Raw genomic sequence first — 113,924 nt, 5'->3', positions numbered from 1 at the left:
CCGCGCTGGCGGCGAAGGACCCGACGGCTGCCATGCAATTGGCGTTTCGGGCCGGGCAAAGTTATGTGGCTTTCAGCGAACACACCCACAGCATTGTGAATGCGGCCACCGCCACCATGGCACAACGCACCAGCGACCAGGTCCGCCTGTTTGAGGCACATGTGATCAAGCTGGGTGTCACCGGCGGTGTGTCGCTGCTGCTGCTGTTGCTGGGCTGGCTCTGGCTGGCGCGCCAGATGATGCAGCGCGTGTCTTTGTTGTCGGGTGCGATGCTGGGCATGGCGGCGCAAGACGCCACACCGCCCGCCCTCAAGGAGGTGGAGGCGCTCAGCCACAACAGCACCAGCTTGTTGCGTGACCTGGCGGTGGCGGTTCTGGCGTTTCGCGACGCTTTGCTGGCGCGCAAATCTGCCCAGAATGACCTGGACAAACGCATGAGGGAGCTGGCCTGTTTGCATGAGGTGTCCCGTCTCAGCGAGAACGATGCCATCCGTGACGACGAGCTGTTGCAGCAGGTCGTGGCGCGCTTGCCTGCGGCGATGTGTTTTCCGCAGCTGGCTGGCGCCTGCATCACCACGCCGGGTGGGGTGTTGGGTGACCCGGCGGTGTTGCAGCAGGCACGGCAGTTGTGCACGGTATTTGGTGGCAAAGCTGAGGTGGCGCGCCACCAGATCTGTGTGGCTTATCTGGGCGAGCTGTCGGCCGAGGTTGGGGATGCGGGGGCAGCCTTTTTGCCGGAAGAGCAGGCGCTGCTAGACGCTGTGGGCATGCGCTTACACAAGACCTTTGCGCTGCGCCGTGCGCGTGAGCAAGAGGCCGAAACCCAAGCGCTGATGCATGCCATCGTCGAGCAGGCCGCCAATGCCATCAACTTGGTGGAGCTGCCGTCCTTGCGTATGGTTCAGGTCAACGCGGCCAGCTGCCAGATCCTGGGTTACAGCCGGGATGAGTTGCTGCAGATGAATTTGTTGGACTACCAGGCAGTGCTGGATGCCCCGGCGCTGCAAGAGCGGGTTGGCAAGACGCTGGTCGACGGCGGTGCCCGGTTTGAAACCCGCTACCGGCGCAAGGATGGCCGGGAGATTGATGTGTCGATCAACGCCCGGGTGATCCGCCAGCAGGGGCGAGACTACATGGTGGTGTTGTGGGACGACATCAGCGAGCAAAAACAGGCCGAACTCGCGCTGCGCAAGATCAGCATGGCGGTCGAACAAAGCCCGCATGCGGTGGTGATCACCGATGTGCATGCCCGTATCGAGTTTGTCAACGACGCTTTCATCAGCCTCACCGGTTACAACCGCAGCGAGGTCATCGGCCAGAACCCCAGGCTGTTGAGCTCAGGCAAAACCCCGGCCAAGGTGTTTCGGGAGATGTGGCAGGCGCTCGCCGCCGGGCAGCAGTGGAGCGGGCATTTTGTCAACCGCACCAAGGACGGGCGTGAGCGCATCGAGGCGGCCATCATCAGCCCCCTGCGGGATGCCGAGGGGCGGATTTGCAACTATGTGGCGGTCAAGGAAGACATCACCGAGCGTCAACGCACCGAGGACGAGTTACGCATGCTTTACCTCGCGGTTGAGCAAAGCCCGGAGAGTGTGGTCATCACCAACCTGAATGCCGACATCGAATACGTCAACCAGGCCTTCACCCGAACCACCGGCTACAGCCGCGAAGAGGCGTTGGGTGCCAACCCGCGTTTGCTCAAGAACGGCAAAACACCGCCCCAGACCTATGAGGACATGTGGGCGGCCCTGGTCCGCGGTGACACCTGGCGGGGTGTGCTGTTTAACCGGCGCAAAGACGGCAGCGACTACGAGGAAGAGGTGCATGTCACCCCGGTGCGTCAGCCCGACGGCCACATCACCCACTACCTGGCGATCAAGGAGGATGTGACCGAGAAACGGCGCATGACGCTGGAGCTGGCGCAGTACCGCTCCCATCTGGAGGAACTGGTGGCCCAGCGCACCTTTGATCTAGAGCAGGTCACCGATGCCTTGCGGCTCGCGGGGGAGGAACAGATGGCCATTTTTGAGACCGCATCCTCGGGCATGGCGCTGATCAAGGACCGTGTTTTTGTGCGCTGCAACCGGCGTCTGACCGAGCTGTTTGGCTGGCTCGAAGGCGGCATGGTGGGGCAGCGCACCAGCATCTGGTACCCCGACGCCGAAGCCGAGGCCCTGGGCGGTGACCCGGTCTACGAGGTGATCTGGCGTGGCCAGGCGCACACCCGTGAGCAACGGCTCAAACGGCTCGATGGCAGCCTGTTTTGGGTGCGTCTGACCGGCAAGGCGGTGGACGTGGCCGACCACAGCAAGGGCACGGTATGGGTGGTGGACGATATTTCGGAGGAGCGTGCCGCTGCCGAGGCGATGCGCCGTGCCAAAGAGCTGGCAGAAGACGCCGCGCGCACCAAGGCCGATTTCCTGGCCAACATGAGCCATGAGATCCGCACCCCCATGAACGCGGTGATTGGCATGACCCACCTGATGCTCAAGACCGAGCTGCTGCCGCGCCAGCGCGACTACATGAAAAAGATCATGGACTCGGGCCAGCACCTGTTGGGCATCATCAACGACATCCTGGATGTGTCCAAGATCGAGGCCGGCAAACTGACCATTGAACACATCGCTTTTGACCTGGAGAAGGTGCTGGGCAATGTCAGCAACCTGATCGGTGAAAAGGTCGCTGCCAAGGGCTTGGAGCTGATCTTTGATGTGGACCGCGACGTGCCCAATAACCTGGTGGGTGACCCGCTGCGTCTGACCCAGGTGCTGATCAACTACGCCAACAACGCGGTCAAGTTCACCCAAAAAGGTGAGGTCGATGTGGTGGTGCGGGTGCGTGAACAGAGTGACAACGATGTGCTGCTGTATTTTGCGGTGCGCGACACCGGCATCGGCATCTCGGACGAGCAGCGCAGCCAGCTGTTCCAGTCGTTCCAGCAGGCCGACAGCTCCACCACACGCCACTACGGCGGCACCGGGCTGGGCCTGTCGATTGCCAAGAAGTTGTCCCACATGATGCAGGGTGAGGTCGGGGTGGACAGTGTGCCGGGCCAGGGCAGCACCTTCTGGTTCACCGCGCGCCTGGGCAAAGGCGTGGCAGCGCAGACCAGCCGCATCCTGAGTGCTGACTTGCAGGGTTGCCGGGCGCTGGTGGTGGACGACAACGACCACGCCCGCACGGTGTTGCGGGGCATGCTCGAGGGCATGGGTTTTGGTGTGGAAGAGGCCGATGGTGGCAGCAGTGCCATCCATGCAGTGGACCAGGCCGAGACCCAGGAGCGGCCCTTTCACTTTGTGTTTCTAGATTGGCAGATGCCCGGCATGGACGGCATCGAGGTGGCCAGGCGTTTGCAGGCGCGGCCCCTGAGGCACCCACCGCACCGGGTCATGGTCACCGCCTTTGGCCGTGAAGATGTGCTCAAGGGCGCCGCCCAGGCCGGGTTGGACGATGTGTTGATCAAGCCGGTCAACCCGTCGATGTTGTTTGAGAGTGTGATGAGCCTGATGGGGCAGGTGGCACCCGAGCGGCGTGGCGCATCACAAGCGCCGCCGCTCAGTGTGGAAAACCTGGCGGGCATCAAAGGCGCGCGGATTTTGCTGGTGGAAGACAACGACCTGAACCAGGAAGTGGCTTTGGAGTTACTGCGTGATGCCGGTTTTGTGGTGGAACTGGCAGAAAACGGCGAGATTGCGCTGCAGAAAGTGCAGCGCAGCCCCTTTGATCTGGTGCTGATGGACATGCAGATGCCAGTGATGGACGGTGAAACCGCCACCCGTGAAATCCGCCGCTTGCCTGCTTTTGACGCGCTGCCGATTGTGGCCATGACCGCCAATGTGCAAGACAGTGACCGCCAGCGTTGTCTGGATGTGGGCATGAACGACCACATTGCCAAACCGATCGATCCCGACCGGCTGTGGCAGACCTTGCTGAAATGGATCACACCGCAGCCAGGGGCCGCCTGGGTGACGAGTTCGGCACCGGCTGTGAACGCGCCGCCAGACATCGGCTGGCGGGCGCCGACCGACATTGCCGGGCTCGATACACAGGCCGGGCTGCGGCGGGTGCTGGGTAAAAAAACGCTGTACCTCTCGATGCTGCGCCGTTTTGTGGCGGGTCAGAAACAGCTGCTGAGCAGCTTGCAGGCGGCGCTGGAGCAGCAGGATCTGGCCACCGCCGAGCGTCTGGCACACACCACCAAGGGCACCGCTGGCAGCATCGGCGCGCATCAGGTGCAGGCGCTGGCTGCTGTGGTGGAAGACACTGCCCGCCAACGTGGGCCGGTGGCCACGGTGCGCAGCGCGGTGCAGGCCTTGGCCGGGCCACTCACCGCGCTGATCGACGCGCTGGAGCAGGCCCTGCCGACCGAGTTGCCCCGCCCGCGAGTGGCGCTGGACCCGGTTCAGCTCAAGGACATGTGTACTCGGCTGGATGCTTTGCTGGCCTACGATGATGCGGCCGCCGTGGACTTGGTCAGTGAACACGCCGACTGGCTGGAGGCTGCTTTCCCGCAGCACTACCGCCAGATCGAGAGCGCCGTCAAGGTGTTTGACTTTGAGGCCGCCTTGCTGCAATTACGTGCCGGCATGAAAAGTTTGCCATCCTGAGGTTTTAACTTTATGGACATCCCGCAAGCACCCCGAAAATCCACCGTGCTGGTGGTGGACGACACACCCGACAACCTGTCCCTGGTGAGTGGCCTGCTGCGCGACGACTACATCGTGCGGGTCGCCAACAATGGCGAAAAAGCCCTGCGTATTGCAAGCTCCGAACAGCCGCCCGACCTGATCCTGCTCGACATCATGATGCCCGGCATGGATGGCTACGAGGTCTGCCAGCGCCTCAAGGCCGACCCCAAGGCGCGCGACATCCGGGTGATTTTTCTCACGGCCAAAGCCGAGATCGAGGACGAGCGCAAGGGTTTTGAGCTGGGCGCGGTGGACTACATCACCAAACCGATCAGCCCGCCCATTTTGCAAGAGCGGGTCAAAACCCATCTGGCACTCAAGGCCTCGTCGGATTTTCTGCGCGACAAAAGCGCCTATCTGGAGCAGGAGGTGGCGCGGCGCACCGCCGAGGTGATGGCGATCCAGGATGTGACCATTCTTGCGCTGGCCTCACTCGCGGAAACCCGCGACACCGACACCGGCAACCACATCCGGCGCACTCAGTATTACGTGCAGGCGCTGGCGCTGCAGCTGCGCCAGCACCCACGCTTTGAGCGGTATCTGAGTGAGGCCAACATCACCATGTTATTCAAGTCGGCGCCGCTGCACGACATCGGCAAGGTCGGTATTCCGGATCGCATCCTGCTCAAGCCCGGGGGCTTCGAACCGCACGAGCTGGAGATCATGAAACGCCACACCACGCTGGGGTTCGAAGCCATCGAACACGCGGAGAAAGCCTTGGGTATCACGGTGGACTTCTTGCGCACGGCCAAGGAAATCGCCTTGTCGCACCAGGAAAAGTGGGATGGCAGCGGTTACCCGCAGGGCTTGGTGGGGGATGCCATCCCGATCAGCGCCCGCTTGATGGCGCTGGCCGATGTCTATGACGCCTTGATCAGTCGACGGGTCTACAAGGCGGGCATGTCACATGCCCAGGCGGTCGAGATCATTCTGGCGGGCCGGGCCAGCCACTTTGACCCCGACGTGGTCGATGCGTTTGTGGCGGTGCAGGATGAGTTCAAGGCCATTTCAGCGCGGTTTGTGGACCCGTGACGTCGACCTGCGAGCAGACCACCACACGCCGCCGGTGTTGCCCTTGTTAGGCATTAAAAATGCCTGTAGCCCTTATATAACAAGGGCTGGTTACTATCAAAATAGATGTATCACAGGAGCGCGCTGTTGCGCAGCGCCACATACAGCCCGGTACCCACCAGAATGCTCAGCAGCGCCTGGCGTTTGAACCATTGCAGGCCCAGGGTCACTGCCACCGCCAGCAGTTCCGCCCAGGGGCCAGCTGGGTTGTCTCGTGCACTGCCCACCAGCGTGTGCACCAGCAACAGACTCATGATGGCCAGCGGCAAGAATCGGCCAAGCTGTTGCACCATCGGGTGTTTTTGCAAAAACTTGGCCGCCAGAAACGGCAGCGCCCGCAGCCCGAAGGTGACGGCCGCCATGGCTGCCATCACGCCCAGCGCGTAACCCGGCTCAATCATGCTGCCTCCCTGGACAACAGCCACTTGGGTAACAACAGGCCAGCCAGCACACTCAAGGCAATCGCGATCAGCAGGGCCTGTTGTGGCATCAGCGCCTGCGCCAGGGCATAACTGAGCAAGGCTACCCACAGCGGTGTGGCGTTGTGAGCGCTGCGCCATTGTTCAACCGCCAGCACCGCAAACAGCGCGGCCAGCGCAAAGTCCAGTCCGACCAGGGGTACCTGGGCCTGGGTGCCGATCAGCGCCCCCAGCAGTGTGCCCAGCACCCACCAGCCCTGATTGACCAGCGCCACACTGACCATCTGACGGGTGCTGGTGCCCGGTGGCAAGGTGGTTAGCACCGAATAGGTTTCATCGGTGAGTGCAAACACCAAATACCAGCGTGCCACAGCCTGCTGTGGCAGCTTGTCCAGCAGGGACAGGCCGTAGAAGATGTGGCGCAGATTCACCACGAGTGTGGCCAGGGCAATGCTGGCCAGTGGCAAGCCCAGGGCCAGCATCGGCACCATCATGAACTGCGCTGCACCGGCAAACACCAGCACACTGGCGGCCACAGCCAGCCACCAGGTGGCACCGGCTTGTACAAACAAAAACCCAAACACCATGCCCAGCGGCACATAACCCATGGCCACAGGAATGGACAGGCTCAGCACCGAGATGGCGGGTGGGTGTGTTGGCACCAGGTCAGGGGAAGCAGGGGGCATGACAGCCTGTGTAAGCGCTTGGGGGCGGGATCTGGATTATCCCTATACCTATGTTGGCGATGTGTGTTCAGCGTGCGTCAGCGTGAGCGCTCCAACATAGATCGGGTGGGGCGAAAACCCGGGATGTCGCGAGCTTGGGTGCTGGCCACAAGCCCCCGCCCGGGTGATGGTCAACCCCAGGCTTGCTGTTCCTTTCAAGAATGGTTATCATTTGCCAACTGGGAATAGTTACCATTACTGGAGATCAAAAGCGTCATGATTATTTGCGTTTGCCGTCGCGTCAATGACAAAACGATTGAACGTTGTGCGCGCGCGGGTCTGGACTTTGATGACCTCCAGATGGAGTTGGGCGTGGCCACCCAGTGTGGCAAATGTGAGTGCAAGGCCAGAAGCATCATCGCGGAATGTAGCCCGAACCAGTTGGTTGCCCACATCGAGCACAACGGCCAGCCAGTCCGGGGTTCGCTAGCTTTGGCCGGTTAGGATCTGCCATCGTCTTGCGCCCTGTGATGCCCTGAAAGTTCTGCCACGGTGGGTGATGCCCCCACGCTGTTGACTTGAGCCTGTGCGTTTCTACAATGCGCGGACCCAACCAACAGGAGCCCACCATGCAAGGCAGTCCAGCAGTTCTTTCTTATCTCAACTTCCTTCTGGCCGGCGAGCTTGCTGCGCGTGATCAGTATTTCATCCATTCGCGCATGTTCCACGAATGGGGTTATGGCAAGTTACACGACCGTATTGCCCATGAAATGGCCGATGAAACCGGTCATGCCAGTGCGCTGATCGCCAGAATTTTGATGTTGGGTGGCACACCTGCCATGACGCCTGAGCAGCTCAACATCGGCAGCAGTGTGGTGTCCATGCTCGAGAACGATCTGGCGGTGGAGTTCAAGGTGCGCGCTGACCTTAAGAAGGGTGTGGCCCTGTGCGAGACCGAGCAGGACTATGTGTCGCGCAACATCCTGGTGGCGCAACTCAAGGACACCGAAGAAGACCATGCCCATTGGCTGGAGCAGCAGCTGTTCCTGATTCAACAGATTGGCCTGCCCAATTACCTGCAAAGCCAAGCCAGCTGACACACCTTTTAGGAGCCACCACCATGAAGATCTCTGCGCCCGTTTTGATGGTGCTCAATAGCGCCTTGCGTGAGTCGTTGACTGCCATCAACCAGTATTTTCTGCACGCCCGTATGGCCAAGAACCAAGGGTATGAGAAGCTCGACAGCAAGATCTACCACCAGTCGATTGACGAGATGAAACACTCGGACCGGCTGATCCAGCGCATCTTTCTGCTCGAAGGGCTGCCCAATCTGCAGGAACTTGGCAAGCTCCTGATCGGTGAAGATGTGCCGGAAATCATCAGCTGTGACTTGCAGCTGGAGCAGCGCAAACACAGCGTTCTGGTGGATGCGATTGCGACCTGTGAGCGCGAGCAGGACTATGTTTCGCGTGATCTGCTCGAGCACCTCAAGGAAGAAAACGAGGAACACCTGGACTGGCTGGAGACCCAGCAGGAGCTGATCCAGAGCATGGGCCTGCCCAACTACCTGCAGAGCCTGACGAGTTAAAACAAGTTCAGGGGTGGCTGAGCTGCCACTTCTGAATGGCCAGGCGAACGTCGGCCAGCGCCAGCGCCACGGCTTTTTCACCTTCCAGAATGGCTTTGTCCTTCTGGTCAAAGTCGGTGACACCCAGTTTGCCGACCTTGGGCCGGATCACCACATCGGCGCGAGCCAGTTCCTGTTCACCCAGGCGCCTGATCATGATGACCAGGGACTGGTCAATCACATTGCTCAGGCCGTCAAACACCAGACGCCGCTCCAGCTGGGCAGAGATGTCCACCCCGATCACGATGTCGGCGCCCATCTTGCGTGCGGCATCCACCGGCACCGGACTCACCAGGCAACCGTCCACATAGGTTTTTCCGAGGATTTGGGTCGGTTTAAAAAACACCGGAAAGCTGCTGGAGGCGCGCACCGCCTGCCCGGTGTTGCCACGCGCAAAGTCGACCCGCTGGCCGGTATCCCCCTGCGTGGCCACCGCCACAAAGGGTTTGGACAACTGGTCGATGGGCCGGTTTTTGACCAACTGGTTGACATAGTCCTGCAGTTTCTGGCCAATCACCAGGCCTTCCCAGGGGCTGCGTAGGTTGAAGTCTTTGACCTTGCTCTCGTCCAGCCCAAACGCCAGTTCCTGCAGCGCAAAACCGTCGAGCCCGCTGGCGTACAGGGCGCCAACCACGCTGCCAGCGCTGGTGCCCGCGATCAATTCGGGCCGCAGGCCCTGCGCCTCCAAGGCTTTGATCACACCCACATGCGCAAAGCCCTTGGTGCCACCACCGCCCAGGGCGATGCCAATACGTGGCTGGCGTGGTGGGCCGGGTGGGGCCAGCGGGGCAGGGGGTGGGGGGGCAGAGGTGCTGCAAGCGGCCAGCAGGCCAGCGGCAGACAGGAGGAGGGAGCGGCGGTACATAAATAAATAAGGGAAATTCAGTGCTCTAGCCCTTATTCAATAAGGGCTGGTAGCTATACATTCAATAGTTTCAGGTGTTGGCTGGCAAGGTGGTGTACAGCAGCACCTGGTTGCGCCCGGTTTCCTTGGCACGGTACATGGCTTCATCAGCGTGGTGCAAGATGTTTTCCTGGTCGGTCTGGCTGGGGTCAAACACGGCCACACCGATGCTGGCGGTGCAATGGTGCTCGACCGCTTGGCTGGCCGAGCCCGTGTGGCTGTTGCGGGTGAGCCGATACACCTCGGCAATGGACCGGCGGATTTTATCGGCGATGGCCATGGCCTGCGTCTGCGAGGTTTCCAGCGTGAGGTCAAGTTCGCTGAGCAGCACCACAAACTCGTCACCCCCCAGGCGCGCCACGGTGTCGACCTCGCGCACACTGGCTTTGAGGCGCCGTGCCACTTCGATCAGCAGCAAGTCGCCCACCGCGTGGCCGTGTGTGTCGTTGAGCGGCTTGAAGTTGTCCAGGTCCATGAACAGCACCGCGCCAAAGTGGCCGCTGCGTTTGTTAGCCAGCAGGATCTGGCTCAGGCGGTCGGTCAGCAGGCGGCGATTCGGCAGCTCGGTCAGGGCATCAAAAAAAGCCAGTTGCCGCACCCGGTCTTCGTTGGCTTTGCGCGCCGAGATGTCGGAGAACAGGGCCACATACTGGCGCGTCACACCGCGCTCATCGCGCACCGCGCTGATGGTCAGCAGCTCGGGGTAGATTTCGCCATTTTTGCGCCGGTTCCAGATCTCGCCGCTCCAGTGACCATTGATCAGCAGGGCCTTCCACATGGTTTGGTAAAACGTGCTGTCCTGGCGCTCGGACTTGAGCAGCCGCGTGTGTTTGCCAATGACTTCGGCGCGTGAGTAACCGGTGATCTGGCAAAAGGTGTCGTTGACGTTCAGGATGTGGCCGTGGACATCGGTGATGCTGATGCCTTCTTGGGCATGGCTGAAAACACTGGCCGACATCTCCAGCTGCAGCTGCGCGCGTTTGCGATCGGTGATGTCACGCACAAAGGCAAACATGTCACCGCCACCATCGGCGTGGGTGGTGAGGCTGACCTCCACATCCCACAGCGTGCCGTCCTTGCGCCGGTGGCGTGTTTCGAACTGGTCGCGACCGGTCTGGTACAGGTGCAGCACCCGCGCGGCAATCTCCTCTGGCCGCTCGCTGACCTCCAGGTCGAGGATGGACATCCGCAGCAACTCGTCCTGCGAGTAGCCCGACATGGCGCAATAGGCCGGGTTGACCTGCAACAGCCGCCCTTGTTTGTCGGCCCGCACAAACCCGTCCAGCGTGGTTTGTAACACCGCCTGCAGTGCGCCATAACTGTGTTGCAGGGTCTCCTGGATCTGGCGCTGCTCGGTCACATCCTGCAGTGAACCCACCAGTTGTCGCACCACCAGCTGGTCGTCACGCTGCACCTCACCGCGCGCCAGGTAATAGCGTTGTGAGCCATCGCGGCGCAGGGTGTGCAACTCCAGTTCAAAAGGAATGGCGTAATGAAGCGCCCGCTGTACCGCTTCCTCAAGCCGTTTGGCGTCTTGCGGGATGAACAGCCTGGCCAGCTGGCGCAGCGTGGGTGCACCGGCTGCCGGGTCCAGACGGAAGAACTGGAACAACTCGTCTGACCAGGTGACGGTGTTGCTGTCAACATCCCACGACCAGCTGCCCAGGTGGGCCAAGGCCTCGGTACGCGACAACATGTCTTGTTGGGCCAGCAACTTCTGGTTGCGCTGCGCCAGGGTGGCCAGCAAGGTGTTGAAGGCCTGGATCAGTTCACCGATTTCTCCGGGCGCATTCACTGGCAGGCTGACAGGCGCATTTTTATGGGGCGGGTGCCGACCCAGCGCTCGGATGGTGTCGAGCACCGGTGCCAGCTGGTGCCGCACGCGCCACCAGGTCAGACCACCGGCCAACAGGGTGAGCAGCAGGGTGGCTATCAGCATGCGTTGCTGCATCGCCTGGATCGGGGCAAAAGCCTCGGTGGTGGGCAGCACCGCCGAGAAAATCCAGCCGGTACTGACCACACTTTTGTCCGAGGCGAGCACTTCCTCACCCCTTGGGTTGGTCAGCACCAGCGAGCCCTGGTAACCGTCCAGGAAACGGTCCAGCGCCGGGTTGACACCGGCTGCAGGCAGTTGCTCCATCAGGCGCGTGGTATTGGTGGCGGCAATCACCCGGCGTTGGAGCGGGTCGACCAGCAAATAACCACCGGTGTGGCCATAGCGGTTGGCGGTGATGGCCGCCAGCGGGTTGGGCTTGCGCAGGTTGGTGAGCCCAAGCACCGCACCCACCACGCGGCCACTGGCATCCCGCAGCGGTGCGGCCATGTCGAGCGTGGGGGTGCCGGCAAACGCCGCCACAGACACCCGCCCGATGCTGCTGCGCCCTTCGTTGAGGGCGGTGTGCACCGAGGCCAGGTCCAGCGGCGCCAGCCTGTCTCGTTGAATGCCACCGGCGCTGTCAGCCAGCACCCCGCCTTGGCGGTTGAGCACCAGCACACCCTCGTTGAACTTGTTGGGCAACAAAGCACGCTGGTTCAGGCTGCTTTGCAATTTGGGCGGGTCCAACAGCAGCTTGTCGTCGATGTCGTTGGCCAGCATTTGCAGCCACGCCTGTCGCTCGGACAGCTGTTCATCGAGCTGTTTGGACAGCAGGGTCACGGTGGCAAATTGCTGGGCACTGAGCCCTGCCTGCAAGTCGCTTTTTAATTCAACGCTGGCATAAAAAGACAAGCTCCACAAACTGGCCAGAAAAATGGCCATGGTCGACAAGGTGACCCGTGTCTTGATGGAGTGTTTGGCCAAAAAGTTGAGTTGCATGAAGGCATGCTAACGCCAGCATGCGACTTGGTACAACCACGCAGCCGTGACGTTTGCACGGTTTTGTGTGTTTTATGCCTCAAGCCCTTATTTTGAAAGGGCATATTGCTATGGATAGTGAAGTGTTGTGGGGCCGACACGCTGGGCCGCCGTGTCACGGCTGCGGTGCAGCAGGCGCTGCGATGCCCAGCTCGGCCAGTTCAGCGGGTGTGAACAGCCGCGAGCGGGTATGGAAGGACTTGCCCTCTGGGCTTTCGAGAGAAAAGTTGTCGCTTTGACCTTCGAGCACGTCGATGATGAGCTGGGTGTGTTGCCAGTAGCTGTACTGCGCTTTGCCCATGTAGAACGGGCAGCCGCCGATGTCGCCTAGGTACACATCACCGGTGCCCATGGTGATTTCTCCAGGCAGGAAACAATTGGCGGCGCTGTTGTCACAACAGCCACCCGATTGGTGGAACATCAGTGCTGGGCCGTGTTTGGCTTTCAGAAAAGCAATGAGTTCGAGCGCGGCCGGTGTGGCGATGACTTTGTTGACCAAAACAACTCCTCGTGGTGGTTGTGATCTTTGCCAACAGACAGGGGCGGTTGCCCACCTCCTGTCTGTTTTGCAGCAAGCGGTGCGGCTTTAAAAGAAGCCCAGCTTTTTCTCGCTGTAGCTTACGAGCAGGTTCTTGGTCTGCTGGTAATGGTCCAGCATGACCTTGTGGGTCTCACGGCCAATGCCCGATTCCTTGTACCCCCCAAAGGCAGCGTGCGCCGGGTAGGCGTGGTAACAATTGGTCCACACCCGTCCGGCCTTGATGGCGCGGCCCATGCGGTAGGCCACGTTGCCGTTGCGGCTCCAGACACCGGCACCCAGGCCGTACAAGGTGTCGTTGGCAATGGCCAGGGCTTCGGCCTCGTCCTTGAAGGTGGTCACCGCCAGCACCGGGCCAAAGATTTCTTCCTGGAAGATGCGCATCTTGTTGTGGCCTTTGAAGAGCGTGGGCTGGATGTAATAACCACCGGCCAACTCACCCTCCATCTGGGCACGTTCTCCACCAATCAGCACCTGTGCGCCTTCTTCCTTGCCAAGCTTGAGGTAGGACTCGATCTTGTCCATCTGGATCTGCGAGGCTTGTGCCCCCATCATGGTCTCGGTGTCGAGCGGGCTGCCTTGTTTGATGGCGGCGACGCGTTTCAAGGCCTTTTCCATGAACTTGTCGTAGATCGACTCCTGAATCAGCGCGCGTGACGGGCAGGTGCACACTTCACCCTGGTTGAAGGCGAACAACACCAGCCCTTCAATCGCTTTGTCGAGAAAACTGTCATCCTGGTCCATCACGTCGGCAAAAAAGATGTTGGGCGACTTGCCACCCAGCTCCAGCGTGGCTGGGATCAGGTTGTTGGCGGCCGCCTGGGCAATCACCCGGCCCGTGGTGGTGGAGCCGGTGAAGGCAATTTTGGCAATGCGCTTGCTGTTGGCCAGCGGCATGCCCGCTTCACGACCGTAACCGTTGACGATGTTGAGCACACCCGGAGGAAGAATGTCGGCAATCAGCTCGGCCAGCACCAGGATGCTGACCGGGGTGGACTCGGCCGGTTTGAGCACCACACAGTTGCCCGCACCAATGGCCGGGGCCAGCTTCCAGGCCGCCATCAGGATCGGGAAGTTCCAGGGAATGATCTGGCCCACCACACCGAGCGGCTCGTGGATGTGGTAGGCCATGGTGTTCTCGTCAATCTCGCTGATGCCACCCTCCTGAGAGCGCAGGCAACCGGCAAAGTAGCGGAAATGGTCGATGGTCAGCGGGATGTCGGCGTTGAGGGTTTCGCGGATCGGTTTGCCGTTGTCCACGGTCTCGACGTAGGCCAGCAGTTCCAAGTTGGCTTCCAGACGGTCGGCAATTTTGAGCAGGATGTTGGAGCGCGTGGCGGCATCGGTCTTGCCCCAGGCGTCTGCCGCAGCATGGGCGGCGTCCAGTGCCAGGTCAATGTCTTCGGCGCCGGAACGGGCCACCTGGGTGTAGGGCTTGCCGGTGATGGGGGTGGCCACGTCAAAGTACTGGCCTTTAACCGGCGGGACAAATTTGCCACCGATGAAGTTGTCATAACGTGCTTTGAAGCTGTGTTTGGCACCGGCCGAGCCGGGAGCGGCATAAATCATCTTGTGTCCTCTTTATGTGTCTTTGTGAATGAAATTGCCTTGCGGCAACTGGGCACTATCAAGTCGCGTGCCAGATCAGGGTTCCCATTTCAAGTGATTGATTTCATTGAAAAATGTTTCTGAATTTGGTCTTGGCAAGAGGTGCCTGAGGGAGCAGGATGTGTACCAAAACGTGACAGGTGTTCCGCAAGGTGACAGGTCGGGTGTCTGCGCTGCTCATGCAATACACTTCCTGCTGCATGAACGCGTGGGCCTGGTCACCATGGCCCTGACGACAACCAGAGAGTGGACTTCAGTCCGCCCAGGAGACAACGTGCGAACACCCCCTGCTGCCGTGGCATTGCGCCAGGCACGTCTGCATTTGCTGGAACATGGTGACTGCCCGCCGGGTGGTCTGGATGAGCGCGTGGCGCGCTCCTGGCGGCGCAGTCTGGCGGCTGGCTTGCTGCCTGCGGGGCGGGTGCCGGAGTCTGAGCACAGCAGCGGTGCCGAACTGCTGCACACCATGGCCTCCAACCACGAGTTACTCGCGCATTCGCGTCCGGTGATGGCGCACCTGTTTGAGCAGGTGCGCCACACCCAAGGCATGGTGATCCTGGCGGACCAGCGCGGCACCTTGGTTCACACACTGGGGCATGCCGACTTTTTGAGCCGAGCAGAGCGTGTGGCTTTGTCTTGTGGGGCCAACTGGCATGAGCAGCAGCGCGGCACCAACGCCATCGGCACCGCCTTGGTGGAGGCCAGCGGGGTGGAAATCCACGGTGCCGAGCACTTTCTGGAACGCAACGAGTTTCTGACCTGCACCGCCGTGCCCATTCTGTCGGCACAGGCGGAGCTGATGGGGGTGCTGGACATCTCAGGTGACCAACGCAGCCGCCACCCACACACACTCGGTTTGGTGGGCATGGCCTCACGCATGATTGAAAACCGCCTGATCATCAGCACCTGCCAGCGCCACATCCGCTTGCATGTCCATACTCAGCTGGAAGGTATTGGCAGCATCGCCGAAGGCATTGTGCTGCTGTCGGAAGATGGTTGGCTGGTCGGAGCCAACCGCGCGGCCATGGCATGGCTGAAACTCAGTCGCGCCGACCTCGGAGCAGTTCAGCTGAACCAGCGGCTGGAGGTTCCGTTGGCCGAATTGTTGTCCCGTCACAAACGCCGCCCCGGGCAGCCCACCCAGGTGCGCCAGCTCGATGGCAGTGGCTTGTATGTCCTGGTGCAACATACGCTGCCGACCTGTGTCACGGTGCTGCCACAACCGGCGTCCAGCGCGCCTCCCCTGAGGGATGCCCTGCACAGCCTGGACACCGGTGACCTGCGCTGGCGCAGTGCCGCCGACAAGGTACGCCGGGTGTTGGACAAACCCATACCGGTGCTGATTCAGGGGGAGTCCGGGGTTGGCAAGGAGCTTTTTGCCAGAGCCTCTCATGACAGTGGACCCCGGAAGAATAAAGCGTTTATTGCTATCAATTGTGCTGCGGTTCCGGAGAACCTGATCGAGGCTGAGTTGTTTGGTTACACCCCAGGTGCCTTCACCGGCGCAAGGCGCGAGGGCAGTGTCGGGCGCCTGCGTGAGGCCCAGGGTGGCACGCTGTTTCTGGACGAGATTGGTGACATGCCGCTGGGCCTGCAGGCGCGTTTGCTGCGGGTGTTGCAGGAGCGCCAGGTGACCCCGCTGGGTGGTGGTCAGCCGGTGGCGGTGGACTTTGCCCTGATTTGTGCCAGCCATCACAAACTGCGTGAAGAAGCCGCTGCCGGGCGTTTTCGCAATGACCTGTATTACCGCATCAATGGGCTGACGGTGCTGTTGCCGCCGCTGCGCGAGCGTACCGATTTGGTGATGTTGACCGAGCGCTTATTGGCTGACCTGAGCCCGGAGCGTCGGGTGTTTGTGGCGCCTGATGTGCTCGCGCGTTTTTGCCAGCACAACTGGCCCGGCAACCTGCGCCAGTACGCCAATGCGTTGCGCACTGCCTGCGCCATGCTGGGCGCACACGAGGACTGCATCAGTTGGGACCACCTGCCCGACGATTTGTTGGAAGATTTGCAGCATCCACTGCCCGCGTCGGACGGGTCGGTAGCTGGCTTTGCGTCACCGGTACCGTTGTTTCAAGCCAGCACCGCCGAGCCTGGCAACATCACCCTGCTGCACAACCTGCAAGAACTGTCCCGCCAAGCCATTCACCAGGCGCTCGACGCCAGTTCAGGCAATGTGTCCCAGGCGGCGCGGCGACTCGGTATCAGCCGCCAGACCTTGTACCGAAAACTCGGAGAGGCAGGGCCGGGTATCCGGGCGTGACTGTGGCGTGGTCTTTTAGACAAAACATAACCCGCCGAAGCGGGTTGTTGGTGAGCCAGGGTTGATGCCTATTTCTTGGCGGCGCTGGCGCCAGCTTGGGCCGCATCAGCTTTTTTGCCGTCGGCTTTTTTGGTGGTGGGCATTGTTGCCTTGAAGGCTTCGCCATTCACCGTCAAACCCTCTTTTGAAAATTTGGCAGCGTTACCTTCCCCCACACCTTGGACACGATCCATGAAATCGGTCCAATCCTTGAAGTTGCCTTTTTTGCGCTCGTCTAGGATTTTGGTGGAAATGCCCGGTCCAATGCCTTTGATGCCGTCGAGCTCGGCAGCGGTGGCTTTGTTGACATCCACAGCGGCAAAGCTGGCCGCTGCATACAACATGGCCCCCAGGGCCAAAATTTTCTTCAGCATGATGAGTCCTCCTGAGTTTGGTTGACGAGACAAGGTGAAGCAGGGTAGGTGCCCGAGGGCACAGCATTCACGCAAGCAGTGTAAAACCGTACCTCAGAAAACGCTGTCGCAAATTTGTGTCAAAAACCGAGACTCTCAGCTCTGACCCGTTTGCACTCGTGACTTCACGTAGCTCGCCACACCGGTTTGCACATCGGCGAACTGGTGGTTACAACCCACAGCTCGCAGAGCCGTCAAATCGGCCTGGGTGTAACACTGGTATTTGCCACGCAGCGCGTCCGGGAAGGGGATGTACTCCAGCAGGCCCTGGCTCACCAGCTCTGGCAGCGACAAGGCGGGCAAGTTGTCCAACTCGCGCAGGCTGTTGACCACCGAGCTGGCCACATCGTTGAACGGTTGTGCACGACCGGTGCCCAGGTTAAAAATGCCCGAGATACCCGGATGGTCAAAAAACCACAGGTTGACCGCCACCACGTCGTCGATGAAGACGAAGTCGCGCATTTGTGCACCGGCCGCATAACCACCGTATTCGTCAAACAGCTTGACCCGACCCTCAGAGCGAAACTGGTTGAACTGGTGAAATGCCACGCTGGCCATACGACCCTTGTGCTGCTCACGCGGGCCATAGACATTGAAGTAGCGGAAACCCACCACTTGCATGGTTTTGCCGGCAAAAGCACGTTCGAACTGCAGCCCACATTCGCGGCGCATGCGCTGGTCAAACAGCAGCTTGGAGTAACCATAAACGTTGAGCGGTGCCTCAAAGGCGGGCTCTTCACGGAAGGTGTCCGAGCCGCCGTAGGTGGCGGCGCTGGAAGCGTAAAGCAGCCGGGCACCACGTTTCTGACAGGCTGAATAGAGCTGCAGCGAGGTGGCAAAGTTGTTTTGCATCATGTACTTGCCATTGCTTTCCATGGTGTCGCTGCAAGCACCTTCGTGAAAAATGGCTTCAACCTGTCCGTAGGCGCCTTCCGCGTAGTTGTCGTAAAACACATCGGCATCCACATAGTCGGCAATCTGCAGGTCGGCGATGTTGCGGAATTTGTCGCCTTGTGTCAGGTCGTCCACCGCGATGATGTCGGTGAGTCCGCGGGCGTTGAGCCCCTTGATGATGTTGCTACCAATAAATCCGGCTGCACCGGTGACGACGATTCGGGTCATACAAACAACTCCTCGTAAGAAACGGTGGCGGTGCCAAACTTGCCCACCACCACACCACCCGCCCGGTTGGCCAAGGGCAATGCGTCACGCAGGCTCATGCCAGCCGCGACCATTGCCGCCATGGTCGCGATCACGGTGTCGCCAGCACCGGTGACATCAAACACCTCAAGCGCTTGCGCGCTGACGCTGATCTGCCCCTGGGCATCGAACAAGGTCATGCCTTCCTCGCTGCGGGTGAGTAACAGGGCTTGCAGGCCAAGTTGTTCACGCAGAGTTTGGGCTTTGCTGGTCAAGTCGGCTTCGTTGTGCCAGTGGCCGATGACCTGCTGCAGCTCCGCCTTGTTGGGGGTGATCACGGTGGCGCCCTGGTAGCGCGAATAGTCGGTGCCCTTGGGGTCGATCAGGATCGGCTTGCCCGCAGTACGAGCGCGTGCAATCATGTCGCTGACATGGGCGAGCCCCCCTTTGCCGTAGTCCGAGAACAGTACCGCATCCTGCTGGGGCAGCAGGCCGATGAAGGCGGCGGTTTGGGAGGCCAGGATCTCGGTTTGAGGGGTGTTTTCGAAGTCCATGCGCAACAGCTGTTGCTGACGGCCAATCACACGCAATTTGACCGTGGTTTTGAGTTCGGTGTCGCGTCCAAAATGTGCCTGGATGCCGGTACCAGCCACCAGAGCTTCGAGCTTGTGGCTGGCTTCGTCGTCACCCACCACGGTCAGCAGGGACGACTGCGCACCCAGCGTGACCAGGTTATAGGCCACGTTTGCAGCTGCGCCAATACGTTCTTCCTCGCGGGTCACACGTACCACCGGAACCGGGGCTTCGGGGCTGATGCGGTCTACCGCACCGTACCAGTAGCGGTCCAGCATCACGTCACCCACCACCAGGACACGGGCCTGGCTCAATTGTTGTTTGGATATTGTGGTCATAGTTCTTCTACCCGTCGGGCGGGGTAACTGTCCCAGGTCTGGCAGCCAGGGCACTGCCAGAAATGCTGGGTGGCTTCAAAACCACAGGCGGCGCAGCGGTAACGCAACAGCGGTTTGATGGCGTGGTCTAGGGCGCGTTGCACCTGTGGGTGGAATTGCTCATGTTCGAATTTTTCGCCAGCAATCCATCGGGTTGCCGCCACCAGCGAGGGTTCTTGCGCCAAGTGGCGCGCATACCAGTCGCGGTCGGTGACGGTGGTGTGACCGGCAGACAGCCGGACAATAGCCTCCAGCACGTCCAGCGAGGCATTCTGTTCATACAGTGTCTGCAGCCGCTGCAGTGCTGGTTCAACATCGCCCAGGCGCAAGGCCATGTCTGCCAGCGGGCCCGCCAGCAAAGGAATCGCTGTGGGTGCATGTGTCATCGCCTCCAGCAAGGTGTGCTGCGCAGCGGCCACATCACCGGCCTTGGCTTGGAGTTGTGCCAGGGCCATACGCGCGCGTGCGGTCTCCGGGGCTTTGGCCACAGCCTCCTGCAGTTTCATGCGTGCTGCGTCTACCCGGCCCTGTGCCAGATCGTCTGCAGCCTGCTCACACAGGTAGTGCGCCAGCCGTTGATGAAAGCTGCCTTGTTTGGCGCTCTCGAGTTTGTGGGCCACCTGGGCTGCCAGTGCCCAGTCGCGGCTGCGTTCGTAGTTGGCCAGCAAGGCCAGCCGGGCCTCGGTCTCAAAGGCTGTGCCTTCGAGTTTGTTGAGCGCGTCTTCGGCACGGTCCAGCAACCCGGCTTTGAGAAAATCCAGGGCCAGGGCGTGTTGCGCCCGATGGCGGTCGGCCTGGCTCAGGTCGCCGCGTGACATCAGGTGTTCATGCACGCGGACCGCACGTTCGTATTCACCACGACGGCGAAACAGGTTGCCCAGCGCAAAGTGCAATTCTGAGGTGTCTGGGTCTTTTTGTACGGCTTCGATGAAGGCGTCAATGGCTTGGTCCTGCTGTTCATTGAGCAGGTAGTTCAGCCCCCGGAAGTAGGCCTTAGGCGCCTGTCGGTTTTCCAGACGAATTTGGCGCAAATCAAAACGCGAAGCCAACCAACCCAGTGCAAAGGCCAGCGGCAGGCCCAACAAAATCCAGCTCAGACTAAATTCCATCGGCGTAGGCAGGTGCGTTGGCAGGCGGTGTGGCTGTCAAGCCGGCGGGTGTGTTGGGCGAAGTCGGCACTTCTGCGATGGGCTGTTTGGACTGGCGTCTTTGCCGCCACCACCAGGGCACCATGCCCAGTACGCCAACGGCTACACCTGCCGCAAACGCGGTCAACACCACCAGAACCTGGGGTGCTTGCCACTGGTTGCCAAAGAAAAAATGCACCGTGGTGTCTTGCTGGTTGTTCAGCGCAAAGGCGAACAGGGTAAAAAAAATGGCTGCTTTCAGCATCCACTTTATCAACCAGATCAGTTTGTTCATTGGCGTGTTCCCAAGGGCTCAAAATTTTAACGCCAACAACTTCGGCCATGATCACCGACGGTCAGGTTTGCGACCGCAGGCATGATGGGGGCTGCTACAGCGTCATGGGCGGGCGGTTTGGGTCAATTCTGCCGTGCGCTGGTCAACTGCCTCACGTAAGGCTTTGCCGGGTTTGAAATGCGGCACCCGCTTTTCGGGAATGGCCACGCTTTCACCGCTGCGCGGGTTGCGGCCCATGCGAGGTGCACGGTAGTTGACGGAGAAACTGCCAAAACCGCGAATCTCGATGCGGTGACCGCGCACCAGTGCGTCGTTCATTGCATCCAGAATGGCTTTGACGGCAAACTCGGCATCACGCTGGGTGAGTTGGCTGAAACGCGCGGCAAGCTCTTCAACGAGGTCGGAACGGGTCATGGTATGGGGCCTGAAACGAAGAAAAAAACGACCGGTGCACGGATGCAACCGGTCGTCAGTTCAGAGGAGCAACAACTTGATCAGTTGTTGTCCAGCTTGGCGCGCAACAAAGCGCCCAGGCTGGTGGTGCCAGCGTTTTCGCGTGCCGATTGCTGGCTCAAGGTAGCCATGGCTTCGTTCTGGTCGGCGGCATCCTTTGCCTTGATCGACAGCTGGATGTTGCGGGTCTTGCGATCCACATTGACCACCACAGCGGTGACTTCGTCGCCTTCCTTGAGCACGTTGCGTGCGTCTTCGACGCGGTCACGGCTGATTTCGGAGGCGCGCAGGTAACCAAGGATGTCTTCGCCGAGGTCGATTTCAGCGCCCTTGGCATCCACGGTCTTGACCTTACCGGTAACCACAGAACCCTTGTCGTTGATCGACGAGAAGGTGGTGAACGGGTCGGAATCGAGTTGTTTGATACCCAGGGAGATGCGTTCGCGGTCCACGTCCACGGCCAACACCAGGGCTTCGACTTCTTGGCCCTTCTTGTACTCGCGCACAGCGGCTTCGCCGGTTTCGTTCCAGGACAGGTCGGACAAATGCACCAGACCGTCGATACCAGCAGCCAGACCGACGAACACGCCGAAGTCGGTGATGGATTTGATCGGGCCCTTGACGCGGTCGCCGCGTTTGGTGTTTTGAGCGAATTCTTGCCATGGGTTGGCCTTGCATTGTTTCATGCCCAGGCTGATACGGCGCTTGTCTTCGTCGATTTCCAGAACCATGACTTCGACTTCGTCACCCAGAGCAACGATCTTGCTTGGGGCCACGTTCTTGTTGGTCCAGTCCATTTCGGACACGTGTACCAAACCTTCAATGCCGGGTTCGAGTTCCACAAACGCGCCGTAATCGGCGATGTTGGTGATCTTGCCGAACATGCGGGTACCTTGGGGGTAACGGCGGTTCACGCCCATCCAAGGATCGTCGCCCATTTGCTTCAGACCCAGAGACACGCGGTTTTTCTCGGTGTCGAACTTCAGGATCTTGGCAGTGATTTCCTGGCCAGCGGTCACCACTTCAGACGGGTGACGGACACGGCGCCAGGCCATGTCGGTGATGTGCAACAGACCGTCGATACCACCCAAGTCCACAAACGCACCGTATTCGGTGATGTTCTTGACCACACCGTGAACAATCGCGCCTTCTTTCAGCGTGTTCATCAGCTTGGAGCGTTCTTCGCCCATGGAGGCTTCCACCACGGCACGGCGGCTCAGCACCACGTTGTTGCGCTTGCGGTCGAGCTTGATGACCTTGAATTCCAGGGTCTTGTTTTCGTACGGAGACAGGTCTTTGGTCGGACGGGTGTCCACCAGAGAGCCGGGCAAGAAAGCGCGGATGCCGTTGACCAACACGGTCAGACCACCCTTGACCTTGCCGCTGGTGGTGCCAGTGACAAATTCGCCAGTTTCCAGGGCTTTTTCCAGGCTCATCCAGGAAGCCAAACGCTTGGCGGTGTCACGCGATAGGATGGTGTCGCCGTAGCCGTTTTCGATGGAGCCGATCGCCACGGAGACAAAGTCACCGACTTGCACTTCGGTTTCGCCCTGGTCGTTCTTGAATTCTTCCAACGGCACATAGGCTTCAGATTTCAGGCCAGCGTTGACAACCACAAAGCTGTGTTCAATACGAACCACTTCAGCGGTGATCACTTCGCCTGGACGCATTTCTGTGCGTGTCAAGGACTCTTCAAACAGGGCGGCAAAAGATTCAGACATTTTTTGTGTGGCATTAACGCCACGGGGTTAAGTTTTGTGAACCTCACCTGCGGTGCGCAGTGCAGCGCGAGAAGGCAGATAAGGGCCGGGTGCAAGGGGATCAGCCCCTGCGAGTACAGCCCTTGAGAAGGTTCAAAAGGGCTGTTTGCCTTGCCACCAGCCCAATACCAGATCCACCGATTTTTCAACCGATAAATCCGAGTTGTCCAGCAACACGGCGTCTTGTGCGGGTTTTAAAGGTGAGGCGCTGCGGGTTTGGTCCCGCTCGTCCCTGGCTTCCAAATCAGCGCGAAGACCGTCGAGTGTAGTTGAAATCCCTTTTGAAATCAACTGTTTGAAACGCCGTTGTGCACGTTCTGCTGCACTGGCGGTCAGAAACACCTTGAGTGGGGCCTGCGGAAAGATCACCGAACCCATGTCGCGTCCGTCCGCCACCAGCCCGGGTAGACGGTGAAAGCTGTGTTGCAGGTCAACCAAGGCGGCGCGAACCTGGGGCAGGGCCGACACCTTGGAGGCGTTCATGCCATTGGTTTCCGAGCGGATCGCCTCGGTCACGTCGACCCCATCCAGCAGGATCTGCCCGGCGGTGAAAGTGATCGACAGGTCTTGCACCAGGCGGGCAATGGCGACCTCGCCGCTTGCGTCAATCGGCAGGCCAGCGTTGGTAGCAGCGAGCGCGGTGATGCGGTACATCGCACCCGAGTCCAGAAAGTGGTAACCGAGCCGTTTGGCCAGTGCTGCCGCGAGCGTGCCTTTGCCAGAAGCCGTGGGACCATCGACACAGATCACCGGGATGTGCTGGCGGCTGGTCTGGACCAGCGAGAACAGCGCCTCAAAATAATCCGGAAAGGTTTTGGCGACACATTTCGGGTCTTCGATGCGCACCGGCAAGCCCGCCGGGTTGAAGGCCGTGAGAGAAAAACACATGGCCACCCGATGGTCGTCGTAGGTGTGGATGCTGGCGGGCTTCCAGTCTGTCGGATTCGGCAGCGGCAACACACGGATGAAGTCTGCCCCTTCTTCCACCGTGGCGCCGAGCTTGCGCAATTCACAGGCCATGGCGGCGATGCGGTCGGTTTCCTTGACGCGCCAGCTGGCAATGTTGCGCAGCGTGCTGGGGCCGTCGGCGTAGAGCGCCATCACCGCCAGCGTCATGGCGGCGTCGGGGATGTGGTTGCAGTCCAGGTCAATCGCCTTGAGCGGCCAGGCACCGCGTGTGACCTCCAACCAGTTCGGGCCACTCGTGATCTGCGCGCCCATCAACTGTGCTGCTTCGACAAAACGGATGTCGCCCTGAATGGAGGCAGCGCCGACACCCAAAATTTTGATGCACTTTTGGCCTATAGCCCTTTTTGCAATTGCACCTAAAGCTATGAAATAGCTAGCAGATGAGGCGTCGGCCTCGACATGAATCTCTCCGGGTGACACGATCCGGCTGCCGGCCGGGATGGTGAACCGCTGCCAGCCATCACGCTGCACGACCACGCCAAAACGCGCCAGCAGGTTCAGCGTGATCTCGATGTAGGGGCGCGAAATCAGCTCACCCACCACCTCGATGGTGATGTTTTTCTGCGCCACCAGCGGCAAAGCCATCAGTAGCGCAGTCAGGAACTGGCTCGACACATCCCCGCGCACCCGGATCGGCTGTGACACGTCCAGTTTGGGCTGACCGATGCGCAGCGGCGGGTAACCTGGGTTCTCCAGGTAATCGATCTGGCAACCCAGTTGACGCAGTGCGTCCACCAAATCACCAATCGGACGCTCATGCATACGTGCCACGCCGCGCAATTCATAACTGCCACCCATCACCGCCAGCGCAGCGGTGAGTGGCCGGATGGCGGTGCCGGCATTGCCCATGAACAGCTGGGCTTGTGCTGCTTTGGGCTTTCCGCCCATACCCTCTATGGTGACAGTGCTATGGTTTTGTTCAACTCCGCAACCCAGTTGGCGCAGCGCTTCGAGCATGACGCGGGTGTCGTCGGAGTCCAGCAGGTCGTGCACCACGGTGCTGCCCTGACTCAGGGCGGCCAGCAGCAGCACCCGATTCGAGATGCTTTTGGAGCCGGGCAGGGTGATGGTGCCACCGGAGGTTTCTAGGGGGGGAAGATCAAGGAAAGCGGTGGTGAACATGCGCAGCGGGACTCACGGTAACTGGTTCATGCGCCAGGCGGCGCGGGCGGTGCTGGCCTGGGTGATCAGGGCTTCCAGCGTCTGCTGGTCACTCGCCAACATGGCGGCTTCAAACAGGGCCAGCTGATCGCGGAAATGCTTGCATTGGGTCAGCAACTCGGCCCGGTTGGCCTGCAAAATGTCGCGCCAGACCTTGGGGTCGCTGGCGGCAATGCGGGTGAAATCGCGGAAACCCGGCCCGGCCAAGCCCATGTAGCTTGCTCCTTTGGTTTGTCCGATCACCGAGTTCATCAGGGTGAAGGCCAACATGTGGGGCAGGTGGCTCACCGCCGCAAAAGCAGCGTCATGGGACGCGGGCGACATCTGCACCACTTTGCAGCCTAGCGCGCTCCAGACCTCGGTCGCGCGTTGGGTGTGGGTGGCCAGCGTGAGATCGGTGGGCGTCAGGATCACCTGTTTGCCCACATACAGCTCGGCATCGGCGTTGTCGACACCAGCGAGCTCCTTGCCCGCAATTGGGTGCGCAGGCACAAAGGAGCCGACCTGGTCACGCAGGCCACGCGCCGCCGCCTCGACCACGTCACCCTTGGTGGAGCCCACATCCATGATCAACATGCCGGGCGTGACCATGTGTTTGATGGCCTTGAAGGTGGCCTCGGAGGCCGCCACCGGCACCGCCATCAGCACAATGTCTGCGCCGGACACCGCCAGCAAGGCCGATGGGGCTGCCAGGTCGATGACCCCCATCTGGCAGGCGCGCTCGGTGGTGGAGGGTGACTTGCTGTAACCCACAACACGTTTGACCAGGCCCGCCTGTTTGAGTGCCAGTGCAAAGGAGCCACCCATCAGACCGCAGCCGATCAAACCCAGTTGTTCAAACATCAGACCTCCCGGCGGGTTGACTGCTGCCCAGGCCAAGCGGCCCAAACGGTTGAGGTGGAGTGGGCCACAGGCTCATTCCGCCACCGGGTAGGTACCCAGCACCTTGTAGAAGGCACACAGGCTACGCAACTCTTCGAGCGCGGCGGCCACATGTGGCTCGGACGGGTGGCCGGCCAGGTCGATGTAGAAGTAGTACTCCCACTGGCCAGAGCGCGCGGGGCGCGACTCAAAACGCGTCATCGACACCCCATGCCGTTTGAGCGGCACCAGCAGGTCGTGCACCGCGCCGGGCTTGTTGTTCACCGACACAATCAGGCTGACACAGTCTTTGCCGGTGGCTTGCGGCGCCGCCAGCGTGGTGGGCAGGCAGATCACCGCAAAGCGGGTGCGGTTGAAAGCGTCGTCCTGGATCGCGTAGGACACCACATGCAGGCCAAACTCGCTGCCCGCGCGTTCGCTGGCAATTGCCGCCCAGGCCGGGTTGGTGGAGGCCAGGCGGGCGCCTTCGGCATTGCTCGGCGCGGCGCGGCGGTCGGCGTGCGGCAGGTGGGTGCTGAGCCAGTCCTGGCATTGCGACAAGGCCTGCGGGTGGGCGTAGACCGCCTCGATGTTGGACAGGCTGGGCTCCAGGCGAAGCAGGTTGTGGCGTACCAGAAAGCTGGTTTCACCAATGATGTGCAGGGGTGAGCTGAGCAGCAGGTCGAGGGTGCGCGAGACCACCCCCTCTGACGAGTTCTCGATCGGCACCACACCAAACTCGGCGCTGCCCGCCGCCGTGGCGCGGAACACCTCGTCGAAGCTGACACACATCACACGTGCCATGCTGCCGCCAAAAAACTGGATCGCTGCTTGTTCGCTGAAGGTGCCCGCCGGGCCGAGGTACGCCACCCGTTGTGGTGCCTCAAGCGAGCGGCAGGCCGACATGATTTCGCGCCAGATGATGGCCACGCTGTGGTCTTTGAGGGGGCCTTGGTTGACGGCCTGCAGATTGCTGATCACCTGGTTTTCGCGGTCTGGCCGGAACACGGTTGAGCCGTCCAGGCGTTTGATCTCACCCACTTCGTGGGCCAGTGCGGCGCGTTTGTTGAGCAGGGCGATCAGCTCCAGATCCACCGCGTCGATCTGGTTGCGCAATTCAGGAAGGGTTTTGGCCATCGTGTCGGTTCAGGTGATAGGGCTGGGTGTGTGACCTGCGGTGGGTAGGTGTTACGCTGGGCAGGTGTGGCCGTCGGTTGTTCTCAACCGTGCTGTGCTTCAAAGTCGCCTAAATAGGCCACCAGCGCCTGCACCCCTTCGAGCGGCAGCGCGTTGTAGATGCTGGCGCGCATGCCACCCACCGACTTGTGGCCCTTGAGCTGCAGCAGACCACGTTCCTTGGCGCCAGCCAGGAAGGCTTCATTGAGACTTTCGTCACGCAGGTAAAACGGCACATTCATGCGGGAGCGGCAGCTTGGGTCGACCCGGTTGGTGTACAGGCTGGAGCTGTCGATGGCCTGGTACAGCAGCTCAGCCTTGGCGACGTTGCGTGCTTCCATTGCGGCGATGCCACCCTGGCGCTTGAGCCACTTGAACACCAGCCCGGCGATGTAGATCGCATAGGTGGGCGGGGTGTTGAACATGGAGTTGTTTTCTGCCACGGTTTTGTAGCAGAAAGCGCTTGGGCAGATGGGCAGGGCGCGGTCCAGCAAATCCTCCCGCACCACCACCAGGGTCAAGCCAGCGGGCCCGAGGTTCTTTTGTGCACCACCAAAAGCTAGACCAACCCGCGACCAGTCGACCGGACGTGAGGCGACGTGCGATGAGAAGTCGACCACCAAGGGGGCATCACAGCCCAGAGCTTTGAGGTCAGGTAGCGACTGGTACTCCACGCCGTTGATGGTTTCATTGCTGCAGATATGCACGTAGGCGGGCTGCTTGCTGAGTTGCCAGCTGATCGGGTCGACCAGCGTGGTGAAGCCGCTGGCTTGGGTGTTGGCAGCCTCCCGCACGGTGCAATAACGCGCGGCTTCTTGTGCTGATTTCTGGCTCCAGCTGCCGCTGACCACAAAGTCCACCGCATCACCACGCGACAGGTTCAGCGGCACGATGGCGTTCTCGGCCAGGCCGCCACCTTGCATGAACAGCAGTTTGAAGTTGTTCGGCACCTTCAGCAGCTCACGCAAGTCAGCCTCGGCCTCTTGGGCGATCTGGCCAAACTCCTTACCGCGGTGGCTCATCTCCATCACACCCATGCCGCTGCCGTGCCAGTCCAGCATCTCGGCCGCGGCCTCTGCCAAGACTTCTTCGGGCATGGCGGCCGGGCCGGCAGAAAAGTTATAAGGTCTGTTCATGCGTGACATCTATAAGAAATCAGGCTCTAGCCCTTATATATAAGGGGCAAGAAGCTATGTTTTTAGAAGTGCTCAGGCGTCAGGTGCAGTGGGCTCGTCGGCAGCATCGTCAGCGCTGTCGTCCGCTGTTTTGGCAATCGCATCGTTTTCCACAATACGCTGCAGACCACTGAGCTGTGAGCCTTCGTCCAGACCAATCAGGGTCACGCCTTGGGTGGCACGGCCGAGTTCACGAATTTCACTGACGCGGGTGCGTACCAAGACACCCTTGTCGGTGATCAGCATGATTTCGTCATCGGCGTGCACCAGGGTGGCGGCAACCACCTTGCCATTGCGTTCACTTTGCTGGATCGCGATCATGCCCTTGGTGCCTCGGCCATGGCGGGTGTATTCGACGATGCTGGTGCGTTTGCCGTAGCCGTGCTGGGTAGCGGTGAGCACACTTTGGGACTCGTCTTCGGCCACCAGCATGGCGATCACACTCTGGCCCTCGTCAAGCATCATGCCGCGTACGCCGCGCGCCTGGCGACCCATCGGGCGCACATCGTTCTCGTCAAAACGTACCGCCTTGCCACCATCCGAGAACAACATCACATCGTGCTTGCCGTCGGTCAACGCGGCGCCAATCAGGAAGTCGCCATCGTCCAGGTCCACCGCAATGATGCCGGCCTTGCGTGGGTTGGAGAATTCGTCGAGTGCGGTCTTCTTGACGGTGCCCATGCGGGTCGCCATGAACACATACTGGTCTTCGGGGAAGGTGCGTTTTTCGCCGGTGAGTGCCAGCACCACGGTGATTTTTTCGCCCTCTTGCAGCGGGAACATGTTGACGATCGGGCGGCCGCGCGAGCCGCGTGAACCTTGTGGCACCTCCCAGACCTTGAGCCAGTACATGCGGCCGCGGTTGGAGAAACACAGCAGGTAATCGTGGGTGTTGGCGATGAAGAGCTGGTCGACCCAGTCGTCTTCTTTGGTGGCGGTGGCCTGTTTGCCACGGCCGCCACGTTTTTGTGAGCGGTACTCGCTGAGCGGCTGGCTCTTGATGTAGCCGCTGTGGCTCAGCGTCACCACCATGTCGGTCGGGGTGATCAGGTCTTCGGTGCTCAGGTCAAACGAGCTGTGCTCCACCAGCGAGCGGCGTGCACCGATTTTGGTCAGGCCAAACTCGGTTTTGATTGCGGTGAGTTCGTCACCGATGATGATGGAGACCCGCTCGGGGCGTGCCAGGATGTCCAGCAGGTCGTCAATGACCGCCATGACTTCCTTGTATTCGCCCACGATCTTGTCCTGCTCCAGCCCGGTCAGGCGCTGCAGGCGCATCTGCAAAATTTCTTGGGCCTGGGTTTCAGACAGCCGGTACAGGCCATCTTTGCCCATGCCAAATTGCATCTCCAAGCCATCGGGGCGGTAGTCGTCGGCATTGACCACACCACCGTCGGCGCGGGTGCGGGTGAGCATCTCGCGCACCAGCTTGCTGTCCCACGCACGGGTCATCAACTCGGCCTTGGCCACCGGTGGGGTGGGCGACTCGCGGATGATGCGAATGAAGTCGTCGATGTTGGCCAGCGCCACGGCCAGGCCTTCGAGCACGTGGCCACGTTCGCGTGCCTTGCGTAGTTCGAACACGGTACGCCGTGTTACCACCTCGCGGCGGTGGTTTAGAAAGACCTCGATCAGATCCTTCAGGTTGCACAGCTTGGGCTGGCCGTTGACCAGCGCCACCATGTTCATGCCGAAGGTGTCTTGTAGCTGGGTTTGTTTGTAGAGGTTGTTGAGCACCACTTCGGGCACTTCACCGCGTTTGAGTTCGATCACCAGGCGCATGCCGGATTTGTCGGACTCGTCCTGGATGTGGCTGATGCCTTCGATCTTCTTCTCGTGCACCAGTTCGGCCATGCGTTCTTGCAAGGTCTTCTTGTTGACCTGGTAGGGCAGCTCGTCAACGATGATGGACTGGCGCTGGCCCTTGTCGATGTCCTCGAAGTGGCATTTGGCCCGCATCACGATGCGGCCCCGGCCGGTACGGTAGCCATCTTTGACACCGTTGATGCCGTAGATGATGCCGGCAGTGGGGAAGTCGGGCGCCGGGATGATCTCCATCAGCTCGTCAATGGACGCGTCCGGGTTTTTCAGTAGGTGCAGGCAGCCGTCGACGACTTCGTTGAGGTTGTGCGGCGGGATGTTGGTGGCCATACCCACGGCAATGCCGCCCGAGCCATTGACCAGCAGGTTGGGCAGGCGTGTGGGCAGCACCAACGGTTCTTTTTCAGAGCCGTCGTAGTTAGGGCCAAAGTCCACGGTTTCTTTGTCAAGGTCAGCCAGCAACTCATGCGCAATCTTGGCCAAGCGGATTTCGGTGTAACGCATGGCGGCGGCGCTGTCACCGTCAACCGAGCCGAAGTTGCCCTGGCCATCGACCAGCATGTGGCGCATGGAGAAGTCCTGCGCCATACGCACAATCGTGTCGTACACCGATTGGTCGCCATGCGGGTGGTACTTACCGATCACATCCCCCACGATACGTGCGGATTTTTTGTAGGCCTTGTTCCAGTCGTTGTTGAGCTCGTGCATCGCAAACAACACACGCCGGTGCACCGGTTTGAGGCCGTCGCGCGCATCCGGCAAAGCCCGCCCGATGATCACGCTCATGGCGTAGTCCAGATAGCTGCGACGCATTTCGTCCGCAAGACTGGTGGGCAAGGTTTCTTTGGCGAATTGGGTCATGGGGAGTTGATGCGAGGCAAATTCAGTGGAGTTCTGCGATTTTATGCGTTCAGGCTGTGGCTAGCCCGCAACGGAACCGTCAATTAACGCACACTTGTCGCGGCAGCGGTCCGCTTGGCTGAAACAGCACCGGTATGTGGAAACGCTATGTGGCACAATAGATTAACCGTTCCAAGTGATAGGCATCTTGGGCGTCTGTTTTACTTACGCCGCACCGATGCGGTCTTTTTCATCTAGGAGAATCATGAAAAAATTGAACAAATTTGCAATGTTGATCACTGCAGTGGCATTCGCTTCTGCTGCTGGTGCACAAACCGTTGACAACTGGCGCGCTGCCGATGGCACGGTTATCAAGAATGGTTCCAATGAACTGTGCTGGCGCGATGCCTTCTGGACACCCGCTACCGCAGCCGTTGGTTGCGACGGCGCTATCGTGGCAGCAGCTCCTGCTGCACCGGCTCCCGCTGCTGCTCCTGCACCGGCTGCCAAGGCTGCTCCCGCACCGGCTCCAGTCGTTGCTGCTGCCAAGGTGACCTACGCTGCTGATGCTTTCTTTGACTTTGACAAAGCTGTGCTCAAGCCTGAAGGCAAAGCCAAGCTCGACGACCTGGTCGGCAAAGTCAAGGGCATCAACCTCGAAGTCATCATTGCTGTGGGTCACACCGACGCAGTGGGTTCCGATGCTTACAACCAAAAGCTGTCGGTCAAACGTTCTGAAGCTGTGAAGGCCTATTTGGTGTCCAAGGGCATCGAAAAGAACCGCGTTTACACCGAAGGCAAGGGTGAAAAACAACCTGTTGCTGACAACAAGACCAAAGATGGCCGTTCCAAGAACCGCCGTGTGGAAATTGAAGTGGTTGGTACTCGCGCCAACTAATTTATCGGGGTTTTTCCCTGACATAAAAGAACCCGCTTCGGCGGGTTTTTTTATGGGTGATCGACGGCTGTTTTTGTGCGCTATCGTTTGGGTGTAGATGTGTTTGTCGGGTTGCCGTAAGTTTGCTGGTGTTGAAAAGATAAGGGTATACCCTAAAATACCACCTGCTCCAAACAGGTGCCTCGGAGAGGTTGATCAGTGTGCTGCGTTTGTCCAGCCTGGTTGTCACGGCTTGAGGGGGCTCATTTTTTAACATGTGCTGCTCCGGTGCGTGCGTTGTTTTTTCGAAGGTAAACCGACGATGCAAATCGAAGTGGAACAAGCCCGGCGCCTGAGTGTGTCTCTGGAAACCCTGGGTGAGCGTATTGCACGCCTGGCCATCGGGCTTGGCATCAAGCTCAATGACCAACAAGCGGTACAACAAGTCATAGACCAAGCCCCGCCACGTGGCAGGGGGACATCCGGCCGGGCGGCGCAAGCCATGTCAGGGGGGCGCCGCGTGGTTCTTTTGCGCGAAGAATTACGCGGCTTGTTGGTGTTACGCTATCAACTGGAAACGGTCAGTCTGAACCAGCATGGTCTGGAATTGACCCGTGAGATCGTGTCCCTGGCGGAATATCGGCTGGAACAGCGGGGGTTCAGGCCTGGGGCCAATGGGCCGGATGCTGATGGTCTTTTCAACGAACACTAGGCAAGTATGAATTTCCCATCCGACGCTGAGTTGATCGAAAACCATGTCTTCGATGAAATCATGGTCGGACAAAGTGCACGTCTGTTGCGTGCGCTGAAGCTCGAAGACATCCGGGCTTTTGCCGCTGTCTCTGGCGACACCAATCCAGCCCATCTGGACCCCGAATATGCCAACGACACCTTGTTCCATGGCGTGATTGCCCATGGCATGTGGAGTGGGGCCTTGATCTCGGCGCTGTTGGGAACGCAGTTCCCTGGCCCGGGGACGATCTACCAGGACCAAGCGCTGCATTTTGTCAAACCGGTGCGCGTCGGCGACACCCTGACGGTGACGGTGACGGTGATTTCCAAAAACCCGGAAAACCACAGCATCGAGCTGGATTGCCAGGTGGTGAACCAAAAGGGAATCTGTGTGCTCAGTGGCACGGCCCGGGTGCTGGCGCCCACGGTCAAGGTCCGTCTGCCACGTGTGGCTGCGCCACAGATTCAGTTGTATGACCCCCAGGTGCGTTTCAAACAATTGCTCGCCCTGGGCAACAAGCTGTCCGCTATCCGATGTGCCGTGGTGCATCCGTGCGACGATGGTTCCCTCAGTGGGGCCATGGACGCTGCACGTTACGGCCTGATTCTGCCGGTGCTGATTGGCCCAGAGGTGCGCATTCGCCATGTGGCGGCCGAGGCGGGGATTGACCTGACCGGTGCCGAGATCATCAACCAGCCCCACAGCCACGCCGCCGCCGAAGCTGCCGCTGAACTGGCCGCCAATGGACAGGTCGAGATGCTCATGAAGGGCAGCCTGCATACCGATGAACTGATCCACGCGGTGTTGTCCCAAGCCGTGTTGCGCACCGAGCGGCGCATGTCCCATGTGTTTCGCTTCGATGTGCCGCTTTACCACAAGCCCTTGCTGATCACTGATGCGGCACTCAACATCCGCCCCAGCTTGCAGGAAAAGATCGATATTGTCCAGAACGCCATCGACTTCGCCCGCATTTTGGGTGTGACCACACCCAAGGTGGCGATTCTGTCGGCGGTTGAAACGGTCAACCCCACGATCCCGTCAACCATCGACGCGGCAGCTTTGTGCAAGATGGCTGATCGCGGGCAAATCACCGGTGGTGTGCTGGATGGCCCGCTGGCCTTTGACAATGCCATTTCGATGCATGCCGCGCAGATCAAACACATCACCTCTGCGGTGGCGGGGCACGCTGACATTCTGGCTGTGCCCGATCTGGAGAGCGGCAACATGCTGGCCAAACAACTGGAATACCTGGCAGGTGCCAGTGGTTCGGGCTTGGTGCTGGGCGCACGTATTCCGATTGCGCTGACCAGCCGCGCCGAGGGGCCCTCCAACCGGGTGGCGTCCGCTTTGCTGGGGTTGTTGGTAGCCCACAATGCAAGGCGCAGCCAGCCCCGCGCTGCCTGGTAGGTGGTGAAATGGCGATTCTCTCGGTCAACGCGGGATCGTCTTCACTCAAGTTTGCCCTCTATCCCCTGATTGGCGCCGAGGTTCAAACACAGATCCTGTCAGGCCTGATTGAAGGTTTGGAGCCAGGTGGTGCACCGCATATGCGTTGGCACTATCAGGGGCATCAACACAGCTGTGTCCTGGTGCAGGACGATCAGCCGATGTTTGCCCAGGCCTTGTGCAGCCTGCGTGAGCTGTTGGCACAGTTGCCAGATGCCCCGACCCTGCAGGCGGTGAGCCACCGGGTGGTGCACGGGGCGGACAAGTACCGCGCCAGCCTGTTGGTCAACGACGAGGTGCTGGCGCAACTGGCTGCGTTCAACTCGCTCGCGCCTTTGCACCAGCCGCACAACCTGGAGGGCATTCGTGCTTTCCGTGCGGCGTTTGTTGGCTTGCCCCAGATCGCTTGTTTTGACACCGCATTCCATGCCAGTCTGCCCGAGGTGGAATACCGCTTTGCCCTGCCACAAGAGCTCTACGCGCAGGGCCTGCGTCGCTACGGCTTTCATGGTCTGTCGTACCAGTATGTGATGGGGACCTTGTTGGCACACTCAACGCGGGCCAAGGGGCGCACTTTGATGGCGCACCTGGGCAATGGCGCCAGTCTGTGCGCGGCGCGTGACGGCAAGAGTTGCGCCACCACGATGGGCTTCTCGGCGCTCGACGGACTGATCATGGGAACCCGTCCCGGTGCACTTGACCCGGGGGTGTTGCTCTACTTGTTGGAGCAAGGCTGGGACCATGCGCGGTTGCAGAAGCTGCTCTACAAACAAAGTGGTTTGCTGGGTTTGTCGGGCCTGTCTGCGGACATGCGACGCCTGCGTGAGGCGTCGTCACCGCAGGCCAAACTGGCCATCGAGGCCTTCACCTACCGCGTAGTACGTGAAACAGGTGCGCTCGTGGCCTGTTTGCAGGGCCTGGATGTGCTGGCCTTCAGCGGAGGCATCGGTGAGCATGATGTGACATTGCGTGCGCAGGTCGGGCAACAGCTGGCCTGGCTGGGTGTGGTGATTGACCCAGAGCGCAATGCGCGGGCCACCGGCAGTGAGGTGGTAGCGATTCACGCGCCCTCGAGCCTGGTCGAGGTGTGGGTGGTGCCCACCGATGAAGCTGTGGTGGCTGCCCGCGAGGCCGCCACCTTGTTGTTCGCCTGATCGACTCCGGTTCTGGCTGTTGTCCAGGCTTTGAGATACTCGCAGCATGCAACTGCAAGACATTCTTTATTCCCAGGGTTTTGGCACACGCCGCGTCTGTGCCGGTCTGATCCAGCAGGGTCTGGTTCAGGTTTATCAAGAAAATGAGCCTCCAGCCCTTGTCACCATTGCGCAAGCAGCTATGGAGTTTGAAGCTGAAAATCTGCGCTTCAGGGTGCGTGGGGTGGATTGGCCGTATGCGGAGAAGGCCTACATCCTGCTGCACAAGCCCGCAGCCACTGAGTGTTCCCAAAAACCATCGACCTACCCGAGTATTTACACCTTGCTGCCCGCACCCTTGCGCCAGCGGCCGCAAAAAGGCGCGGTGCAAGGGGTGCAGGCGGTGGGCAGGTTGGATCAGGACACCACCGGCATGTTGCTGCTCACCGATGACGGTCAGTTCATTCACCGCATGAGTTCACCGCGCCACCATGTGCCCAAGGTGTACGAGGTCACGGTCAAACACTCGCTTGATGAGCGCCAGGTGAGCCAGCTGCTGGCTGGTGTGGTGCTGGACGATGACCCCAAGGCGGTGCGTGCTGCCGCCTGTGAGGCCGTGTCCAGCCACCATCTGCGCCTGACGCTGACCGAGGGCAAGTACCACCAAGTCAAACGTATGTTGGCGGCGGTGAGCAACCGGGTCGAGGGCCTGCACCGCTCACAGATCGGTGGTCTGCGTCTGCCCGATGATCTGCTGCCCGGCCAATGGCGCTGGCTCAACGCCGCCGATCTGGCGCTTGTCAACCAGACCACTCCTCGCTGAGCGGGCGCTGGTGCGTATGCTGGGCTCGGGTATGCTCACACCATGAATTTGCTGTTTGACTCGTTCTGGCGGGCGTTGCTGGATTGTTTTCGTCCACGCGTGATGTTGTTGTCAGCGGCGCCCCTGGTGTTGATGGCTGTGTTGTCGGTGACCCTGGGCAGTCTGTACTGGGACACCAGCCTGCTCTGGGTGCGAGCCACGCTGGAGGCGTCGAGCATTGTTGGGGTGGTGTCGGGCTGGATGCAGGCGCTGGGCCTGGGTGGTATCACCTCGGTGCTGGCGCCGTTGATTGTGATTGTGAGCATCATGCCAGTGGTGGTGCTGTTGTCGCTGCTGTCGGTCGCACTCTTGATGACACCGGCGCTGACCCATTTTGTGGCCAACAAACGCTTTCCGCAGTTGGCGCGCAAAGAAGGCGGTTATTTCATCCTGGGCTTGGGCTGGGCCCTGTTGTCGACCTTGCTCGCCTTGGTGGCTTTGGTGGTGTCGATTCCCCTGTGGTTCATTCCGCCGCTGATTCTGGTGTTGCCACCGCTGATCTGGGGTTGGCTCACCTACCGGGTGATGGCGTTTGACGCCCTGGCCAGCCATGCCAGCGGTGAAGAGCGGCGTGAGCTGTTTCGCAGGCACAGGCTGAGTTTGCTGGGTATTGGCGTGTTTTGTGGTTACCTGGGGGCCGCGCCAAGTGTGATCTGGGCCTCGGGGGTGTTGTTTGCGGCCGCATTTGTGGTGTTGGTACCGATTGGCATCTGGCTCTACACCTGGGTTTTTGCGCTGTCGTCCTTGTGGTTCGCGCATTACTGTTTACAAGCCTTGCACAACCTGCGCCAGCAGCGCGAACTGGACCTGTCGTCAGTGGATGAGCACCTGGTTGAAGCGACTTTGGCCGAGCCCGAGGCGTTACCATTGACCCATGACGCCAACACCAAGCCCCCAAGCGCTGCCTGAACATCGCCCCGGTTTTCGCCTGATTGTGATCGGGGATGAAATCCTGTCTGGCAAACGAGCCGACAAACATCTGCCCAAAGTGATTGAGCTGCTCAAGGCGCGTGGCCTGCAGCTGGACTATGCCGAGTATGTGGGGGATGACCCGGAGCGCATCACAGCGGTGTTACGGCGTGCGTTTGAATCTGGTGATGTGGTGTTTTCTACCGGCGGCATCGGTGCCACGCCCGACGACCACACCCGCCAATGCGCTGCGGCTGCGCTGGACCTGCCCCTGGCCTTGCATCCCCAGGCCAAGGACCTGATTGAGCAACGTATGCAGAATCAGGCGCGAGAGCAAGGCAAGGTCTACGACGCCCAAGCCCCGGACAACGTGCATCGGCTCAACATGGGGGTGTTTCCGCAAGGCGCCAGCATCATTCCCAACCCCTACAACCAGATCCCTGGCTTCAGCGTCGGGCGGGTGCATTTTGTGCCTGGTTTTCCGGTGATGGCTTGGCCCATGATCGAGTGGGTGCTGGACAGCTGTTACACCCAGTGGTTTCAGAATCAGGCTTGGCTGGAGCGCTCGGTGATTGTTTTTGGTGCCATGGAGGCGACTTTGACGCCGCTGATGCAGCAACTGGAGCAGACCTATCCTGGCATTAAGGTGTTCAGCTTGCCCAGTGTGGATCATCCGGACTGGGGGCGCCATATTGAGTTGGGCGTCAAAGGTGCCCCCGGCTTGGTCAACCCGGCCTACGCCGCCTTGTTGGCGGGCCTGCAAGTTTTTCAGGTCAAACTTGGCCCCGAATTGGTGCAGGCATAAGCATTTCGTTTTAGTGCATTCATTTGCACTAGTTTGGTGCAAGTTATTGTTTCCTCCTCGTCTTGATCGGAAATGATGCGTGCCTCAGTGGCGGCTTGAGCCCGTTTGATGCCGCAAAGTCAGTGCAAAATGGCGGGCGTGCGGACTTGTTTTACACGCCCTGACACTGGCACAAAACCTGCATTCAGTTTCATAAACCTTTTCTCAACAGCAACCAGGAGTATTTGATGGCCAAGACCGTCGCAGATGTCATGAAGATGGTGAAAGAGAACGAAGTCAAGTTTGTTGACTTTCGTTTCACCGATACCCGTGGCCAAGAACAGCACGTGACTGTGCCCGTTTCGCATTTTGATGAAGACAAGTTCAGCTCCGGCCACGCCTTTGACGGTTCCTCCATCGCTGGCTGGAAAGGCATTGAAGCTTCGGACATGCAACTCATGCCCGACCCGAACACCGCCAACATTGACCCGTTCTTCGAAGAAACCACGCTGTTCTTGAGCTGCGATGTGGTCGAACCCGGTGATGGCAAGGCCTATGACCGCGACCCGCGTTCGATTGCCCGCCGCGCTGAAGCCTATTTGAAGGCCTCTGGTATTGGTGACACCGCCTTCTTTGGCCCAGAACCCGAATTCTTCATTTTCGACAATGTCCGTTGGAACACCGACATGTCGGGCACCTTCTTTAAAATTGAAGAATACGAAGCGCCCTGGAATTCGGGTGCCAAGCTTGAAGGTGGCAACCGTGGTCACCGCCCCACCGTCAAGGGTGGTTACTTCCCAGTGCCTCCGATTGACAGCACCCAAGACATGCGCGCCGAGATGGTGCTCATTCTTGAATCGCTTGGCATCCCGGTCGAAGTGTTCCACCACGAAGTGGCTGGCGCTGGTCAGAACGAAATCGGCACCAAGTTCAGCACACTGGTTGAGCGCGCTGACTGGACCCAAGTTCTGAAGTATGTGGTGCAAAACGTGGCCAATGCCTACGGCAAGACCGCCACTTTCATGCCCAAGCCCATCGTTGGTGACAACGGTTCTGGCATGCACGTGCACCAGTCGATCTGGAAGGACGGCAAAAACCTGTTTGCCGGTGACGGCTATGCAGGTTTGAGCGACTTCGCCCTGTACTACATCGGCGGCATCATCAAACACGCCCGTGCCCTGAACGCCATCACCAACCCCGGCACCAACAGCTACAAGCGTCTGGTTCCTGGTTATGAAGCACCGGTGAAATTGGCTTATTCGGCCAAAAACCGTTCGGCATCCATCCGTATTCCGTTTGTCGCGAACCCGAAAGGCCGCCGCATCGAAGCCCGCTTCCCCGATCCGCTGATGAACCCGTACCTCGGCTTCTCCGCTTTGATGATGGCAGGTCTGGACGGCGTGGAAAACAAGATTCACCCCGGCGAAGCTGCCACCAAGGATCTGTACCACCTGCCACCCGAAGAAAACGCTTTGATTCCAACCGTTTGCCACAGCCTGGATCAAGCGCTGGAATGCCTGGACGCTGACCGCAGCTTCCTGACCAAGGGCGGCGTGTTCACAGACAGCATGCTCGATGCTTACATTGAACTCAAAATGGGCGAAGTCACACGTTTGCGTATGGCGACCCACCCGATCGAGTTCGAGATGTATTACTCGCTGTAATCAGCAACTTGGCCAGGTGGGTCAGCCATGACAACTTGGGCTCGCAAAAAGGACGGCAGTTGCCGTCCTTTTTTATTGTGGGAAACTATGCTGATGGGGTGGGTTGCCGGGTTCAGGCAGTCCACCATACCTGGTCACGATGGAGAGAGTAAAAGCCTTATGAAACAACTGTGGATGCTGGTGGCCTTGGCGGCAGGTGCAGCAGCCTTGCCTAGCCAGGCACAGGCTGAGATTTACCGCTGTGGCAACGAATACACCAACACCAAGCCGGATGCACGTGCCAAAGGTTGCAAATTGGTTGAAGGTGGCAACGTCACCGTGGTGCAGGGCACACCCGCACCCAAGACCAAACCCTCGACCTCAGCGGGCAGCAACACCCCCAAGGTGGTGTCTTCAGAGCAAAAAGCGCGAGACTCCGACAGCAGGTTGATCCTGCAGGACGAGCTCAAAAAAGCCCTGGCGCGCCAGGAAGAGTTGAAAAAAGAATACAACAACGGTGAGCCCGACAAGCAGGGCGGCGAGGCCCGCAACCACCAGAAATACCTGGACCGTGTGGCCGAACTCAAAGCCAGCCTGGCGCGTAACGAGAGTGACATCGCCGGTCTGCGCCGTGAAATTGACCGATTGCCGCCCGTCAGTGGCTCGCCATCGCAGTGAGTCTGCGCGTACCTGATGACTTGCCTTCCTCTCTCTGGGTCTGCCGTGATCCCTTCCTCCTCCGCCAACGCCGAGCGCTACAAGGCATTTGATTTGCTGGCCACCCTGGTGGCGGTGGTGCGCAGCGATGGCACCGTGTTATTTGTCAACGCGGCCATGGAGGACGCGCTGGGTATGTCGCGCCGCATCATTGTGGGCGCCCATTTCCCCGATTGTTTTACACAGCCGGAGCATTTGCGCACCATTCTGACGGGGGTGGGTGGCAACGATTTTTCGGCCTTGCGTTACGACGCCGCCTTGTTGCGGGTGAGCCGTGACGCTTTGCCCGTGCATGTGATCGTGACCCTCACAGAGGGGCCGGAGATCATTGCCGAGCTGTTGCCACTGGAGCAGCAGGCCCGGCAAGACCGCGAGGAGCGCCTGGCCGAGCAGGCCCTTGCCAACAAGGAGCTGATCCGTAATCTGGCACACGAGATCAAAAACCCGCTGGGCGGGATTCGTGGTGCGGCCCAGTTGCTGGAGATGGAACTGGCCTCGCCTGACTTGAACGAATACACCCAAGTCATCATCCATGAGGCGGACCGCCTGCAGTCGCTGGTGGACCGGCTGCTGGCGCCACACCGCAAGGCGCATGTGGTGGGTGATGTCAACATCCACGAGGTGTGTGAGCGGGTTCGCTCGCTGATCCTGGCCGAGTTTCCCAAGGGCTTGCAGGTGGTTCAAGACTATGACACCTCGATTCCCGAGCTGCGTGGTGACCGCGAGCAGCTGATCCAGGCCTTGCTGAACATTGCCCACAATGCCTGCCAGGCACTCTCAGAGCGCATCGCGCTGGGTGATGCCCGCATCATTTTCCGCACCCGGGTGGCGCGCCAGACCACCTTTGGCAAACAACGCTACCGGTTGGCATTGGAATTGCATGTGATGGACAACGGGCCTGGGGTGCCAGACTCGATCAAAGACCGTATTTTTTATCCGTTGGTGTCCGGACGTGAGGGAGGTTCCGGGCTGGGGCTGACATTGGCGCAAACCTTTGTCCAGCAACACCAGGGTTTGATCGAGTGTGACAGCTCTCCCGGATTGACTGATTTCAAGATACTGATTCCTCTGCCCTGACCCGCAGAATGGCGCGCCGCAAGGTGGGCTGTACCCGGCCAGAGCGTGGGTACTTAACGAGGTGACCACACACTATGAAGCCCATCTGGATTGTTGACGATGACCAGTCGATCCGCTTCGTGCTTGAAAAAGCGCTGTTGCGTGACAACCTGCCCACCCGCAGCTTTACCAATGCCCGTGATGTCCTGAGTGCCCTGGACGACGACAGTGACCGCGGGCCGCAGGTACTGGTCAGCGACATCCGTATGCCAGGCGGCTCCGGGCTGGACCTGCTTGAAAAAATCAAGGCCAAGCTGCCCGGCCTGCCGGTCATCATCATGACGGCATATTCCGACCTGGACAGCGCGGTATCGGCTTTTCAGGGCGGCGCGTTTGAGTATCTGCCCAAACCATTTGACCTGCCCAAGGCGGTGGAGCTGATCCGCCGCGCGGTCGAAGAGAGCCAGCGCGAGGAAGTGGCTGAAGAACGTATCACCGAAGCCCCGGAAATGCTCGGCCAGGCACCCGCCATGCAGGACGTGTTCCGGGCCATCGGGCGCCTGAGCCAAAGCAATGTCACGGTCATGGTGACTGGTGAGTCGGGTTCCGGCAAAGAACTCGTCGCCAGAGCACTCCACAAGCATTCACCCCGCGCCAGTGGGCCGTTTGTTGCTATCAATACTGCTGCAATTCCGAAAGACCTGCTGGAGTCTGAATTGTTTGGCCACGAACGGGGGGCGTTTACCGGTGCTCAGACCATGCGCCGTGGTCGGTTTGAGCAGGCTGATGGTGGCACCTTGTTCCTTGACGAAATTGGTGACATGCCGTTTGACCTACAGACCCGTTTGCTGCGGGTGCTTTCAGATGGGCATTTTTACAGGGTCGGTGGCCATGGTGCGGTCAAGACCAATGTGCGGGTGATTGCCGCAACCCACCAGAATCTGGAGCAACGGGTCAAGGAAGGTGTGTTCCGCGAAGACTTGTTCCATCGTCTGAACGTCATCCGCCTGCGCCTGCCCGCGCTGCGCGAGCGGCGCGAGGACATCCCCGCGCTGACGCGGCATTTCCTGCAGCAAAGCGCTGCCCAGCTGGGTGTGGAGCCCAAGCGGATTTCCGAGGCCGCACTGGCCTGGCTCAGCGATTTTTCTTTTCCTGGCAATGTGCGCCAGCTCGAGAACATCTGCCACTGGCTCACCGTCATGGCACCGGCCCAGTTGATCGAACCCAAGGACTTGCCACCCGAGGTGGATGTGGCGCCCAGCGCTGCTCGCCCCCAAGGTTTGCCCGCCAGCCGTGCACCAGAGGCGGTCCAGTCCTTTCCCGCCGGATTGGCGGAAGCGGTGGCCAAACCCGTGCCAGCGCATGCTACCAGCCAGGCTGCGGCACTTGCCCACCTGGATGATGCCGAGTTACGCGTGAGCGAGGTGGCGGCCGCAGCATTGGCGGAACCCTCCAGCTGGGAGCTGGGTCTGGACGCCGATGCCCACGCGTTGCTGGCGACCGACCGCTGTGATGTGTGGGACGAACTGACCCGCCGTTTTGAGTCACGCCTGATCCTGGCGGCCTTGGCCAGCACACGGGGTCGGCGCATCGAGGCGGCGCAACGCCTGGGTATCGGGCGCAACACCATCACCCGCAAAATCCAGGAGCTGGGTCTGGAATAGGGGCGGGTGGGGCAATGGCTGTGTGACGCAAGGGTATTGCCAGTCTGTAGACAATCCAAAGCCTCACAGACCACCCAAGGAGACACCCATGCCAGCAGCACATCACACCATCACCCTGGGCGGAGGCTGTTTTTGGTGCCTGGATGCGGTTTACGCCAAGGTCAAGGGGATTCATTCGGTGGAGTCGGGTTACAGCAATGGCGATGTGGCGCAACCCACTTACGAACAAGTCTGTACTGGCCGCACCGGGCATGCCGAGGTGGTCAAGCTGGTGTTTGACCCATGCCAGATCAGTCTGCGCGAGATTCTCGAGATCTTTTTTGTCATCCATGACCCGACCACGCTCAACGCCCAGGGCAACGACCATGGCAGCCAGTACCGCAGTGGCATTTATTTCACGGACACCAGCCAGCAGCAGGTGGCGCAGGACATCCTCCAGGAGCTGGTGGCCAGCGGTATTTACACGCGCCCCATCGTGACCGAGGTGCTGCCCTTGCACAACTACAGTGCTGCCGAGGACTACCACCAGGACTTCTTTGCGCGCAACCCGCACCAGGGCTATTGCCTGGCGGTGGCGGCACCCAAGGTGGCCAAGTTCAGGAAAACCTTTGCCCGTCTGGCATTGGATTGACGTCAGGGTGGTCTGCAGAGGTCAAATTGCGCACCACCGGCGTGGAGGATGGGAGAAAATAGCCGTGCCCCACACGTCTCTTTGAGAAAGTGACTCCATGGACCTCAAAAGCCTGATCGACATCCCCAGCAAGCTGCCTACCATCCCCAAGCTGGGCCAGCAGCTTTTGGCCAGTTTTGGTGCTGAGCAGGTGTCGGTGGCCGAGATCAGCAGTCAGCTTGCCGCCGATCCGGCCTTGAGCGCCAAATTGCTCAAGCTGGCCAATTCGGCCTATTTCCAGGTCTCGCACACCATCGGCACGGTTGATGGGGCGCTGCAGATGCTGGGCCTGGTGATGGTGCGCAATCTGGTGCTGGGCAGCACCGTGGCGGCGGCCTACAAGGCCACGCCCGGTCTGGATTTGCCACAGTTCTGGCGCTACAACCTCGAGACCGCCTGTGCCGCACGTTGGCTGGCCGAACGTACCGGCTTCAACGCCGATCGGGTGTTCACGCTGGCCTTGTTACATGCCATTGGTCAGTTACAACTGCATGCCATCGTGCCACAGACCATGGCCCCGCTGGACCAGCAAATGAGTGTGTTGCACCCAGGCCGCCCGCAACTGGAGGTGCGCACGCTGGGCTTCCATTACGGTGATGTGTCGGCCGAGCTGGCGCTGGCGTGGAATTTGCCGCTACCTTTGGTCGACGCGCTGCGCCACATCGTGGATCCGCTGGCGGCGCCTGAATTTCTGGAGGCTGCCGCACTGGTGCATCTGGGGGCGTGGCGTGCCCGTGCCGAGGTGCTGGGCTGGAGCGACGCGGAGCAGGTCGCCAATTACCCGTTTGATGTGGGTGAGCGGCTGTACCTGCAGCCCAACTGGACTCCCGCGCTGGCAGCGCAATCACACCCCGAAGAGCAGCTGCTGATGCCGCCCCTGGCTGAACTGACCCAGGGCCTGGACGCCTTGTTTGATTGAACCCGACCCCAGGCCCGGGGCCTGAGGGTCCTGTGCCTGCAGGCCAAGCCGGTGTGCCCTTGGCCAGACCGTGTGTGGTGCAGGTCGCACCATGCTGACCCAAATACACCTTCAGTGGCGAAAGCGAGCTCATGAAACTCAAGCACCTGATCGACCAGCCCGACAAACTGCCCACCATTTCCAAAGTGGGGCAGAAACTCATTGCCAGTTTCAACGATGACGAGGTGTCGGTCAGCCAGATTGCCGAGCAGCTGGCGCTGGATCCGGTCTTGAGTGCCAGAGTGTTGCGACTCGCCAACTCGCCCTACTTCAAGGTACCGCGCAGCATCGAGACGGTCGAGGCGGCGCTGCAGACACTGGGTCTGGTGATGGTGCGCAACTTGGTCATCAGCAGCACGGTGGCTGCAGCCTTCAAGGCCACGCCGGGGCTCGACCTGAAGCAGTTCTGGCGCTACAACCTGTACACCGCCTGTGCCTCGCGCTGGTTGGCGAGCCAGGCCGATGTGGATGCCGACCGGGTCTTCACGCTGGGCGTGATGCATGCCATTGGTCAGCTGCACATGCATGTGGTGATGCCAGCAGAGCTGGTGGCGCTGAACAAACAAATGAGTGTGCTTGATACCCGGCGAGCGCAACTGGAGCTCGATGCGTTCGGCTTTCATTTTGGTGACGTGTCGGCCGAGCTGGCACAGGTCTGGCATTTCCCGCTCTCGCTGGTGGATGCGCTGCGCCACGTTGCCCAGCCCCTGGCAGCCCCCAATTTTTCAGAAGCTGCCGCATGGGTGCATCTGGGGGCCTGGCGCGCCAGTGTCGAGGTGCTGGCCCTGGGTTACAAGGCCCAGCTGGACTGCTACCCCCTGGCGGTGGCCAGGCGGCTGCATCTGAATCTGGAGCCGAACTGGACACCCGCGCTGGCTGAAGCCGGCCACCGGGATGCCCGGGGGGTGATGCCACCCTTATCTGAGTTGAGTGGGGGTCTGGAAGCCCTGTTTGAGTGAGCCGTTGCGGTGCTCACACACCGGCTGGTGCGGCTGATTTGACCTGTATCAATACCCGCCAGACCTAGAATCCAAGGGCTGGACTGCCCCCAAGCAGACACCATCTGCCAGCCCTTGTTCTCGCCCACCACACAACCCGTCAGATGGGGTTTGAAGCTGTCACCGGGAGCTTGCCATGACCACCGTCTGCCTGAGCATCTTTCACTTCGAGTCTGTGCTGGACCGGCTGTGGGTGGTCGGCCAGATGGCCTGGGCGCGCGCGCCGCTCAACAGCATGCCCGACTTGCAGTTCTACAAGCTGCTGGGCTCCGGCACTGGCGAGGGTTTCACCCCCCAACCCAACACCGCCGTCTGGGGCATCTTCACCGTCTGGCCCGATGAGGCCACGGCCCGCCAACAGATCGCCAACCAGGCACTGTTCAAACAATGGCGCGCCAAGTCGGATGAACACTGGACGGTCTACCTCAACCCGATATCCGCCAAAGGTTTGTGGGGAGGCAAGGTGCCGTTCACCGCCGACAACTACGACTCCAACGCCACACCAGACGGCCCGCTGGTGGCGTTGACCCGGGCGCAGGTCAAACTCGGTGCGGCCACCCGTTTCTGGAGCCGCGCGCCCAACATCTCGCAGATGATTGGCGCCGACCCGAACGTGGTGTTCAAGATCGGCATGGGCGAGACGCCACTGTTTTACCAAATGACGTTCTCGATCTGGCCCGATGGCCAGTCGATGGCGGCCTTTGCACGCGGCAACACTTACCACGGGCGAGCCATCCAGTCAGCGTATTCGGAGAAGTGGCTGGTGGAGTATTTCTTCGCGCGCTTTCGTCTGCTGGGCAGTGAGGGCAGTTGGCAGGGCAAAGACCCGCTGGCCGCTCTGACCAAGACCTCGCCCGCCCATCAGCCGACTGCGCTTGCTGAAGCCGAAGTAGCCTGAATCACAAGACTTTTTGGCCTGTAGCCCTTATTCCATAAGGGATGGTAGCTATAAATAATGAATAAACAGACGGCTTAGGCTCTGATCTCAGTTCTGCTTCATGCCCGCCACCAGCTGGGTGACGTTGTGTTGCATCAGCTTCAGGTAGCTGCTGGCCGGTTCACTGGGGCCAGACAAGGCGTCCACATACAGCTTGGGGCCCAGGGTCACGCCGGTGTCCTTGGCAATCTGTGCCAGCAGCTTGGGATTGCTCATGTTTTCGACAAACACCGCGCGGATCTTGTCTTGCTTGATCTGGCGGATCAGCTTGGCCACCTCTTTGGCACTGGGCTCGCCCTCGGTCGAGATGCCCTGGGGCGCCAGGAAGCGGATCTGGTAACGCGCGCCAAAGTAGCCAAATGCGTCGTGGGAGGTGATCACCTGGCGTTGACGCGGGCTCAGGCTGGCCAGCTGCTCTTTGGCAAAGGCGTCCAGCGTATCGAGTTCCTTGAGGTAGGCCTCGCTATTTTTCTGGTAGCTGTCAGCCCCCTGTGGATCAAGGCTGGAGAGCGATTTGGCAATGTTTTTCACATACAGCTTGACGTTGGTCGGGTCTTGCCAGGCGTGTGGGTCGGTGGCCGAGTGGCCATGGTCATGCCCATGCGCTTCTTCGGCGGGCATGCTGCGTGGTTTGACACCCTGGCTGGCCACCAGGGTCGGGCCAGCGTAAGCGGCTGACTTGGCCAGTTTCTGTGCCCAGGGTTCAAAGTTCAGGCCGTTGATGACAAACAGGCGTGCGCCCAAAATCGCCTTGGCATCGGCCGGAGAGGGGGTGAACTCATGCGCATCGGCATCTGGCCCGACCAGTGCCTGCACCTTGACGCGTTCACCGCCCACCACCTGCACCAGGTCGGCCAGGATGCTGAAGCTGGCCACCACCGGGATCGGCTCGGCGGCGTGGCTGCTCTGTAGCAGCAAAGGCGCACTCAGGGCGGCGCAGGCCAACCATTTCAAGGTCAGTCGTTTCATGGGATATTCCTTTCAGGATGTAAAGACAGGGCTCACGCCACCCGGTGTGGGCGCTTGAGCAACTTGGGCAGCCAGCCGCCCGGCGACAACAGCAATGACAAGGCATACAACACCCCGGCACAGCCAATGATGGTGGGGCCACTGGGGGTGTCCAGGTGGTAAGACAGCAGTAGCCCGGCCAAGCTGGCGAGCATGGCCTGCACACTGGCGTTGACCAGCTGGGCGCTCAGGTGTTCATGCCAGAGCCGGGCCGAGACGGCGGGCAGCATCATCAGGCCGACGGCCATCAGCGTACCCAGGGTCTGAAAGCCAGCCACCAGGTTGAGCACCACCAGCATCAGAAAGCCCTGTTGCCAGACCCAGCCCCGGCCGCCAGCGGCGCTCAGGTACACCGGATCAAAGGTCTCCAGCACCAGGCCACGGTAACCGGCGGCCAGCAGCAGCAGGCTCAGGCTGGCGACACCGGCCACCAGCAGCAGCCCGGCTGCGTCGACACCGAGTGCGCTGCCAAACAGAATATGCAACAGGTCCAGCTGGCTGCCTTGGCGCGAGATCAGCGCCACACCAATGGCCAGCGCTACCAAGTACAGTGCAGCCAGACTGGCGTCTTCTTTGAGGTTGGTGGCGCGGCTGACCAGCCCGGCAATGCCGGCCACCAGCAGCCCGGCGACCACCCCACCGAGTGCCATGGCAGGCAAGGACAGGCCAAACAGCAGAAAGCCCACCGCCACACCGGGCAGCACCGCATGGCTCAGCGCGTCTCCGAGCAGGCTCATGCGTCGTAATGTCAGAAACACTCCGAGTGGCGCTGCGCTGAGTGAGAGCGCCAGCGTGGCCACCAGAGCGCGGCGCATAAAGGCGAATTCGGCAAACGGGCCAATCAGGCTGTCCCACAACCAGGGGGCTATCGTCATACAGCCTCCCGCTTTGGTAGTGAGGGCAACTCGTCGGTGTGGCAAATGTCGGCATGGTCGTCCCAGGCCTCGGCCAGGGCGCGCGCGCGTTGCAGGTTGGGGGCGGTCAGCACGGTGCCCGTGTTGCCCCAGGCCACCAGCTCGCGTGCCAGCAGCACGGTCTGCGCAAAGTGGGCACGCACCTGCTCGTCATCGTGTAACACCGCGACCACGGTGCGGCCCTCGGTATGCCAGCGGTGAACCAGGACCAGCAGTGCGTCGGTGGTGCGGCTGTCCATGGCGTTGAAGGGCTCATCGAGCAAGATCAGATCGGCGTCTTGCACCATCAGCCGGGCAAACAACACCCGTTGCAGTTGCCCGCTCGAGAGTGAACCCACACTGCGCTGCTCAAAACCGGTCAAACCGACCTCGGTGATGGCGTTGGCCACGCGTTGCCGCAGCGCGGGTGTGACGCGGCCCCAGGCGCCGCTGGCAGCCCAGCAGCCCAGTTGCACACAGTCCTGCACCGACATCGGAAACGTGCGGTCGATCTCGGTGAGCTGGGGCATGTAGGCAATGCGTGTGCGTGGTGTGTTCACCTGCACCCGCCCGCCGGCCGGGCGCAGCAGGCCCATGATGCTTTTGAGCAGGGTGCTTTTGCCCGAGCCATTCGGGCCAATCACCGCCGTCAGCGACCCATCGACAAAACGGCCGCTGATGTGGTGCAGGGCCGGGTGCTGGCGGTAACTCACCGTCAGGTTCTCGACCGTCACCATGGTTGCACCTCGGCGCTGGCCCAGAGCACCGCCAGCCACAGCAGCAGCAGCACCGGCAGCACAAGCAACAACCGCTGCCAGGCCGGCCAGCCCAGCACACTGCCGCGCAGGTCGGGGCTGGACTCGTGCAGGCGGCTCTGCGTTGCCGGATGGGTGTGGGTATGGCCCGTGCCATGGTCGTGGCCATGACCTGGCGCGGGCGGGGTGTCAGGGTTGTGGAGGGGGAGAGAAGAGGGCATCAAACAGAGCGGTTGTTTCGCTAGTGCAACTGGGTTGCGGTATAGTGTATCGCAATTGACTTGCATTTTTGAGTTAATGCAACTCAATGGCAATAATCTTGATTTGAGGCCCACACTATGACGGTTTCTTCTGCATACCCGGCGCACACGGACCCCATCGACGCGCTGCTTTCGGCCCACGGCCTGCGGCGCACGGTGGCGGCGCGTCTGGTGCTGGGCTGGTTTCTGGCGCACGCCGATACCAGTTACACCCATGCGCAGTTGTTGTCGGCCTTGCAGGGTGTCGAGCCCGACAAGGGCGTGACGCTGGACCGTGTCACGCTGTACCGTCTGATCGACCGGCTGACCCAGGTGGGCCTGCTGTTGTGTCGGGTGGATGCCAACCGGGTGCGTCGTTACCAGGCCATGCCCGAGAGTGTCAAGGCGATGCCGCACTTTGAGTGCCAGACCTGCCACCGCGACAGCCCGCTGGCCGGTGCGCTGCAAGGCAATGCGTTGGACCTGGAAGCTGCCGCCGAAGGTGCACTGCAGGCCCTGAAAGCGCTGGGTTACCAGGATGTGAGCCTGGACTTAGCGGTGCGGGGCGTGTGTGCCGACTGTGCCAGCGCCGCCGCTGGGGTGGCCTGAGTCCGCTTATTCCGACAACCAATAAAAAGACAGCGGTGGTATTAGCAGGCTGTGCTTGTCCAGCTCCAACCGAGTTCCTGCCACCAAGTCTTTAACGTCGTGATGCATGAACAGGGTGCATGAGCTCAGCGGGTCTATCTCAAACCGCTGTGCTTCGGTGCTGAAATTGCCCACCACCAGGACTTTGTTGTGGCTGTTTTTGGGATCGGTGCGCAAGAACGCCAGCAGGTTGAGGTTGTTGACCGACAGCAGTTGCCGGTTGTCGAAGTCTGCAAACGCCACCAGTTCCTTGCGCAGCGCGATCAGCTTTTTCATGGTGCTGAATAAGGTGTGTTCGACGGTGCCGCTTTGATGGCGTTTTTCGGCTTTGGCCCAATCAAAGTGGGAACGGTGCGCCCATCGGTTGTCGTTGGCCTTGAAGGGGTCGGTCATGTAGGCCATGTCGTTGAGCGTGCCCAACGCATCCCCGTAATAAATCAAGGGGATGCCACCAAACGACAGGATCATGCTGTGTAACAACACGATCGTTTTGATGGCGGCATCGATGGTCTGTTCGTCCTGACTCTGCAGGGCGGACTCCAGTCCCACCAATGAGGCCAGCGAACCAGTAAAACGTGCGTCACCGGTTTTTCTATTCACACCAAAGGGCAAGCCACGCGCGGGTGAACCCTCAAACCGGCCGGTGAAATACTCGATCAGGAAGTTGCGATGCTGGTGAGGGTCATAGCCCGCCAGGCTGATGTCACGGTCATCAAAACCCAGGCCGATGTCGTCGTGGCAACGGACGTAATTGAGCCAAGTGGCACGCTCGAGTTTGGTGGGCAAACTCTTCACTCCCTGGTTGAGCAAGCGGGCATTTTTGGTGGCCACCGCGTCCCACAATAAGGCCATGAAGGTGGCGTTGTAGGCAATTTCACACTCTTTGGCGTTGATCGCATCTTCGCCAAAATACTTGGACACCTCACTCGGGGCCACAATCGCCTCGGCAATGAACAGCACCCCTGGCGCGGTGACTTGGCAGCAGTCCTTCATGAGTTGCAGCAGCAAATGGGCTTCGCGTTCGTTCTGGCAGCTGCTGCCGATCTTTTTCCACAAAAAGGCCACCGCGTCGAGTCGCAGCACATCCACACCTTTGTTCGCCCAGAACAGGATCACGTTGATCATCTCGATCAACACCTCGGGGTTGCGGTAGTTCAAGTCCCACTGATAGGCGTTGAAGACGGTCATGACCCACTTGCCCATGGCTTCATCCCAGGTGAAATTGCCTGGCGCCTGCAGCGGGAAGACCTCGGGCATACCCTGTTCATAAGCGTCGGGCAGGCTGCGGTTGTCAAAGACGTAGTAATAGTCCTGGTATTTTTTGTCGCCCTGGCGCGCGCGCTTCGCCCATTCATGTTGGTCCGAGGTGTGGTTGACCACCACGTCCAGCACCAGCAGCATGTCACGCTGGGTCAGCGTCGTCGCCAGCGCTTGCACATCGTCGGTGCTGCCAAAACGTGCATCCACTTCGAGGTAGTTGCGCACCGCATAACCGCCGTCGCTGGCCTCCGGCGGGCAATCCAGAATTGGCATGACATGCAAGAGATTGATGCCGAGGTCCTGCAGGTAGGGCAGTTTGGTCTGCAGGTCATTCAGGTTGTCGGCGAAACGGTCGCAGTAAAGCGCCATGCCAACCCATTTTTGGCTCAGGAACCAGTTGTAGTTTTTTTCGCGCGCCATGTCTGACTCACGCAAGTGCGGCGCCCGCTGCACATAACGCAAGGCCAGTGTCTCCACCAGGCTCGACAACTGCTGTTTGAAGTCCTCGCGTTCGCCATACAGCAAGTAAAACAACGAATGGATGGCGTAAAAATTGGCTCCCAGGCGGGTGTAGAAGTGGCGGGTGTGGGTATTGCCCAATTCCGGCCTGAGTTTGGTCAGGATGTCGTTTAACAGGGCGTGGGATTCTTGTTCGTACATGGGTTGGGCTTTCGATTCATATCAATGTTGTTGGCGCAACCAGACGGCCATGTCCGGGTGGAAATGGGCGACACCTTCCAGGATGCCGGCGCTGTAATTGCCGTTCATGCCCAGGAAGTCACCTTTGGCGAGGTAGAGCCTGGCAGGTGAAACGTTGGCCATGCGGGCCTTGATGTCTGCGTCGGCGTTGGCAACCAGCACGGACGGAATATCGCTGGTCAGCACATCCAGGTCGTTGCCACTGTCGCCCGCAAACACCGTCTGATCACACGCGAACCCCTGCGCTGCCATCAAAAACTCAATGGCATGTAACTTGTTGGCAGAGGCTGGCAGGATGTCCAGCAGGCCTTGTTGGGTTGCTTCGTCGATGCTCCATATCAGATGGACCTGGATGCCCGAACGTTTGAAGAGTGCCTCTATCTGCGCCAACAAGCCCGTTGTTTGGGTGTCAATCGGCGCGTAGTAGCTGAGTTTGTGGATCGCCTGTTTTTCGGGCTCCTGCAGGGTCAGCGCCGTGATGCCAGACAGCAGACCTCGCAGATCGTTGTGGCTGGCCCCCGCCCACGCCGGGGCAATATGGGCGTCCCATGCGGGCCAGCGTTGCCACACCGTCCCTGTCACCTGGTAGATCGACGCACCCACGTCAGCAATGGCGAAAGCGGGCGTGGGCAAGTCGACGTCACGAATCGCCTGCTGGATCAGCGCCTGGTGACGGCCGCTGACATAGGCCAGTGTCACACCTGGGTTGTCTGCGAGCTTGGCAAACAGGGCGCGCGCCTGTGGCGATTCGGGCTGAGATCCGTTGGGGATCAGCGTGCGGTCCAGGTCGGTGCAAAGCAGCAGGCGTGTCATCAGGCGGTTTTGTCTCTGTTAGGTGTCAAAAACTGGTAGTGCGCAATGGCCTCCAGGATCCCGGCAGCGTACAGGTCTTTGGAGAAATAGATTTTGTCCACATCACTGAGTTCAGACAGTTCCGGGGGGTGCTGGTTGGCCACCACCACCCCCATGGTGTTGCCGCGCAACATGTCTTCGTCGGCACGTGTGACGCCCGCGACCAGTGTGTTGTCAAGCGGGAAGCCAAACTGGTCGGCGCACCAGCGTAGTGCCAGCCCCTTGGAAGCTCGTGCGGGCAGGATGTCCAGAAAATGGCCAAACGAAAACACCAGGTTGACGGCTTGGTCGTTGCGCAGCAGGACTTGCCGGATTTCCGTGACATCGGCGCTTGCTGGGTCGATGAAGTAGCTGATCTTGAAGGCGCTCTGGCAGTTTCTGGGTTGCATCTTGAGGCCCGGAATTTCCGCCAGCAGGGTGCGAATTTCCTGTGGATTCCAGTGGTGGTTGATGTGCCGCTCCCAAGCCGTGTCACGTGTCAGCTCGGGCGCGTAGTGGATGTGTGTGCCCTGGTTGGTGATCAGGATGTCGGGCTCGGGAATACCGTGTTGGCGCAACACTGCCAGTGCATCATCCAGATGCCGACCGGTAGCAATACCAAAGATAAACGCCTTGCGTTGGTCGTAAATCAGCTTCAACAGCTCTGCCAGAGAGGCCTGATCACCAGTCAGATTCAGATCAAGGCTCGTGAACAGTGCCTGCCGACGAAACAGGTTGGGCCGACGCTTCAAGCTCAGCTTGACCACCGGTTCGGTCTTGGCCACCAGGGGCTGAATCACCTTGAGGTAACTCTCCACATGCGCTGGCCAAGAGTAGAACTGCCGTACCCCGGCCACACCGTTGGCCGAGAACCGCTGCCAGTCTTTTTTGCGGGTGAGCGTGAGCAACAATTTTTTGGCCATGGCAGCTTTGTCCAGCGGGTCGATCAGGTAGCCGTTGTTGCAGTTTTTGATGATCTCGATGGGGCCACCGTCTTGGGTCGCCACCAGCGGCAGGCCACAGGCTGCGGCTTCGATCAGGGTCAGACCAAATGGCTCGGTCAGGGCCGGGTTGACAAAAACACCGCCCAGGCGGGTCGCCAGCCGGTACAGGACGGGTACCTGGGACGCCTTGTGGTGTTTGGGGTAAGCCACCTTGCCATACAAATCGTATTTGTCGATGGCCAGCAGGATGTCGTTGAGCACGGTTTTTGACACACCGCTGATGTCCTGAATGTCGTCCCGGTTGCCCGCCACAATCACCAGATTGGCCACCTGCTGCAGTTTGGGCGACTCGCCATATGCTTCGATCAGGGAAATGATGTTCTTTTTGGGGTCTGGGCGTGACAGCGCCAGAATGATGGGTTTGGTGGGTTCTTTCAAGAATTTGGCGAGTTCAAGCGCCACACTCGGGTCTTCTTCCCCACCCTGCGGCGGGAAAAATGTCTTGAGGTCGGTGCCCGGCGGAATCACACGCATGGCCTGGGGCTGGTAGTAGTCATACAAGCCGTATTGCTGCTCAATTTCCTGTTGTGTGCTGGTGATCACTCGCTCAGCCGCCCCCAAGGTGGTTTCTTCGGCCTCTACACGTCGGCTGATGTTGTAGGTCGATTCAATCTCGCTGCGTTTGACACCACTGGCCACCAGTTGTTTGCGTTTGTTGCGCCCCAGCGAATGGCCGGTGTGCACCAGGGGAATCCCCAGCTGGTGCGACAGACGAGCCCCCACATAACCTGCATCCGCATAGTGGCTGTGGATCACGTCCGGCATGTTGCCAGGCAGTTTGAAATAGGCCAGCACATTGTCTGAATAACTGTCCAGCGAGTCCCACAGCAACTCCTTGCGCACATAGCCTGGCGCACCACATTCCACACGCACGATGCTGGCCTTGGCCGACAGTGGCTCATTTACCACGGCGTAGTCGGGGCTGACTAAATCGTCCACCACGCGGCGCGTCAACAACATCACTTTGGCGACGTCATCACGGTCACCCAGCGCGTTGGCGAGCTCCACCACATACTTGGTTTGTCCGCCGGTGTCGGCATCCCGCCCCAGTTCCAGATCATGGCCGCGGATCAGGCCGTGGATGCTGATCAGGGCAATGGTCAAAGGGGCTGGATTGTTTGTGGTTTTCATTTTTTTCATGGTTTTGTGTCTCCGTTTTGAACGTCCTGGAACGTAGAGCCGTTTTGGTCATTGTGCGCCAATTATATTTGTGCAAATATAATTGGCGCATTGTGATGACTTTTTCAGGATGGGATGCCCCTTGTTTCGCCAACTTCTTGCCAACAATACGTCTGCCCATTGGCTCAGTGCGCTGCTGGCCGCCTCGGTTTTTCTCGTTGTGTTGTACTTTTTGCGGGGTGTGGTGCTGCGTCGCCTGCAGCGCCTGGCAGGCAACACCGACACCTTGATTGATGACTTTTTGGTCGAGGTGTTGTCGGCCACACGGGTGCTGCTGGCCAGCGTGGTCAGCCTGTATATCGCCAGCCTGTTCCTTGAGTTGCCTTCCGGTTTGCAGAAAATTGTTGACCGAACGGTCATCGGCTTGATGCTGCTGCAGTGTGGTCTCTGGGCGACGCGGGGGCTGGATTTCTGGCTGCGCCACCGGTTTGCCCAGGGTGATGTGAATGAGACTGGCGCGCGAGAGATGACCCGCTCGCTGCTGTCGTTCCTCGGGCGGGTGGTGCTGTGGTCACTGGTGGCGCTGCTGATCCTGGACAACCTCGGGCTCAATGTCACCGCGTTGATCGCCAGCCTGGGCATTGGCGGCATTGCGGTAGCGCTGGCGGTGCAGAACATTTTGGGTGACCTGTTTGCGTCGTTGTCGATTGCCATTGACAAACCGTTTGTGATTGGTGACTTCATCACCGTGGACGACCTGATGGGCACGGTGGAGCACGTGGGTTTAAAAACCAGCCGCATCCGCGGCTTGGGTGGCGAGCAGATCATCTTTTCCAACAACGACCTGCTCAAGAGTCGCATCCGCAACTACAAACGCATGCAGGAGCGCCGTGTGGTGTTTGCCATCGGGGTGACCTACGACACGGCAGAACCAGCACTCAAAACCATTCCAGACCTTATCCGCCAAGCCATTGAGGCACAAACGGCAGCGCGTTTTGACCGCGCACACTTCAAGGGATTCGGCGCTTTTTCGCTTGACTTTGAAGCGGTCTATTACGTGCGTGAACCCGACTACAACGTCTACATGGACGCGCAGCAGGCAATCAACCTGCAACTGGTACGCGATTTCGCCGCACGTGGCATCGGTTTTGCATTTCCGACACAAACGCTGCACATAGCCTCGGCACCGACCCCCGCCGAGACGGAGCAGGGGGCTGAAAACCGGCCATCGCCTACATCAGATCAGGCCACCGCATCTTGAGGACTGAGCCGTCTTGGGTAGACTGCGCGCCATGATTCGCTCTCAGGCTTTGCGGTTTGTTTATCCAGGTGGTGCCACGCTGGCTTTTCCCGATGTGGCGGTGGCGCCCGGCACGGTGTTGTTGCTCAGCGGCCCCTCGGGCTGTGGCAAATCGACCTGGCTGGCGCTGGTAGCGGCGCTGGTGGCGCCCACCGGCGGCCAGTTGGAGGTGGCCGGGCAGCCACTGGCCTCGCTCAAGCCTGCTACTGCCGATGCCTGGCGTGCCCGGACCATCGGGTTTTTGCCCCAGAAGTTGCACTTGAGCGCGGCGCTGACCGTGTACCAGAACCTGGCCATGGCGCAGTGGGCGGCCGGTGTGCCAGAAAACGCTGTACGCATCAAGCAGGCGCTGGCGTCACTGGGTGTGGCCGAGTTGTCCACGCGCCTGCCGGCGCAGCTCTCTGGCGGGCAGGCTCAGCGGGTGGCGCTGGCGCGCTCGGTGTTGCTGCAACCCGCACTGATCCTCGCCGATGAACCCACCGCGAGCCTGGACGATGCCGCCGCCGCCGATGCGGTGGCGCTGCTGCTGGCCACCGCCCAAACCCAAGGCGCGACCCTGGTCATTGCCACCCACGATGCCCGGGTGGTGCGTCTGATTCCGCCCGGTTCTGATGGCAAAAATGGCTTTGAGCCTTTGTTATTAAAGGGCCAGTAGCTATGGAATACACAGCATGAAGACCTTGTTGTTGGCCTGGCGTTACCTGTGGGCGCGGCCACTGAATGCGGCGCTCAACGTGCTGCTGCTGGCGCTGGGCCTGGCCTCCATCACCTTTTTGCTGCTGGTGGGCTACCAGCTGGAGCGCGCTTTTGACCGCGATCTGGCCGGTATCGATGTGGTGGTGGGTGCCAAAGGCAGCCCGATGCAGCTGATCCTGAGCGGTGTGTTGCATGTGGATGTACCTACCGGCAATGTGCCGCTCAAAGACATTCGCGAGCTTGAAAGGCACCCGCAGGTGGCGCAGATCATCCCGATCAGCCTGGGCGACAACTTCCGCGCCTACCGCATTGTGGGCACCAGCACTGACTACATCCACCACTACAACGCGCAGCTGGCGCAGGGCCAGCTCTGGACCACACCGATGCAGGTGGTGCTGGGCTCGACGGTGGCGCGCCAGCTTGGCCTGCGGCTGGGCCAGACCTTTGTTGGCTCGCACGGTCTGGGCGCAGGTGGCCATGTCCACGGTGACAGTACCTACACCGTGGTCGGCATCCTGCAGCCCAGTGGCAGTGTGCTGGACCGCCTGATCCTGACCGACACGGCTTCGGTCTGGAAAGTGCATGAGGACTACACCGCGCTCGACGACGAGGACCGCGCCGTGATGGAAGACGAGCGCGAGATCACGTTGGCGCTGGTGTTGTACAAAACTCCGATGGCGGCGCTGACCTTTCCGCGCTACGTCAACAGCAGCACCGACATGCAGGCCGCCGCACCGGCGGTCGAGATCACCCGGCTCTTGCACATGTTGGGCCTGGGTACCGAGGTGCTGCGGGCTTTTGCGGCGGTGTTGTTGCTCACCGCCGGTTTGAGTGTGTTCATCGCGTTATGGAGCGCGGTGCGTGAGCGCCGGGCCGACCTGGCGTTGCTGCGTATGCTGGGTGCACCGCCCAAACGGGTGGCGAGCCTGCTGCTGTGTGAGGCTTTGTGGCTGGGTCTGCTGGCGGGCGCTCTGGGCCTGCTGCTGGGCCAGGGCTGCACTGCGGCGCTGGGCTGGTTCCTGCAGCTCGACAGCTCGCTGCTGGTGGGCGGCTGGGTCTGGCCGAGCGATCTGTTGCTGGTGCCCGCCTTGGCGCTGCTGGTGTCACTGGGTGCGGCGCTGTTGCCTGCGCTGGGGGCTTACCGCGTCAGTGTGCTGGAGCTTCTGCAGGGTCGATGAGGTCCGATGTGCCCGCTGCTCTGTCCCGATCTGTTGTTGTCTTCCCCTTTGAACTTAGTCTGGAGTTTGTATGAAAAAAAGCCTTCTAGCCCTTATGTTGATTGGGTCATTTGCTACTTTTGGCATAGCTGCGACCATACCGCTGGACAAAGCCACCCAAGAGGACATCGCGCGCCACCGGACCATGGCCACTGCGCATGAGAACGCGGCCAAGTGCTTGGAGTCGGGCAAGTCCGACGAGGTCTGTGAAAAGCAGCTGCAGGTGGAATGCAAGGGCCTGGCGATTGGCAAGTTTTGCGGCATGAAACACACGCACTAACATCGATGGGTTTCACAAAGGGGTTGTCCATGACGGATGGGTTGCGCGCCACAGGGCGCTTGGGCTGGCGCGATGTGGCGCTGACTGTCCTGCTGTTGGCGGCAGCCGCGCATGCCCTGGCGCAGCTGAGTTCACCGATCGCCGGTGTGCCCGCTGGCACCGGCCCGGGTGTGCACAGCCCCAACAGCCCGTTTGCGCCACTGGTCGAACGTGCCGATGTGTTGCCCTGGTCGCTGCTGTCGGATGTCAAGGTCAGCGTGGTCAAAAAACGGGTGCTGCCGACCTTTCCCGCCGCCGTGCTGGCGCTGGACGGCAAGACCCAGCGGGTGCAGGGTTTCATGATGCCGCTGAGCCCGGGTCAGAAACAAACCCACTTCCTGCTGACCTCGGTGCCGCTGACCTGCGCCTTTTGCACTCCCGGCGGGCCCGAGAGCATGATCGAGGTCAAGACCCGCACCCCGGTCAAGTACTCGCTGGAGCCGGTGCTGGTGGAGGGCACCCTGGCCGTCTTGTCAGACGACTCGACGGGTCTGTACTACCGCATGCTCGATGGCCAGCAAACCAAGTGAACCAGCCCGTCCAAACACGGTTTCTGCTCTGAATCTGGGCTGGACTTGATCCTTGTCATGTTTTGAGTGCAAAACCTGTCGCACAGTAGGGTCTTTGGGCCGTATTGACCTGATTGACAAGGAGCCAAACCATGAAAGCGTTGCAAGATCTTTTTTCCACCGACTACGGGCTGATGAGTGTTGTGGTCATCGCCGCGATGATTGCGGGTCTGGGTTATGCCTATGTTGTGTTGCGGAAAAAAATGGCTGAGGCCGAACGTAGCGCGCAGAAATAAGGTTTTGTCTGGTGGGGCGGCCGACCTGAGCGCCACCCCTCGGCTGTCAGCATCCAAAACCACCTTGGCCAGCGCCTGGGTGGTTTTTGTGTTTTCATGCGTTGTCTTTTTATCCCATGTGTCGTCTGAAGTGAATAGTCCCGTTGTCTCGGCTTTGTTGCCAGTGGTTTTTTTGATTGCTATCGGGTTCATAGCCGTCCGAGCAGGTCTCGTCAGGGTTGAGGCCAATAAAGACCTCTCAAATCTGGTGTTTTCGGTGCTCACACCGGCCTTGCTGTTTCGCACCATGAGCACGGTGCATGTGGAGCAGCTCAACTTCAGGCCACTGCTCATGTACTTCGCCGCCGTGCTGCTGCTGTTCATGGGTGTTTTTGTGGGCAAGGGCCGCGACCACCGTGCCGCCGTGCTGGCGCTGGCCTGCACCTTCAGCAACACCGTGATGATTGGTATCCCTCTGATCAGCCTGGCCTACGGGCAGGCCGGCATGGTCACGCTGCTGACCCTGGTGTCGGTGCATTTGCTGGTGATGTTGACCATCACCACCGTGGTGTTGGAAATGGCCAGCGCACGCCAGGCTCGCCTGGCCGGGCAGGGCGGCCAGCAGCACATGGCGCTGACGGTGTTGTTGGCCTTGAAGGGCGGTCTGATCCACCCGGTGCCGATGCCGATCATTGCGGGTTTGTTGTTTGCGCAGACCGGACTGGTGTTGCCCGAAGTGGTGGACCGGCCGCTGCAGTTGCTGGGCGGTGCCTTTGGCCCGGTGGCGCTGGTGCTGGTGGGCGCGATGCTGACACAGGTGCAGATTGGCACCCACCTGAAAGCGGCGCTGGGCATCAGCCTGCTGAAAAACCTGGCTTTGCCTTTGCTGGTGGCGCTGTTGGGCTGGGCGCTGGGCATGGCGGGCCCGACCCTGAACGTGATGATTGTGACCGCTGCCTTGCCCATGGGCGCCAATGTGTTCCTGTTTGCCCAGCGTTACGAGGTGGCGCAAGAGCTGGTGACCGCCAGCCTGGCGGTGTCGACCTTGTTGGGCCTGGTGACGATATCGCTGGTGATGGCCTTGGTGGGCTGGCTCGGCTAAGGCGCTTGTGCTGCTGGCCCGGCGCTTTGGCCGGGTTTGTCCCGATGTTTCTTGGCTTGACGCGCCTTGGCGGCGCGCTCACACTGGTTGTGGCCAAGCTTTGATGCGGCCCCCTGTCACTGGCCGCCTTGGCCCCCACTCATTGTCCAATGACTTCATCTGGCTAAGCCTCTTGCTCTGAACCAGCCGTCTGGTGGCAGTTGGTTAATCACGTAGATACAAATAGGCATTTAATATATAATTTTGGCAAATTTTGTAGTTTGATATTAAAAAGATGGAGTTAAAGACATGAAAAATACAGACGCTGTGCAGAATGGGGCAACACCTGCCTCGGCCATGAACCGGGTCACCCAAGACTTTGCCATCAGTGAGTTTTTGGCTTTTAAGCTGGGCGAGGAAGAGTACGGTATCGACATCTTGCGGGTGCAGGAAATTCGCTCGTTCGAGCGCCCCACCCGCATGGCCAATGCACCAGAACATATTTTGGGTGTGGTCAACCTGCGTGGTGTGATCGTGCCGGTGGTGGATATGCGCATCAAGTTTCAGCTCAACCCCGTCAACTACGACAGTTTCACCGTGGTGATTGTTCTGAACATTGGCAGCCGGGTGGTGGGCATGGTGGTGGATGGTGTTTCGGATGTCATCACCCTGAGCCCGGAGCAATTACGCCCGGTGCCCGAGTTGTCTTCGGCCATTGGCAGCGACCACCTGCTGGCCATTGGTTCGCTGGAGAACCGCATGCTGATTCTGATTGACATCGAAAAACTCATGTCCAGTGCGGACCTGGGCTTGGTGTCCAGTCTGGTGCACTGAGCGCCGGAGCAACAGTTTCAACTTGGGGAGACAGCGATGAGTATGTTCAACAATCTGAAAATATCCACCCGGCTCAGCTTGGGTTTTGCGGCCATCACACTGGCTTTTTTGGTGTTGTCGGGTTTCACTGCATGGCGCATGCACCAGGTGTCGCTGGCAACTGAGCGGATGGAAACCGAAACGCAACTTCTGGACTTGGCTGAAAAGTGGCAGGCCGTCGTTCGTCAGAACTCTGCACGTTCTTTGGCTGTGGCGTATTCGCCCGGGCAAGCCATGTTTGAATTTTTCAAAGCCGACATGGCGGCCACCAGCGCCGAGACCTCAGACATCCAAAAGAAGTTTCTGGAATTGAGCAAAAGCGACGCCTCACTCCAACGTGCCCAAGCCGTCACTGAGGTTCGCAAGTCATGGCTGGCGGCGCGCGACCAGTCCAACACCTTGAAGGCTGCGGGCGACGATGCAGGTGCCCAGGCGCTGGTGCGTGAGAAGTTTGTCCCGGCCACTGCAGATTACATTCGCGTTACCCAGATTTTGGTGGATGGCCAGATCGCCAGCGTCAGCCAAACACAAGATGACATTGAGGCCATTTTCAACCAGCTCTACTTGGTGGGTGGTGCGCTGCTGGCCTTGTGCGTTGGCATCGCGGTGTTTGCCAGCTGGAGCATCTCGCGCGGTATTGCCAAAGGCATCACGCTGGCCAGCAGCGCTGCTGAGCGTATTGGTGAGGGTGATCTGAGCCAGACCTTGCCGCAGGACGGTAAAGACGAAATCTCTCACCTGTTACAAGCCCTCTCCAAAATGCAAGCCAGCCTGGTCGGGGTGGTTCAACGTGTGCGCCAAGGCTCCGAGTCGGTGGCCACCGCCAGCTCCGAGATTGCCCAGGGCAACCACGACCTCTCCAGCCGCACCGAGTCCCAAGCCAGTGCTTTGGAGGAAACCGCTGCCTCCATGGAAGAACTGTCCTCCACCGTCAAACAAAACGCCGACAACGCTCGCCAAGCCAACCAGTTGGCCCTGAGTGCCTCGACAGTCGCGGTGCAAGGCGGTGAGGTGGTTGCCCAGGTGGTTGACACCATGAAAGGCATCAACGAAGCCTCAAGAAAGATCAGCGACATCATCAGCGTGATCGATGGCATTGCCTTCCAGACCAATATCCTGGCTTTGAACGCTGCTGTCGAAGCCGCCCGGGCCGGGGAACAAGGCCGTGGTTTTGCCGTGGTGGCATCAGAGGTACGCAGCCTGGCTGGCCGCAGCGCCGAAGCCGCCAAAGAAATCAAAACCCTGATCAACAACAGCGTGGAAAGGGTTGAACAAGGTACTGACCTGGTGGATCAAGCCGGCACCACGATGACCGAGGTGGTCAACTCCATCAAACGGGTGACCGACATCATGGGCGAGATCAGCGCCGCCAGCACCGAACAAAGCCAGGGGGTTAGCCAAGTCGGTGAGGCAGTGACACAGATGGACCACGCCACCCAGCAAAACGCCGCACTGGTGGAAGAAATGGCCGCAGCCGCTTCCAGCCTCAAGTCACAAGCACAAGATCTGGTGCAGACGGTGGCGGTGTTCAAACTGGGAGACGGCAAAGAGGGGGGCATCGCCGCCCCCGCAGCACGCAGCAGCGCAGCCACCCGTCACAACGCCCCCAAACCGGCGGCAGCCAGCACCAAGCAGGCCGCTAAGCTGGTGACCCAGCCCGCACCCAAACCGGCCAGCCTGCCCCATGACAGTGGCGGCAAGGCTGGTAATGACGAGTGGGAGAGTTTCTAAGCGGTGGTGACAGGCCGGGCGCAGGCGCTGTGGTCCTCAGAACAGCACCTCGATGCGCATCAGGCTGGCCACGGCTCTGCCAGCTCTGAGCCCCGGTTCAAACACGGCCTGTTTGAACCGCTGGGTGACCTGTTGGGTAAACCAGTCCGGCGCTTCGCTCACTTCCACGTCCACCTGGGTGACTTCGCCCGTTTGGTTGATCCACAGCAGCAGCTGCAGGCGACCAGCCGTTTCGGGTGAAACGATGTCTTGCAGCTCGATCTCGCTGGCAGGCAGCGCAACGCGGGAGAGAAACTCCGAGGGCAAGTAGCCGTTCTCGCTGTCTGAGGGCGGCTCTGCGGCGGGTGAGGGCTGCGACGTGGAGTCCGATGCCTCTGGCTCGGCAGTCTGGGGTGTCGGCGGTGCGGGCGCGGACGTCTGCTGGGGCGGTTGGCGCAGCGTGAGTTGTGAGACTGGGGTCGGGCGCAGCACCCGCAGAATCACCCGCTGGTCCTGCTGGCCACGCAGCCAGGATGGCAGCCAAGCCTTGTTGGCTGGCCAGAGCAGCAGCGCATGTAACAACAGCGACACCAGCAAGGCGCACAGCGGCACTCTCCAGACGCTGATAGAACCAGAGTTCAGGGTGCCAGACGCTCTCGAATCCATAGTGCTGAGCCCTTGTCAGATAAGGGCTGTAGGCTGTAACGGAGTCTATCGTGCAAACGACTCTTGCGCCCTTGCCAAAACTCCCAGCGCTCGGGTTTCAGGCGGTAACCGCCCCAATGGGGTGGCCGGGGTGGTTGCAGCAAAAACTGGGCGCCATACCTGGCCGCGTTGGCCACCAACACCCCGCGCCCGCTGATCACCTGGCTTTGCGGGCTGGCCCAGGCGCCAATGCGGCTGTCAAGTGGGCGGCTGTTGAAGTAGGTGTCACTCTCGGTTTCACTGACTTTTTCCACGATGCCTTCGATGCGCACTACGCGCTCGAGCTCGACCCAGTGGAACTGCAGCGCGGCATAGGGGTTGCCCGCCAGCTCCTGTCCTTTACGGGACTCAAAATTGGTGTACCAGACGATGCCGCGTTCGTCATAACCCTTGATCAGCACCACGCGGGTGCTTGGGCGCAGATCACTGCTTACGGTGGCCAGCGTCATCGCATTGGGTTCAGGCACCTCGGCGTGTATGGCTTCTTGCAGCCATTGTTCGAATTGTCTGAGGGGGGCGGCGTGGGATGCGTCTTCGTTGAGTTCGGCACGTTCGTAACTCTTGCGCAGGTCAGCTAATGTGGTCATGGGCTCAGTATAAAGAGGCCATCGGGGTTGATGCATCAGTCAATGTGTGGCACTGTCTGGTATTCAACTGTACCGGCCAGGTACCCGGACGGACGTTGCCAGAGATCAGACTGGGTTACCATTGCGTATGTAATTTAGTTACCAATTTTTTCAATCACCATGAAACTCAATACCACCGTTGACGCCGTCACCCAGCGCATCATCCAGCGCAGCCAACCCACACGCAGCGCCTATCTGAAGCAGGTGCAGGCTGACGGACAACGCCCGCCGGGTGCCCAGCGCATGGGTTGCGCCAATGTGGCACATGCGTTTGCCGGCATGCCGGGCAACGACAAGCTGCGTGTGGTGGCCGAGAAAGCGCCCAACATTGGTATCGTCACCGCCTACAACGACATGTTGTCGGCCCACACCCCGCTGGGTCATTACCCGGATCTGATCAAGGCCGAGGCCCGACTGCATGGCGCCACCGCCCAGGTCGCCGGTGGCGTGCCGGCCATGTGTGATGGTGTCACCCAGGGCCAGCCGGGCATGGAGCTGAGCCTGTTCTCGCGCGACGTGATCGCCATGGGCACGGCGGTGGCGCTGAGCCACGATGTGTTTGCCGGGGCGCTGATGCTGGGGGTGTGTGACAAGATCGTGCCGGGCCTGCTGATCGGCGCGCTGCAATTTGGCCATGTGCCGACGGTGTTTGTGCCCGCCGGGCCCATGACCACCGGCCTGTCCAACAACGACAAATCCAAGGTGCGTGAAAAAGCCGCCCAAGGCCTGGTCGGTCGCCCCGAATTGCTGGCGGCTGAATCTGCCGCCTACCACGGCGAGGGCACCTGCACTTTTTACGGCACCGCCAACAGCAACCAGATGCTGCTTGAAGCCATGGGCCTGCATGTGCCGGGCACCGCCTTCATCAACCCGGGCGCCAGCATCCGCGACGAACTCACGCGTGAAGCCTTGCGCACCGTGCTGGGCAGTGCGGATGACAAGTGCCCGCCGATTGGCCTGGTGGTGGACGAGCGCTGTATCGTCAACGCCATGGTGGCCTTGTTGGCCACCGGTGGCTCGACCAACCACCTGATCCACTGGGTGGCGGTGGCGCGGGCGGCTGGCATTGTGATCGACTGGGACGATTTTTCGGCCTTGTCCGACGTGGTGCCGCTGCTGACGCGTGTCTACCCCAATGGCAGCGCCGATGTGAACCAGTTCCAGGCCGCTGGCGGCCCGGGTTTTGTGATCCGTGAGTTGCTCGACGGTGGTTTCATGCATGCCGATGTGCTGACCGTGTGCTCCGGTGGGTTGCGCGAGTACACCCGCGTGCCCGCAGCACCGGCGCCGGTTTCTGAGGAAAAAACGTCTCCAGCCCTGATCTGGCAAGAGATCGGTGCTAGCAAAGATGAGTCTGTGGTGCGCCCGGCCAGTGAGCCGTTCAGCCCCAGCGGTGGCCTGAAACTGCTGCTCGGCAACCTGGGCCGCAGCGTGATCAAGATCTCGGCCGTGCCCGATGACCGCCATGTGATCGAGGCACCGTGCCGCGTATTTGACTCGCAAGACGCCCTGCAAAAAGCCTTTGCCGCCAACGAACTCAACCAGGATGTGGTGTGTGTGGTGCGCTGGCAGGGCCCCAAGGCCAACGGCATGCCCGAGTTGCACAAGCTCACCCCACCACTGGCGGTGTTGCAGGGCAAGGGTTTCCGCGTGGCGCTGGTGACCGACGGGCGCATGAGTGGTGCCTCCGGCAAGGTGCCTGCAGCCATTCACGTCTCGCCCGAGGCGGTGGCCGGTGGCCCGCTGGCACGCGTGCGCGACGGTGATGTGATCCGGCTTGACGCCCCGGCGGGCACGCTGCAGGTGCTGGTGCCAGAGGCGGAGTGGGCCGCACGTGAGGTCGCCCACATGCCCGACGCCCTGCGCGCCGCCAACGGCGTGGGCATGGGCCGCGCGTTGTTTGCGAGCATGCGGCGCAACGCCAGCAGCGCCGAAGAGGGCGCCTGCAGCTGGTTGTGATACCAAGCACGGTCTTTACCCACCCCCACCTGTCATTCTGATCCCGCCGGGCGTGCTCGCCTGGCGTGCTTTTCTTCCATTTTTTAGAAAGTTCTCATGAACACAACTACCTCTCTGACCGCCCTGCAGGTCATGCAAGACGCACCGGTGATCCCGGTCATTGTGTTGAACGATGTGGCGCATGCGGTGCCGCTGGCACGTGCTTTTCTGGCCGGTGGCATCCGTATGCTGGAGGTGACCTTACGCACGCCGCAGGCGCTGGCCTGTATCGAAGCGATTGCGCGTGAGGTGCCCGAGGCCATGGTGGGTGCTGGCACGGTGCGCAGTGCGTCTGATGCCCAGGCCGCAGCCAATGCCGGGGCCCGTTTTGCGGTGAGCCCGGGCTACACCAGCGCGGTGGGGCAGGCTTGCCGCGATGCCAAACTGGCGCTGTTGCCCGGCGTCGCCACCGGCAGCGAGATCATGCGTGCGAGTGAAGATGGCTTCACTGAGCTCAAGTTTTTCCCCGCCGTCCAAGCCGGTGGGGTGGGCATGCTCAAGGCCTGGGGTGGCCCGTTTTTTGACGTGAAGTTCTGCCCCACCGGTGGCATCACGCTGCAAAACGCGCCCGACTTCCTGGCGCTGTCCAACGTGGTGTGTGTGGGCGGCTCCTGGCTGGTGCCGGCCCAGGTGGCCGAGTCGGGCGACTGGGGCCGCGTCACCCGCCTGGCGCTGGAAACCAAGGCCTTGCACCAATAAGTTCTGGCGCACGCTGGCGCCAGCCCGGTGCTGGTGTCAGCGCAAACCCAGACCGGTGCTGCCTTCGGCGCGCTCGATCAACTCGATCTTGTAGCCGTCCGGATCAACCACAAAGGCGATCACCGTTGTGCCGCCCTGCACCGGGCCGGCCTCACGCGTGATCTTGCCACCGGCCGCGCGGATCTTGTCGCAGGCGGCCTTGGCGTCTGGCACCCCCAGCGCGATGTGGCCAAAAGCACTGCCCAGGTCGTAACTGTCCACCCCCCAGTTGTAGGTCAGCTCGATCTCGGCCTGGCCGGGGTTACCGCCCTCGAAGCCGAGGAAGGCCAGGCTGTATTTGTACTCGGGGTTGTCCGACTGGCGCAGCAGGGTCATGCCCAGCACCTGGGTGTAGAAGTCGATCGCGCGTTGCAGGTTGCCGACGCGCAGCATGGTGTGAAGAATTCGCATGGTGGAAGCTCAAAAAAATTGAAACAAGGGGTGAGATCAAGACTTGGCTACATCGCATTAGCAGACCAGGGTCTTGGGCCGTTTTCAGGCCATGGTTGGGGAATAATGGCGCCTATTGTCAACCAACCCGAGTAGATCATGCCTGCGTTTACCAAAGTCGTTTTGTTCACCGATACCGATGGCCGCGCCCGTTTCCGCGAGGAAACCGTCACGCTGGACCCCGTCAAGCCTCAGGTGGCTTTGTCGGCCCTGATGCCCTCTGGCGGGATGCAACTGCGCCACAGCCCGGTGGGTTTTGTCAGTGGCATGCATTGCACCACCGACCCGCAGTGGGTGTTTATTCTGGGTGGCCAGATGGAAATTTTCCTGCAGGACGGCAGCTCGCGCCTTTTCAAGGCAGGTGAGCACTTTTACTCAGCCGACGTGGTGCCCGAAGGCCAAAGCTTTGATGCCAGCGTCCACGGCCACTGGAGCCGCCAGGTTGGACCTGACGAGCTGGTGACCCTGTTTGTGCGCAGCTGAAGCCAACACACCAGCAGCTGCTGGTGTGTACGTTTGCTATTGATTAAGTAGCTATTGGCCCTTATGGATAAAGGGTTAGAGTGTTAAAAGGCTAAAAAAACAAGGGGGCTTCAAGCCCCTTTGTTGTGTGGCTCAGCGGCTGCTGGGGCCACGTGAACCGCCGCCAGCAGGACCACCTGAGCGGCCACCACGGCTGCCGGAGCGGTTGCCGCCGCCCGAGCGGCTCGGGCCACTGCCAAAGCCAGCGCCTGCCGGGCCGGCATTGCGGTTGCCGCCACCAAAACCACCGCCATTGCGACGCGGGCCACGGTCAGACATCATATCGACGCTGGTGCGCATCGGGTCGGGTTGACCACCGGCGCCGCGAGCGGGTGCGGGGGCTGGGCCACCGTAACCTCCGCCGTTGCCACCACCGTAACCACGCGCCGGGCGTTGACCCGGGCCACGCACCGCTTGTTCAGCGGCGGACAAATGGCTGCGTGGTTCGGCACTGCGGCCACCACCGTCGGCATCAAAGTTGCCGTCGTTGCGCGGGTTGGCAGGGCGGCCTTCGCCACCAGCCGGACGGGGGCCTCGGCCACCACCACCGCTGCGGCCACGACCTGCACCACCATTGCCACCGCCATTGGCGGGGCGGGCGGCGCCTGGGCCCTTGCTTTCACGCACGCGTGTCAGCATCTCGGTGCGGGCGGCCTTGGCGGCAGCCATCATCACGTCGCGGCTCGGGGGTTTGCCAGCGCCGCCCCAGATGGTCTGGCGGCCCATGGCGATGGGTTCGGCTTTTTCACCGGGTTCGGGCATGAACTCGGCAATGATCTGCACCGGAATGTCTTGTTTGGTGAAGCGCTCAATGGCTTGCATGAAGCCTTCCTCGTCCAGGCTCACCAGGCTGACCGCCTGGCCTTCGGCGCCAGCACGACCGGTGCGGCCAATGCGGTGCACATAGTCTTCACAGACGTTGGGGATGTCGTAGTTCACCACATGCGGTAGGTCGTCGATGTCGATGCCACGGGCGGCAATGTCGGTGGCGACCAGGGCGCGCACGTCGCCACTTTTGAAGTCAGCCAGCGCCTGGGTGCGCGCGGTCTGGCTCTTGTTGCCATGCAAGGCCATGGCGGCGATGCCGTTCTTGGTGAGGAACTCGGCCACATTGTTGGCGCCAAACTTGGTACGGGTGAACACCAGCACTTGGCTCCAGTTGTGTTCTTGCACGATGTGGGCAAGCAAGGCCTTTTTCTTGCCGCGACCCACGGGGTGGATCAGCTGGGTGATGCGTTGCACCGTGGTGTTGCGCGGGGTGACTTGCACACTTTGCGGGTTTTTCAGCAAGGTGGCGGCGAGTTCACGGATTTCGTCGCTGAAGGTGGCTGAGAACAACAGGCTTTGCTTTTCTTTGGGCACCGCTGCCAGCACTTTTTTGACGTCATGGATGAAACCCATGTCGAGCATGCGGTCGGCTTCGTCGAGCACCAGGATCTGCACCTGGCCGAGGTCGAGCATGCCTTGTTGCATCAGGTCGAGCAGCCGCCCGGGGGTGGCCACCAGCACGTCCACGCCTTTTTTCATGCGGCTGATCTGGGGGTTCATGCCGACACCGCCAAACACGGCGGCTGAAGTGATCTCCAGGTATTTGCCGTAAGTTTGCACGGACTCTTCGACCTGGGCCGCCAGTTCGCGGGTGGGGGTCAGCACCAGGGCGCGGATGCCGATACCACCAAACTTGTTGCGAGGGGCTTCCTGTGCGCAGAGCTTGTTGAGCATCGGCAGCACAAACGCCGCGGTTTTGCCGGTGCCGGTCTGGGCACCACCCAGCAGGTCGTGCCCTTCGAGCACCAGCGGTATCGCCTGGGCCTGAATCGGTGTGGGGTTTTCATAGCCTTGCTCGAGCACAGCTTTGATGATGGCCGGGGCCAGATTGAGTTCTTCAAATTTCATGGTGAGGTGCACCCCATCCAGGGTGCCAGGACATCAGCCCGTTTTGGCGCGTTGTCGCGACAATTCAGTCAAAGGCAGATGGGATCAAAAACGGAGCCTCACACATGATGAAACTCCCAGCAAGGTGCTGACGTCTCAGGTAACTGAAGTCCTGAAACAGCGGCGATTGTCGCACGGACACGGTGACTGTGGCTGCGCTAGCGTCGATAATGGGGGTTTTTCACAGAAGCAACATTTCAAGTCCTATGGCTCAATACGTATTTTCAATGAACCGCCTCGGCAAGATCGTGCCGCCCAAGCGGCATATCCTGAAAGACATTTCGCTGAGTTTTTTCCCGGGCGCCAAGATTGGCGTGCTGGGCACCAATGGTTCGGGCAAGTCCACGCTGCTCAAGATCATGGCTGGGCTGGACAAGGAAATTGAAGGCGAAGCCATTCCCATGGCCGGACTGAACATCGGTTATCTGCCGCAGGAGCCGCAGTTGGACCCGACCCAGACCGTGCGCGAGAGCATTGAAGCCGGGATGGGCAAGGTATTTGCCGCCAAGGCGCGTCTGGAAGAGGTGTACATCGCCTACGGCGCCGAAGATGCCGACTTTGACGCTCTGGCCGCAGAGCAGGCCGAACTGGAAGCCATCATTGCCACCGCTGGCACCGATTCCGAGCACCAACTTGAAATTGCCGCTGACGCCCTGCGTCTGCCACCCTGGGATGCGGTGATTGGTGTGCTTTCTGGCGGAGAAAAACGCCGCGTGGCCTTGTGCAGCCTGTTGCTGAGCCACCCGGACATGTTATTGTTGGATGAGCCAACCAATCACTTGGATGCTGAATCCGTGGACTGGCTGGAGCAATTTTTGCAGCGTTATAGCGGCACCGTGGTGGCGATCACACATGATCGCTACTTTCTGGACAATGCTGCCGAGTGGATTCTGGAAATGGACCGGGGCTCGGGCATCCCTTACAAGGGCAATTACAGCTCCTGGATGGAGCAAAAGCAGGCACGTCTGGAGCAGGAGAAGAAGGGCGAGGAGTCCCGCGCCAAGACCCTTAAGAAAGAACTGGAGTGGTCACGCCAGAATCCCAAGGCACGCCAGGCCAAGAGCAAGGCCCGTCTGGCCCGCTTCGAGGAGCTGTCTGACTTTGAATACCAGAAACGCAACGAAACCAACGAAATCTTCATCCCTGTGGCCGACCGCCTGGGCCAGGAGGTCATTGAATTCGTCAATGTCAGCAAGTCATTTGGTGACCGCGTGTTGATTGACAACCTGAGCTTCAAGGTGCCGCCAGGCGCTATTGTTGGCATCATCGGCCCCAACGGTGCCGGTAAATCCACCTTGTTCCGCATGATTTCAGGTCAGCAGCAACCCGACAGCGGAGAGGTCAAGATTGGCCAAACTGTCAAGATGGCCTTTGTGGACCAGAATCGTGACGACCTGGCGAATGAAAAAACCGTATGGGAAGATGTCTCGGGCGGGCTGGACATGCTCAATATTGGCAAGTTCACCATGGCCAGCCGGGCCTACTGTGGCCGCTTCAACTTCAATGGATCTGACCAACAAAAGCGCGTTGGCACGTTGTCCGGCGGGGAACGTGGCCGCTTGCATCTGGCCAAGACACTGATTGCGGGCGGCAATGTGCTGATGCTCGATGAACCCTCCAACGATCTGGACGTGGAAACCTTGCGTGCGCTGGAAGACGCTTTGCTGGAGTTTGCGGGTTCCATCATGGTCATCAGCCATGACCGCTGGTTCCTTGACCGCATTGCCACCCACATCTTGGCCTGCGAGGGTGACAGCCAGTGGACCTTCTACAACGGCAATTACCACGACTACGAAGAGGACAAGAAGAAACGCCTGGGTGAAGAGGGCGCCAAGCCCAAACGCATGCGTTTCAAGGCACTGAAGTAGGCTCTCCACGAGGATCAATCACCATGTCGACAGCTGATTCGTCCATTCCTGGATTGCCAATCTACCAGAGCCTGCTGGAGTCAGCGGCACGGACGAGTGCCAGCATGTTGTCGCAGGTGTTGGGTTTGGCCCGCAAAACCCTGCGCACCGAGGTGTCCACGGCTCGGGGTTTTCTGGAGCGTGACCAGCTGGAACTCAGTGTCAAGTTGATGGAGTCACACACACCGAGCCTGTGCGAACGTTTCCCGGCTATCTTGCTGGAGATCTTTCGCGGCCATGGTGATGCAGTGGCCAAAACCGGTGTTCTGGGTGAGCAAGCCTTGCGCTTGGATCAGCTTGAACTAATGGATGAGAGCCAGGTTCAGGAGCGTGTGGAACTGGCTCGTATGTTGCAGCATGTGTTGCTGGACGCCGAGCTGGCCCTGCCCGAGTTCAACAGTTTTGTGTGTGCGCTGGTGGGCTTGGACCGGGTTTCACCCGAACACAATCCGCTGCGCCCCGACTCGTATGTCAAGGCCTTGCAGCAGCTCATGACCGAGATGCGGGTACCAACACAGGTACGTGCCATCTGGTTGCGTCACCTGTCAGCCCCGCTTGGGAGTGCGTTGCGTGAGGCGTATCTGCAATGGACCGAGCAGCTTCGCAGCCAGGACGTGCGCCGGGTGGGGTTCACTGTGATTCGCACTCCCGAGGTGGTGACCGAGGTGGTGGATCACGGTCGTTCGGGCCGTGCCGAGCGCGCGGTGTGGACCCCCGAATATCGGCAAACGGTGCTGACACTGGACAAGTTGCGGCAGCTGATGTCTGGCCATCTGGATGACGGTCCGCCAGACAGTCCCAAAGAGGCGTTTGCCCAGCAGTTTGCGCGTGAGTTCGAGCAAGGCAAGGCGCCAGCTGGGTCGCCAGACCATGGCCCTGAAACTGCTTTTCAGGCCACCTTGCCAGCGGCTCTGGATGCCTTGCAGGAGATGCAGCAAGTTGATACGGTGGTGCTGCGCATGCAACAACGCCCGGCACCACCCAAAGGGCGTGCAACTGACACACGGCCGCCTGGTGCGGTTGTGCGTGAAGAGTTGACACGCAGTGCCAAGTCGATGAGTCAGGTGCTGAGCCTGGAAGTGGTGTCCCTGATGGCGGAAAACCTGATCAAGGACAGCCGCTTGTTGCCCCAGGTGAGGAAAGTCATTGAGCGCTTGGAGCCCGCGCTGCTGCGGCTGGTGATTGTTGACCCACGTTTTTTCATTGACAAGGCGCACCCGGCGCGACTGTTGCTCAACGAAATTTCGCAACGGGGTTTGGCATTTGGCTCAGAAACTGATCCGGATTTTGAGGCTTTCCTGCTGTCTTTGCAGCGGCATGTGAGTCCCTTGGCGGTGCTCAATATCGAGGGTGTCCAGCCCTTTGAGGCGGCGCTCAAGCAGCTTCTGCAGGAGTGGGACAACCCCGAGGTGCAGGACACGGTCAGCAGCCAGATTCAAAGTGCGGCGGCGGTGTTGGGTTATGCCGAGGAGCGCAATTTGCTGGCCACCCAAATGGCGAGCCACTTGATGAAGATGTCTGGCATGTCCAGGGTGCCGACGGACGTGATTGATTTTTTGTGCGGCCCTTGGTCACATGTGATGGCCGAGGCGCAACTCAAAGCCGCGCCAGGTACCGACGACCCTGGTGCTTACAGGGCGCTGGTTGCCGACCTGTTGTGGAGCGCACAACCGGATCTGACGCGCAAAGATGTTGGGCGCTTGACCAAGCTGGTGCCCCGGCTGCTGTCGGGTCTGCGTGAAGGCCTGGGTCTGATTGGTTACCCCTCCACCAAAACCAGCGTCTTTTTTGATGTCTTGATGAAGCAGCACCATCAGGCTTTCAGGCCTGCCACGCAGGAGGAGGCGGCTGCACCGGAGGGTCTCGATGCCAGCTTGGTGAGCAATCAGGACCACTGGGTGGCGCCTGCCGAGGCCAAGGCCTCCGGTTTCATGGATTTTGCGGACGAAGAAGTGGCAGACCTGCCCAAGTCGACACCCTTGTCTTTGCCGCCGCAAACCAGCACCGTGCCCTTGGCGGTAGGTGCCTGGATCGAGTTGTACCTCTCGGGGGCCTGGCATCGGGTGCAGTTGTCGTGGATCAGTCCGCACGGCACCATGTTCTTGTTTACCAGTGTGAGTGGCAAAACCCAGTCAATGACCCAGCGCTTTTACGAACGCATGTTGGCAGAAGGCAAGCTGCGGGTGGTGTCAGACCAGGCTTCGATGGTAGAAGGCGCTCTGGACGCTGTGGTTCGCACGGCGATGCGCAATAGCATCGGCTCTGGGGCCTGAAGTACACAGGCAGCCCGCCAGGCTTGCCTGATCAGCCTGCCAGCGCGGCTTTGACTGCCTGCGACACCAAAGCCATGTCGGCCTTGCCGGCCAGTTGGGTTTTGACCGCACCCATGACTTTGCCCATGTCGCCAGGTCCGGTTGCACCCAGTGTGCTGACGATCAAAGCCACAGCAGCGGTGATTTCATCGGCGCTCAGGCGTTGCGGCAAGTAGGCTTCCAGCACCTTGATTTCGTCACTTTCCTTGTCCGCCAGGTCTTGCCGTTGCGCTTGCACATAAGCGGCCACCGAGTCTTTGCGCTGTTTGATCAGCTTGTCCACGATGCCGACCAGCGCCGTGTCATCCACCACTACTCGCTCATCGACTTCTTTTTGTTTGACGGCCGCCAGCAACAGGCGGATGGTGCCCAGCCGGACGCTGTCTTTGGCACGCATGGCGGTTTTCATGTCTTCGGTGATCTGGTCTTTGAGGGACATGGTGGTGACTCCTGGTCAATTGTTTGGATGAAGGGTCTCGATACGCCAGAACGAAAAAAGCTCGCCTGGGCGTCCCCGGCGAGCTTGTCTGCAGGCTTGACAGCCCCGCTTGGTAGCAGGGATCAGTACAGCTTTTTGGGCAACTGCATGGCGCGGATGCGCTTGTAGTTGCGTTTGACTGCAGCAGCCTTCTTGCGTTTGCGCTCAGCAGTGGGCTTTTCATAAAACTCGCGTGCGCGCAAGTCAGTCAGCAGGCCCAGTTTTTCAATGGTGCGCTTGAAGCGGCGCAGCGCGACGTCAAAAGGCTCGTTTTCTTTAACACGAATGGTTGTCATGGAGTCAAATAATCCAAAAGGTGCAGACTTCAAAGTTTGGAAGATCGGGCCAAAAATTGATCTTGCGAATTTCTCCGCTTAAAAGTTGATCAGGCAGCGGAGTTTTGCCAGCAAAGCCAAGCATTATAGCGGTCTCTTTGGGGCTGGCAAGTGATTGTCGTGGTGTCTCTGCGACATCGGTTCAAATACATCTTTTTGAGAAGGACACTCAAGATGAAAGCGATCTGGAACGGTGCAGTGATTGCACAGAGCGACGATACCGTCATGGTGGAGGGCAACCACTATTTCCCGGCGAGCTCACTCAACCGGGAGTTTGTGCATTTCAGCAACCACAAAAGCTCCTGCGCCTGGAAAGGGCAGGCCAGTTATTACTCGTTGATGGTCAATGGCGAAATGAATCCGGATGCAGTCTGGTACTACCCCGACCCCAAACCAGAGGCTGACCAGGTGCGTGACCGGGTCGCCTTCTGGAAAGGTGTGAAGGTCACCGACTAGCTTGTCGGCTGAGCTTCACGTACCCGCTTCTCAGTGGGTGCTGCCTGGCTGGATGGCCACGTCCGGGTTGGCGCCACCGAGGCTTTTGAACAGGGTGACCTGGTTCTGCAAATACGCCAGGCGCGTTTGCACCAGAGACTGCTGGGTCGTGAACAGCGAGCGCTGGGCATCGAGCCAGTCGAGCTGGCTGGCCGCGCCGTTGTCAAACCGCAGCTTGGTCAGACGGGTGCGTTCACTCTCGGCTTTCAGCAACGCTTCACTCGATTGGAGCTGTTGCGCCAGGGTGTCCTGGCCAGCCAGAGCGTCGGCCACCTCGCGAAATGCGCTCTGGATGGTTTTTTCGTATTGCGCCACCGCGATGTCCCGTGCCGACTGTGCGATGTCCAAATTGGCCTGGTTTGCGCCAGCGTTGAAGATGGGCAACACCAGACTGGGCGCCATGGTCCAGCCCCAGGAGCCGCTCTTGAACAAACCCGAGAGTTCGCTACTGGCCGACCCGGCGCCCGCAGTGAGTGTGATGCGCGGGAAAAACGCAGCTCGCGCTGCACCAATGTTGGCGTTGCTGGCCAGCAAGCTTTGTTCGGCCTGGCGGATATCGGGGCGGTAGGTCAGCAGGTCGGACGGCAGCCCGCCGGGCAGGCTGGGGAACTGTTGGCTGTCGAGTTGGCCTTGGGCCAGCTGGTTGCGAGCGGTCTCAGGCAGACTTTGGCCCAGCAGCAGTGTCAGCGCGTTTTCGTCCTGCGCGCGTTTTTGCAGCTGTTGCGCCAGGGTAACGCGGGCACTTTCCAGCAGCGTTTGCGCCAGCCGCCAGTCCAGGTCAGACGCCGCACCGTGGCTGCGTTTGAGTTCGGTGAGTTTCAGAGACTCTTCTCGCGTGGCGAGGGTCTGGCGTGAGGTGCGCAGCAAATCTTCGTCAGCCAGCAGGCTCAGCCAGCTCTGCGCCACACTGGCCATCAGGCTAATCTGCACCGTTTTGGTGGCCTCGGAGGTGGCCAGATACTGGGCCAGGGCCTGTTCCTTGAGGCTGGCAACCCGGCCAAAAAAGTCCAGTTCGTAAGCGGTGAAGGTCAAGCCGCCGGTGTAGCTGCTGGTCATGTCACCGCTGCTGTTGGGCGTCCGCGAGCCGGTCACCGTGGCGTTGATGGCCGGAAACTGGTCAGCACGGCGCAGCCCCAGCTGGGCGCGGGCTTGTTCGATGTTGAGCACCGACACCCGCAGATCGCGGTTGTTGGCCAGTGCGGTGTGGATCAGCTGCTGTACCGTCTTATCGGTATAAAAGTCCTCCCAGCCCTTATTCCATAAGGGGTTGGTGCTTTGTTTTTCAGAGCGTTCTTTCGCCGCAGCTGAACTGGGCCACTGGGTGGCGATGGGTGCCGCAGGGCGCTCGTAGGTGGGGATCAGCGAGCACGCTGACAACACACTGGCGCAGGCCACCGAGATCACAGTTAACTTATTCATGCGAATGCACTCCCATGTGCGCGGCCTGTTCGGCATGCACCTGCTGCTGGCGTTCGCTGTCCTTGAACAGCGAGCGCACCACCACAAAAAAGATTGGAACAAACACCACCGCCAACGCTGTGCCGGTCAGGATGCCGCCGATCACGCCGGTACCGATGGCGCGTTGGCTCGCTGAGCCCGCACCACTGGAGATCGCCAGTGGCAACACCCCCAGCGTGAATGCCATCGAGGTCATCACAATCGGGCGAAAACGCAGGTGGGCCGCTTCCAAGGCGGCTGCAATCACGGATTTGCCTTGCGCCTGCAGGTCCTTGGCAAACTCGATGATCAGAATCGCGTTCTTGGCCGACAAGCCGATGATGGTGATCAGACCGACCTGGAAGTACACGTCATTGGCATAACTGCGCAGCAGGGTGGCTACGATCACCCCGAGCACGCCGAGTGGCACCACCAGGATGACGGACATGGGAATGCTCCAGCTTTCATACAGCGCGGCCAGGCACAAGAACACCGCCAGAATGGCAAAGGCGTAGAGGATCATGGCTTGTGAGCCGGCCAGTTTTTCCTCGCGTGAGGTACCGGTCCATTCAAAGCCAAAACCGGCTGGCAATTTGGCTGCAAGCTGCTCCATCTCGTTCAATGCGGCACCCGTGCTGTAGCCCGGTGCGGCACTGCCGCTGATGCGCATGGCCGGGTACCCGTTGTAGCGCACCGTCTGCATCGCGCCCTTCACCCAGCGGGTGCTGGCGAAAGCGGACAGTGGCACGGTCTGGCCCTTGTTGTTGGTGACATTGAGTTTGAGCAGATCGTCGGGTTGCATGCGTGCCATGGCATCAGCCTGCACCACCACCCGCTGCAGCCGACCGCTGTTGGGGAAGTCGTTGATATAGGCGGAGCCCAGCGCGGTGGAAATCAGGCTGTTGATGGCATCAAAACCAACCCCCAAGGCATTGGCCTTGTCGCGGTCAATGTCGACCTGCAGCTGGGGCGCGTCTTCCAGACCATCCGGGCGAACCTGGGTCAGCACCTTGCTTTGGGCCGCCATGCCCAGCAACTGGTTGCGCGCTGCCAGCAAGGCTTCATGTCCCTGGCTGCCGCGATCCTGCAGCCGGAAGCTGAAACCCGAGGAGGAGCCCAGTTCGGGAATGGGAGGTGGGCTCAAGGGGAAGATGAAGGCGTCGCGGATGCCTGACAGGGCGCCAAAAGCGCGACCGGCCAGCGCCTCGGCGGAGCTGCCTGGGCCTTTGCGTTCGGCCCAGTCTTTCAGGGTGACAAAAGCCAGTGCAGCGTTTTGTCCTTGCCCCGAGAAGCTGAAACCCAGCACACCCACCATGCTTTTGACCTCAGGCTGCTCCAGGATGAAACCTTCCACCTGTTGCATCACGGCCAGGGTGCGCTCCTGGGTGGCGCCGGGTGGCAGTTGCACGTTGATCAGCATACTGCCCTGGTCTTCGCTGGGCAGGAAGGAGGTCGGCAAACGGGTGTACATCACCGCCGCTGCGGCCAGAATTGCCAGATAAATCACCAGGTAACGCGCAGCACGTGGCAGGGTCTTGGCGACCCCGCGCTCATAGCCTTTGGCGGTGCTGGCAAAACCACGGTTGAACCAGCCAAAAAAGCCGCTCTTGGCGTGGTGGTGTCCGGCTTCCACCGGCTTGAGCAAGGTGGCACACAGGGCGGGTGTCAAGGACAGCGCCAGGAAGGACGAAAACGCAATCGACACCCCCATCACCGCCGAGAACTGGCGGTAGATGTTGCCAATTGACCCGCTGAAGAATGCCAACGGCACAAACACCGAGATCAGCACCACGGTCACGCCAATGATGGCGCCCTGGATCTGGCCCATCGCCTTGCGGGTTGCCAGCAAGGGGGATAAGCCTTCCTCACTCATGATGCGCTCAACGTTTTCCACCACCACGATGGCGTCATCCACCAGGATACCAATCACCAGCACCATGGCGAACATGGTCAGCACGTTGATTGAGAAACCCATGGCCAACATCGTGGCAAAGGTGCCCAACAGTGCCACCGGCACCACCAGGGTTGGAATCAGGGTGTAGCGCCAGTCCTGCAGGAACAAGAACATCACCAGGAACACCAGCACAATCGCTTCCACCAGGGTCTCGGCCACCTGGGCCAGCGAGGTTTGAATGAACAGCGAGCTGTCATAAGGAATCGACCAACTCATGCCCTTGGGGAAAAAGGTCTCCAACTGATGCATGCGGGCACGCACCGCTTTGGCCGTGGCCAAGGCGTTGCCGCTGGGGGAGAGTTGCACACCAATGCCGATGGCAGGTTTGCCGTTCAGACGGGCCGAGGTGGCGTAAGACTGACCGCCCAACTCGATGCGGGCCACGTCCTTGAGGCGCACCGTGGAGCCATCGGTGTTGGCGCGCAGAACAATGTTGCCAAACTGTGTTGCATTGGTGAGTTGGCCACTGACAAGCACGGTGGCCGCAATGCCTTGGCCTGCCACGTTGGGCAAGCTGCCGATTTCACCAGCGGAGACCTGGGCGTTTTGCGCCTTGATGGCAGCATTGACTTCAGCCGCAGACAGTTTGAAACCCACCAGTTTGGCCGGATCGATCCACACCCGCATGGCCCGTTCGGTACCAAACAACTGGGCCTGGCCAACCCCTGGCAGGCGCTGAATTTCGGGCACGATGGAGCGCGAGGCGTAGTCACCCAGCGCCACCGGGTCGAGGGCCGCGTCGTCCGAGGTCAGCATGGTGAACAACAGGAAGTTGTTGCGTGACTTGTCAACGCGAACACCCTGCTGGGTCACCGCAGACGGCAGGCGTGGTGTGGCGCGCGAGAGCCGGTTTTGCACATCCACCTGGGCCAGATCGGGGTTGGTGGATGGTTCAAAACTCAGCGTGATGGTGCCGGTACCGTTGGCTTGTGCGGTGGACTCCATGTAGATCAGGCCGGGCGAGCCATTCATCTCCTGCTCGACGATGGACAACACACTGTCTTCCATCGTTTGCGCCGAGGCGCCAGGGTAAGTGGCCGAGATCACGATCGACGGTGGGGCCACCGGCGGGTACTGGGCAATCGGCAACTGGGTGATGGACACCACGCCCATCACCATGATGAACAGGGCGATCACCCAGGCAAAGATCGGGCGGTCAATGAAAAATTTGGACATGGAAGGCGCTCCTTATTTCGCAGCGCCTGAGGCAGCATCAGCGGGGGCTGATGCGGCTTTTTCTGCTGAAGCTGCTGCCGCTGGCTGGCCAGCACCCGGCTTGCCCGCTGCGGGTGCGCCGGCTTGCCATGGCACTGGCTTGACCGGACCACCCCGCAATTTCTGGAAGCCGTCAACCATCACTTGCTCACCGGCCTGCAAACCACTCAACACCACCCACTGGCCGTTTTGCTGGCCACCAATCTTGATGGTGCGTGGTGCGGCTTTGCCCTGGGCGTCCACCACCATCACGGTGTCGCCTTGTGGGGAGCGGGTCACGGCTTGCTGGGGCAGGGTGATGGCATTGCCAGCCTGGGCTTGTTCGAGCCGGACACGCACAAACAGGCCGGGCAACAGCGCACCTTGTGGGTTGGGCACCTCGGCGCGCAGGGTGATCTGGCCACTGGTGGTGTCCACCGTCAGGTCAGAGAACAGCAGCTTGCCTGTCAGTGGGTAGTCGGTGCCGTCTTCGAGCACCACCCGGATGCTGGCCGCCTGTTTGCCGGCGCGTTTGAGTTGTCCGCTGTCCATGGCACGGCGCAAGGCCATGACCTCAGCCGCCGACTGCGTGAAATTCACATACATCGGGTTGATCTGTTGTACCACCGCCAACTCGGTCGCTTCACCCTGGCCGACCAAGGCACCTTCGGTCACCAAGGCGCGGCCAATGCGGCCAGAAATGGGGGAGGTGACATTGGCGTAACCGACATTGATGCGGGCGGTTTGTACCGCCGCCTTGGCCACGGCCACGTCCGCGTCGGCCTGCTTCTGGGACGCCTGGGCGTTGATGAATTCCTGCTGGCTGATGGCCTTGGCTTCAATCAAAGGTTTGTAACGTTCGGCCAGCGCACTGGCTTGGACCTGGTTGGCTTCAGCCTTGGCCACGTTGGCCAACGCACTGGCCAGTGTGGCCTCGTAGGGGCTGGCATCAATCTGGAACAAAGGCTGACCCGCCTTGACGTCGCTGCCTTCGGTGAACAGGCGTTTTTGCAGGATGCCTGCCGCACGGGCGCGCACCTGGGCCACACGCGAGGCCTCCAGCCTACCTGGCAGTTCGGTGGTCAAACCCACATCGCCGGGCGCCACGGTGACCACCCCCACTTCAGCCGGGGGCATGCCGCCGCCGGGGCCACCGGCCGCTGCCTCAGGTTTGCCCTGGCCACAGGCCGACAACAGAAGCACGGCGCTGACGACCAAGCTGCTGCAAGCGGTCCGGGTGAATCCGGGGGCGCCAAAACGCTGGCCAGGCAGGGTGCGAAATGGGGGAAGGACAGGGTGCATGGTGCGGGTCCAAAAGATAAGGGTTAACCCTAGATTCGGGTGGGAAGATGGATTTTTTCAGAATTATACATACAATGGTGAATGTAAATAAATCCCCTCTGAAAGCACATCACCATGGCTCGCCGGACCAAAGAAGACGCACAAACGACGCGTACTCAACTGATGGACGCTGCGCTGCACCTGTTCGCCAAGCAAGGTGTGTCGCGCACCTCTTTGCAAGACATCGCCCTCGCCGCAGGTGCCACCCGAGGTGCTATTTATTGGCACTTCAAGAACAAGGCTGACTTGTTCAACGCCCTGATGGACAGCGCCACCTTGCCCATGGAGCAGACCATGCAGCAGATCAGTGACGATGGCACCCAGGACCCTTTGCTGGAGTTGGAACGTGCCATCCTGTTGCCGATGCAGAGCATTGTGGATGATGAGCGGGTGCGCGCCACCTTCGAAATTGCCACGATGAAGGTGGAGTATGTCGAGGAATTGCTGGCCGTCAAGCAGCGCCATCTGCAGTGTTACACCGACAACACGCGTGAGTTGCAGCGCCGATTGCAGGAGGTCGCCACGCATCGTTCGGTGCGTTTGCCGATGTCGCCAACGGTGGCTGCTCAGGGGCTGCATTCCTTGATGGTGGGGCTAATTCACACCTGGATGCTGGCGCCCACCACCTTCGACTTGGTTGAGGTCGCGCGAGCGGCGGTGTCGGCCTACCTGGCCGGGCTCGGTCTGCCATTGCCGGGGGCCGTGCCAGAGACCATCGCCTAAACTCCTGGCTTATGGTGAAACAGTGTTGTGTTCTGGGGATCGAGTCCTCGTGTGATGAAACGGGCGTGGCCCTGGTCGACATGCCCGCGCAGGGCTTGCCGCTCTTGCTGGCGCATGCCCTGTACAGCCAGATCGAGATGCACCAGGCCTACGGCGGTGTGGTGCCCGAGCTGGCCAGCCGTGACCACATCCGCCGTGTGTTGCCGCTGACCCAGCAGGTACTGCGGGACGCGGGCCGCCAACTGGCTGATGTGGATGTGGTGGCGTTCACGCGCGGCCCCGGCTTGGCTGGTGCCTTGCTGGTGGGCGCTGGTGTGGCTTGTGCGCTGGCTGCTGCTTTGGGCAAACCGGTGCTGGGGGTACACCATTTGGAAGGGCATTTGTTGTCACCGTTTTTGAGTGTTGACCCGCCTGAGTTCCCCTTTGTGGCGTTGCTGGTGTCTGGCGGGCACAGCCAGTTGATGCGGGTGGATGGAGTCGGGTCGTACCAGATTCTGGGTGAGACGATTGACGACGCGGCGGGCGAGGCCTTTGACAAATCCGCCAAGCTGTTGGGCCTGGATTACCCGGGTGGGCAGGCGCTGTCCAAGCTGGCCGAGTCGGGCAATCCCAAAGCCTACAAATTGCCACGTCCCTTGTTACACAGCGGTGATCTGGACTTTTCTTTTGCTGGTTTAAAAACCGCAGTGATGGTGCAAACCAACAAATGTGCCCAAGTCAACAACTGTGCTGTGCAGGATTTGCCACCCACCGTGCTGGCTGATCTGGCCGCCTCCACCCAGGCTGCAATTGTGGAGGTGCTGGTCAAAAAATCACTCACCGCGTTGAAACAAACCGGGCTCAAACGCCTGGTGGTGGCTGGCGGTGTGGGCGCCAACCGGGAACTGCGTCAGCAGCTCAATGCCGAATGTGCCCGGCTCAAGACCCGGGTGCACTACCCTGAGTTGCATCTGTGCACCGACAACGGCGCCATGATTGCCATGGCGGCAGCGATGCGGCTGCAGTCCGGTCAGCAAACTGCCACCAACAACTACGCTTTTGACGTCAAACCACGCTGGCCTTTGGATGCCATTGGCGGCTGAGGTTTATATAAGAAATAGGCCTCTAGCCCTTTTTAAATAAGGGCATATAGCTATCGAAATTGAGTATTGTTGAAGTCTGCGGTGGTCAGGCCAAACCTTGATATCGCCTGTTTGGCCTGATCCGCAGGTGGCTCAGTGGATCACCAACTCGGTGACCCGGTTCACCGGTGCCACCTTGGCCAGTTTGAGTGTCAAGACGCCGTTTTCCAGCTTGGCCGCGCTTTGGCCCGCATCGATGTCCTGGGGTAACTCGCAGGCAAAGTGGTAGCTGCGCGGTGCACCTTCGGCGCTGGACAGGCGCACCACATTGCCTTCGATGCCCACCACCAACTGCTCGCGGCTGACGCCGGGCACATCGAATGACAGCGTGAAGGATTGCTCGTCTTGCTCGACCGCACTGGGGCGCTGACTGCGCACGGTCTGGTTCGGTTCTGCGAACACAAGGGGGGAGCGGGCGGCTGCGGCATAGAGTTGACGGCGTAAACCGGCGGGGGTGGCGGGTGTAAAGAACATGGGGTGACTCCTTGTAAACTGCGCGGCCTTCAGCACAAGAACGCCGCAAGACCCCTATCTGTGCTCGCACCCGCCACTTTCAAGAGAAATTTCCCGATGTTTATTGTTCTCACACGCGCCTTGAAATCCCTGGTCCTGGCCCTATGTCTGCCGGTTTTTGCCCTGGCCCAACCCAGCCCCGCACCGATCAAAATCGCCATGATTGAGGCGCTGAGTGGGCCGTTTGCCAACACCGGCGAGTCGGTCTACCGCAACCTGGCCTGGGCGGTGGAGCGGGTGAATGCGGCAGGTGGTGTCAAGCTGGGTGACAAGTCCAAGGGCGCACCGCTGCAAATCGACCGTTTTGACAGCAAGGGTCAGACCGAAGATGCGTTGACCGCGCTCAAGGCCGCCATTGACCAGGGTGCACGCGTGGTGACCCAGGGCAACTCTTCGGCGGTGGCAGCGGCGCTGATCGAGGCCATCAACAAACACAACGAACGCGAACCGGGCAAACGCGTGATTTTTCTGAACTACTCGGCGGTGGAGCCGACTCTGACCAACGAGAAATGCAGTTTCTGGCATTTCCGCTTTGACGCGCACGCTGATATGCGCATGAATGCACTGATGTCGGTGATCAAGGACGATGCCGCGCTCAAAAGTGTCTACATCATCGGCCAGGACTACAGCTTTGGACAGGCGGTGGCGCGTGAAGCACGCCGTCAGTTGACGCAGATGCGCCCAGACGTGCGCATTGTGGGTGACGAGTTACACGCCATTGGGCGCGTCAAGGACTTCATTCCCTATCTCACCAAAATCAAGGCCAGTGGCGCGCAGGCGGTCATCACCGGCAACTGGGGCAATGACCTGACGCTGCTGGTCAAGGCCGCCAAAGACGTGGGTTATGACGGTCGCTTCTACACGTTCTACGGCAATGCGCTGGGTGCGCCAGCCGCGATGGGTGAGGCCGGCATCGGCAAGGTGATTGCGGTGGCCGACTGGTTGCCCAATGTGCCCACGCCCCAGAGCGAGGCTTTTTACCAAGCCTTCCGCCAGCGCTTCCCCAACCCCGCCGACGACTATGTGCACATGCGCATGCAACTCATGGTGCAGGCACTGGTGCAGGCTTTGGAAGCCGCAGGGACTACGGATTCTGTAGCTGTAGCCACACAGCTGGAAAGGGCTAGAGTCACTTTTTATGCCCAAAGCGGCGCCATGCGGGCGAGTGACCACCAATTTCAGCAGTCTTTGGTGGTGGGGCTGATGGAGCGCAAGGGCTTGCCCGGTGTCAAATTTGATGTGGAAGGCTCGGGTTACGGCTTTCGCGTGATCAAGACACTGAGCGCGGCTGAGGCCGAACAAGCCACGACTTGCCGCATGGTGCGGCCCTGAGCTGGGCCCAGGCGACTCCCCGGCCCGCCAGCCTAGTTGAACCCGCAGTTGGTACCTCAGGACTGAGCGGGTTATACTCCAAGGCTCTGCACATGTGGCAGAAGTCGCACGTCAGGGGCAGTTCCAGCGCCTGACGCAAGTTGTTTACTCTCAGGAAAAAGCATGATCGCATCCGAAATCAAAGCCACTGTTGTCAAAGACAACGCACGTTCCGCCGGTGATACCGGTAGCCCCGAAGTTCAGGTCGCCCTGCTCACAGCGCGTATCAATGAACTGACTCCCCACTTCAAGCTGCATGCCAAAGACCACCATGGTCGCCGTGGTCTGTTGCGTATGGTGAGCCGCCGCCGCAAGCTGCTGGACTACCTCAAGGGCAAAGATGCTGACCGTTATGTGGCGCTGATCGCCAAGCTGGGTCTGCGTAAATAATTGCGCTGGTAAAAAATATCGAAGCGCCTGAGTTAGGTCACTAGCTCAGGCGTTTTTTACTTCGGAGACGGCAAATACACGAGCGAAGCTGTGTCATTCCAAAGCCGGTCACCCTGAAATGAGGTGGGGTTCTGGAATGGCATCGTGTTCTGTATGGCAGTTTCTGGGCTTCGGTGGGGTGGCCTGCATCCCCCAAATACTCAGGAGATAACAAATGACGATGTTCCAAAAAGTTAGCAAAACCTTCCAATGGGGTCAACATACTGTCACCATGGAAACTGGCGAAATCGCCCGCCAATCCAGCGGTGCGGTCAAGCTCGACATGGACGGCACCGTGGTGCTGGCCACCGTGGTCGCTAAGACCGAAGGCAAGGCCGGTCAGGATTTTTTCCCTTTGACTGTTGATTACCTGGAAAAGTCTTATGCCGCAGGTCGTATCCCCGGCAGCTTTTTCAAGCGTGAAGGCCGCCCCAGCGAATTTGAAACCTTGACCAGCCGCCTGATCGACCGTCCGATCCGCCCGCTGTTTCCTGAAGGTTTCTTTAATGAAGTGCACGTGGTGGTACACACCCTGTCACTCAACCCCGAAGTGGACGCCGACATCGCCGCCATGATTGCTGTCAGCGCTGCGCTGTCGATCAGCGGTGTGCCGTTCAGTGGCCCGATTGGTGCCGCCCGTGTGGGTTATGTCAACGGCGAATATGTACTCAACCCTGGCCAAACCGCACGCAAGAATTCCACCATGGACTTGGTGGTGGCAGGTACCGAATCCGCCGTGTTGATGGTTGAATCTGAAGCCGACCAACTGTCTGAAGACATCATGCTCGGCGCCGTGGTCTTTGGCCACACCCAGGGTGCGATTGCCATCAATGCCATCCACGAACTCGTGCGTGACGCTGGCAAGCCGGTTTGGGACTGGAAACCTGCCGCCAAGGACGAAGCACTGATCGCCAAGATCGACGGTCTGGCCAAAGACAAGCTGGTCGCCGCTTACCAGATCCGCAACAAACAAGCCCGTACCCAAGCCTGCCGTGCTGCCTATGCTGAAGTCATGGCTGCTCTGAAAGAAGAGGGCGTGGCTTTTGATGCAGTGGCCATCGAAGGTCTGTTGTTCGAGATTGAAGCCAAGATCGTGCGTGGCCAGATTCTGGCAGGTGAACCCCGTATCGACGGCCGTGACACCCGCACCGTGCGCGCCATCGAAATCCGCAACGGCGTGTTGCCCCGTACCCACGGCTCGGCCCTGTTCACCCGTGGTGAAACCCAGGCGCTGGTGGTGACCACGCTCGGTACCGAGCGTGATGCCCAACGCGTTGACTCGCTGGCTGGTGACTACGAAGACCGCTTCATGCTGCACTACAACATGCCTCCCTTCGCCACCGGCGAAACCGGCCGTGTTGGCACCCCCAAACGCCGCGAAATCGGCCATGGCCGTCTGGCCAAGCGTGCACTCGTTGCTGTCTTGCCGAACAAGGAAGACTTCCCCTACACCATGCGTGTGGTGTCTGAAGTGACCGAATCCAACGGTTCTTCTTCAATGGCTTCGGTCTGTGGTGGCTGCCTGTCCTTGATGGACGCTGGTGTGCCTTTGAAGGCGCATGTGGCCGGTATCGCCATGGGCCTGATCAAGGACGACAACCGTTTTGCGGTGCTGACCGACATCTTGGGTGACGAAGATCACCTGGGCGACATGGACTTCAAGGTCGCTGGTACCACCAACGGCATCACCGCGCTGCAGATGGACATCAAGATCCAGGGCATCACCAAGGAAATCATGCAAGTTGCTTTGGCCCAAGCCAAAGAAGCGCGCATGCACATCCTGGGCAAGATGGTGGAAGCCATGGGCGAGGCCAAGACCGAAGTTTCCAACTTCGCGCCGCGCCTGTTCACGATGAAGATCAACCCCGAGAAGATCCGTGATGTGATCGGCAAGGGCGGCGCGGTGATCCGTGCGCTGACCGAAGAAACCGGCACCCAGATCAACATCGACGAAGACGGCACCATTACCATCGCATCGGCTGACCCGGCCAAGGCCGAAGAAGCCAAACGCCGCATCGAGCAGATCACCGCCGAAGTCGAAATCGGCAAGGTCTACGAAGGCCCTGTGGTCAAGATTCTTGACTTTGGTGCATTGATCAACCTCTTGCCCGGCAAGGACGGTCTGTTGCACATCAGCCAGATCGCCCATGAACGTGTCGAGAAGGTCACCGACTATTTGGCAGAAGGCCAGATCGTCAAGGTCAAGGTCATGGAAACCGACGAAAAAGGCCGCATCAAGCTGTCGATGAAAGCCTTGTTGGAACGTCCTGCCCAAACCGGCGCGGACAACCGGGCCTGAGAGTTATCAAGTTGATAGCTGCTAGCCCTTATTGAATAAGGGCTAGAGGCCAAAATGACCATGAAAACGATTGAAATCACCGGCTTCGGCGGCCCCGATGTGATGCATCTGGGTGAGCGGCCCGTGTCTGTTGCGGGTCCGGGGGAATTGCTTATCCGTGTGGCAGCCAGTGGTGTCAATCGTCCCGATGTGTTGCAGCGCCAGGGACACTACCCGGTGCCGCCGGGAGCTTCGGACATTCTGGGGCTCGAAGTGGCTGGCACCATCGAAGCGGGCGACCTGCTTGAGCTGGCTGCGGCTGGATTCCAGCTGGGTGATCGTGTGTGTGCACTGGTGGCGGGTGGCGGTTATGCAGAGTACTGCGTGGCGCCTATTGCCCAATGTCTGCCGGTGCCTGCGGGCCTGACGAACGTCGAGGCGGCGAGCCTGCCCGAGACGTTTTTCACGGTCTGGAGCAACCTGATGGAGCGTGCGCGCCTGCAGCCCGGTGAAACCGTGCTGATCCAGGGTGGCTCCAGCGGTATTGGTGTCACCGCCATCCAGCTGGCCAAATGGGCTGGTGCGCGGGTGTTTGTGACGGCGGGCAGTGCTGAAAAATGTGAGGCGTGTCTTGCCTTGGGGGCGGATGCCGCCATCAACTACAAGACACAAGATTTCCAGGAAGAAGTGTCGCGCCTGACCGATGGTCAAGGTGTGGACGTTATTCTGGACATTGTCGCCGGGGCTTATGTGGCCAAAGAGGTTCAATGCCTCAAGGATGATGGGCGTCTTGCTATTATTTCTATACAAGGCGGTACCCGCAGCGAGTTCAATGCCGGTCTGGTTCTGCGCAAACGCCTGACCATCACGGGTTCTACCTTGCGGCCACGGCCGGTGGCTTTCAAAGCCGCCATAGCCAAAGCCTGTCTGAAAAACGTCTGGCCAGCGCTGGCTGACGGACGGATCAAGCCGGTGATCTACCGGTCGTTGGCGGCGGCCGATGTGGCGGCGGCACATGCCTTGATGGAATCGAGCCAGCACGTTGGAAAAATTGTTTTGACTTGGGGAAAAACATCATGAAAAAACTGATTGCAGGTAATTGGAAGATGAACGGCAGCCTGGCTGCCAATGACAAGCTGCTCAAAGACATCCTCGCCGGTCTGGGTCAAGCCAGCTGCGAGGTGGCTGTGGGTGTGCCAGCGGTCTACTTGTCGCAGTGCCAGGCCTTGTTGGCGGGCACCAAGATTGACCTGGCATCGCAAGACATCTCGGCGCATGAAGGTGGTGCCTACACCGGTGAAACCTCGGCTGCCATGCTCAAGGAGTTTGGTGTGCGTTACGCCATCGTGGGCCATTCCGAGCGTCGCCAATACCATGGCGAAACCGATGAGGTGGTGGCACTGAAGGCGCAGCGCGCACTGAGCAGTGGTATTACTCCGATTGTGTGCGTGGGTGAGACACTGGCTGAGCGTGAAGCAGGCAAAACGGATGAGGTGGTCAAGCGACAGTTGGCTGCGGTGATCCACGCCAACGGGCCGTGTATCAGCGAAGTGGTGGTGGCGTATGAGCCGGTCTGGGCCATTGGCACCGGCAAGACGGCAACGCCGGAGCAGGCGCAGCAGGTGCACGCGGTGTTGCGGGCCCAGTTGAAGGCTGCTTCCGAACACGCCGACCGCATCAAACTGCTGTACGGCGGCAGCATGAACGCGGCCAACGCGGCGTCGCTGCTAGCGCAACCCGATATTGACGGTGGTCTGATTGGCGGCGCCGCCCTCAAAGCCCCGGATTTTTTAACGATTATTGCTGCAGCCGCTTGATAGATAAGCGCTGGTAGCTATTGAATGAGGAGTAAGGTATGAATGTTTTGTTGACGATTTTGCTGGCGGTGCAGATGCTGTCTGCGCTGGTGATGGTGGGTTTGATTCTGGTGCAGCATGGCAAGGGTGCTGACATGGGCGCAGCGTTTGGCAGCGGTGGCTCAGGTAGCCTGTTTGGGGCCAGTGGCAGCGCCAATTTCCTGTCGCGCACCACCGCCGTGTTAGCCACGGTGTTTTTTATCAGCACCTTGGGACTGGCGTATTTTGGGTCGGCTCGCCCGGCTGCCAGCTCTGGCAGTGTTCTTGAAAATGCAGCCCTGGTTGCGCCAGCGCCCGCAGCGGCAATCCCGGCCGTTCCGGCATCTGGTGCAGCACAAATTCCATCGAAGTAAGTCGAAGTAATTGACTTTCGAAATATACTCTTACCCCAGGAGAACGAGGATTTCAGGGTAAACTCCCGCTTGCTTCTACAGACTTAACAAACATCAAGGTTTGTGTCTTTTAGAAGATCTAAATTGCCGTCGTGGTGGAATTGGTAGACACGCTATCTTGAGGTGGTAGTGGCGACAGCTGTGCGAGTTCGAGTCTCGCCGACGGCACCAGATAAACAACTCTGAGCACATGCAAATGTGCTGGAGACACAAGCAGACAATTCCTTATGATGAACCTCGGTCAGTACCTCCCGGTACTCTTGTTTATCCTGCTGGGTATCGCCATCGGGGTACTCCCTCAGGTGATTGGCTACGTTTTGGGTCCCAATCGACCCGATGCGGCCAAAAATTCCCCTTATGAATGCGGCTTTGAGGCATTCGGTGACGCCCGAATGACCTTTGACGTCCGTTATTACCTGATTGCCATTCTCTTTATCCTGTTTGATCTGGAAACGGCGCTCCTGTTTCCATGGGCGGTCACGCTCAGGGAATTGGGTCTGTATGGCTTCATGGTCGGTTTGGAAATTGTGACCATTCTGACGATTGGCTTTGTGTACATGTGGCTTAAAGGCGCCCTGGATTGGGAGTAAGTCAATGATTGAAGGTGTTCTCAAAGAGGGGTTTGTCACGACGACGTATGACAGCGTCGTCAACTGGGCCAAGACGGGTTCGGTCTGGCCAATGACCTTTGGTCTGGCTTGTTGTGCGGTCGAAATGATGCATGCAGCCGCCGCTCGGTACGACATCAGTCGCTTTGGTGCGGAGGTGTTTCGGCCCAGTCCGCGTCAGTCTGACTTGATCATTGTGGCGGGCACCTTGACCAACAAGATGGCGCCAGCTTTTCGCAAGGTGTATGACCAGATGGCCGAGCCGCGCTGGGTGATCAGTATGGGCTCGTGCGCCAACGGAGGCGGTTATTACCACTACAGTTATTCGGTGGTGCGTGGTTGTGATCGTATTGTGCCGGTCGATATCTATGTGCCGGGCTGCCCGCCGACGGCGGAAGCACTGGTGTACGGCATCATCCAGTTGCAGAGCAAAATCCGGCGCACCCAAACGATCGCGCGCACGTAAAGGGATAGTCATGACGGTATATGCGGTAAATCTTCAGACGCTCCAGGCGCAGGTTGGAGAGGCTTTGGGTGCGCTGGTTCAGAGCAGCATCGTCAAATGGGGTGAGTTGACCTTGGTGGTGAAGGCGGCTGACTACCATCAGGTGGCCAATACGCTGCGTGATCACCCTGCCTGCCAATTTGAGCAGCTGATTGATTTGTGTGGTGTGGACTATTCAACCTACAGGGATGAGCCGCAGACCGGGCTGCGGTTTTGTGTGGTCTTGCATCTGTTGTCGGTGAGCTTGAACCAGCGGGTTCGACTCAAGGTATTCGCCAGCGACGATGATGCGCCGGTGATCCGTTCGGTGTGTGATGTCTGGAGTGCAGCCAACTGGTTCGAGCGCGAGGCTTTTGACCTCTATGGCATAGTGTTTGAAGGTCATGACGATCTTCGGCGGATCTTGACGGATTACGGTTTTATCGGACATCCATTCCGCAAGGATTTTCCCTTGTCCGGGCATGTTGAGATGCGTTATGACGCCGAGCAGCGGCGTGTGGTGTATCAGCCTGTGACGATTGAGCCGCGCGAGATCACGCCGCGCATCATCCGCGAAGAGAACTATGGAGGCCTGCCGCAGGCGCAGTAAGTTATGGCGGACATTAAAAACTACACCCTGAATTTTGGCCCTCAGCACCCGGCAGCGCATGGCGTTTTGCGTCTGGTGCTGGAACTCGATGGTGAGGTGATCCAGCGTGCCGACCCCCATATCGGTCTGCTGCACCGCGCCACCGAAAAGCTGGCAGAAAACAAGACGTTTTTGCAGACATTGCCCTACATGGATCGTCTGGACTACATGTCCATGATGTGTAACGAGCAGGCCTACTGCTTGGTCATCGAGAAGATGTTGGGACTGGAAGTGCCGCTGCGTGCCCAGTACATCCGGGTGATGTTTGCCGAAATCACCCGTTTGCTCAACCATTTGTTGTGGGTGGGCGCGCATGCCATCGACTGCGGCGCCATGACGGTCATGCTGTATGCCTTCCGCGAACGTGAGGATTTGCTGGATGCGTATGAGGCGGTGAGTGGCGCACGTATGCATGCCGCGTACTTCCGCCCGGGCGGTGTTTACCGTGATCTGCCCGATACGATGCCGCAGCATGCGCCCAACAAGATTCGCAGTGCCAAATCTACCCAGGCGCTCAACCGCAACCGGGGCGGCAGTCTGCTGGATTTCATCGATGACTTTACCCAGCGTTTTCCGACGTATCTGGGTGAGTACCACACACTGCTGACGGAAAATCGGATCTGGAAGCAGCGCACCGTTGGTATTGGCGTTGTGACGCCAGAGCGGGCCTTGAATCTTGGGTTTACCGGCCCGATGTTGCGTGGCTCCGGCATTGCCTGGGACTTGCGCAAACAACAGCCCTATGAGGTCTACGATCGGCTGGATTTCGACATTCCGGTGGGCAAAACCGGAGATACCTACGACCGCTATCTGGTGCGTATGGAAGAGATGAAACAGTCCAATCACATCATCAAACAATGTGTGGACTGGTTGCGTGTCAACCCCGGTCCGGTCATCACAGACAACCACAAGATTGCACCGCCCGATCGGGAATCCATGAAAACCAACATGGAAGACCTGATTCACCACTTCAAACTGTTCACCGAGGGTTTCGCCGTCCCGGAAGGGGAGGCCTACTCGGCCATCGAGCACCCCAAGGGGGAGTTTGGTATCTACATGGTCAGTGACGGTGCCAACAAACCTTACCGCATGAAAATCCGTCCGCCGGCCTTTGTGCATCTGGCTGCCCTCAACGAGATGGGCAAGGGCCACATGATTGCTGACGCGGTGGCGATCATCGGCACCATGGACATTGTGTTTGGGGAAGTTGACCGATGATTTCAGAAAAGTCTCTCGCAGCCTTTGCCAAAGAGGTTGCCAAATATCCTTTCGAGCAGCGTCAGTCTGCTGTCATGGCCTGCCTGCAAATCATCCAGCAGGAACAAGGGTTTGTCAGTCCTGAGAGTGAGAGCCTGGTGGCCGACTACCTGGGCATGGCGCCCATGGCCGTGCATGAAGTCACCAGCTTCTACAACATGTACAACCAAAAGGCGGTGGGCAAATACAAGCTCAATGTTTGCACCAACCTGCCATGCCAGTTGCGCTATGGTGCACACGCCTTAACGCATTTGAAAGAAAAACTTGGCATTGATGCCAACCAGACCACACCAGATGGGCTGTTCACGCTGCAAGAGTGTGAGTGTCTGGGCGCTTGCGCCGATGCGCCAGTGATGCTGGTCAACGACACCAACATGTGCAGTTTCATGACCGATGACAAGTTGGACCAGTTGGTGGACGGTCTGCGTTCAATGGAGGTGAAGTCATGAGTGTTGACAGCTTCCTGGCGCAGTTCCAGTCAACCGGTGTGCAAACCTGCTTCCATAACCGGCATATCAGCCCGCAAATTCTGGCCAATCTCAATGGCACCAACTGGCGTCTGAAAGATTACGAAGCGCGTGGTGGTTACCAAGCCTTGCGCCAGGTGCTGGGGCTGGATGGTGGTGCTGGCTTGACACAAGACCAGGTGATTGCCACGGTCAAGGAGTCCGGTCTGCGTGGGCGTGGTGGTGCCGGTTTTCCGACTGGACTCAAGTGGAGTTTCATGCCGCGTCAGTTTCCGGGTCAGAAGTATCTGGTGTGTAACTCGGATGAAGGTGAGCCCGGTACCTGCAAAGACCGTGACATCATGGAATTCAATCCGCATATCGTGATTGAGGGCATGATCATTGCCGCCTACGCCATGGGTATTTCCGTGGGATACAACTACATTCACGGCGAAATTTTTCATACCTACCGGCGCTTCGAAGAAGCGTTGGAAGAGGCCCGGGCTGCCGGGCTGCTGGGTAACAACATCCTCGGCACCAGCTTCAGTTTTCAGTTGCATGCAGCGCACGGATTCGGCGCTTACATCTGTGGTGAAGAAACGGGTTTGCTGGAGTCGCTGGAGGGCAAAAAAGGCCAGCCACGCTTCAAGCCGCCGTTCCCGGCCAGTTTTGGTCTGTACGGCAAGCCAACCACCATCAACAACACCGAAACCTTTGGTGCTGTGCCGTGGATCATTCGCAACGGGGGCAAAGCTTATCTGGAATCTGGCAAGCCCAACAATGGTGGCACCAAGATTTACTCGGTGAGTGGTGACGTGGAGTTGCCAGGCAACTATGAAGTCCCCATGGGAACCTCGTTTGCCACATTGCTGGAGTTGGCTGGTGGTGTGCGATCCGGGCGCAAACTCAAGGCGGTGATTCCAGGCGGGTCGTCGTCACCGGTGTTGCCAGCCCACATCATGATGGACTGCACGATGGACTACGACTCCATCGCCAAGGCTGGCTCGATGCTGGGCTCGGGTGCTGTCATCGTGATGGACGATTCACGCTGCATGGTCAAGAGTTTGCAGCGACTCAGCTATTTCTACATGCACGAGTCTTGTGGACAGTGCACGCCTTGCCGGGAAGGCACAGGCTGGATGTCACGTGTAGTGGATCGTATTGAAAATGGCTTTGGCCGTGATGCAGACCTGGCTCTGTTGAATTCTGTGGCAGAAGACATTCAGGGGCGCACGATTTGTGCACTGGGCGACGCTGCAGCCATGCCGGTGCGGGCCATGCTCAAGCATTACATGCCTGAATTTGAATACCACATTGCACACAAAACCTGCATGGTTCCCGCATACGTTTGAGTGAGCACCAGATGATTGAAATTGAACTCGACGGTCAAAAAGTAGCCATTGAACAGGGCAGCACTGTGATGCATGCTGCTGAAAAGGTGGGGACCTACATCCCTCACTTTTGTTACCACAAGAAGCTCAGCATCGCGGCGAGTTGCCGCATGTGCCTGGTCGACATTGAAAAAATGCCCAAACCCATGCCGGCCTGCGCCACCTCGGTGACGCAAGGCATGGTGGTGCGTACCAAATCCGACAAAGCCATCAAGGCGCAGCAGTCGGTAATGGAGTTTTTGCTGATCAATCACCCTCTGGATTGCCCCATTTGTGACCAAGGGGGTGAGTGCCAACTGCAAGATCTGGCCGTTGGGTATGGTGGTACCACTTCCCGTTACGAAGAAGAAAAGCGGGTCGTGCCTGTGAAGGACGTTGGCCCTTTGATCTCCATGCAGGAAATGGCGCGCTGTATCCATTGCACCCGTTGTGTGCGTTTTGGACAGGAGATTGCCGGCGCCATGGAATTGGGGATGTCACACCGTGGTGAACACGCCGAAATTGAAACCTTTGGTGGCAAGACGATCGATTCCGAATTGTCGGGAAACATGATCGACATCTGTCCTGTCGGCGCCTTGACCAGCAAACCGTTCCGTTACAGCGCGCGGACCTGGGAGTTGTCGCGTCGCAAATCCATCAGCCCGCATGACTCCACCGGTGCCAATCTGATTGTGCAGGTCAAGAACAACAAGGTCTTGCGGGTGGTGCCTCTGGAGAATGAAGCAATCAACGAATGCTGGATTGCTGACCGTGACCGCTTTTCTTACGAGGCACTGAACGGTCCGGACCGGCTGACCAGCCCCATGATCAAACAAGGCGGGCAATGGCATGAGGTTGATTGGAAGACCGCGCTGGAGTATGTTGCCCATGGGCTGAAGAGCATCCAGACCGACCATGGCGCCAATGCCATTGGTGCCTTGGTCAGCCCGCACAGTACGCTTGAGGAACTATACCTCGCTGGCGCTTTGGTGCGTGGTCTGGGCAGTGACAATATTGATTACCGACTTCGTCATGCCCAGTTCGAGACGGGTCAGCCTGGTGCTCGCTACTTGGGATTGCCGATTGTCAACTTGTCGACTTTGCAAAGTGTTCTGGTGATCGGCTCCAATCTGCGCAAGGACCATCCATTGTTTGCCCAGCGTGTGCGCCAAGCCGTCAAGCTGGGTTGTGCCGTTCATGTGGTGACAGCGAGCCCCGTCGATTGGGGTATGCCGGTCGCCACGACATGCACGGCTCCAAGCGCTGGCTGGGTGCAGACGCTGGCCGATATCGCGGCTGCTGTGGCGCTTGAAAAGCAGATCCATGCACCGCAGAGTGGTCAGGCGACCGATGCGGCACGCGCCGTGGCGCTCTCCTTGCTCGGAGGCGAGCGTCGAGCCGTTTTGTTGGGCAATGCGGCGGCACATCACCCCCAGGCCAGCGAGTTGTTGGCCTTGGCCAACTGGATTGGAGAGAACACTGGTGCGACGGTGGGGTACCTGACCGAAGCAGCCAATACCGTTGGTGCGCAGTTTGTGGGAGCTATGCCAGGGACCGGTGGGCTTCATGCCGGTCAAATGCTGGCAGGAGGCCTGAAGGCCGTCATGTTGCTCAATACCGAGCCGCAGTTTGACAGTGCCGGTGGGAAATCCGCAGTGGCGGCTCTGGCCCAATGTCAGATGGTCGTGACATTGAGTCCGTTCAAGACCAATCTGGACTGCAGTGATGTGCTGTTGCCAATTGCCCCATTTACAGAAACTTCCGGAACCTTTGTGAACGCCGAAGGGCGGGCGCAGAGTTTTCATGCGGTGGTTAAACCCTTGGGTGAGACACGCCCTGCCTGGAAAGTGTTCCGAGCGTTGGCCAATATCCTGGAGCTGCCTGGCTTTGATGCAGAGTCGTCTCAGGAGGTTTTGAAACAGATCTTGGCCGACGCTGCTGGTGTAGTTGCTGCGTTTGTGCCTGCAGCGCGTCTCGGCAACGCGAATGCGCAGGCCGCAGTGTCTGGCTCTGGGATGACGCAACCCTGTGTGGCCAGCATTTACCAACTTGATGGCATCGTGCGCCGGGCTCCAGCTCTGCAAAGTACGGCAGATGCCAAACTCGCTGAGACCCAGGAGGTACCAGCATGATTGATCAGATTTATTCTGGCGGCCTCGGTCTTGTATCTGCTGCCTGGTGGGTGGACATCGTTTGGCCAATGGTGTGGGCTTTGATGAAAATCATCCCAGTTTTGATGATTGTGATGGGTGCTGTGACTTACGCCACCCTCTGGGAGCGCAAGTTGCTGGGTTGGGTGCAGATCCGGATTGGCCCCAATCGTGTCGGTCCATGGGGCCTGTTGCAGCCGATTGCCGATGCCTTAAAACTGATGACCAAGGAAATTGTCAGGCCCGCTGCCTCGGACAAGTTTCTCTTTTATCTGGGACCTGTTCTGACGGTTGCTCCCGCTTTGACGGCTTGGGCTGTGGTGCCATTTGGCCCGGAGATTGCGGTTGCCAACCTGAATGCGGGTCTGTTGTTTCTGATGGCGATTGCATCTTTGGAAGTGTATGGTGTGATCATTTCCGGATGGTCTTCGAACTCCAAATATGCCTTCCTGGGCGCATTGCGTGCCTCGGCCCAAATGGTGAGTTATGAAATTGCCATGGGTTTTTGCTTCCTGATCGTCTTGATGGTGTCAAATAGTTTGAATATGACCGACATCGTCATGGGTCAAAGCAAGGGGCAGTTCTCCCAAATGGGATGGCATTTCCTGTCTTGGAACTGGTTGCCTCTGCTGCCGATTGTGGTGGTTTATTTCGTATCCGGTCTGGCTGAAACCAACCGCACCCCTTTCGACGTGATTGAAGGGGAGTCTGAAATTGTGGCTGGGCACATGGTGGAGTACTCCGGCATGTCGTGGGCGATGTTCCAGATGGCTGAGTACGCCAGCATTTGGTTGATCTCCATCCTCAGCGTCACCATGTTTTTTGGCGGTTGGTTGCCGCCCATTGAAGCTTTGAGCTGGATTCCAGGCTGGATCTGGCTCGGGCTCAAGACCTTTGCCGTGATGACAGTATTTATCTGGGTGCGCGTCACTTTCCCGCGCTTTCGTTATGACCAGATCATGCGCTTGGGCTGGAAGGTGTTTATTCCGGTGACTTTGGTGTGGCTGGTGGTGATTGGTGTCTGGATGCAGACCCCATGGAACATTTGGAAGTAATGTGAGTCGCTTATGTCAACCCCTACTTTGAGTACCAGTAAAAGTTCGTCCGTGAATGCCTTTTTTTTATCGGACTTTCTCTCGAGTTTCTTTTTGACCGAGCTTTTCAAAGGCATGCGGCTTACGGGTAAATACGCTTTTAAAAGCAAAATCACACTGGAATACCCAGAAGAAAAAACGCCTTTGTCACCGCGTTTTCGTGGCCTGCATGCCTTGCGCCGTTATGAGACGGGTGAGGAGCGTTGTATCGCTTGCAAGCTGTGTGAGGCGGTTTGCCCCGCTATGGCGATCACGATTGAATCCGAAGAGCGAGCAGATGGTTCCCGTCGCACAACACGTTACGACATTGATTTGACCAAGTGCATTTTTTGTGGCTTTTGCGAAGAAAGCTGCCCGGTGGATTCCATTGTGGAAACGAATATTTTGGAGTACCACGGGGAGGAGCGGGGGGACTTGTACTTCACCAAGGAGATGCTGCTGGCCGTGGGTGACCGTTATGAGCCCGAAATTGCCGCCAGTAAATTGGCTGATGCCAAATACCGTTGATCCGTCGTAAGAAAGAAACCGAATCATGAGTGTCACGACTGGTCTGTTTTACCTGTTTTCTGCCATCTTGCTGGCTGCTGCCTTTCGGGTCATCACCACACGTAACCCGGTACATGCTGTTTTGTACTTGGTGCTCACTTTTTTCCAAGCCTCAATGATCTGGATGTTGCTCAAGGCTGAGTTTTTGTCGCTGACCTTGGTACTGGTTTATGTCGGGGCGGTAATGGTCTTGTTTTTGTTTGTGGTGATGATGCTGGATGTCAACACGGAGGAAATGCGTAAAGGTTTCTGGAAGCATTTCCCGCTGGCGGCTGTGTTGGGTATCTTGATCGTCGTCGAAATGTCAGCGGTATTGTTGGGTGGTTTTCAGGTCGCCGATGCGCCGACGGCCGCAAGTGTGGTGGCCAGTGCCGGTGCTGAGCTGTCTAACAGCAAGCAACTGGGTAAGCTGCTTTACACCCAATACATCTATCCGCTCGAAGTCGCAACCGCCATTTTGCTGGTTGGCATGATTGCGGCGGTTGCACTGACCTTGCGACAGCGCAAAGACAGCAAAGCCATTGACCCGGCCGCGCAAGTTCGGGTTCGGGCCAAGGACCGGATGACCGTGGTGAAGATGGCGGCTACCCAGCCCGCCTTGCCTGTTGATGCGGTCGAAGCACCATCTGTGGAGAACAAAGCATGACGTTGACCTTGGGCCACTTCTTGACGCTGGGCGCTGTTCTGTTTGCGCTCTCGGTCATTGGCATCTTTTTGAACCGCAAGAACCTGATCGTTTTGCTGATGGCCGTTGAGTTGATGTTGCTGGCTGTCAACACCAACTTCATCGCCTTCTCGCACTATCTGGGTGATCTGCATGGACAGATTTTTGTGTTTTTCATTCTGACAGTTGCTGCCGCCGAATCTGCTATTGGTTTGGCCATTCTGGTGGTGCTGTTCCGGAACAAATCCAACATCAATGTGGACGAACTTGATTCGTTGAAGGGGTAACAGGAAATGAGTCAAACCCTATCCGCCCCCATGTTGGCGGCCGTTCCCCTGGCGCCGTTGGTGGGTGCCCTGATGGCCGGTGTGCTGGGGACCAAGTTTGGTGGCAACAGCATGGGACGCCGGGCTTCGCATTCCGTGGCCATCCTCGGTGTGTTGCTGTCTTTCATCCTGTCTGCCGTCACGCTTAAAAGTGTGGCCTTGGAGGGCGCACGTTTTAATGAAACCCTCTACACCTGGATGGTGGTCGGTGGCCTGAAGATGGAGATTGGCTTCCTGGTCGATGGTCTCACTGCCATGATGATGTGTGTGGTGACTTTTGTCTCTTTGATGGTGCACATCTACACCATTGGGTATATGGAAGAAGACGAGGGTTACAACCGTTTCTTTTCTTACATCTCGCTGTTTACCTTTTCCATGTTGATGCTGGTGATGAGCAACAACATGCTGCAGCTGTTTTTCGGTTGGGAGGCGGTGGGTCTGGTGTCTTACCTGCTGATTGGTTTTTGGTACAACAAACCAACAGCGATTTTTGCCAACATGAAAGCGTTTTTGGTGAACCGGGTGGGAGACTTCGGGTTCATCCTGGGTATCAGTCTGATTGCCGCTTATGCTGGTACCTTGAGTTACGCCGAGGCCTTTGCGAAAGCTGACGAGTTGGCAACCCTGACCTTGCCAGGAACAGATTGGATGCTGGTCACGGTGATTTGCATTTGCCTGTTCATTGGCGCCATGGGCAAGTCGGCACAGTTCCCTTTACACGTCTGGTTGCCAGATTCCATGGAAGGCCCAACACCCATTTCGGCGCTGATCCATGCCGCCACGATGGTCACCGCCGGGATTTTCATGGTGGCCCGTATGTCTCCGTTGTTTGAACTGAGTGAGGCTGCACTCAACTTCATCATGGTTATCGGCGCCATCACGGCTTTGTTCATGGGCTTTTTGGGCATCATTCAGAATGACATCAAGCGAGTGGTGGCCTATTCCACGCTGTCCCAGTTGGGATATATGACGGTTGCGCTGGGTGCTTCCGCCTACTCGGTTGCTGTGTTTCATTTGATGACCCACGCATTTTTCAAAGCCTTGTTGTTCCTGGCCGCAGGCTCGGTGATCATGGGTCTGCACCATAACCAGGACATCCGCTGGATGGGAGGGGTGCGCAAGTACATGCCCATCACCTGGATCACCTCCCTGATTGGTTCACTGGCCTTGATTGGTACACCATTTTTCTCGGGGTTTTACTCCAAGGATGAAATCATCATGGCGGTGCACGCCAGCAGTTTGCCAGCCTCCGGGTTTGCCTATTTTGCGGTGCTGGCGGGTGTCTTCGTGACCGCGTTTTATTCCTTCAGGCTGTATTTTCTGGTGTTCCATGGCAAAGAACGTTTTGACCAGAACCCGGATGTCCACCATGGCCACGACCACGCTGCTGACGATCACGGCCATGGTCATGACACGCACCACCATCCTAAGGAGTCACCCTGGGTTGTCACGATTCCTTTGATTTTGCTGGCCATCCCCTCTTTGATCATTGGCTACTACACCATTGCTCCGATGTTGTTTGGGGACTTTTTCAAAGATGCCATTTTTGTGAACCACGAGATTCACAAAGCCATGGAAGTTCTTGGTGAAGAATTTCATGGTGCGGCAGCGTTGGCACGGCACGGGTTCTCGGCGACACCGTTCTGGCTGGCTCTGGCAGGTGTTGGCTGTTCTTACTACATGTACATGGTCAACCCGGCCTTGCCTGCTGCTATCAAACGCGGCGTGATGCCGCTGTATCAGTTGCTGGAAAACAAGTATTACCTGGACTGGTTCAACGAGAACGTCTTGGCGCGTGGCGCGCGCGGTTTAGGGACGGTGTTCTGGAAGGTTGGGGATCAAACCCTGATTGACGGTGCGGCGGTCAATGGTTCTTGGCGTGTGGTTGGTTTGATCTCCAGCATGGTCAGGAAATTTCAGACCGGGTACTTGTACGACTACGCGCTGTCGATGGTGCTGGGCATCTTCGTGCTCATGACGTATTTCGTCTGGCTCAAGTAGGAGAAATATAAAAATGGGTTTTTTGAGCCTGGCTATTTGGACACCAATTCTGTTTGGTGTGGTTCTGTTGGCGATGGGGCGGGAGGACCAAGTCCGCACCGTGCGCTGGTTGGCCTTGTTTGGGGCTGTACTCAGTTTGCTGGTGACCCTGCCGCTGTACCTGCAGTTTGATATCTCAACGGCAGCGATGCAGTTTGTGGAGTTGTCACCCTGGATTGAGCGTTTCAACGTTAACTATCACCTCGGCGTGGATGGCATTTCACTGTGGTTTGTGCTGCTCACCGCCTTTATCAATGTGATTGTGGTGATTGCCGCTTGGGAAGTGATCACCAGTCGGGTGAACCAGTACATGGGTGCTTTTCTGATCCTCAGCGGCTTGATGATCGGGGTATTCTGTGCACTGGATGGCATGTTGTTCTACGTGTTTTTCGAAGCCACGCTGATTCCGATGTACCTGATCATCGGGATCTGGGGTGGGCCAAACAAGATCTACGCGTCCTTCAAGTTTTTTCTGTACACCTTGCTCGGCTCCTTGCTGATGCTGGTGGCGCTGATTTATCTTTACGTACAGTCCGGCAGCAGCTTTGATCTGGCGGCGTGGCACAAGTTGCCGCTCGACAGCACAGCGCAAAGTCTGTTGTTTTTTGCCTTTTTGTCGGCGTTTGCTGTCAAGGTGCCGATGTGGCCGGTGCACACCTGGTTGCCCGATGTGCACGTGGAGGCGCCGACCGGTGGCTCTGCGGTGCTGGCCGCCATCATGTTGAAATTGGGGGCGTATGGCTTTCTGCGGTTCTCGCTGCCGATTGCGCCAGATGCCTCGCACCACTGGGCGGGCCTGATGATCGGCTTGTCGCTGGTGGCGGTGGTGTATGTGGGCCTGGTCACCTTGGTGCAGCGGGATATGAAGAAGCTCGTGGCGTATTCCTCGGTGGCTCACATGGGCTTTGTCACGCTTGGCTTCTTCATCTTTAATGACCTTGGGGTTTCGGGTGGCATCGTTCAGATGATTTCACACGGTTTTGTTTCGGCTGCCATGTTCTTGTCGATTGGCGTTTTGTACGACCGCATGCATTCCCGTGAGATCGCCAGTTATGGTGGTGTGGTCAACACCATGCCGCGGTTCACCGCTTTTGCCTTGTTGTTTGTCATGGCCAACTGCGGCTTGCCGGGTACCGCCGGTTTTGTGGGTGAATGGATGGTGATCCTCGGTGCCGTCAAGGTCAATTTCTGGGTGGGTATGGCGGCGGCCAGTGCCTTGATTTTTGGCGCGGCTTACTCTCTGTGGATGTTCAAGCGGGTTTACTTCGGACCCGTGACCAACGACCATGTTAAACACTTGGTTGATATCAACAAACGCGAATTTTTCTTCCTGGCTTTGCTGGCCATTGCGGTGCTGTACATGGGCATTTACCCGAAACCGTTCACCGATGTGATGGATGTCTCCGTGGCTGAGTTGCTGAGGCATGTGGCCCAGTCCAAGCTGCCCTGAGTTATCCAATCTGATTCCCTAGACAAGAGACACACATGTTTGACAAACTCAGTTTGATGGCTGTAATTCCAGAAGTGATCCTGTTGGTCATGGCCTGCGTGATCCTGCTGTTTGATCTGTCGGTCAAAAGTGCCAAGCGGGGTGCAACCTACGGGTTGACTCTGGTGACCCTTGCGGTGGTGGTGGCGCTGGAGGCTGCATCTGCTACCTCCGGTCAAACCGTTTATGCCTTTGGCAACATGGTGGTCAACGATGCCATGGGCCATTGGCTCAAGTGTTTTGCAGCAGCAGCAGTCATGGTGGTGCTGGTCTATGGACGAGACTACGCTGCCGGCCGCGACATGTTGCGCGGTGGTGATCTGTTCACCCTGAGCCTGTTTTCGCTGTTGGGCATGTTTGTGATGATCTCAGGCAACAACTTCCTGGGTATCTACATGGGCATTGAGCTGTTGACGCTCTCAAGTTATGCCATGGTGGCGCTGCGGCGAGACCACGTGTTGTCGACCGAAGCCGCCATGAAGTATTTTGTGCTGGGTGCGCTGGCTTCGGGCTTGTTGCTGTACGGTATGTCGATGTTGTACGGCGCAACCGGCAGTCTGGATTTGGGGCAGGTCTTGAAGGCGATCAACGGTGGGCAGATTGATCACCAGATTCTGATTTTTGGTCTGGTGTTTCTGGTGGCTGGCCTGGCGTTCAAACTCGGTGTGGTGCCGTTTCACATGTGGATTCCAGACGTCTACCAAGGTGCGCCGACCGTGATCACCTTGATGGTGGCTGGCGCCCCGAAGTTGGCCGCATTTGCGGTGTTCATTCGTCTGCTGGTCGAGGGGCTGTTGCCTTTGGCGGTGGACTGGCAACAAATGCTGATGGTGATGGCTGTGGCCTCGCTGGCCATTGGTAATCTGGCGGCGATTGCTCAGACCAATGTCAAGCGGATGTTGGCGTTCTCCACCATTTCACACATGGGTTTTGTGTTGATCGGCATGATGTCTGGTGTGGTCAGCGGGCATGCGGATGCGGCTGGCAATGCCTACGGTGCATCGATGTTTTATGTTGTCTCCTATGTGTTGACAACCTTGGCCAGTTTTGGTGTCATTTTGCTGTTGTCGCGTGAAGGTTTTGAGAGTGAAGAGATTGCTGACTTTGCAGGTTTGAACCAGCGCAGCCCGCTCTACGCTGGCATCATGGCGTTGTGTCTGTTCTCTTTGGCTGGTATCCCTCCGATGGTTGGCTTTTATGCCAAGTTGGCTGTTCTGGAAGCCTTGATCGCCACAGGTGGTGCAGCGTATATCGCCCTGGCGGTGTATGCGGTGATGATGTCCTTGATTGGCGCCTTCTACTACTTGCGCGTGGTTAAAGTGATATATTTTGATGCGCCGGTCAGTACAGCGCCCTTGACGGCTGGCATGGATGTGCGTGCGGTGTTGACCATCAACGCTGCCTTGTTGCTGGTTTTGGGTTTGCTGCCAGGTGGTTTGATGACGCTGTGCGCCAATGCCGTTCTGAAAATGCTGGCTACCTGAACGCCAGCAGCTTCGGAACCTCCCATCTGTACACAGAGGCCGACATGGAACACTTGCAGGAAAGACAGGTCGGCAGCACAGAGTTGTGCAAGGGCAGCTTCTTGCATGTTCTGCGCGACACGGTCGAGCTGTCCAACGGTGCTCTGACAACCCGGGAGTACGTGGTTCATCCGGGCGCGGTGATGGTGGTGCCGCTGATTGAGGATGCCCAGGGTGAGCTCCGTCTGGTGCTGGAGCGCCAGTTTCGATACCCACTCAACCGTGTGATGGTTGAATTCCCCGCTGGCAAGAAAGATTCGGGTGAAGAGCCGTTCCAATGTGCGCAGCGTGAGCTACGTGAGGAAACTGGTTACCAAGCGCGCTTCTGGGCGCATGCCGGAGTGATGCATCCGGTGGCAGCTTACTCCACCGAGGTCATCGACATCTGGTTTGCTAAGGGCTTGACTGCTGGTGCCCGACAGCTGGACGCCGACGAGTTGCTGGATGTGTTCACCGCCACACCGGCTGAGCTCCTGGCCTGGTGCCGAGAGGGGCAGATCACCGACGCCAAGACTTTGCTGGCCGCTTTGTGGCTTCAAAACGTACTCTCTGGCGCATGGACGCTGGATTGGTTTGAAACGACCTAGCCTGATGACACAGATCTGCTGACAACCTCCGCAGCGATCACCTTCCTGATTTCTCCGGTGTTGATCAGTCTGTCTTGCCTTCTGGGCAGATACAGGAGACAGTGATGAATGACACCTCGCTGGCGGCGCTGCGCAGCTTGGCTCTGGACCACTCCGAGCCCCACGGTCAAGTCTTGGCGGATTTTGTTGCTAACTATTTTTATAGCGCAGACCCCAATGAAATAGAGGCCCGTGGGCCAAGTGACCTGATGGCCATGGCTTGTGCCCATCTGCGTTTGCTGGAGCTGCCGCCGAGCCCGTCGGGCGCTCGTGTCAGGGTGTTCAACCCGAGCATTGCCGAAGACGGATTTGTGAGTGATCACACCGTGGTCCAGATTGTGCAAGACGACATGCCCTTTTTGGTGGACTCGGTCACGATGGCGGTGAACCGCGCCGGATACACCGCACACTGGATTGTTCACCCACTGCTGGTGATTGAGTTGGACGCCCAGCGTCGACTTTGTCGGGTTCAGCATGCCAATCCAGCAGCTCTCGCCGAGACCGCCGTCCAGTCTTTCATTGTGGTGGAATGTGACCGCATCATGTCCGAGCCGGAGCGCCAGGCTTTGCAGGCTGATCTGTTGCGTGTCCTGGCTGACGTGTCTGCCGCTGTCAGCGATTGGCCTGCGATGCTGGCGCGTTTGCGGGAGGTCATTGACGTTTCTGAGGATGTGCCTTTGCAAACAGCGGCCATGTCTGAGGGCGTCGCCTTTTTGCGCTGGTTGGAGGCGCAACACTTCACATTTCTTGGTGCACGTGACTACAGCGTGTCGCGTGAGGGTCAAACGGTGCATCTCACAGCGATCCCCCAAACCGGCCTGGGTATTTTGCGTGGGGAGCCGGTCACACCGGTCAGCCGGTTGCCCTTGGACGCACAGGCTCTCCTGGAGGCGGACCAACTGGTCGTCACCACCAAAGCCATGACCCGTTCCACGGTGCACCGTCCGGCCTGGCTCGACTGTCTTGCCATCAAGCGCTTTGATGAAGCGGGCAGGGTGGTGGGTGAAACCCGCTTTCTGGGGCTGTACACCTCCAAGGCTTATGCGGCACCGGTGGCTCACATTCCCCAGGTACGGCTGCGCATCGCCCAGGTCCTGCAGGCCGCCGAGGTGATGCCGGAAAGTCACGCCGCCAAATCATTGCAGGCTATTCTTGAAGCCTATCCGCGTGATGAGTTGTTCCAGGTGGACACCCCCACCCTGATCCAGCATGCGATTGGTATCCTGCGCTTGCAGGAGCGCCAGCGCACCTGTGTCTTCTTGCGGCACGACCCTTTTGGCCGCTTCACCTCGGTCCAGGTCTATGTGCCACGTGACCGGTACAACACCGAGTTGCGGTTACGTATTGGGGAGGAACTGGTGCGCACCCTGGATGGTCAATCGGTCGAGTTCACGCCGATGCTGACGGACCATCCGATGGCGCGCATCCACTACCTGATTCGTACCGCCCAAGCTGTCCCGTCCCATCTGGATGAGTCGGCATTGGTGGTCCGCATCGCCACGCTGGCACGGCGCTGGGAGGACGACTGCAAGCTGGCGCTGTTACAAATCCATGGTGAAGGGGCTGGCTTGGTGCTGGCCAAACGGTTTGCTGACGCGTTTTCTGCCAGTTACAAGGAAGATTTTTCTGGCGCGGTAGCGGCCGACGATGCGCTGGTCTTGTCAACACTGTCCGAGCGTGTGGGCCTGGCGGTCAGGCTGTACCGTCCGGTCCAGCCCAAGCCAGATGTTGTTCGTTTGAAGATGTACAGCACCAGCAAGGTGGCGTTGTCAGATTCGCTGCCGATTCTGGAGTGTATGGGTGCACGGGTGTTGGACGAACATCCGTACCGGGTGATCGAGCCTGGATCAGATCGTTATTTCTGGATTCACGACCTCGGTTTGCAATTGCCCGATGGCACGGATTTTTCCACCATCAAAGAGCGCTTTGAGTCTTTGTTCTTAAGTGTTTGGTGCAATGAATTTGACAGTGACCGCCTGAACCAGCTGGTGCTGGTCACCCAGCTGGATGGTCGAGCCATCTCGGTGTTGCGGGCTTACACGCGCTATTTTCGACAACTTGGATTTGCCTTCAGCCAGGCCTACATCGAAACCACACTGCGCAAAAACGCAGCACTCACCCAACTACTTTCTGATCTGTTTGCCACACGTTTTGACCCAGATCTGGCTGGAGACCGTGACGCGGCTCAGCAGCGCCTGTCAGAGCACATTGAAAGTTTTCTGGGTGCGGTGGCCAGTCTGGAAGAAGACCGCGTTTTCCGCCAGTTTTACAACAGCATTTTGTCAACGGTTCGCACCAATGTCTGGCAAACCACGGTGGATGGGCTCCATAAGCCTTACCTGAGCTTCAAGTTCGATCCGAAAAAGATGCCGGGTGTGTCCGAGCCCAAGCCACAGCATGAGATTTGGGTCTACGCACCACGTTTTGAGGCCGTGCATCTGCGCAACGGCAAGGTGGCGCGTGGTGGTATTCGCTGGTCAGATCGGCGCGAGGACTTCCGCACCGAGATATTGGGGCTGGTCAAGGCGCAACACGTCAAAAACACGGTGATTGTGCCGGTCGGCTCCAAAGGCGGGTTTGTGCTCAAAGCGGCACCCAATCCGTCTGACCGCGACGCCACCATGGCTGAGGGCATCGCTTGTTACCGGCTATTCCTTTCGGGTTTGCTGGACCTGACGGACAACCTGGTCAAAGGCCAGGTGGTGGCACCTGCCCGGGTGGTCCGCCATGATGCTGATGACCCGTATCTGGTGGTTGCGGCCGACAAGGGCACCGCGAGCTTCTCGGACATTGCCAACAGCCTGTCTGCCGACTACGGGTTCTGGTTGGGGGATGCCTTTGCCTCGGGTGGCTCCGTGGGGTATGACCACAAAAAGATGGGCATCACCGCGCGAGGGGCCTGGGAGTCGACCAAACGACATTTCCGATCACTGGGCATCAACACCCAAACCACGCCGTTCACCGTGGTCGGCATCGGCGACATGTCCGGTGATGTGTTTGGCAACGGCATGCTGCTGTCAGAACACATCCGGCTGGTGGCTGCGTTTGACCATCGGCATATCTTCATCGACCCGAATCCCGATGTTGCAGTCAGTTTTTCCGAGCGCCACCGCCTGTTTGGCCTGGCGCGTTCGAGCTGGGACGACTATGACAAGGCCTTGATCTCGGAGGGTGGTGGTGTGTATCCACGTAGCGCCAAGTCCATCAGGCTGTCGGTGGCCGCGCAGGCTGTTCTGGGGATACAGGTTCAAGAACTGTCACCGGTCGAGCTTCTCAACGCCTTGCTCAAGGCACCGGTGGACCTGATCTACAACGGTGGCATCGGCACCTATGTCAAATCTTCCCGGGAAACGCATGCCCAGGCCGGTGACAAAGCGGGTGACGCCTTCCGAGTGAACGGCTCGGAATTGCGTTGCAAAGTGCTCGTGGAAGGTGGCAACCTGGGGTGTACCCAAAACGGACGTATTGAATACGCCCAAAAGGGCGGCCTGATTTACACCGATGCCATCGACAACTCGGCCGGGGTGGACTGCTCGGACCACGAGGTCAACATCAAGATCCTGCTGGATCGGGTGCTTGAGGCCGGGGATATGACTCTGAAGCAGCGCAACGACTTGCTGGCCTCCATGACCGACGAAGTGGGTCATTTGGTGCTGGCGGACAACTATTACCAAACCCAGGCTCTGGACGTGGCCAGCCACCGTCCCGGCTATTTTCTGGACGCCCAACAACGGCTCATGCAGTGGCTGGAGGGCTCGGGGCGGCTGGACCGTGCCATCGAATTTTTGCCCACGGACGAGGAGATCAAGCTGCGCCGGGCTGCGGCAACAGGACTGAGCGCGCCTGAAAATGCGGTGCTACTGGCTTACGCCAAGATCTCGGTGTTCAACGATCTGATTGCCAGCGATCTGCCAGACGACTTGTTTTTCAACCGTTCCTTACAGGCCTACTTCCCGAAAGTCCTGACAGAAAGATTCAGCGCTGCCATTGCCCTGCATCCACTCAAGCGCGAGATCATCGCCACCCATGTAGCCAACACCGTGGTCAACCGCATGGGTGCGACCTTTGTCAACTTCCTGGCCGCAGAAGCCGCCGCCAAAACGGCTGATGTGGTGCGCGCCTATACCTTGGCGCGTGAAATCTTTGACCTGGAAACGCTGTGGGACCAGATTGATGCGCTGGATGCCCAGATACCCAGTGCGCTGCAGCTGGATTTGCTGGGCAAGCTGATGTCGATCACCAAACGCGCGTCACGCTGGATGCTGCGCAAACGTGACAAAGCGGCTGACCTGCCGACCCTGATCGCACGTTACCAGCCTGGTGCCAGTGAGTTGCGTGCACACCTGGACGACTGGTTGCCTGAAACCACCCAGCATGTCTGGCGCCAGACGACCCAAGAGTGGGTGGATCTGGGTGTCTCTGAAGATTTGGCGCGGCGTCTGACCTCGCTCGAGTTTGCGTTTCCTGCCTTGGATCTGGTGGACCTCAGTGCTTCGGCCAACATCGGGTTGGAGCAGGCAGCCCGAACCTATTTTGCGGTGGCGGTTACCCTGGATTTGTCGGGTTGGCGCACACAAATCAACTGCCTGCCGACAGACACCTTGTGGCAAACCCAGGCGCGTAGCAGTGCCCGAGACGACGTTTATGCCATGGCGGGGCAGATCACCCAAACCGTGTTGATGCGACATACCAGTGTGGACGATTGGTCGGCCCGGCATGCTGCCCAGATCGAGCGACTGCGCCAGCTGTTGCAGACCATTGGGGCACAAGCGCCAGATCTGGCTCCGGTTTCGGTGGCCTTGCGGGAGTTGCGGCATTTGGCCTGATGCGCTGGGACTTGCCCAAGAGCCACAGGCCATGGAGGTACATCAAAAGGTGTCAGACCAAGGTGTTGAGCAAACGCCCCGTGGTTTTCTCAGGCGTTGTTTGCGCTTGTTGGCTGTAGTTTTTTTGTAGGGCAAGCGAGGGTGACGCTTGGCTTGCCCAGGTCTGCGCCGCCAGTGTGAACAGACTGTTGGTCACCACATTTTTCTGGGTGGTTGACAAATCGACTGTCAGAATCGGTTTGGCCAAGTTAAACACACCCGCCAAAGTGCTTTCGTAGGTGGTTTGGCTCTGCAGCTGTGTTGTTGGGCTTGACTGGGATGTTGTTGGTGCGGCGCTGGGCGTTGTTTGAGCCTGTTTCTCAAAGCTCTGTGCCCGCTGGCGTGCTTGTTGCACCACACGATCTTGCTCTTCTGCTTGTAAACGCAGGTTTTCGGCGTTGGCTTCGGCTTGATCGGCCTCGCGCCTGGCCTGCTGCACACGGCTTTTCAGCAGCGTGGACTGCAGCGAGGGTGTGGCACTGTTGGTGGCTGCCAAGGCGGCCATGATGGCACCTGTGCTGGGTGTTAATCAGGCCGTGACGTTGAGCAGCCGCCCGGTGGTTTGACCCTGGGTGTTGACCACGGGTTTGGGGGGTGGTGTCTCGGTAGGCTTGGTTTCTGCCTTTTGCCCTTGTTCCTGCTCGCTTGTTTGCTTTGTTTTTTGTAGCTGCGTTGGCTGCTGGGTGGATTGTGTGGGTGACGTCCGGGTGCTTGAAATTTCCATGATGTCCTCCTGTCGGTGTCGGTGGATCAGTTTACAAGTCTTCAGCCCGATGTTCAATCACTTTCAAATGCCATGCCGTCATGCATGGAATTGCAGCGCCGCCAGTCCGGCGTACACCCCACCCAAGGCCACCAGCTCGTTGTGGGTACCCTGTTCCACCAATTGGCCCGCATCAATCACCACAATCCGGTCTGCTTTTTGCACCGTTGCCAGCCGGTGCGCAATCACCAGCGTGGTGCGACCGCGCATGGCGGATTCCAGCGCCGCCTGCACCATGCGTTCACTCTCGGCGTCTAGCGCGCTGGTGGCTTCATCCAACAGCAGCAGGGGTGGATTTTTAAGGATGGCGCGGGCAATGGCAATACGCTGGCGTTGCCCGCCGCTCAGGCGCACCCCCCGTTCGCCCAGGAATGTGGCATAACCCTGGGGCAGCTTGGTGATGAAGCCATCTGCGAACGCTGCCACGGCAGCCGTCTTGACCTCATCATCCGTGGCATCTGGTCGGCCATACCGAATGTTCTCGAGCGCACTGGTTGAGAAGACCACCGCATCCTGCGGCACGATGCCAATGTGCTGGCGCAAGTCCTGCAATGACAGCTCGCGCGTGGCCACACCATCGAGCAGAATCTGGCCGCTTTGGGCATCGTAAAACCGCAGCAGCACCTGGAACACCGTGCTTTTACCCGCGCCGCTGGGCCCGACCAGAGCCACGGTCTGCCCCGCGCTGACATGTAATGAAAAATCACGCAGCGCTGCCTGGTTCGGCCGCGACGGGTAATGAAAAGTGATGTTCTCAAAAGTAATAGCGCTACCCAATTTGGTTATAAGGGCTACAGCCGGATTTGATGGTGAAGTGATGGGCGACTGGCTGGCCAGCAGCTCCATCAGCCGCTCGGTAGCACCGGCGGCACGTAACAAATCACCATACACCTCGCTCAGCACCGCAAAGGCACTGGCCAGAATAATCACGTAGACCACGGTCTGGCCCAGATGCCCGGCTGAGATGCGCCCGGCCAGCACCGCCTGTGTGCCCTGGTACAAGCCCCAGAGCAGCGCCGCCGAGGTGGCTACGATGATAAAAGCCACTAGTCCGGAGCGGGTGCGGGTGCGCCGCACCGCCACCTCAAACGCGGTTTCGGTGGCCTGGGTAAAGCGTGTTGTCTCTCGTCCTTCGGCGGTATAACTTTGCACCACCGGAATCGCGTTGAGTACCTCGGCCGCCATGGCACTGGAGTCAGCGGCCCGGTCCTGGCTGTCGCGCGAGAGTTTGCGTACCCGTCGCCCAAATGCCGCCGCCGGCAACACAATCAGGACCAACATCAGCAGCACCTGGGCCATCACCAGCGGGTTGGTCCACACCAAAATCCCCAGGGCGCCCAGACCCATCACCAGGTTGCGCAGACCCTGGCTCAGTGAGGAGCCCACCACCGTCTGCACCAGCGTGGTGTCGGCCGACAGGCGTGACAGCACCTCTCCAGTCTGGGTGGTTTCGAAAAACTCCGGGCTTTGCTGCAGCACATGGCTGTAAACGGCGTTGCGCAGGTCGGCGCTGATGCGCTCTCCTAGCCAGCTCACCATGTAAAAGCGCGCCGCCGAGAACACCCCCAATGCCACCGCAACCCCGAAGAGCAAGGCGAAATGGTCACGCATTGCCAGCATGCGTTCACCGGGGTCAGTCTGGACTAGGCCGCTGTCGATCAGGCTGCGCAGTGCCCATGGAAAGGCCAGCGTGCTGGCGGCGGCCAGTATCAAAAACACCAGGGCCAGGCCAATGCGCAGGCGGTAGGGCCGCAAGAAGGGCAGGAGGCCGGAGAGTGATTTCGGGCTGGATGCGGGGGAGACGGTCTCAGTCATGGGGCAGAGGGCTGTTCATGGGGTCGGTGATACCACCGCATAGATGCAAGCAGGAGCCAGCCAGTTTACGTGTCCTGGTTGTTGATACCCGCCTGTGCAGGTGTTTGACCTTGTGCTCCCTGCGCGCTTCTGGCGCTGCAGGGTTTGCGCACCCCCCGCAGGATCAGCGCGTATTAAGTGCCCACCAGCAACGACGCCAGCTGAACCCCTTCGATGGCATCTGTGGAAATGCCGTCGGCGCCCAGACTCTCAGCGCTGAGATCAAACGCAGAAAAGACCGGACCACCCAACAGCACAGGGATGTTGGGATTGCGTGACTGCCTCTTCAGATCAGAAATCAGGTCTGCAAGATGGTCGAGCTGTTCTGTCACGCCCACCGACAGGCCAACTAGGTCAAACCATTCATTTCGGGCGGCATGGCAGAGTTGGGAGGGCGTGCCAGCCACTTCAATGACAACCTGCCAGCCGTCTTTGCGGAAAAACTCAGACACCATGGCCAAGCCCAGGATGTGTTGTGACCCAGGTGCCGAGGCCAGCATCACCCGCTTGGACACACCCGCCTTTTGCGGGCCACTTTGATACTCGTAACCAATTCGATGGGTGATTTGGTGCATGCGCAGCAGCCCCATGGTGACCTGGCTGAAATCGGCACGTTCAGATTCCCACATCAATCCCAGGTGGCGGGCAGCGGGCGCGATCAAGTTCAAAAAAATGCTGTCGTTGTCAACGTGGTCCAGCAGCAGCTTTTCGATGAACTCAAGCACTTCGTCAGAGCCACGGGACACACATAACTCGGCAAAGGCGGCGATCTCGGCTTGCAGAGGCTGGTAAGCCAGTTTGAAGTGTTGTGCGTTGGCCGCCCCCGGCCGCGGGTGGGCCTCCAAAAGCCGCGGGATGATCTGACTCTCGATCACACTGCGCAGTGAACCCGAACACACATCGTCTGTCACAGGGTTGACGGGCCTGCTGGGCACACGGGGTACCGATAAACGGATAGCACTGTTCAACATGTTGCTCTCTGTAGGTTGCCGCGTTGTCAGCGTTAAGTGGACCTGGCTGGAAACGAATTCAGGCCGGACGCTGGAGATAGTAACCCCAATGTTTGGTTACGGCTACCTCAAAAATCAAGTCAGCATCTTGAAAGAAAGCATTGTCATGAAACGTTCTGTGGGTATTGAGGCTCTGCTTTGTCAGCTGGACAGCGAGCCCTTGATCCGCTCAGGGCACAGTAGGCACATTAAAAATGTGTAAATATTTGTTGACAAGTTGCGGCGCTTATATATAGTGCTGCACAAATGTCAAGCTAATGTGACACAAAAGCGAGGCCCTATGGATTTGATGAAGCGCGCTGAGAACGCCCTGGAATTTCACTTTAGCAGAGCCGTTGGCTCGGGTGCGCCCCCCAGGCTGGTGGAGGCCATGCGCCATGCTGTTCTTTCAGGTGGTGCCAGGGTGCGAC

At 59.3% G+C, this 113,924-nt stretch carries 102 protein-coding genes and 1 tRNA gene (2 of these 103 cut by a window edge); 64 read left to right on the top strand and 39 right to left on the bottom strand.

Annotated features, from left to right (window positions below):
- Together FDG13_RS19700 and FDG13_RS19695 are read left to right on the top strand one after the other, a co-directional pair.
- Nucleotides 1-4,607 carry the 3' portion of a PAS domain S-box protein gene (locus FDG13_RS19700; protein WP_180132362.1) on the top strand. 451 nt of this gene lie to the left of the window's left edge, so the window shows 4,607 of its 5,058 coding nt (coding positions 452-5,058); its start codon lies off the left edge, out of view; its stop codon occupies nt 4,605-4,607.
- 12 nt (nt 4,608-4,619) lie between these two features.
- Nucleotides 4,620-5,720, top strand: coding sequence for a two-component system response regulator (locus tag FDG13_RS19695; RefSeq protein ID WP_180132361.1), 1,101 nt, complete (start codon nt 4,620-4,622; stop codon nt 5,718-5,720).
- A gap of 110 nt (nt 5,721-5,830) precedes the next feature.
- Here the strand turns inward: FDG13_RS19695 and FDG13_RS19690 are convergent, their stop codons facing one another.
- Together FDG13_RS19690 and FDG13_RS19685 are read right to left on the bottom strand one after the other, a co-directional pair.
- On the bottom strand, nt 5,831-6,160 hold the full coding sequence (locus FDG13_RS19690; RefSeq protein ID WP_180132360.1) for a branched-chain amino acid transporter permease: 330 nt from the start codon (nt 6,158-6,160) through the stop codon (nt 5,831-5,833).
- The gene (locus tag FDG13_RS19685; RefSeq protein ID WP_180132359.1) at nt 6,157-6,864 is read right to left on the bottom strand and encodes an AzlC family ABC transporter permease; all 708 of its coding nucleotides are present in this window, start codon (nt 6,862-6,864) and stop codon (nt 6,157-6,159) included. The genes FDG13_RS19690 and FDG13_RS19685 overlap by 4 nt, the downstream gene beginning before the upstream one ends.
- A gap of 255 nt (nt 6,865-7,119) precedes the next feature.
- Between FDG13_RS19685 and FDG13_RS19680 the strand changes: the two genes are divergently transcribed.
- The 3 genes from FDG13_RS19680 to bfr (FDG13_RS19670) all read left to right on the top strand — a co-directional run bounded on the left by FDG13_RS19680 (nt 7,120) and on the right by bfr (FDG13_RS19670) (nt 8,431).
- On the top strand, nt 7,120-7,347 hold the full coding sequence (locus FDG13_RS19680; RefSeq protein WP_180132358.1) for a bacterioferritin-associated ferredoxin: 228 nt from the start codon (nt 7,120-7,122) through the stop codon (nt 7,345-7,347).
- A 125-nt stretch (nt 7,348-7,472) separates the two neighbouring features.
- Entirely contained in the window at nt 7,473-7,940 is a 468-nt protein-coding gene (gene bfr / locus FDG13_RS19675) for a bacterioferritin (protein ID WP_078363964.1), read from the top strand.
- Between the two features lie 23 nt (nt 7,941-7,963).
- Nucleotides 7,964-8,431, top strand: a complete 468-nt coding sequence (gene bfr / locus FDG13_RS19670; protein WP_180132357.1) for a bacterioferritin — start codon at nt 7,964-7,966, stop codon at nt 8,429-8,431.
- 7 nt (nt 8,432-8,438) lie between these two features.
- Here bfr (FDG13_RS19670) and FDG13_RS19665 read toward each other — a convergent pair whose 3' ends face one another.
- From FDG13_RS19665 to adh, 4 genes are all read right to left on the bottom strand, one after another.
- Nucleotides 8,439-9,335 (bottom strand): patatin-like phospholipase family protein, encoded by an 897-nt coding sequence (locus FDG13_RS19665; protein WP_180132356.1) that lies wholly within the window; start codon nt 9,333-9,335, stop codon nt 8,439-8,441.
- A gap of 70 nt (nt 9,336-9,405) precedes the next feature.
- Nucleotides 9,406-12,189, bottom strand: a complete 2,784-nt coding sequence (locus FDG13_RS19660) for a PAS domain S-box protein (RefSeq protein ID WP_180132355.1) — start codon at nt 12,187-12,189, stop codon at nt 9,406-9,408.
- Nucleotides 12,190-12,343: 154 nt separating this feature from the next.
- Nucleotides 12,344-12,727 (bottom strand): DUF779 domain-containing protein, encoded by a 384-nt coding sequence (locus tag FDG13_RS19655; RefSeq protein WP_180132354.1) that lies wholly within the window; start codon nt 12,725-12,727, stop codon nt 12,344-12,346.
- Nucleotides 12,728-12,814: 87 nt separating this feature from the next.
- Complete coding sequence (gene adh / locus FDG13_RS19650; protein ID WP_180132353.1) at nt 12,815-14,335, bottom strand: aldehyde dehydrogenase; 1,521 nt, start codon at nt 14,333-14,335, stop codon at nt 12,815-12,817.
- Nucleotides 14,336-14,648: 313 nt separating this feature from the next.
- Between adh and FDG13_RS19645 the strand changes: the two genes are divergently transcribed.
- Nucleotides 14,649-16,637 (top strand): sigma-54-dependent Fis family transcriptional regulator, encoded by a 1,989-nt coding sequence (locus FDG13_RS19645; protein ID WP_180132352.1) that lies wholly within the window; start codon nt 14,649-14,651, stop codon nt 16,635-16,637.
- 68 nt (nt 16,638-16,705) lie between these two features.
- Here FDG13_RS19645 and FDG13_RS19640 read toward each other — a convergent pair whose 3' ends face one another.
- From FDG13_RS19640 to gyrA, 12 genes are all read right to left on the bottom strand, one after another.
- Complete coding sequence (locus FDG13_RS19640) at nt 16,706-17,050, bottom strand: helix-hairpin-helix domain-containing protein (RefSeq protein ID WP_180132351.1); 345 nt, start codon at nt 17,048-17,050, stop codon at nt 16,706-16,708.
- Nucleotides 17,051-17,185: 135 nt separating this feature from the next.
- On the bottom strand, nt 17,186-18,211 hold the full coding sequence (gene rfaD, locus FDG13_RS19635) for an ADP-glyceromanno-heptose 6-epimerase (protein ID WP_180132350.1): 1,026 nt from the start codon (nt 18,209-18,211) through the stop codon (nt 17,186-17,188).
- Nucleotides 18,208-19,140, bottom strand: coding sequence for a D-glycero-beta-D-manno-heptose-7-phosphate kinase (rfaE1, locus tag FDG13_RS19630; protein WP_180132349.1), 933 nt, complete (start codon nt 19,138-19,140; stop codon nt 18,208-18,210). Before rfaE1 ends, rfaD begins: the two co-directional genes overlap by 4 nt.
- Nucleotides 19,137-20,288, bottom strand: a complete 1,152-nt coding sequence (gene lapB / locus FDG13_RS19625) for a lipopolysaccharide assembly protein LapB (protein ID WP_180132348.1) — start codon at nt 20,286-20,288, stop codon at nt 19,137-19,139. Before lapB ends, rfaE1 begins: the two co-directional genes overlap by 4 nt.
- Complete coding sequence (locus FDG13_RS19620; protein WP_180132347.1) at nt 20,278-20,601, bottom strand: lipopolysaccharide assembly LapA domain-containing protein; 324 nt, start codon at nt 20,599-20,601, stop codon at nt 20,278-20,280. Before FDG13_RS19620 ends, lapB begins: the two co-directional genes overlap by 11 nt.
- Before the next feature lie 102 nt (nt 20,602-20,703).
- Complete coding sequence (locus FDG13_RS19615; RefSeq protein WP_078363952.1) at nt 20,704-21,015, bottom strand: integration host factor subunit beta; 312 nt, start codon at nt 21,013-21,015, stop codon at nt 20,704-20,706.
- Between the two features lie 80 nt (nt 21,016-21,095).
- On the bottom strand, nt 21,096-22,775 hold the full coding sequence (gene rpsA / locus FDG13_RS19610; protein WP_180132346.1) for a 30S ribosomal protein S1: 1,680 nt from the start codon (nt 22,773-22,775) through the stop codon (nt 21,096-21,098).
- 132 nt (nt 22,776-22,907) lie between these two features.
- On the bottom strand, nt 22,908-24,905 hold the full coding sequence (locus tag FDG13_RS19605; RefSeq protein WP_180132345.1) for a bifunctional 3-phosphoshikimate 1-carboxyvinyltransferase/cytidylate kinase: 1,998 nt from the start codon (nt 24,903-24,905) through the stop codon (nt 22,908-22,910).
- A gap of 12 nt (nt 24,906-24,917) precedes the next feature.
- Nucleotides 24,918-25,787, bottom strand: coding sequence for a prephenate dehydrogenase/arogenate dehydrogenase family protein (locus tag FDG13_RS19600; protein WP_180132344.1), 870 nt, complete (start codon nt 25,785-25,787; stop codon nt 24,918-24,920).
- Between the two features lie 72 nt (nt 25,788-25,859).
- On the bottom strand, nt 25,860-26,942 hold the full coding sequence (pheA, locus tag FDG13_RS19595; RefSeq protein WP_180132343.1) for a prephenate dehydratase: 1,083 nt from the start codon (nt 26,940-26,942) through the stop codon (nt 25,860-25,862).
- Between the two features lie 83 nt (nt 26,943-27,025).
- A complete protein-coding gene (gene serC, locus FDG13_RS19590) occupies nt 27,026-28,117 on the bottom strand; it encodes a 3-phosphoserine/phosphohydroxythreonine transaminase (protein WP_180132342.1) in 1,092 nt (363 codons plus the stop codon).
- A gap of 72 nt (nt 28,118-28,189) precedes the next feature.
- Nucleotides 28,190-30,838, bottom strand: a complete 2,649-nt coding sequence (gyrA, locus tag FDG13_RS19585; protein WP_180132341.1) for a DNA gyrase subunit A — start codon at nt 30,836-30,838, stop codon at nt 28,190-28,192.
- A gap of 244 nt (nt 30,839-31,082) precedes the next feature.
- On the opposite strand from gyrA, the gene ompA reads away from it, so the two are divergent.
- The 15 genes from ompA to crtA all read left to right on the top strand — a co-directional run bounded on the left by ompA (nt 31,083) and on the right by crtA (nt 46,165).
- Nucleotides 31,083-31,715 carry an outer membrane protein OmpA gene (gene ompA / locus FDG13_RS19580; protein WP_180132340.1) on the top strand — a complete coding sequence of 211 codons (633 nt, stop codon included), beginning with the start codon at nt 31,083-31,085 and terminating at the stop codon, nt 31,713-31,715.
- 301 nt (nt 31,716-32,016) lie between these two features.
- Complete coding sequence (locus tag FDG13_RS19575) at nt 32,017-32,406, top strand: hypothetical protein (protein ID WP_078363944.1); 390 nt, start codon at nt 32,017-32,019, stop codon at nt 32,404-32,406.
- Nucleotides 32,407-32,412: 6 nt separating this feature from the next.
- Nucleotides 32,413-33,834, top strand: a complete 1,422-nt coding sequence (locus FDG13_RS19570) for a bifunctional enoyl-CoA hydratase/phosphate acetyltransferase (protein ID WP_180132339.1) — start codon at nt 32,413-32,415, stop codon at nt 33,832-33,834.
- 8 nt (nt 33,835-33,842) lie between these two features.
- Complete coding sequence (locus FDG13_RS19565; protein ID WP_180132338.1) at nt 33,843-35,027, top strand: acetate/propionate family kinase; 1,185 nt, start codon at nt 33,843-33,845, stop codon at nt 35,025-35,027.
- Between the two features lie 46 nt (nt 35,028-35,073).
- The gene (locus FDG13_RS19560; RefSeq protein WP_180132337.1) at nt 35,074-35,829 is read left to right on the top strand and encodes a 16S rRNA pseudouridine(516) synthase; all 756 of its coding nucleotides are present in this window, start codon (nt 35,074-35,076) and stop codon (nt 35,827-35,829) included.
- Nucleotides 35,830-35,871: 42 nt separating this feature from the next.
- Nucleotides 35,872-36,777 (top strand): EI24 domain-containing protein, encoded by a 906-nt coding sequence (locus FDG13_RS19555; RefSeq protein WP_180132336.1) that lies wholly within the window; start codon nt 35,872-35,874, stop codon nt 36,775-36,777.
- Nucleotides 36,743-37,582: a molybdopterin-binding protein gene (locus FDG13_RS19550; protein ID WP_180132335.1), complete on the top strand. Its 840-nt coding sequence runs from the start codon at nt 36,743-36,745 to the stop codon at nt 37,580-37,582. Before FDG13_RS19555 ends, FDG13_RS19550 begins: the two co-directional genes overlap by 35 nt.
- Nucleotides 37,583-37,809: 227 nt before the next feature.
- Nucleotides 37,810-39,225 (top strand): type I glutamate--ammonia ligase, encoded by a 1,416-nt coding sequence (glnA, locus tag FDG13_RS19545; RefSeq protein ID WP_180132334.1) that lies wholly within the window; start codon nt 37,810-37,812, stop codon nt 39,223-39,225.
- A 159-nt stretch (nt 39,226-39,384) separates the two neighbouring features.
- On the top strand, nt 39,385-39,882 hold the full coding sequence (locus FDG13_RS19540; RefSeq protein ID WP_180132333.1) for a hypothetical protein: 498 nt from the start codon (nt 39,385-39,387) through the stop codon (nt 39,880-39,882).
- Between the two features lie 15 nt (nt 39,883-39,897).
- Complete coding sequence (gene glnL / locus FDG13_RS19535) at nt 39,898-40,998, top strand: nitrogen regulation protein NR(II) (protein WP_180132332.1); 1,101 nt, start codon at nt 39,898-39,900, stop codon at nt 40,996-40,998.
- 74 nt (nt 40,999-41,072) lie between these two features.
- Entirely contained in the window at nt 41,073-42,641 is a 1,569-nt protein-coding gene (gene ntrC, locus FDG13_RS19530; RefSeq protein ID WP_180132331.1) for a nitrogen regulation protein NR(I), read from the top strand.
- An 88-nt stretch (nt 42,642-42,729) separates the two neighbouring features.
- Nucleotides 42,730-43,272: a peptide-methionine (S)-S-oxide reductase MsrA gene (gene msrA / locus FDG13_RS19525; RefSeq protein ID WP_180132330.1), complete on the top strand. Its 543-nt coding sequence runs from the start codon at nt 42,730-42,732 to the stop codon at nt 43,270-43,272.
- Nucleotides 43,273-43,369: 97 nt separating this feature from the next.
- On the top strand, nt 43,370-44,230 hold the full coding sequence (locus tag FDG13_RS19520; RefSeq protein ID WP_180132329.1) for an HDOD domain-containing protein: 861 nt from the start codon (nt 43,370-43,372) through the stop codon (nt 44,228-44,230).
- A 131-nt stretch (nt 44,231-44,361) separates the two neighbouring features.
- Nucleotides 44,362-45,228: an HDOD domain-containing protein gene (locus FDG13_RS19515; protein ID WP_180132328.1), complete on the top strand. Its 867-nt coding sequence runs from the start codon at nt 44,362-44,364 to the stop codon at nt 45,226-45,228.
- 175 nt (nt 45,229-45,403) lie between these two features.
- Nucleotides 45,404-46,165: a spheroidene monooxygenase gene (gene crtA / locus FDG13_RS19510; protein ID WP_180132327.1), complete on the top strand. Its 762-nt coding sequence runs from the start codon at nt 45,404-45,406 to the stop codon at nt 46,163-46,165.
- A gap of 87 nt (nt 46,166-46,252) precedes the next feature.
- Here the strand turns inward: crtA and FDG13_RS19505 are convergent, their stop codons facing one another.
- The 4 genes from FDG13_RS19505 to FDG13_RS19490 are packed head-to-tail and all read right to left on the bottom strand — an operon-like array spanning nt 46,253 to nt 49,081.
- Nucleotides 46,253-47,173 carry a metal ABC transporter substrate-binding protein gene (locus FDG13_RS19505; RefSeq protein ID WP_180132326.1) on the bottom strand — a complete coding sequence of 307 codons (921 nt, stop codon included), beginning with the start codon at nt 47,171-47,173 and terminating at the stop codon, nt 46,253-46,255.
- A gap of 32 nt (nt 47,174-47,205) precedes the next feature.
- Nucleotides 47,206-48,087, bottom strand: a complete 882-nt coding sequence (locus FDG13_RS19500; protein ID WP_180132325.1) for a metal ABC transporter permease — start codon at nt 48,085-48,087, stop codon at nt 47,206-47,208.
- Nucleotides 48,084-48,842, bottom strand: coding sequence for a zinc ABC transporter ATP-binding protein AztA (gene aztA / locus FDG13_RS19495; protein ID WP_180132324.1), 759 nt, complete (start codon nt 48,840-48,842; stop codon nt 48,084-48,086). Before aztA ends, FDG13_RS19500 begins: the two co-directional genes overlap by 4 nt.
- Complete coding sequence (locus FDG13_RS19490; RefSeq protein ID WP_180129610.1) at nt 48,836-49,081, bottom strand: hypothetical protein; 246 nt, start codon at nt 49,079-49,081, stop codon at nt 48,836-48,838. Before FDG13_RS19490 ends, aztA begins: the two co-directional genes overlap by 7 nt.
- A gap of 117 nt (nt 49,082-49,198) precedes the next feature.
- Here FDG13_RS19490 and FDG13_RS19485 point away from each other — a divergent pair, with 117 nt between their 5' ends.
- Entirely contained in the window at nt 49,199-49,708 is a 510-nt protein-coding gene (locus FDG13_RS19485; RefSeq protein ID WP_180132323.1) for a Fur family transcriptional regulator, read from the top strand.
- A 6-nt stretch (nt 49,709-49,714) separates the two neighbouring features.
- Here the strand turns inward: FDG13_RS19485 and FDG13_RS19480 are convergent, their stop codons facing one another.
- The 3 genes from FDG13_RS19480 to FDG13_RS19470 are packed head-to-tail and all read right to left on the bottom strand — an operon-like array spanning nt 49,715 to nt 54,672.
- Nucleotides 49,715-51,667, bottom strand: a complete 1,953-nt coding sequence (locus FDG13_RS19480; protein ID WP_180132322.1) for an amylosucrase — start codon at nt 51,665-51,667, stop codon at nt 49,715-49,717.
- Nucleotides 51,668-51,688: 21 nt separating this feature from the next.
- Nucleotides 51,689-52,519 (bottom strand): HAD-IIB family hydrolase, encoded by an 831-nt coding sequence (locus FDG13_RS19475; protein ID WP_218942793.1) that lies wholly within the window; start codon nt 52,517-52,519, stop codon nt 51,689-51,691.
- The gene (locus tag FDG13_RS19470; protein ID WP_180132321.1) at nt 52,519-54,672 is read right to left on the bottom strand and encodes an HAD family hydrolase; all 2,154 of its coding nucleotides are present in this window, start codon (nt 54,670-54,672) and stop codon (nt 52,519-52,521) included. Before FDG13_RS19470 ends, FDG13_RS19475 begins: the two co-directional genes overlap by 1 nt.
- A gap of 130 nt (nt 54,673-54,802) precedes the next feature.
- Between FDG13_RS19470 and FDG13_RS19465 the strand changes: the two genes are divergently transcribed.
- The 9 genes from FDG13_RS19465 to FDG13_RS19425 all read left to right on the top strand — a co-directional run bounded on the left by FDG13_RS19465 (nt 54,803) and on the right by FDG13_RS19425 (nt 62,661).
- Nucleotides 54,803-55,921 (top strand): mechanosensitive ion channel family protein, encoded by a 1,119-nt coding sequence (locus FDG13_RS19465; RefSeq protein ID WP_255435332.1) that lies wholly within the window; start codon nt 54,803-54,805, stop codon nt 55,919-55,921.
- A 31-nt stretch (nt 55,922-55,952) separates the two neighbouring features.
- Entirely contained in the window at nt 55,953-56,615 is a 663-nt protein-coding gene (locus tag FDG13_RS19460) for an ABC transporter ATP-binding protein (RefSeq protein WP_180132319.1), read from the top strand.
- Between the two features lie 16 nt (nt 56,616-56,631).
- Nucleotides 56,632-57,834: an ABC transporter permease gene (locus FDG13_RS19455; RefSeq protein WP_180132318.1), complete on the top strand. Its 1,203-nt coding sequence runs from the start codon at nt 56,632-56,634 to the stop codon at nt 57,832-57,834.
- Between the two features lie 70 nt (nt 57,835-57,904).
- Nucleotides 57,905-58,153, top strand: a complete 249-nt coding sequence (locus FDG13_RS19450) for a hypothetical protein (protein ID WP_180132317.1) — start codon at nt 57,905-57,907, stop codon at nt 58,151-58,153.
- 29 nt (nt 58,154-58,182) lie between these two features.
- Nucleotides 58,183-58,722, top strand: coding sequence for a DUF3299 domain-containing protein (locus FDG13_RS19445; RefSeq protein WP_255435331.1), 540 nt, complete (start codon nt 58,183-58,185; stop codon nt 58,720-58,722).
- 131 nt (nt 58,723-58,853) lie between these two features.
- The gene (locus FDG13_RS19440; RefSeq protein WP_180132315.1) at nt 58,854-58,997 is read left to right on the top strand and encodes a DUF3149 domain-containing protein; all 144 of its coding nucleotides are present in this window, start codon (nt 58,854-58,856) and stop codon (nt 58,995-58,997) included.
- 130 nt (nt 58,998-59,127) lie between these two features.
- Nucleotides 59,128-60,078, top strand: a complete 951-nt coding sequence (locus FDG13_RS19435; RefSeq protein ID WP_180132314.1) for an AEC family transporter — start codon at nt 59,128-59,130, stop codon at nt 60,076-60,078.
- A gap of 336 nt (nt 60,079-60,414) precedes the next feature.
- Nucleotides 60,415-60,891: a chemotaxis protein CheW gene (locus FDG13_RS19430; RefSeq protein ID WP_180132588.1), complete on the top strand. Its 477-nt coding sequence runs from the start codon at nt 60,415-60,417 to the stop codon at nt 60,889-60,891.
- 36 nt (nt 60,892-60,927) lie between these two features.
- Nucleotides 60,928-62,661 (top strand): methyl-accepting chemotaxis protein, encoded by a 1,734-nt coding sequence (locus FDG13_RS19425; RefSeq protein ID WP_180132313.1) that lies wholly within the window; start codon nt 60,928-60,930, stop codon nt 62,659-62,661.
- 36 nt (nt 62,662-62,697) lie between these two features.
- Here FDG13_RS19425 and FDG13_RS19420 read toward each other — a convergent pair whose 3' ends face one another.
- On the bottom strand, nt 62,698-63,306 hold the full coding sequence (locus FDG13_RS19420) for an energy transducer TonB (RefSeq protein ID WP_180132312.1): 609 nt from the start codon (nt 63,304-63,306) through the stop codon (nt 62,698-62,700).
- Nucleotides 63,279-63,932, bottom strand: a complete 654-nt coding sequence (gene pdxH, locus FDG13_RS19415) for a pyridoxamine 5'-phosphate oxidase (RefSeq protein ID WP_180132311.1) — start codon at nt 63,930-63,932, stop codon at nt 63,279-63,281. Before pdxH ends, FDG13_RS19420 begins: the two co-directional genes overlap by 28 nt.
- A 159-nt stretch (nt 63,933-64,091) precedes the next feature.
- Here pdxH and edd point away from each other — a divergent pair, with 159 nt between their 5' ends.
- Nucleotides 64,092-65,930 carry a phosphogluconate dehydratase gene (edd, locus tag FDG13_RS19410; RefSeq protein ID WP_180132310.1) on the top strand — a complete coding sequence of 613 codons (1,839 nt, stop codon included), beginning with the start codon at nt 64,092-64,094 and terminating at the stop codon, nt 65,928-65,930.
- A gap of 96 nt (nt 65,931-66,026) precedes the next feature.
- Nucleotides 66,027-66,668, top strand: a complete 642-nt coding sequence (gene eda / locus FDG13_RS19405) for a bifunctional 4-hydroxy-2-oxoglutarate aldolase/2-dehydro-3-deoxy-phosphogluconate aldolase (RefSeq protein ID WP_180132309.1) — start codon at nt 66,027-66,029, stop codon at nt 66,666-66,668.
- A gap of 36 nt (nt 66,669-66,704) precedes the next feature.
- Here the strand turns inward: eda and gloA are convergent, their stop codons facing one another.
- Entirely contained in the window at nt 66,705-67,118 is a 414-nt protein-coding gene (gene gloA, locus FDG13_RS19400; RefSeq protein WP_180132308.1) for a lactoylglutathione lyase, read from the bottom strand.
- Between the two features lie 138 nt (nt 67,119-67,256).
- On the opposite strand from gloA, the gene FDG13_RS19395 reads away from it, so the two are divergent.
- Complete coding sequence (locus tag FDG13_RS19395; RefSeq protein ID WP_180132307.1) at nt 67,257-67,640, top strand: hypothetical protein; 384 nt, start codon at nt 67,257-67,259, stop codon at nt 67,638-67,640.
- A gap of 132 nt (nt 67,641-67,772) precedes the next feature.
- Here the strand turns inward: FDG13_RS19395 and FDG13_RS19390 are convergent, their stop codons facing one another.
- Nucleotides 67,773-69,575: a DEAD/DEAH box helicase gene (locus FDG13_RS19390; RefSeq protein ID WP_180132306.1), complete on the bottom strand. Its 1,803-nt coding sequence runs from the start codon at nt 69,573-69,575 to the stop codon at nt 67,773-67,775.
- Nucleotides 69,576-69,820: 245 nt separating this feature from the next.
- On the opposite strand from FDG13_RS19390, the gene ettA reads away from it, so the two are divergent.
- Both ettA and FDG13_RS19380 read left to right on the top strand, forming a co-directional pair.
- On the top strand, nt 69,821-71,482 hold the full coding sequence (gene ettA, locus FDG13_RS19385; RefSeq protein WP_180132305.1) for an energy-dependent translational throttle protein EttA: 1,662 nt from the start codon (nt 69,821-69,823) through the stop codon (nt 71,480-71,482).
- Nucleotides 71,483-71,505: 23 nt separating this feature from the next.
- The gene (locus tag FDG13_RS19380) at nt 71,506-73,794 is read left to right on the top strand and encodes a DUF1631 family protein (protein WP_180132304.1); all 2,289 of its coding nucleotides are present in this window, start codon (nt 71,506-71,508) and stop codon (nt 73,792-73,794) included.
- 31 nt (nt 73,795-73,825) lie between these two features.
- Here the strand turns inward: FDG13_RS19380 and FDG13_RS19375 are convergent, their stop codons facing one another.
- The gene (locus tag FDG13_RS19375) at nt 73,826-74,272 is read right to left on the bottom strand and encodes a GatB/YqeY domain-containing protein (RefSeq protein WP_180132303.1); all 447 of its coding nucleotides are present in this window, start codon (nt 74,270-74,272) and stop codon (nt 73,826-73,828) included.
- A 122-nt stretch (nt 74,273-74,394) separates the two neighbouring features.
- Nucleotides 74,395-74,607, bottom strand: coding sequence for a 30S ribosomal protein S21 (gene rpsU / locus FDG13_RS19370; RefSeq protein WP_078363905.1), 213 nt, complete (start codon nt 74,605-74,607; stop codon nt 74,395-74,397).
- Nucleotides 74,608-74,820: 213 nt separating this feature from the next.
- On the opposite strand from rpsU, the gene FDG13_RS19365 reads away from it, so the two are divergent.
- Complete coding sequence (locus FDG13_RS19365; RefSeq protein ID WP_180132302.1) at nt 74,821-75,102, top strand: DUF427 domain-containing protein; 282 nt, start codon at nt 74,821-74,823, stop codon at nt 75,100-75,102.
- 30 nt (nt 75,103-75,132) lie between these two features.
- Here the strand turns inward: FDG13_RS19365 and FDG13_RS19360 are convergent, their stop codons facing one another.
- From FDG13_RS19360 to FDG13_RS19350, 3 genes are read right to left on the bottom strand one after another with little or no spacing between them, the layout of a single operon-like run.
- Nucleotides 75,133-76,560: an efflux transporter outer membrane subunit gene (locus FDG13_RS19360; protein WP_180132301.1), complete on the bottom strand. Its 1,428-nt coding sequence runs from the start codon at nt 76,558-76,560 to the stop codon at nt 75,133-75,135.
- Complete coding sequence (locus FDG13_RS19355; RefSeq protein WP_180132300.1) at nt 76,553-79,708, bottom strand: efflux RND transporter permease subunit; 3,156 nt, start codon at nt 79,706-79,708, stop codon at nt 76,553-76,555. Before FDG13_RS19355 ends, FDG13_RS19360 begins: the two co-directional genes overlap by 8 nt.
- Nucleotides 79,709-79,720: 12 nt before the next feature.
- Nucleotides 79,721-81,028: an efflux RND transporter periplasmic adaptor subunit gene (locus FDG13_RS19350; RefSeq protein WP_180132299.1), complete on the bottom strand. Its 1,308-nt coding sequence runs from the start codon at nt 81,026-81,028 to the stop codon at nt 79,721-79,723.
- Nucleotides 81,029-81,142: 114 nt separating this feature from the next.
- Between FDG13_RS19350 and FDG13_RS19345 the strand changes: the two genes are divergently transcribed.
- Nucleotides 81,143-81,790: a TetR family transcriptional regulator gene (locus FDG13_RS19345; protein WP_180132298.1), complete on the top strand. Its 648-nt coding sequence runs from the start codon at nt 81,143-81,145 to the stop codon at nt 81,788-81,790.
- 11 nt (nt 81,791-81,801) lie between these two features.
- Nucleotides 81,802-82,872, top strand: coding sequence for a tRNA (adenosine(37)-N6)-threonylcarbamoyltransferase complex transferase subunit TsaD (gene tsaD / locus FDG13_RS19340; protein WP_180132297.1), 1,071 nt, complete (start codon nt 81,802-81,804; stop codon nt 82,870-82,872).
- Nucleotides 82,873-83,004: 132 nt separating this feature from the next.
- Here the strand turns inward: tsaD and FDG13_RS19335 are convergent, their stop codons facing one another.
- The gene (locus FDG13_RS19335; protein WP_180132296.1) at nt 83,005-83,385 is read right to left on the bottom strand and encodes an Hsp20/alpha crystallin family protein; all 381 of its coding nucleotides are present in this window, start codon (nt 83,383-83,385) and stop codon (nt 83,005-83,007) included.
- A 96-nt stretch (nt 83,386-83,481) separates the two neighbouring features.
- Between FDG13_RS19335 and FDG13_RS19330 the strand changes: the two genes are divergently transcribed.
- From FDG13_RS19330 to FDG13_RS19220, 23 genes are all read left to right on the top strand, one after another.
- Nucleotides 83,482-84,756, top strand: coding sequence for a branched-chain amino acid ABC transporter substrate-binding protein (locus tag FDG13_RS19330; protein WP_180132295.1), 1,275 nt, complete (start codon nt 83,482-83,484; stop codon nt 84,754-84,756).
- Between the two features lie 162 nt (nt 84,757-84,918).
- Complete coding sequence (gene rpsO, locus FDG13_RS19325) at nt 84,919-85,185, top strand: 30S ribosomal protein S15 (protein ID WP_180132294.1); 267 nt, start codon at nt 84,919-84,921, stop codon at nt 85,183-85,185.
- 214 nt (nt 85,186-85,399) lie between these two features.
- Entirely contained in the window at nt 85,400-87,523 is a 2,124-nt protein-coding gene (pnp, locus tag FDG13_RS19320) for a polyribonucleotide nucleotidyltransferase (RefSeq protein WP_180132293.1), read from the top strand.
- Nucleotides 87,524-87,583: 60 nt separating this feature from the next.
- Nucleotides 87,584-88,582 carry an NAD(P)H-quinone oxidoreductase gene (locus FDG13_RS19315; RefSeq protein WP_180132292.1) on the top strand — a complete coding sequence of 333 codons (999 nt, stop codon included), beginning with the start codon at nt 87,584-87,586 and terminating at the stop codon, nt 88,580-88,582.
- Nucleotides 88,579-89,319 carry a triose-phosphate isomerase gene (tpiA, locus tag FDG13_RS19310; RefSeq protein ID WP_180132291.1) on the top strand — a complete coding sequence of 247 codons (741 nt, stop codon included), beginning with the start codon at nt 88,579-88,581 and terminating at the stop codon, nt 89,317-89,319. The genes FDG13_RS19315 and tpiA overlap by 4 nt, the downstream gene beginning before the upstream one ends.
- A 38-nt stretch (nt 89,320-89,357) precedes the next feature.
- Complete coding sequence (secG, locus tag FDG13_RS19305; protein ID WP_180132290.1) at nt 89,358-89,711, top strand: preprotein translocase subunit SecG; 354 nt, start codon at nt 89,358-89,360, stop codon at nt 89,709-89,711.
- Between the two features lie 125 nt (nt 89,712-89,836).
- Nucleotides 89,837-89,921 (top strand) — tRNA-Leu (locus FDG13_RS19300).
- Between the two features lie 59 nt (nt 89,922-89,980).
- Nucleotides 89,981-90,340, top strand: coding sequence for an NADH-quinone oxidoreductase subunit A (locus FDG13_RS19295; protein WP_180132587.1), 360 nt, complete (start codon nt 89,981-89,983; stop codon nt 90,338-90,340).
- Between the two features lie 4 nt (nt 90,341-90,344).
- A complete protein-coding gene (locus FDG13_RS19290; RefSeq protein WP_180132289.1) occupies nt 90,345-90,824 on the top strand; it encodes an NADH-quinone oxidoreductase subunit B family protein in 480 nt (159 codons plus the stop codon).
- Between the two features lie 10 nt (nt 90,825-90,834).
- A complete protein-coding gene (locus FDG13_RS19285) occupies nt 90,835-91,452 on the top strand; it encodes an NADH-quinone oxidoreductase subunit C (RefSeq protein WP_180132288.1) in 618 nt (205 codons plus the stop codon).
- Nucleotides 91,453-91,455: 3 nt separating this feature from the next.
- Complete coding sequence (locus FDG13_RS19280; protein WP_180132287.1) at nt 91,456-92,709, top strand: NADH-quinone oxidoreductase subunit D; 1,254 nt, start codon at nt 91,456-91,458, stop codon at nt 92,707-92,709.
- On the top strand, nt 92,706-93,197 hold the full coding sequence (gene nuoE / locus FDG13_RS19275; protein WP_180132286.1) for an NADH-quinone oxidoreductase subunit NuoE: 492 nt from the start codon (nt 92,706-92,708) through the stop codon (nt 93,195-93,197). Before FDG13_RS19280 ends, nuoE begins: the two co-directional genes overlap by 4 nt.
- Nucleotides 93,194-94,546, top strand: a complete 1,353-nt coding sequence (gene nuoF / locus FDG13_RS19270; protein ID WP_180132285.1) for an NADH-quinone oxidoreductase subunit NuoF — start codon at nt 93,194-93,196, stop codon at nt 94,544-94,546. Before nuoE ends, nuoF begins: the two co-directional genes overlap by 4 nt.
- Before the next feature lie 11 nt (nt 94,547-94,557).
- Nucleotides 94,558-96,696 (top strand): NADH-quinone oxidoreductase subunit NuoG, encoded by a 2,139-nt coding sequence (gene nuoG / locus FDG13_RS19265; RefSeq protein ID WP_180132284.1) that lies wholly within the window; start codon nt 94,558-94,560, stop codon nt 96,694-96,696.
- Nucleotides 96,693-97,769, top strand: a complete 1,077-nt coding sequence (nuoH, locus tag FDG13_RS19260) for an NADH-quinone oxidoreductase subunit NuoH (RefSeq protein ID WP_180132283.1) — start codon at nt 96,693-96,695, stop codon at nt 97,767-97,769. Before nuoG ends, nuoH begins: the two co-directional genes overlap by 4 nt.
- Nucleotides 97,770-97,781: 12 nt before the next feature.
- A complete protein-coding gene (gene nuoI / locus FDG13_RS19255) occupies nt 97,782-98,315 on the top strand; it encodes an NADH-quinone oxidoreductase subunit NuoI (protein WP_180132282.1) in 534 nt (177 codons plus the stop codon).
- A gap of 25 nt (nt 98,316-98,340) precedes the next feature.
- On the top strand, nt 98,341-99,000 hold the full coding sequence (locus FDG13_RS19250) for an NADH-quinone oxidoreductase subunit J (RefSeq protein WP_180132281.1): 660 nt from the start codon (nt 98,341-98,343) through the stop codon (nt 98,998-99,000).
- Nucleotides 98,997-99,305 carry an NADH-quinone oxidoreductase subunit NuoK gene (gene nuoK, locus FDG13_RS19245; RefSeq protein ID WP_078363882.1) on the top strand — a complete coding sequence of 103 codons (309 nt, stop codon included), beginning with the start codon at nt 98,997-98,999 and terminating at the stop codon, nt 99,303-99,305. The genes FDG13_RS19250 and nuoK overlap by 4 nt, the downstream gene beginning before the upstream one ends.
- Nucleotides 99,306-99,311: 6 nt before the next feature.
- Nucleotides 99,312-101,345: an NADH-quinone oxidoreductase subunit L gene (gene nuoL / locus FDG13_RS19240; RefSeq protein WP_180132280.1), complete on the top strand. Its 2,034-nt coding sequence runs from the start codon at nt 99,312-99,314 to the stop codon at nt 101,343-101,345.
- A gap of 13 nt (nt 101,346-101,358) precedes the next feature.
- A complete protein-coding gene (locus tag FDG13_RS19235; protein ID WP_180132279.1) occupies nt 101,359-102,834 on the top strand; it encodes an NADH-quinone oxidoreductase subunit M in 1,476 nt (491 codons plus the stop codon).
- Nucleotides 102,835-102,869: 35 nt separating this feature from the next.
- Nucleotides 102,870-104,357, top strand: coding sequence for an NADH-quinone oxidoreductase subunit NuoN (gene nuoN / locus FDG13_RS19230; RefSeq protein WP_180132278.1), 1,488 nt, complete (start codon nt 102,870-102,872; stop codon nt 104,355-104,357).
- Between the two features lie 44 nt (nt 104,358-104,401).
- A complete protein-coding gene (locus FDG13_RS19225; RefSeq protein WP_180132277.1) occupies nt 104,402-104,983 on the top strand; it encodes an NUDIX domain-containing protein in 582 nt (193 codons plus the stop codon).
- A gap of 104 nt (nt 104,984-105,087) precedes the next feature.
- A complete protein-coding gene (locus FDG13_RS19220) occupies nt 105,088-109,848 on the top strand; it encodes an NAD-glutamate dehydrogenase (protein WP_180132276.1) in 4,761 nt (1,586 codons plus the stop codon).
- Between the two features lie 52 nt (nt 109,849-109,900).
- Here FDG13_RS19220 and FDG13_RS19215 read toward each other — a convergent pair whose 3' ends face one another.
- The 4 genes from FDG13_RS19215 to FDG13_RS19200 form a co-directional block, all read right to left on the bottom strand.
- Nucleotides 109,901-110,392 carry a hypothetical protein gene (locus tag FDG13_RS19215; protein ID WP_180132275.1) on the bottom strand — a complete coding sequence of 164 codons (492 nt, stop codon included), beginning with the start codon at nt 110,390-110,392 and terminating at the stop codon, nt 109,901-109,903.
- 24 nt (nt 110,393-110,416) lie between these two features.
- The gene (locus FDG13_RS19210) at nt 110,417-110,611 is read right to left on the bottom strand and encodes a hypothetical protein (protein WP_180132274.1); all 195 of its coding nucleotides are present in this window, start codon (nt 110,609-110,611) and stop codon (nt 110,417-110,419) included.
- A 78-nt stretch (nt 110,612-110,689) separates the two neighbouring features.
- Nucleotides 110,690-112,465 (bottom strand): ABC transporter transmembrane domain-containing protein, encoded by a 1,776-nt coding sequence (locus FDG13_RS19205; protein ID WP_180132273.1) that lies wholly within the window; start codon nt 112,463-112,465, stop codon nt 110,690-110,692.
- A gap of 173 nt (nt 112,466-112,638) precedes the next feature.
- Nucleotides 112,639-113,475 (bottom strand): B12-binding domain-containing protein, encoded by an 837-nt coding sequence (locus tag FDG13_RS19200; RefSeq protein WP_180132272.1) that lies wholly within the window; start codon nt 113,473-113,475, stop codon nt 112,639-112,641.
- Between FDG13_RS19200 and FDG13_RS19195 the strand changes: the two genes are divergently transcribed.
- Both FDG13_RS19195 and FDG13_RS19190 read left to right on the top strand, forming a co-directional pair.
- Entirely contained in the window at nt 113,474-113,716 is a 243-nt protein-coding gene (locus tag FDG13_RS19195) for a hypothetical protein (RefSeq protein ID WP_180132271.1), read from the top strand. The genes FDG13_RS19200 and FDG13_RS19195 overlap by 2 nt on opposite strands.
- Nucleotides 113,717-113,794: 78 nt before the next feature.
- A protein-coding gene (locus FDG13_RS19190) for a polyprenyl synthetase family protein (RefSeq protein WP_180132270.1) crosses the window boundary here: on the top strand, nt 113,795-113,924 show its beginning. Its footprint extends 776 nt past the window's final position; the window shows 130 of its 906 coding nt (coding positions 1-130); it begins with the start codon at nt 113,795-113,797; its stop codon lies off the right edge, out of view.

It is taken from the genome of Rhodoferax sp. BLA1 (assembly GCF_013416775.1).
Classification (GTDB): Bacteria; Pseudomonadota; Gammaproteobacteria; order Burkholderiales; family Burkholderiaceae_C; genus Rhodoferax.
The sequence above is the reverse complement of the archived record's forward strand: the minus strand, read 5'-3'. Positions and strand labels throughout refer to the sequence as shown.

Excerpts from the sequence above, each read along its gene's own strand:
- FDG13_RS19210 (WP_180132274.1), bottom strand. The coding sequence starts at position 110,611 with ATGGAAATTTCAAGCACCCGGACGTCACCCACACAATCCACCCAGCAG.
- FDG13_RS19280 (WP_180132287.1), top strand. The coding sequence starts at position 91,456 with ATGGCGGACATTAAAAACTACACCCTGAATTTTGGCCCTCAGCACCCG.
- FDG13_RS19440 (WP_180132315.1), top strand. The coding sequence starts at position 58,854 with ATGAAAGCGTTGCAAGATCTTTTTTCCACCGACTACGGGCTGATGAGT.
- FDG13_RS19690 (WP_180132360.1), bottom strand. The coding sequence starts at position 6,160 with ATGATTGAGCCGGGTTACGCGCTGGGCGTGATGGCAGCCATGGCGGCC.
- FDG13_RS19505 (WP_180132326.1), bottom strand. The coding sequence starts at position 47,173 with ATGAAACGACTGACCTTGAAATGGTTGGCCTGCGCCGCCCTGAGTGCG.
- nuoI (WP_180132282.1), top strand. The coding sequence starts at position 97,782 with ATGTCAACCCCTACTTTGAGTACCAGTAAAAGTTCGTCCGTGAATGCC.
- adh (WP_180132353.1), bottom strand. The coding sequence starts at position 14,335 with ATGATTTATGCCGCTCCCGGCTCGGCCGGTGCCAAACACAGCTTCAAA.
- rpsU (WP_078363905.1), bottom strand. The coding sequence starts at position 74,607 with ATGACAACCATTCGTGTTAAAGAAAACGAGCCTTTTGACGTCGCGCTG.
- FDG13_RS19290 (WP_180132289.1), top strand. The coding sequence starts at position 90,345 with ATGATTGAAGGTGTTCTCAAAGAGGGGTTTGTCACGACGACGTATGAC.
- FDG13_RS19350 (WP_180132299.1), bottom strand. The coding sequence starts at position 81,028 with ATGCACCCTGTCCTTCCCCCATTTCGCACCCTGCCTGGCCAGCGTTTT.
- FDG13_RS19200 (WP_180132272.1), bottom strand. The coding sequence starts at position 113,475 with ATGTTGAACAGTGCTATCCGTTTATCGGTACCCCGTGTGCCCAGCAGG.
- FDG13_RS19195 (WP_180132271.1), top strand. The coding sequence starts at position 113,474 with ATGTTGCTCTCTGTAGGTTGCCGCGTTGTCAGCGTTAAGTGGACCTGG.
- FDG13_RS19460 (WP_180132319.1), top strand. The coding sequence starts at position 55,953 with ATGATTCGCTCTCAGGCTTTGCGGTTTGTTTATCCAGGTGGTGCCACG.
- FDG13_RS19380 (WP_180132304.1), top strand. The coding sequence starts at position 71,506 with ATGTCGACAGCTGATTCGTCCATTCCTGGATTGCCAATCTACCAGAGC.
- FDG13_RS19490 (WP_180129610.1), bottom strand. The coding sequence starts at position 49,081 with ATGCCCTCTTCTCTCCCCCTCCACAACCCTGACACCCCGCCCGCGCCA.
- FDG13_RS19540 (WP_180132333.1), top strand. The coding sequence starts at position 39,385 with ATGAAACAACTGTGGATGCTGGTGGCCTTGGCGGCAGGTGCAGCAGCC.
- FDG13_RS19205 (WP_180132273.1), bottom strand. The coding sequence starts at position 112,465 with ATGACTGAGACCGTCTCCCCCGCATCCAGCCCGAAATCACTCTCCGGC.
- glnL (WP_180132332.1), top strand. The coding sequence starts at position 39,898 with ATGACTTGCCTTCCTCTCTCTGGGTCTGCCGTGATCCCTTCCTCCTCC.
- FDG13_RS19430 (WP_180132588.1), top strand. The coding sequence starts at position 60,415 with ATGAACCGGGTCACCCAAGACTTTGCCATCAGTGAGTTTTTGGCTTTT.
- crtA (WP_180132327.1), top strand. The coding sequence starts at position 45,404 with ATGACCACCGTCTGCCTGAGCATCTTTCACTTCGAGTCTGTGCTGGAC.
- FDG13_RS19565 (WP_180132338.1), top strand. The coding sequence starts at position 33,843 with ATGGCGATTCTCTCGGTCAACGCGGGATCGTCTTCACTCAAGTTTGCC.
- FDG13_RS19295 (WP_180132587.1), top strand. The coding sequence starts at position 89,981 with ATGAACCTCGGTCAGTACCTCCCGGTACTCTTGTTTATCCTGCTGGGT.
- FDG13_RS19225 (WP_180132277.1), top strand. The coding sequence starts at position 104,402 with ATGGAACACTTGCAGGAAAGACAGGTCGGCAGCACAGAGTTGTGCAAG.
- FDG13_RS19445 (WP_255435331.1), top strand. The coding sequence starts at position 58,183 with ATGACGGATGGGTTGCGCGCCACAGGGCGCTTGGGCTGGCGCGATGTG.
- nuoG (WP_180132284.1), top strand. The coding sequence starts at position 94,558 with ATGATTGAAATTGAACTCGACGGTCAAAAAGTAGCCATTGAACAGGGC.
- FDG13_RS19365 (WP_180132302.1), top strand. The coding sequence starts at position 74,821 with ATGAAAGCGATCTGGAACGGTGCAGTGATTGCACAGAGCGACGATACC.
- rfaD (WP_180132350.1), bottom strand. The coding sequence starts at position 18,211 with ATGACCCGAATCGTCGTCACCGGTGCAGCCGGATTTATTGGTAGCAAC.
- lapB (WP_180132348.1), bottom strand. The coding sequence starts at position 20,288 with ATGGAATTTAGTCTGAGCTGGATTTTGTTGGGCCTGCCGCTGGCCTTT.
- FDG13_RS19330 (WP_180132295.1), top strand. The coding sequence starts at position 83,482 with ATGTTTATTGTTCTCACACGCGCCTTGAAATCCCTGGTCCTGGCCCTA.
- FDG13_RS19620 (WP_180132347.1), bottom strand. The coding sequence starts at position 20,601 with ATGAACAAACTGATCTGGTTGATAAAGTGGATGCTGAAAGCAGCCATT.
- secG (WP_180132290.1), top strand. The coding sequence starts at position 89,358 with ATGAATGTTTTGTTGACGATTTTGCTGGCGGTGCAGATGCTGTCTGCG.
- FDG13_RS19480 (WP_180132322.1), bottom strand. The coding sequence starts at position 51,667 with ATGTACGAACAAGAATCCCACGCCCTGTTAAACGACATCCTGACCAAA.
- nuoF (WP_180132285.1), top strand. The coding sequence starts at position 93,194 with ATGAGTGTTGACAGCTTCCTGGCGCAGTTCCAGTCAACCGGTGTGCAA.
- FDG13_RS19315 (WP_180132292.1), top strand. The coding sequence starts at position 87,584 with ATGAAAACGATTGAAATCACCGGCTTCGGCGGCCCCGATGTGATGCAT.
- serC (WP_180132342.1), bottom strand. The coding sequence starts at position 28,117 with ATGAACAGACCTTATAACTTTTCTGCCGGCCCGGCCGCCATGCCCGAA.
- FDG13_RS19485 (WP_180132323.1), top strand. The coding sequence starts at position 49,199 with ATGACGGTTTCTTCTGCATACCCGGCGCACACGGACCCCATCGACGCG.
- FDG13_RS19390 (WP_180132306.1), bottom strand. The coding sequence starts at position 69,575 with ATGAAATTTGAAGAACTCAATCTGGCCCCGGCCATCATCAAAGCTGTG.
- gloA (WP_180132308.1), bottom strand. The coding sequence starts at position 67,118 with ATGCGAATTCTTCACACCATGCTGCGCGTCGGCAACCTGCAACGCGCG.
- tsaD (WP_180132297.1), top strand. The coding sequence starts at position 81,802 with ATGGTGAAACAGTGTTGTGTTCTGGGGATCGAGTCCTCGTGTGATGAA.
- eda (WP_180132309.1), top strand. The coding sequence starts at position 66,027 with ATGAACACAACTACCTCTCTGACCGCCCTGCAGGTCATGCAAGACGCA.
- edd (WP_180132310.1), top strand. The coding sequence starts at position 64,092 with ATGAAACTCAATACCACCGTTGACGCCGTCACCCAGCGCATCATCCAG.
- FDG13_RS19605 (WP_180132345.1), bottom strand. The coding sequence starts at position 24,905 with ATGTTCACCACCGCTTTCCTTGATCTTCCCCCCCTAGAAACCTCCGGT.
- FDG13_RS19450 (WP_180132317.1), top strand. The coding sequence starts at position 57,905 with ATGAAAAAAAGCCTTCTAGCCCTTATGTTGATTGGGTCATTTGCTACT.
- rfaE1 (WP_180132349.1), bottom strand. The coding sequence starts at position 19,140 with ATGACCACAATATCCAAACAACAATTGAGCCAGGCCCGTGTCCTGGTG.
- FDG13_RS19285 (WP_180132288.1), top strand. The coding sequence starts at position 90,835 with ATGACGGTATATGCGGTAAATCTTCAGACGCTCCAGGCGCAGGTTGGA.
- rpsA (WP_180132346.1), bottom strand. The coding sequence starts at position 22,775 with ATGTCTGAATCTTTTGCCGCCCTGTTTGAAGAGTCCTTGACACGCACA.
- FDG13_RS19575 (WP_078363944.1), top strand. The coding sequence starts at position 32,017 with ATGCAAATCGAAGTGGAACAAGCCCGGCGCCTGAGTGTGTCTCTGGAA.
- FDG13_RS19560 (WP_180132337.1), top strand. The coding sequence starts at position 35,074 with ATGCAACTGCAAGACATTCTTTATTCCCAGGGTTTTGGCACACGCCGC.
- pnp (WP_180132293.1), top strand. The coding sequence starts at position 85,400 with ATGACGATGTTCCAAAAAGTTAGCAAAACCTTCCAATGGGGTCAACAT.
- FDG13_RS19600 (WP_180132344.1), bottom strand. The coding sequence starts at position 25,787 with ATGTTTGAACAACTGGGTTTGATCGGCTGCGGTCTGATGGGTGGCTCC.
- FDG13_RS19640 (WP_180132351.1), bottom strand. The coding sequence starts at position 17,050 with ATGCTGAAGAAAATTTTGGCCCTGGGGGCCATGTTGTATGCAGCGGCC.
- glnA (WP_180132334.1), top strand. The coding sequence starts at position 37,810 with ATGGCCAAGACCGTCGCAGATGTCATGAAGATGGTGAAAGAGAACGAA.
- FDG13_RS19615 (WP_078363952.1), bottom strand. The coding sequence starts at position 21,015 with ATGACCCGTTCCGACCTCGTTGAAGAGCTTGCCGCGCGTTTCAGCCAA.
- FDG13_RS19425 (WP_180132313.1), top strand. The coding sequence starts at position 60,928 with ATGAGTATGTTCAACAATCTGAAAATATCCACCCGGCTCAGCTTGGGT.
- ntrC (WP_180132331.1), top strand. The coding sequence starts at position 41,073 with ATGAAGCCCATCTGGATTGTTGACGATGACCAGTCGATCCGCTTCGTG.
- FDG13_RS19475 (WP_218942793.1), bottom strand. The coding sequence starts at position 52,519 with ATGACACGCCTGCTGCTTTGCACCGACCTGGACCGCACGCTGATCCCC.
- nuoE (WP_180132286.1), top strand. The coding sequence starts at position 92,706 with ATGATTTCAGAAAAGTCTCTCGCAGCCTTTGCCAAAGAGGTTGCCAAA.
- FDG13_RS19395 (WP_180132307.1), top strand. The coding sequence starts at position 67,257 with ATGCCTGCGTTTACCAAAGTCGTTTTGTTCACCGATACCGATGGCCGC.
- FDG13_RS19665 (WP_180132356.1), bottom strand. The coding sequence starts at position 9,335 with ATGTACCGCCGCTCCCTCCTCCTGTCTGCCGCTGGCCTGCTGGCCGCT.
- bfr (WP_078363964.1), top strand. The coding sequence starts at position 7,473 with ATGCAAGGCAGTCCAGCAGTTCTTTCTTATCTCAACTTCCTTCTGGCC.
- FDG13_RS19515 (WP_180132328.1), top strand. The coding sequence starts at position 44,362 with ATGAAACTCAAGCACCTGATCGACCAGCCCGACAAACTGCCCACCATT.
- FDG13_RS19685 (WP_180132359.1), bottom strand. The coding sequence starts at position 6,864 with ATGCCCCCTGCTTCCCCTGACCTGGTGCCAACACACCCACCCGCCATC.
- msrA (WP_180132330.1), top strand. The coding sequence starts at position 42,730 with ATGCCAGCAGCACATCACACCATCACCCTGGGCGGAGGCTGTTTTTGG.
- FDG13_RS19215 (WP_180132275.1), bottom strand. The coding sequence starts at position 110,392 with ATGGCCGCCTTGGCAGCCACCAACAGTGCCACACCCTCGCTGCAGTCC.
- FDG13_RS19680 (WP_180132358.1), top strand. The coding sequence starts at position 7,120 with ATGATTATTTGCGTTTGCCGTCGCGTCAATGACAAAACGATTGAACGT.
- FDG13_RS19235 (WP_180132279.1), top strand. The coding sequence starts at position 101,359 with ATGGGTTTTTTGAGCCTGGCTATTTGGACACCAATTCTGTTTGGTGTG.
- FDG13_RS19570 (WP_180132339.1), top strand. The coding sequence starts at position 32,413 with ATGAATTTCCCATCCGACGCTGAGTTGATCGAAAACCATGTCTTCGAT.
- FDG13_RS19360 (WP_180132301.1), bottom strand. The coding sequence starts at position 76,560 with ATGAATAAGTTAACTGTGATCTCGGTGGCCTGCGCCAGTGTGTTGTCA.
- FDG13_RS19470 (WP_180132321.1), bottom strand. The coding sequence starts at position 54,672 with ATGAAAACCACAAACAATCCAGCCCCTTTGACCATTGCCCTGATCAGC.
- pdxH (WP_180132311.1), bottom strand. The coding sequence starts at position 63,932 with ATGACCACATTAGCTGACCTGCGCAAGAGTTACGAACGTGCCGAACTC.
- nuoN (WP_180132278.1), top strand. The coding sequence starts at position 102,870 with ATGTTTGACAAACTCAGTTTGATGGCTGTAATTCCAGAAGTGATCCTG.
- ompA (WP_180132340.1), top strand. The coding sequence starts at position 31,083 with ATGAAAAAATTGAACAAATTTGCAATGTTGATCACTGCAGTGGCATTC.
- FDG13_RS19335 (WP_180132296.1), bottom strand. The coding sequence starts at position 83,385 with ATGTTCTTTACACCCGCCACCCCCGCCGGTTTACGCCGTCAACTCTAT.
- FDG13_RS19660 (WP_180132355.1), bottom strand. The coding sequence starts at position 12,189 with ATGCAACTCAACTTTTTGGCCAAACACTCCATCAAGACACGGGTCACC.
- ettA (WP_180132305.1), top strand. The coding sequence starts at position 69,821 with ATGGCTCAATACGTATTTTCAATGAACCGCCTCGGCAAGATCGTGCCG.
- FDG13_RS19375 (WP_180132303.1), bottom strand. The coding sequence starts at position 74,272 with ATGTCCCTCAAAGACCAGATCACCGAAGACATGAAAACCGCCATGCGT.
- gyrA (WP_180132341.1), bottom strand. The coding sequence starts at position 30,838 with ATGACCCAATTCGCCAAAGAAACCTTGCCCACCAGTCTTGCGGACGAA.
- FDG13_RS19520 (WP_180132329.1), top strand. The coding sequence starts at position 43,370 with ATGGACCTCAAAAGCCTGATCGACATCCCCAGCAAGCTGCCTACCATC.
- FDG13_RS19250 (WP_180132281.1), top strand. The coding sequence starts at position 98,341 with ATGAGTGTCACGACTGGTCTGTTTTACCTGTTTTCTGCCATCTTGCTG.
- FDG13_RS19500 (WP_180132325.1), bottom strand. The coding sequence starts at position 48,087 with ATGACGATAGCCCCCTGGTTGTGGGACAGCCTGATTGGCCCGTTTGCC.
- aztA (WP_180132324.1), bottom strand. The coding sequence starts at position 48,842 with ATGGTGACGGTCGAGAACCTGACGGTGAGTTACCGCCAGCACCCGGCC.
- FDG13_RS19555 (WP_180132336.1), top strand. The coding sequence starts at position 35,872 with ATGAATTTGCTGTTTGACTCGTTCTGGCGGGCGTTGCTGGATTGTTTT.
- nuoL (WP_180132280.1), top strand. The coding sequence starts at position 99,312 with ATGAGTCAAACCCTATCCGCCCCCATGTTGGCGGCCGTTCCCCTGGCG.
- tpiA (WP_180132291.1), top strand. The coding sequence starts at position 88,579 with ATGAAAAAACTGATTGCAGGTAATTGGAAGATGAACGGCAGCCTGGCT.
- FDG13_RS19550 (WP_180132335.1), top strand. The coding sequence starts at position 36,743 with ATGACGCCAACACCAAGCCCCCAAGCGCTGCCTGAACATCGCCCCGGT.
- nuoH (WP_180132283.1), top strand. The coding sequence starts at position 96,693 with ATGATTGATCAGATTTATTCTGGCGGCCTCGGTCTTGTATCTGCTGCC.
- FDG13_RS19355 (WP_180132300.1), bottom strand. The coding sequence starts at position 79,708 with ATGTCCAAATTTTTCATTGACCGCCCGATCTTTGCCTGGGTGATCGCC.
- FDG13_RS19455 (WP_180132318.1), top strand. The coding sequence starts at position 56,632 with ATGAAGACCTTGTTGTTGGCCTGGCGTTACCTGTGGGCGCGGCCACTG.
- nuoK (WP_078363882.1), top strand. The coding sequence starts at position 98,997 with ATGACGTTGACCTTGGGCCACTTCTTGACGCTGGGCGCTGTTCTGTTT.
- bfr (WP_180132357.1), top strand. The coding sequence starts at position 7,964 with ATGAAGATCTCTGCGCCCGTTTTGATGGTGCTCAATAGCGCCTTGCGT.
- FDG13_RS19220 (WP_180132276.1), top strand. The coding sequence starts at position 105,088 with ATGAATGACACCTCGCTGGCGGCGCTGCGCAGCTTGGCTCTGGACCAC.
- FDG13_RS19420 (WP_180132312.1), bottom strand. The coding sequence starts at position 63,306 with ATGGATTCGAGAGCGTCTGGCACCCTGAACTCTGGTTCTATCAGCGTC.
- FDG13_RS19695 (WP_180132361.1), top strand. The coding sequence starts at position 4,620 with ATGGACATCCCGCAAGCACCCCGAAAATCCACCGTGCTGGTGGTGGAC.
- FDG13_RS19345 (WP_180132298.1), top strand. The coding sequence starts at position 81,143 with ATGGCTCGCCGGACCAAAGAAGACGCACAAACGACGCGTACTCAACTG.
- rpsO (WP_180132294.1), top strand. The coding sequence starts at position 84,919 with ATGATCGCATCCGAAATCAAAGCCACTGTTGTCAAAGACAACGCACGT.
- pheA (WP_180132343.1), bottom strand. The coding sequence starts at position 26,942 with ATGGCCAAAACCCTTCCTGAATTGCGCAACCAGATCGACGCGGTGGAT.